Below are 114,819 nucleotides of genomic sequence, written 5' to 3' on the forward strand. Positions count from 1 at the left end.
TGCCAGGCAGATGTATGAAAAGGGTTACTGGCGTACCGGAGTCAATACGGCTTCGCCGGCAAAGAACGCCTGCAGGTTGCGCAGCACCAGGGTCACCGTATCGCGCGCCGCCTCCGGCGACTGGCCGGCCACGTGGGGGGTGAGCACGGTGTTGCCAAGGGCCTTGAGAGCATCGGGTACAGCCGGCTCGTCGTCGAACACATCCAGTGCCGCACCAGCCAGCTGGCCATGCTGCAGCGCGGCCACCAGGGCCTGGGTGTCGACCACGCTGGCTCGGGCGATATTCACCAGGTAGCCCTCGGCCCCCAGGGCCTCGAGCACCTGTGCATCGACCAGGTGACGAGTGTTGGCTCCCCCGGGGGTTGCCACCACCAGGATGTCGACGGCGTCGGCCAGGTGCTGCGGGCTGTCGTACCAGGTGTAGGGCACATCCTGGCGCGGCGTGCGGCTGTGGTAGCTGACGGGCATGGCGAAGCCCAGATGGGCGCGCCTGGCGATGGCCAGGCCCACCGCACCAAGGCCGAGAATGCCAAGGCGCTTGCCACTCACCGAGGGGCTGATCACCCGGTTCCATTCGCCCCGGCGGGTACTGGCATCGGCGCGGGGAATGTCGCGCAACAGCGCCAGCAGCAGGGCGAGGGTGTGGTCGGCGACCGCTTCGGCATTGGCCCCGGCGCCGTTGGTGACAGTGATGCCGCGCGCAGCGGCCGCGGCCAGGTCAACCTGTTCGTAGCCAGCACCGATCACGCAGATGATCTGCAGTTTGGACAGCGTGTCGATTTCGCTGGCAGTCAGGCCCAGCGGGCCGCGGGTGAGCACAGCATCTACTTCATGGGCATGGCGCTGGATGGCCTCGGCCCGCAGTTGCGGCGAAGGGGCACGGATCAAACGGTAGCCGGCCTGCTCCAGCATGGGCAGGTAATCATCGACGGTTTCCACCAGCACCAGGACTGTCTTGTGCATGCCACCTCCGGGTCAGTTCGAGGCGACATTATGCGGAGTCACCGGCCAGTACAGTCAACCGAAATAAAGAGGTGAAACTGCACTGTTCTGCTTAGCTCTGCTCTGCTCTGCTCTGCTCTGCTCTTGCTCTTGATCTTGATCTTGATCTTCGCGACTTCAGGAGGCCGAGCAGAGGTCTTGCGGAGGGAGGTGACGGGCATGGATGCCCGTCAAGCGCTGAGGCCCCATGGATGGGGCCTGCAGCGCGTACTCCCGGGAGCAAGACCGGCGCGAGGGAACCCCGGAGCGCAGCGGAGGGGCCGGATGATGGGAGCGCAGCGTTTTTTGGTTACTTTTTGCCGCGTTTGGCAAAAAGTGACTCGCCGTAAGGGCGAAAAGGTGAGTATGCGTCGCCATCGTAAATGGACTATGCGCGAGATCAAGACCAGTACTTTTCCGCTCTTCGCTCTTCGCTCGCCGCTTTCAAGCGTGGGCATCAACAACAAGGTTAACATTCATTTTCGAAGGTGGCGCTTATTCACCTTTCCGCCCTTACGGCGGGTCACTTTTTGTCAAACGCGACAAAAAGTAACCAAAAAACGCTGGCTCCTATCATCCGGCCCCTACGCTGCGCTCCGGGGTTCCCTCGCTACGGGCCTGCTCCCGGGAGTACGCGCTGCAGGCCCCATCCATGGGGCCTCAGCGCTTGACGGGCATCCATGCCCGTCACCTCCCTCCGCAGTCCCTTCGCTCGGCCTCCTGAAGTCGCAATCGGTGGCGCCTGGACTACCGCGCGCTTAAAAGCAAAAGCAAAAGCAACGGCAACGGCAACGGCAACCTTGCAATTATTGGGCGAACGCACGCCCCAGACCACCCGGCACACCGCTGCTGTCAGTCTCCTGCCACGGTCCATCCGGGCTCAGCGACCAGCTCCAGCCGTTGTTGAAGCGGTAGTAGGTCCGCTGGCGGTAGAAGGTATTGGGCTTCTTCTCCAGCACATACACACCCAGCTTCGGGTCCCAATGGCTCGCCCCGCCAGGCGGCGGCGCGAAGCTGGCCGAGGTGCGTGGCATCGGCTTGGGCGTGGCCGCAGGCTTGCTCGGCGCGGGGGCCGGCTGCCTGTCCGGCAAGGGCTTGACCGCCGGCCCCGGCGGCGGCAGGCGCTCGATCGGTGGTTCGGGCTGCTCGTACGGCTCATGCACCGTACACGCAGACAAACCCAGGGCCAGGGTGATCAGGGTCAGGCGGACGATGCTGTGCATGGCATTGCTCTCTTACGGGTCGGGGCTGTCGATGGTCAGGTGCTGGATGGCCTGGGTGGCGCTGGGCAATGGCGTGCCCTGGCCAATCCACTCGCCATGGGTTGGCTGGCCAGCGCGTGATACACGTGCAACGAGTTGGACTTCGGCAAAGTCCGACAGTTTCATCTGCGGCATCATGGCGTCAGCATCGGACAGTTCCACCTCGATCGGCAACTGCGCCACAGTCACCCGCTTGGCCGCCAGCGGCATGGGTGGGCCATTGCTGGCGCGGGCGAAGATGAATACCGTGTCGTCCGGCTTGACCTTGTCCTTCAAGGCCGCAGCCAGTTCCACGCGCACCTTCAAGCGAGCCGCCACGGGCGCCGCAGCCTGCCCCGGCGAACCGCCCAGGCGCTCGGCAGCGCGGTCGATACCGCCCTGTAGCGCCGCACGCGAGGTATCACCTTCCGGCAGTTGCGCCAGCAGGCGCTTCCAGTAATCGATGGCTTCCTGGTAACGCTCGCCCTCGAAGGCAGCGATACCACGCAGGCCCAGGCTGGTCACTTCGTTGGGGTCGGCTTTCAGCGCCTCGTCAGTCAGCGCCTGCAGCTGCGGGCTCCATTTCTTGTCGGCAGCGAAGTACAGCGCCTGTGCCCATTGCCCGAGCAATTCGGGCTGGCGACCGGCCAGGGCCACGGCGCGCTCGAATGTACGCGCGGCATCGGCGGGGCGCTGCTCGGCCATGTAGGCTCGGCCCAGGAAGTACACGGCCTCGGCCGAATCCGGCTGGGCCTGCACCACCCGCTCCAGGCGGGCAGTCATTTCTTCCATCGATTTGGGCGCTTCGGCAAACTCCTGGGTCAGCTCAACCTTGTCGGCCGCGCCGAAATGCAGGTACAGCCCCAATGCCAGCAGCGGCACAAGCAGCGCCGCCAGCAACGGCAGGGCCTTGCCCAAGTGGCCCTGACGCGGGGCCTCGGCACCTTCGGTATCCGCCAGCAGCTCACGGGCGGCCTCGTCACGGCCTTTGGCCATTTGCGCCTCATCGAGCACGCCGGCGGCCTGCTGGGCAGCCAGTTCGGCGACGCGTTCCTGGTACAGGGCCACGTTCAGGGCGGTGCGGTCTTCTTCCTGCTGGCGGCCACGGCCACGCAGGATCGGGATCAGCAGGAAGCTGAGGGCAGCGAGCAGCAGCAGGCCCGCGCTAAGCCAGAATTCAATCATGGGTCTGTTCTTTTTCCAGCAATTTGGCGAGACGCTCGCGTTCTTCGGCGGACAACTCGTTGGCGCCCTGCACGGCCGCACTGCGGCGCCGGCGCACGATCAGCGCCAGCACCACGAAACCACCAGCCAGCAAAATCCCCGGGCCGAACCACAGCAGCCAGGTACGCCCGCTGAGCGCCGGCTTGTAGCGCACGAAGTCGCCATAGCGGTCGACCATGAAGTCGACGATCTGCTGGTTGCTCTTGCCCTCGCCGAGCATGCGGAAGATTTCCCGACGCAGGTCGGCGGCAATCGGCGCGTTGGAGTCGGCGATGTCCTGGTTCTGGCACTTGGGGCAGCGCAGCTCTTTGGTCAGCTGCTGGTAGCGCTCACGCTCGGCATCGTCGCGGAACTGGTAGGTGTCGATGGCCGCCTTGGCCACGCCTGCCAGGCTCAACCCCATGAAGAGCCCCAGCACGGCAGCTGCCAGCCCCCTCTTCATGGCCTGGCCTCGTCGACCAGGCCCTGGTACAGCGGCGCCAGCTGCTCACGCCAGACCGTGGCATCGACCACGCCCACGTGCTTGTAGCGGATGATGCCCTTGGCATCGATCAGGAAGGTTTCCGGCGCGCCATACACGCCCAGGTCCAGGCCCAGGCTGCCCTGCTCGTCACGAATGTCCAGCTGGTACGGGTTGTGGAACTCGGCCAGCCACTTCAGGGCCGCCGCATTGTCGTCCTTGTAGTTGACGCCGTGGATCACCACACCCTGCTGGGCCAGCTGGTTCAGGTACGGGTGCTCTACCTTGCACGACGGGCACCAGGTGGCCCACACGTTGACCAGTGCCGGGCGGCCCCGCAAGTCGGCCTCGGTCAGGGTACGGTCGCCCTGGGTCGAGGCCAGGGAAAACGCCGGGAACGGCTTGCCGATCATTGCCGAGGGCAGCTCGTCGGGCTTGAGGAACAGCCCTTTGTAGAGGAACACCGCCACCAGCAGGAATACCGCCAGGGGGACTACCATGATCCAACGCTTCATGCAGCTGCTCCAGACACGCCCAGGGCATCACGCACCCGGGTCTTGACCTTGACGCGATAGCGCCGGTCGAGGGCCGCCAGCAACCCGCCCAGGCCGGTCAGCAGACCGCCCAGCCAGATCCAGCGGACGTAAGGCTTGATATGCACGCGTACTGCCCAGGCGCCGTTCTCCAGCGGCTCGCCGAGGGCGACGTACAGGTCGCGGGTAAAGCCGGCGTCGATGCCGGCTTCGGTCATCATCGACTGCTGCACGGTGTACAGGCGCTTCTCCGGGTGCAGGGTGGTCACTTCACGGCCATCGCGGCTGACCACCACGGTGCCCTTGTCGGAGATGAAGTTCGGCCCTTCGAAGTGCCGGGCCCCCTGGAACAGGAAGTGGTAACCGCCCAGCTCCACGCTCTCGCCCGGTGCCATGCGCAGGTCGCGTTCAGCGCTGTTGTTGCTCGACAGCACCACGCCCAGCGCGCACACCGCCAGGCCCAGGTGCGCCAGCTGCATGCCCCAGTAGCTGCGACCCAGGCCAGGCAGGCCCTTGAGCAGGCCTTTGTGACGGGTCTTGTCGAGAATGTCGCGCAGCCCGCCAAGCACCACCCAGGCGGCCAGGGCGAAGGCGGTCAGGGTCGGCCAGTCGAAGTCGTCGACGATAAAGCCTGCCACCGGCGCGAGGATGGCGCTGCCGAGCAGCACCGGGGTCATCATGCTGGCCAGCCATTTACCGGGGGTGTCTTTCCAGCGCACCACCACGCCCACGCCCAGCACCACCATCAGCAGTGCCATCAGCGGCAGGAACAAGGCGTCGAAATACGGTGGGCCGACCGACAGCTTGGCACCGGTCAACGCATCGAGCACCAGCGGGTAGAGGGTGCCGAGCAGAATCATCGAGGCCGCCACTACCAGCACCAGGTTGTTGGCCAGCAGCAGCGTCTCGCGCGACCACAGGGCAAAGCCGACCTGGCTCTTGACCACCGGTGCGCGCAGGGCGAACAGAGTGAGCGAACCACCGACCACGAACAGCAGGAAGATCAGGATGAAAATGCCCCGCGACGGGTCGGCGGCAAACGCATGCACCGAGGTCAGGACACCGGAGCGCACCAGGAAGGTACCCAGCAGGCTCAGCGAGAACGCGGCAATCGCCAGCAGCACGGTCCAGCTCTTGAATACCCCGCGCTTTTCGGTCACCGCCAGCGAGTGGATCAGCGCCGTACCCACCAGCCAAGGCATGAACGAGGCGTTTTCCACCGGGTCCCAGAACCACCAGCCACCCCAGCCCAGTTCATAGTAGGCCCACCACGAACCCAGGGTAATGCCGACACCGAGGAAGGCCCAGGCAACGATGGTCCAGGGCCGCGACCAGCGCGCCCAGGCGGCGTCCAGGCGGCCACCGAGCAAGGCGGCGATGGCGAAGGCGAAGGCCACCGAGAACCCGACGTAGCCCATGTACAGCATCGGCGGGTGGACGATCAGGCCAAAGTCCTGCAACAGCGGGTTGAGGTCGCGGCCATCGGTCGGCACCTGCGGCAGCAGGCGCTGGAACGGGTTGGAAGTGATGATCAGGAAGCTCAGGAAGCCCACGCTGATCATGCCCATTACCGCAAGCACGCGGGCCAGCATCACCTGCGGCAACTGCCGCGAGAACACCGACACGGCGAAGGTCCAGCCGCCGAGGATCAGCGCCCACAGCAGCAGCGAACCTTCGTGCGCCCCCCACACGGCACTGAACTTGTAGTACCAGGGCAAGGCGCTGTTGGAGTTGCTGGCCACATAGGCGACCGAGAAGTTGTCGGTCATGAAGGCATGGGTCAGGCAGGCGAAGGCAAAGGCCAGGAAGGCGAACTGCCCCCAGGCAGCCGGTCGCGCCAGGCTCATCCACAGGCTGTCGCCACGCCAGGCGCCGAGCAGCGGCACGCTGGCCTGCACGGCAGCAAAGCAGATGGCCAGGATCATCGCCAGCTGGCCGAGTTCGGGGATCACCAGCGCCGCGTTCATGGCCTGGCCTCCCCGCCGGTGGCGGCCTGGCCGCTTTCCTTCAGGGCCTTGGTAACCTCGGGCGGCATGTACTTCTCGTCGTGCTTGGCCAGTACTTCATCGGCCACCACCACGCCATCGGCGTTGAGCTTGCCGAGGGCGACGATGCCCTGCCCTTCGCGGAACAGGTCGGGGAGGATGCCACGGTAGGTGATCGGCACCGACTTGTTGAAGTCGGTGACCACGAAACGCACGTCCAGCGAATCGGACGAACGCTGTACCGAACCTTTCTCGACCATGCCGCCGGCGCGGATGCGGGTGTCCAGCGGCGCTTCGCCGTTGGCGATCTGGGTCGGTGTGTAGAACAGGTTGATGTTCTGCTGCAATGCGCTCAAGGCAAAGCCGACGGCAACCCCGACGCCGACCAGCAGGCCGACGATGAGCAACAGGCGTTTCTTGCGCTGCGGATTCACTGGTTGTTCTCCCGGCGCAAACGGCGCGCCTCATCTTGCAGGTAGCGACGGCGGGCCAGCACGGGCGTGGCGACATTCAGCGCCAGCACCGCCAGGCAGATGCCATAGGCCGTCCACACGTACAGGCCATGGTGGCCCATGGCGAGAAAGTCACCGAAGGTGGCGAAACTCATTGTGCGGCCCTCCGCCCCAGGCTGTTCAATACTTCATCCTTGACCCAACTGGCGCGCGCTTCGCGCTTGAGTACTTCAAGGCGCATGCGCAGCAACAGCACCGCGCCGAAGAAGCAGTAGAAGCCCAGCGCCGTGCACAGCAGCGGCAACCACATTTCTGCGGGCATCGCCGGCTTTTCGGTGAGGGTGAAGGTGGCGCCCTGGTGCAGGGTGTTCCACCACTCCACCGAGTACTTGATGATCGGGATGTTCACCACGCCGACGATCGCCAGTACCGCACAGGCCTTGGCTGCACTGTCACGATTACTGATTGCCTGGCCCAGCGCAATAATGCCGAAGTACAGGAACAACAGGATGAGCATGGACGTCAGCCGGGCATCCCAGACCCACCAGCTTCCCCAGGTGGGCTTGCCCCAGATGGCCCCGGTGACCAGTGCCACGGCGGTCATCCAGGCACCGATGGGGGCGGCGCATTGCAAGGCGACGTCGGCCAGTTTCATCTTCCATACCAGCCCCACCACCCCGGCCACTGCCAGCAGCACGTAGCAGGACTGCGCCAGCATCGCCGCCGGTACGTGGATGTAGATGATGCGGAAGCTGTTGCCTTGCTGGTAGTCCTGGGGGGCGAAGGCCAGGCCCCAGGTGATGCCGACCAGCAGCAGGAGCACGGCAGCGCCGGCAAGCCACGGCAGCATGCGGCCGCTGATGGCATAGAACCATTTGGGGGAGCCCAGCTTGTGGAACCACGTCCAGCTTATTTTCATCAGGGTACATCCAGGGTATTGGCCGGGCTTGGAAGCCCGGGACTCGTTATTCGCCGACGCTGATCTTCAGGCCGGCCGCTATCGCAAAGGGTGCCAGGGTCACGGCCAGGGCCGTCAGGCTGGCGAGCCAGAGCAAGTGGCCGGTTGCCGGCATATTCTGCAACGCCGCTTGCAACGCACCACTGCCCAGGATCAATACAGGGATATACAACGGCAGAATCAGCAATGCCAGCAGCAAACCGCCGCGTTTCAGACCGACTGTCAGCGCCGCGCCCACCGCGCCCAAAAGGCTCAGCACCGGCGTACCCAGCAGCAGCGAACCGAGCAGCACCGGCAGGCAATGGCTAGGCAGCCCCAGCATCAGCGCCAGCAGCGGCGCCAACAATACCAGCGCCAGCCCGGAAAAGATCCAGTGTGCCAGCACCTTGGCCAGCACCAGCAGCGCCAACGGGTGCGGCGACAGCACCCACTGTTCCAGCGAGCCGTCCTCGAAATCGCTGCGGAACAGGCCGTCCAGCGACAACAGCACCGCCAGCAGTGCCGCCACCCAGACCAAGCCTGGCGACAAGGTTTGCAACAATTGGCTTTCCGGGCCGACTGCCAGCGGGAACAGCGCAACCACGATGGCGAAGAATACCAACGGGTTGGCCAGCTCGGCCGGGCGGCGGAACAGCAGGCGCGCTTCGCGGCGCAACAACAGGATGAATACGCTCATGCCGCCCATTGCCCCAGGTTCAGTTCACGGTAACCGGAGGGCTTGCGTTCCAGCGTGTGGTGGGTGGTCAGCACTACGGTGCCGCCCTGCTCGCAGTGGGCCGCCAGGTGCGCCTCGAGCTGCGCCACGCCCTGCTTGTCGAGGGCGGTGAAGGGTTCGTCGAGGATCCACAGCGGCGGGCTGGCCAGGTACAGCCGGGCCAGGGCCACGCGGCGCTGCTGGCCGGCAGACAGGGTGTGGCAGGGCACGTCTTCGAAACCACGCAGGCCGACGCCCGCCAGTGCCGCCCAGATCGCCTCGCGGCTGGCCGGCTGGTGCAGGGCGCACAGCCAGGTGAGGTTCTCCTCGGCGGTGAGCAGGTCCTTGATGCCCGCTGCATGGCCGATCCACAACAGGATGCTGGCCAGGGCGTGGCGCTGCTCGGCCAGTGGCTTGCCACCCAGCAGGATCTGCCCGGCCGTCGGCTGCATCAGGCCGGCCAGCAAGCGCAGCAGGCTGGTCTTGCCGCTGCCGTTGGGGCCGCTGATCTGCAGCATGTCGCCGGGCCGCAGCTCGAAAGCGAGGTGCTCGAACAGCAGGCGCCAGTCGCGCTCGCAGGCCAGGCCCGCGGCTTGGAGGTGAAGGGTCACGGTTTCGCCTTATCTTTGTAGGGCTCCGGAGCGGTGTCGCCTGCTTCGCGGGCACGCCCGCTCCCACAAGGTTTCACGCAAGGCTTGAAAGCTGCGCAACCCCTTGTAGGAGCGGGTTCACCCGCGAAGCAGGCGACACGGCCCTGGAGCCCTGTATCTCAAGTCGCCCCCCTCGCTGCCGTTATACTGGCAACGACGGACGGTCGGCATTATTACACGCGCCGCCGCGCTGCCAAGAGGGCGGGTTCGACAGGTTGTATACAATCATGACTGAAATCAATAGTCTCGGCGCACAAACCGCAATCAGCCCCCAGGCCATCAAGGCGGGCATGACCGGCGAACTGCTGCGCCTGACACAACCGCAACCCGGCTTGATGGCCCCCGGCGAGACCGCCCAGGCCGAAGTCATGTCGTTGCGCCAGGTGGGCCAGGATTTTCAGCTGGTGCTGCGGCTGATGCAGGCCAACGGCACCCAGACCCAGCTGCAAGCCAGCGCCAGCCAGCCCCTGCCCCAGGGCAGCCAGGTCACGGTCAGCCAGACCGAAAGCAACCGCCTGGCGATCATGCTGCAGCAGGCCAGCGCCAGCCAGGTCGCCACCCTCACCCGCCTGGACACCAGCAAAGTGCCGGTCGGCACCCTGCTGCAGGGCAAGGTCCTGACCAACCAGGCGCTGGCCCAGGCGCCCGGCCAGCCAGCCGTCTACCGGGCGCTGGTCAGCCTGCTCAACAGCGCCCAGGCCGGCGCTACCCTGAGCGTGGACAGCCCGCGCCCGCTGGCCGTTGGCAGCCTGCTCAGCGCGCTGGTGCAGGGCGACCAGTCGCTGCGTTTCGTACCGCTCAGCGGCCGCCAGGACCAGCTCAGCATTGCCCAGCAGCTGCTGACCCAACAAAACCGCCAGGCTTCGCTGCCCGGCCTGCTCAATGCCCTGCAACAGGTGGCCCGCGACCCGGGCGCCGATGGCGAATTGCGAGCCAGCGCCGAACGCCTGCTGGCGAGCCTGCCAGAAGCCCGGCAACTGGGTGATGCCAAGGCAGTGGCGCAGGCCCTGAACAACAGCGGTGCCTTTCTCGAAGCCAAACTGCTGGGCGGTTTCCCGGCCAGCGTCGCCACCGACCTCAAGGCCCACTTGCTGCGGCTGATCACCATCACGCCGGCAAGCGTACCCGGGGCGCCCAACCTGGCGCCCGCCAGCCTGGCCGTTACCATGCCGGTCCTGGCCCGCAGCGCGCTGGGCATGCTCGAACGGGTCAGCCCCAAGCCGCAGCCGGGCGCATTCCCGCTGCCGTCGCGCCTGCTCAAGGCCATGGAGGACGAAGGCGACCTGCAACAATTGCTACGCCTGGCCGCCGCTGCCGTATCGCGCCTGCAAAGCCATGCCATGAGCAGCCTGCAACAAACCGGTACCCTGGAAAACGGCAACCTGCAGACCACCTGGCAAACCGAAGTGCCGATCCGTCACGGCCAGGAGTTCATCCCGTTGCAGGTCAAGCTGCAGCGCGAGGAAACGCCACAACAGCAGGCCGACCGCCAGCAGGAGTCAGCCGACCCGCTGCAAGCCCTGTGGCGTATCGAGCTGGCTTTCGACCTCTCGCCCCTTGGCCCGGTGCAGGTCCAGGCACAACTGAGCCAAGGCCGCCTGGGTGGCCAGCTTTGGGCGGAACGCGAGGCGACAGCCCGGCTGATCGACAGCCAGCTCGGCAGCTTGCGCGAACGCCTGTTGGCGCGGGGCCTGGATGTGGGTGATCTGGAATGCCATCCTGGTATCCCACCACAAGGCCCGCGTACGCGGGTAGAACAACGTTGGGTGGATGAGAACGCATGACGCACCAACCTGCACGCCAGGCGATTGCCCTGTTCTACGACGGGCAGCAAGCTCCGACCCTCACCGCCAAGGGTGACGATGCGCTGGCCGAGGCCATCCTGGCATTGGCCCGGGAACACGAGGTGCCGATCTACGAAAATGCCGAGCTGGTGCGTCTGCTGGCGCGCCTGGAGCTGGGGGACCAGATACCGGAGGCGCTGTATCTGACCATCGCCGAAATCATCGCCTTTGCCTGGCACCTGCGGGGCAAGGTGCCCGCGGGCTTCGATGACGAACCTGCCGCCCCAGGGCCTGTGCCACCGCTCCTGGGAAGGCTGCTGCCAGAAGGCGAAGGCACCTGACCACCTGGTATTCATGCAAATTGCCTTTTTGCGCCATATTGGTAACGTGCCGCTCAAGGTCAGGCGCTTGGCGATGTAAGGAATACTGTAATGCGTACCATCTGGTTCTTGCTGCTTCCGGGCACCCACATCCTTGATCTCGGCGGCCCGTTACAAATCATGGCGAGCCTTGAAGAACTCCAGCTGGCTCCGGTCAACGTACGTTGCATAGCCGCCAGACAACAAGTCAGCAGTTTTCAGGGCGTGACACTGAGTGGCCTGCACCAGTTGCCTGACCGGCTGGCACCGCAGGACTTGCTGTTCGTGGTGGGCAACAAGCTCTCTGCGACACCCGCCGATACCGCGATATTGACCGCCACAGCCCGGTGGCTGGCGCAGGTGGTCAGGCAAACGCCGGATATACAACTGTGCTCCATATGCACCGGTGCGTTTCTGCTGGGCGAAGCTGGCTTGCTGGATGGCCGGCAATGCACCACGCACCATCGTTACGTCGACTTGCTGCGAACGCGCTACCCAGCAGCCAAGGTGCTGGAGAACCGCCTGTTCGTCGAGGATGATGGCGTGTTCACCTCGGCAGGCGTGTCCAGCGGAACCGACCTGGCGCTGCACATCGTCAGCCTGCAATTTGGCAAGGTAGTAGCCAACCAGGTGGCGCAGGAACTGGTCATCTACCGTCGCCGCGCCGGCGAAGATGTGCAACTGCGCGCGGCAGACCTGGCGCGCAACCACATCCACCCGTTGGTGCATGCAGCCCAGGACTACATGGATGCACACCTGGGTACCAACTTCAGCTTCGAACAACTGGCCAGCCAGTTCAATGTGAGCTACCGGCACCTGGCGCGGCTGTTCCGCGATAATACCGGCCAAACGCTGCAGAACTACCTGCGCGCCCAACGCATCGACCTGGCCCGTGAGCTTTTGCGCGGCAGCCATCTCAACGTGGAACAGATCGCCGAGCGTTGCGGCTACGGCAGCAGCCATGCCTTTCGCCTGGCATGGCGCCAGGAAATGCCGCAGCCGCCACTGCAGTTTCGCCATGCTCTGGCTAACGAGGGCGCCTAGATCTTTGTGCTGCTACCGCTCGCTTATCGCAGTCGGGGCGAAGCTTTCGGTGAAGAACTCCACCACGGCCCGGCGCGAAGCGTCGCGCGCTGCCGGGTCAGGTGCCGAACGCCCCACGCCTCCCTGGCCACGGTGCAGGAACGGGTCCTGATACTCCTGTGCAGCCTCCAACCCATTGAAGCCGTGCTCTGCGCCGGGGTACACCAGCACCTGCGCCCGCGCCTGGTCTTCGCTGGGCAGGTTTGAAATCAACGACGAACAGGCACGCGGGTCATCGTCGTACTGGTCGTTTTCGCCCACCAGCACCAGCAAGCGCGCCGGGGCCAGATGCTTGAAGGTATAACCTGGCACACGGTTGTAACCCCAACACACGGGGTAGAACGCGGCCATCGAGATGGGACGAACACCTGAGGCTTTCTCCAGTTCGTCATTGATGGGAGCAGAGGCGGCGAGCATGGCCTGTACGCCACCCCAGGAAAACCCGAGCACGCCCACGCGTTTGTCATCGACACCGGGTTGCTTGGCCAGGTAAGCCAGGGCGCCTGCCAGGTCCGGCAGGGTATCGTGCACACGTGGTGGCCGCCCTTGTGCACCGCCCGCAAGCCTGCGCGCGCCCCACATATCCAACTCCAGCGTAGCGATGCCGCGGGCATTGAGGTCGCCGCCATGCAACGGGCCGCGCGAATCCATGCCCGCCGAGCCATGCAGGATGATCACCGCCGGTACCGGGCCCGCACCGTTGGCCGGCAGCGACAACACAGCCGGAACCCGAATCGGTATCGCCTTGCCAGCGGATGGCAGTGGCTGACTATAGAAAGAGACAAGCCGTTTGCTGACAGTGGCAACGGTGCCGCTATCGGTGGCGGCGACCTCAGCCCGGGCCGCTGCGAACGGAAGCGCACAGCCAAGCACCAAGCTGATGGCCATTACTTTGAACATCTGGTTACCCCTGAACGTCATGAGCGGGTGTTGAACCGGCACCCGTTATCGAAAATTGGCGGCGCCTGGCATCAGCCGCACATCGTCATTACTGCCAGGCCATCGACATGCCATTGGGTGAATGCCAACGGGTCGAGCATCGCCATGCCTGTCATCACGCAACTCGCCAGCACAAAAGCCACGGCATAAAAACGCACTTCCTTCGCGCAGGCCGTGCCATATACCGCGATCAATGCAAGGATCTGCACCCCCACGGCGAACACGCCGATGCCGAATCCTGAAGCGAGCAGTTCAGCCATTGAACACCGCGTTCCAGGGACGGCCGGCCGTCGCTGCCATGGACCTTTGCGAGGACACGGCCCGGAAGGCCTGTTGCAGGTCGGCCTTGATATCGTCAACACGCTCCAGGCCGACACACAACCTGATCAAACCATCCGTGATACCCGCCTGTTGGCGTGCCTGTGCGTCCAACCGCCCGTGTGTGGTTGTGGCCGGATGCGTGACCATGCTGCGGGTGTCGCCGATGTTGGTACAGCGCGCCACACAACGCAGTTCGTCAATCCATTGCCAGGCTGCGGCCTGGCCCCCGACGATCTCGAAAGCCAATAGCCCGCCATGGCCGTCCTGCTGGCGGCATGCCAATGCATGCTGGGGGTGGTGTTCAAGGCCGGTGTAATGGACTTCAGTCACCAGGTCCTGATCCATAAGCCAGCGTGCCAGCTCAAAGGCGCTCTCCTGCGCCCGCATCATTCTGACTTCGAGGGTTTCCAGGCTTTTGAGCAGCAGCCAGGCGTTGAACGGGCTGCAAGAAATGCCCAAGGTACGCAGAACACCCCGCAACACCTGCAGGAGGCTTTGCGAACCGGTCACGACGCCCGCCAATGCACGCCCCTGGCCATCCATGTACTTGCCAGCGGAGTGGATGACCAGGTCCGCTCCCAGTGTGTGTGGCCGCTGAAAAACAGGGGTCAGCAAGGTGTTGTCCACCACCAGCAATGCCCCTTTTTCATGTGCCAGCATGCTTATGGCGCGGATATCACCGATTTTCAGCAGCGGGTTGGATGGCGACTCCAACACCACCAGGCGGGTCCTGCCGTCAATTGCTGACTTCCACTGCGCCAGGTCTGTCAAATCGACGAATCGGGCCTCGATCCCGAAGCGGGCCATGTAGTAGCTGAAGGCATTGACCGTAGTGCCGAACACGTCCCGGCTGCAGACGATGTTGTCGCCTTGCTGGAGAAAGGCGTGACAAAGCGCGGTGAAAGCGCCCATACCAGAAGCGAACGCCACTGCGCTTTCAGCGCGTTCGAGCGCTGCCACACGGCTTTCAAACGCTTGGACGGTCGGGTTGGTGAACCGGCTGTATACATTGCCTTGCTGCTGGCCGCTGAAGCGCTCGCATGCCTCTTTGGCTGAAGCGAAGGTATAGGCGGACGTCATGGCCAACGGCTCACAGAACACATCGGACAGGTCGCTGGCCCGGTGAGCATGCAACGCCCTGGTTGCATTGAAATCAGTTGCGTTGAAATCATCCAGGCCAATCACGGTCGATTGCATGGTTATGCGCCTCCTTGTTTGCATTGAACAATGCGCAATTGATCGGTGGACTATTCAGGTTCGGCGAGTTGAGTGGCCAGGGTTTCGCTTGAAGGGCGAACCGCTACCAGCCACAAGGACGCCAGGGCAGCCACCGCCGTGGCCGTGGCCAGGCCGGCCAAGGTCAGCTGGTAGCTTTGATGCCGGTCGAAATCCAGTGCGCCCAGCTGCGTGGCTACCAAAGCGCCAAGTTGGTGTACCAGGAACAGCATCCCAAACACCTTGCCTTTGATTTCGGCGCCATACAGCGCGAAGCAGAAGGCAGACGTGAGCACCACCGTTCCGAGGTAACTGGCGCCAAACAGCACAGCGAACACGTACGTTCCGAGGGGCCCGGGCGTGGTCAGCAGCACGATGACCGCAGCGGTTCGCAGCAGGTAGAACATCATCAACAGCAGCCCCTTGTTGTAGCGTGTGGCCAACCAACCCGCCAGCAGGCCGCTGACCAGTTCCAGCACACCCAGCAGGCTCAGGCCGCTGGCCTGCACCGAACTGGGCAGCGCCTCACCCTGCCAGAACGACACCAGATGAACATCGATGAACGCCATGGTGGCACCACAACTGGCGAAACTGAGCGCCAGCACGAAGAAGCGCGGGTCACGCAGCAGAAACATCACCGGATGCCTGACCTTTGCCGCCTGCGGGTCGGGCTTCAGCGGCACGGTGCGGGATACCCAATACAGCGCCAGGCTCAAAGGCACCAGGAAGATCAGGCCAACCCAAGAGAACACCGACTGCCAGGGCACGCTCTGCTGCAGCATGATCCACAACGGCGACAGCACGATGAAGCCGATGGACGTGCCGTTGGTGACGAATGCGAAAGCGAAGGCCTTGAACCGTTCGGCGACCAGGCGATCGACCAGAATACCCATGGGTACATAGGTCATCGCCGCAAGGGCAAAGGCTCCAAGCAGGCCATACACCAGGGTGAACACCAGCAGGTGCGTGCCGGCGAAGGTCACGCCCAGCAGCACCACCCCGCCGCTGAGACTGCCAAGGGCCACCGTGCTCAAGGGGCCAACCCGGTCGCTCAGCCACCCCACCACGGGCGACACCAGGCCAATGGTCAGGACGAACAGCGATCCTGCGGTGGCCAAGGCTGCGCGCCCCTCGCCAAAGTGCGAGGCCAGGTCGACGAAGTAGACTTGGTACAACCCTTTCAATGCGCTGGACAGAAACATCACCACGAAGCCGACTACCAGCACCGAGACGATCAAGGTAGAGCTGAATTTCTGTTTCATGGCCAATCCTTATCGTGTGGGCATTACACCGCCTCGGCTTGCGGAGCTCGGCAATAGGCCTGGTACATGTTTTCGTACATTGCGTAGAACAGCCGGCAGGTGTGGTCTACCGCCTGCAACGCCTCTTCCTGCGTCTGCGCGGTGGTGCACAACTGCGAGACAAGGTCCAAGCCTTCATTGACGTGGCCCACGTCTTCCTTCTGGTGCACCGAGAAGAACAGCAGGTCCTGTTCGGTCAGGCCATAGGCTCGCCCCAGCAACACGTGCCGTGCATCTCCAGCGACGGTCTCGAGGTTCTGCCCCTCGCTGGCGATCATCACTGCTGCTGCACCAATGTGATAACGCGCCGGGTCCCGTACCGCCTGCAGGCGGAAATCGATCAACTCCCGGGTGGCTGGCAGCGGTTGCTCGGCATCACGCTCGGCATCGGTGATACCGAGTGCCCGCAGGAAGTTCTGCATGAGCACGACATGGTTATCTGTGCGCGAAAGCCGGCCGGTTTCTTCTTCGAAGCAATTGGTGATCAATGCCCGCTTGTGGGCGGGCAGCGGGCAATGAAAGAACAAGTGCTCGACATAAGTCAGGAAATACTTGGTGAGCTGGTAGCCTTGCAGCGCGACCTTGCGCAGCAGCAGCCGGTTGCCCTCGGGCGCAAGCAATTCCTCGAATATCGGGTGGGACAAGGTCAGATGGTGGTGCAGTTTCTGCTCCAACTGATCGCGAAAATCTGCAGTAGATAAGGCCATTGGGGCGTTCCTTGGATGAATGAGCAGTTGCCGTTGACGGGGATGACCGCAGGCGGGGTCAATGAAGGGCAATTCAGTGCAGGTTGAGTCGCAGCGCAAGGCTTTCCACGGTCTGGGCCATGTAATGGCCGCGATGCTTCACGCCATCGACCCGCGCGTAGTCGTCAAGCACGCCGTAGGTCTGAAACCCGAAGGATTGCCATAACCGGTGTGCACGAGTGCCCTCGCGCACATCCAGGGTCAACAGCTCGATACCTTGGGCCTGGCACAAGCGCACGACTTCGCTGAAAGCCCGTGCCACCAGGCCGGACCCGCGATAGGCCGGATGCACCACGCCCTTGCTAAGGTCGGCAATATGCCGGCAGTTCGGCATGCTGCTGCGCGAAAGGATGACCAGGCATGCCGGCCCTGCCATTGCCTTGCCGAGCAGGACGTGGGTATCGCCGCCACGGATGCGCTCTTGCAGCGAGGCCGTGAATTCGACGCTCTGCCCGGCAGACATCTCGTGCTCGTAACCCAGAACACCGCCATCGCCAACCGTGCTGTTGATGAGTTGCATGATGGCTGGCGCGGTATGGCTGTCAGCCTGGCGCAACCACTGCAACTGTGGTTCGCCGGGGGCCAACTGCTTTGAAGAGAGGGTGTTCATTGCGTAAATCCCTTGTGCGTACAGGCAGGGATTTAAACGTTTAAGTAAGACCCCGGGTAAGAAGGGAACCGGACAGGAAACGGAAGGATAGTGACATACATGCAAAATGCCATCAGCGACCGTGGCCAGGTGCGATGAGAACGGTCAGGTCCTGTACCGAAATATCTACCACCGTTTTCCCGCGCCCCTGTTTCAACCTTGCCGACCTCCTCTCAGCGCAAGGTACCCCCATGCATTCGACCCGCATCAACGTAATGGGCACGCATTACGTTATAGACCACCTTGGCCATGTGCCCCGCCCCGATCGTGAGGCCAACCGTGCCATCCGCCAATGGCTTGCGCAGCAAGGCCATGACCTGGACCCGGACCAGCTCGACGTCGTTACCCTCCACTACTGTTCGGATGGCGCAGGTGGCCAGCTGGCCGCAATCAGCCAGCGCACCAGCCTGACCCAGGCACTGCTGGGCAACTGGCAGGGCGAGTCGGCCAGTGACGTGTTCGGCAAGCTGCTGCAAGCACCATGGGCCGGTGCGTTACCCGCAGGTCCGATACGGTTGGTGGACACCCTCCCGGCCCCCGCCTTCAATCACTACGGGGCACCCTTCGAGGTATTCAACGGACTGTTCCGGCGCACTACCGCGCAACGCTACGACGCTTCCACCCATTTGCCGGTAAGCGCCGAAGCCTTCCAGCAGTTCATCAACAACCTGGACTTCCAGCAGCCTTTCAAGGCGGCGCTGGATGTCTACTGGCGTGACCATCTGCACAGTCACAGGCTGGCGCTGAAGCTCAACTTCATCGCAGCCTGCAACAGACAGGTCAGCGAGGGCAGCCTCAGCGAACCTGCACGGCAACTGGTCTGGCAAGCGGCCGGGCTGATGCCACGGCGCAACAGGCTGCGACGCAGCACGTTGAGCATCTACGGCTATGCAGCGACCGACCTGCTGTACCTAAACGACCCCGCCACCGACCTGACGGTGCTGTACGTACCTGGCAACAGCTCACCGTTGCTGACGTTCAGCAGCGAACGAGAATTGAAGGCCTGGGTCGGTGAACAATGCAAAGACCCGACCAGGCGCCAGGCCCTGAAACAGCACTTTCGCCTGGCCGATTGCCCGCAAGGCCTCGACTTCAGCGGCCTGGACACTGCCATGGAGGGGCTGGGCGCCTACCCTGAACGGCACCTGCTGCCGCCCGAACACGGCTATTTCAACGACGACGGCACCTGGCCGCCGCAGACCTATGTCAATTATCGACCAGCCAAGTACAACCCCAAAATCAAGGGCGACCTGTTCCAGGCACTGGCCGAGCGCCAGCGTCAGCGCAGCTACGACGATGCCGCGTTTCTTATCACGGCTGACAGCGAAGTCATCAAGGCCAGGTGGCGTGGCTACCTGGCCACAACGCTCAATCTGCTGGCGCCACTGTGCCTGGTAGTACCCGGCCTGGGGCCGCTGCTGGCCGTCGGCGGTATCGCCCAGCTTGGCCTGGGGCTCGACCAGGCAATCAACGGCAAGTCACTGCAGCAGCGTCAGGAAGGCATCGGCAACATCACCTGGGGCCTGTTCAACGCCTTGCCCCTGGCGGCAGGCGCTGCCGCAAGGGCCCAGGCGTTGTTCGAATTCAAGGTCGAAGGTTTCGCGCCGCCGACGCGGCTGAATGAACAGATCGGCTACCCCCTGAGCCCGCTCTCGCCACCGCGCTTCCCGGAGCCCGAGGGCGCAAGCTACTTCCATATCACCGACCCGATAGAGCCACTGGAGGACGCTGACCAGGCAGTTGCCGACGCCGTCATTCGTACACCCCAGTACGATGGTGAGCCAGACACCCTGGCAGCGAACATCGATGGCTACAACGCCAGGGTGATCTACGACATGGAGCGGGACGTATTCATTCGGGCCGAAGACCTGAACCAGGTCGACCCTGTCGGCTTCGTGGCGGTACCCGGCAGCCGGAACCTGCGCCCCGCGCCACAAGGGCGCGTGGTTACCCATGCGATGCGCAGTCGTACCCTGCGGGCGCTGGGCGTGGACCTGCCATTGCCGCTACAGGTGCCGGCCAGAGCGCCAGGCAGTTGGCCAATACCCAAGCACATCTCCTGCCTGTGGGTCGGTGACCAGATCATCGGCCCGGAGCTGCTGGCCAACTTGGGCCAGAACGCAGCGCGGTTGCAAGGTAGCGAATACAGCATGCGGTTGTTCCTTTCCAGCACTGCCCAGCAGGCCTATGCCGAAAACCTGGAGCTGCTGGCCAGTCATGCCCCGGGTTTGCAGGTGCTGCCCTTGGAAGAGCAAGCCTTCTTCAGGGCTTTCCGCCAAAGCAGGTACTACGCGCAGTACGACGCTGCCCTGGATGGCAACGGCGGCGTTGCCCGCAACTATGCATCGGCATGCGATGTGCTGCGCTACCCGATGCTGCACCACGAAGGTGGCTTGTACATGGATGTCGATGACACCTTGCTCGCGCCAGGCGAATACTCATTGATCATCGACGGCCAACCGGTAGGTGCCGCCGGTGAACCCATCGATCAGGTCGATTTGAGCACGGACGCCAATGGGCTGCTGCTGGTACCGCCCATGTCCAATGAAAAGATGAGCATGAACAGCCTCTACAACTCCAGCCTTATCGGCAGCCACCCCGGCAACCCCACCCTGGAGGCCATTTCCGAAGAGATGTACGCACGCTACCAGCTCAATCGCGACTTCTACGACAGCAAGCCCAGCCTGGCTGAAGACCCGGGGAATTTCTATGAGTATGCCAGCCGCCTGAGCTACCTCACCGGCCCTGCCCTGCTCAGCGACGTGGTCGATCGGCAACTGCCGAGCCTGCGCATCCTGCGCCAGCTCACCAATCTTTATGGGATGCCGCGCATCAATGCCTACCGGTTCGTCGATCTGCCACGCATGCGCGATTCGGTGCGTACACTCCTGCCCCTGAACCGCTTCGCCACTGTCGGTGGCAACCATTCCTGGAGCCGAACATGAACCCGCGCCAACCTGTGGTCGGCGCAGCCGGCCAAGACTACGTCAAGGCAATGCTGGGTTCCGTGCCTCGCCCTGACCGCAGTGCCAGTGCAGCCATCCGCGAATGGGCCAGCCAGCAGCGGCTGGACGTGGAACCCGACAACACGCTTGCAGTGACCTTGCATTGCAAATTTGTTCCCAAGCGGGGCTGGCTGGCCAAGATCGTCCAACAAATGAGCCTGACCGAAGCGCTGCTTGGCAACTGGCAGCAAAGCGGCTACTCCAAGGTTGCCGAGCAAACCGCGCAGCTGCTGCTAAGAGGCGGGACGGCCACCGTCGACCTGCTAGGTGTACTGCCAGAGCTTTCCCTGCCACACGGTCGAGCGCCCTGGGCCCAGGCCTTCAGCAATGGCCAGGTGACGATCGTCGATGAATTGCCAGGAAGTGGCCTGGACCACGACATCGATGTGCACACCGAATTCCATGGCCTTTTCCGCCAGACCGCACCCATGCGCTACGACGCCAGCACTTATGTGCAGTTCGACGCCACGACCTTCCAGTCCTTCATCTGGCAACTCGACTTCCAGGGCGTATTCAAACGCCAGCTCGATGACTTCTGGGCCCATGCCGCCAGCCAGTACAGCGTCAGCGCGTGCATCGCATTCCTCGCTGCCTGCAACAGGCAGGCATTGCGGGGCAACCTCAGTGAACAGGGGCGCAGCCTGGCGTGGCGGGCGGCAGGCGTGGAACGCTGGCACCACGGCGCCAACCTCAGTGACAACGGGGTAGAGGCCAGGCTGCTGAACATCAATGGCTACCCATCGAGCGACATCCTCTGCCTGAGCGATATGCGCAGCCGCCTGACCTTGCTGTACATACCGGGCAATGCGGCGCCGTTGCATGAGTTCGCCAACCCAGGCGCCATGCGTGCGTGGCTTGCCAGGCAGTGCCGCGACGCCGACAAACGGGCAGCCCTGCTTGCCCACTTCAGGGCCTGCGATATTCCGGACAGGATTGGTCGCTCGGGGTTGCGTCGGGTACTTCAGGGCATGGCCGATTTCCCGCCCCGCCAGATCATCCTGCCTGCAACCAGCGTGTATCGCCTGGCCAGGGTTTGGAACCCGCACACCCTGATCAACTACAAGGCAGACACCTCCAGCCCACGCATCGAATACAACCTGTTCGAGGCATTGACGGTGGCACAACGTCAACGCAGCCAATCCGACGCCGACTTCCTGATCACGCGCGACAGTGAAGTGACCAAGGCCGCATGGCGCAGCTATTTCTACCTGACCATGAACCTGGCCACACCGTTTCTGCTGGTGGTTCCCGGACTGCTACCCCTGGCTGCCGTGGCCGGGGTGGCCCAATTTACAGTAGGCCTGGACCAGGCGCTGCACGGCAAGGATGTGAACCAACAGCTCGAAGGCGCGGAGCAGGCCGTGTTCGGCCTGCTGAACGCAGCCCCGGGGCTGGCGCGCGGGGTCAAGGCGAGCAAGGCGCTGTTCGGCCAACGCCCCATTGGCTTCATCAAACCGGTGAGGCTCAATGGCCGCATAGGCTACCCGCTGAGCCCGGTCTCGCCGCCACGCTGGCCCGGGCCTGCGATGACACCCTATTTCCAGGACTTGGCAGTAGCGGGTGACCAAGTAGCCACCACCTTGCCCGGCGCAGACTCACACGTTGCCCGCTGCGTAACGCGGCGCAAGGCATTCGGCACAGGTGACGAACTGATCGGCGATGCGGGGAATGGCCCACACCCGCTGTACTACGACGCCCGACAGGACAGTTTCGTGCTCAAGTACCCCAACGGCACACGCGGCGCCCAGCACTATGTGGCCAGCGCCGATCCGCTGCAGCCCTCGATCAGCCGACTGCTGCCCGATACGGACCCGTTGCGGGAAATCAGCCCGGCATCGCGCTCGCGCACGCTGCGGGCACTGGGTATCGATCTGCAGCTGCCCATCGACCTCGATGCGCTGGGGACTGCACCAGGCATACCCGTCCCCAGGCAGGTATTTCACATCTGGCTGGGTGACAGGACGATCGCCGGTGATTACCTGGCCGCGCTCGACAACAACGTGCAGGCACTGCGCAACAGCGATTTCACGCTCAAACTCTACCTCTCCAACGCCAACCCTCAGGCATTCGAACGTAACATGACCCTGCTGCAGCCCCGCATCGACAGGGGATTGAAGGTTGCAGTACTGGAGCAGCAGACTTTCTATCATCAATTCGCGGCAAGTGAATACTTCGACCAGTACCAGGCTGCGCTGGAAGGAAATGGCGGTGTGGCCAGCAACTTCTCCTCGGCCTCCGATATTTTGCGCTACCGCATCCTGCATAGCGAAGGCGGCATCTACCTGGATATTGACGACCATCTGCTGGTCGGGCCGGACGCAACCGGGCAGTTACGGGCAAAGATCGACAGCGTACCGCTCACCACGCCCCTCGACGGGCTGCTGTTGAGGAGCCCGGTGTGCAATGCGCAATTGGGCATGTATACCAGCTACAACACCAGCATGATTGGCAGCCGTGCTGGCAATCCGGTGCTGAACGCCATTTCGGACGAGATCCTGGGCCGTTACCTCACCCCGGAGGGCCAGGCGTTCTACGAGGCTCCCAAACCGCCGCGGCAGCATGCGGCGGCATTCCAGGCCTATACCGAAAGGCTCAACACGCTGACCGGGCCCGCGGTGCTCAACCATGTAATCGACCAACGTCTACCTGAGCTCTACACCTTCAGGCAGGTGGCGGACCTGGCAAACATGCACACCCTGAACTACGACGCGCTGCTGGATGAAGCAGCACAACGGCGTGCAGAGCTGCGGTTGCTACCCCTGGAAGAGGTCGCAATGGCAGGGAACGCTCAGGGTTACTGACGGCCGGTCGGGCTTGCGCGGCCGCTGTGCCTGGGGCCGCACAAGACTCATGGCAATCAGTTGCCGCGATGCAGCTTGCTCATCAGTTCTGCCTCGGCCTGGGTCAGGCCGCAGCTTTCGGTCAGCTCGGCCACGCTGGCGCCCATGCCCACCAGCTTGGCCGCTTGGGTGAAGGTGACGTTGTGCGGGTCGCGCTGCTCCAGTTGCTGGATCTTGTCGGGCAGCGGCGCAACCGCCACGCGCAAGTCATGCAGCGCCTCGCCCATGCGCACGGTACCGTTCTGGTAATCGTCCAGGCGCTTGGCCAGGTCCTTGATGCGCTGGTCACGCAGCGCGTCACCCGCTGCCTGCTGCGCAGCCAGCTCGCGCTGGCGCTTGCTGTAGTTGAGGAAAAACCACAGGCTCAGCGCCCAGACCAGCGCCAGGAAGATGACAGCAACCTCTAGGATCAACTCAGATGTTCTCCAGCTCGGACCACTCTTCCTCGGTCATCATCTTGTCCAGTTCGACCAGGATCAGCAGTTCGCCGTTCTTGTTGCACACGCCCTGGATGAACTTGGCCGACTCTTCGTTACCCACGTTCGGTGCAGTCTCGATCTCGGACTGGCGCAGGTAGACCACCTCGGCCACGCTGTCGACCAGGATACCGACCACTTGCTTGTCGGCCTCGATGATGACGATACGGGTGTTGTCGGTGACTTCAGTCGGCATAAGGCCAAAGCGCTGGCGAGTGTCGATCACGGTCACCACGTTGCCGCGCAGGTTGATGATGCCCAGCACGTAGCTTGGTGCACCCGGCACCGGGGCGATCTCGGTGTAGCGCAACACTTCCTGCACCTGCATCACGTTGATGCCGTAGGACTCATTGTCCAGACGGAAGGTAACCCATTGCAGGATCGGATCTTCGGAACCTTGTGCAGACGACTTTTTCATTCCCCTACCCTCAAAATCCGCCACAGGCGGTGTGTTCGGTGTCATTTCTGTTTGGCGTGCATCTGCTTGACCGCACCACTGGCGATCAGCTCGGCCAGTGCAGCGACGTCGAGCAGCGCACACATGTGTTCAATAACCGTGCCGGCCAGCCACGGGCGCTGGCCACGCTGGCTGCGCCACTTGATCTCGGACGGGTCCAGGCGCAGCGAGCGGCTGACCTGGTGTACGGCCAGCCCCCATTCGTAGCCCTGCACGGAAATCACGTACTGCAGGCCCTGGCGAAAATCATCGCGGTAGCGATCGGGCATCACCCAGCGCGCGGTGTCCAACACCTTCAGGTTGCCGGCCTGGCAGGTCAGGATGCCGAGAAACCAATCCGGCTGGCCGAATAGTGGTGTCAGTTCCTGGCCGGCCAGGGTGTAGATCGAGCCCAGGCACACCAGCGGCACCGCCAGGGTCAGGCCCGCCACGTCGAACAGCAGGCATTCGAACGGCTCGGCGGCCCAGGCCGGGCGGCCATCGACCGTGGCCGGGGGCACGGGTACCTGCGGCGCCGGCAGGTGTACGTCCACCAGCGGCACTGCCGGCTCCACGGTCTGCTCCTCGACCAGCACCGGGATGCTGGCCTCGGCCACCACCGCCCGCTCGACCACCGTCACTACCGGTGCCTCCACCGGCATCACCTGTGGCAGCACCGCCAGCCTGGGCTCGGCGAACGGCCGTGGTGCGGGGCTGACGGTTGCTTCGGCTGACGCCGGCCTGGCTTGCTGCAAGGCATCACGCACCTGCTCTTCGCGCACCGCTTCGGCGAACTCGTCCGCCGCCGCTGGCGCCTCGAACAGGTCTTCGGCTTCGGTGGCGTCCTGCAGCAGGCCGTCGAGGTACGACTGCAGGGCCATCTGTGGCCGGGTACTGGTTTGCCGGGTCTGGGTCATCAGGCCACCTGCGCCGCAGTCTTGTAGGTCAGCAGGTGCTTGAGCAGCGCCCTGTAGGCAACCAGCCCGCGGCTCTTGCTGTCGAATTGCGAGGGCGTGACGCCCTTGCGGCTGGCATCGCGCAGGCGCGTATCCACCGGGATGTAGCCCTGCCACACATGCTGGCCGTAGGTGTCACGCAGCAGCTTGAGCGTGGCCAGCGAGGCCTGGGTGCGGCGGTCGAACAAGGTCGGCACGATCTGGTACGGCAGCGCCTGCTTGCGCGAGCGGTTGACCATGGCCAGGGTCCCGACCATGCGCTCCAGGCCCTTTACCGCGAGAAATTCGGTTTGCACCGGAATCACCAGCTGCTGGCTGGCTGCCAGGGCATTGACCATCAGCACACCGAGCAAGGGTGGGCTGTCGATCAGGGCATAGTCGAAATCCTGCCACAGCTGCGCCAGACTCTTGGCGATCACCAGGCCCAGGCCGTTCTGCCCCGGTGACTGGCGCTCCAGCACCGCCAGCGCGGTACTCGACGGCAACAGCGAGATGCGTTCGTCACTGGTGGGCAGCAGCAGTTGCCCGGGCAGGCCCTCGGGCACCGCGCCCTTGTGCAGGAACAGGTCGTAGCAGCTGTGCTCCAGGGCATCGGGGTTGTGCCCGAAATAGCTGGTCATCGAGCCGTGCGGGTCGAGGTCGACGACGACCACGCGCTTGCCGGCCTCGGCCAGCAGGCCGGCCAGGGCGATGGTAGTGGTGGTCTTGCCGACGCCACCTTTTTGATTGGCTACTGCCCAGACTCTCATCAAGCAAACTCTATCTATTGATTTGGCAGGGACACTGCTGGGGCAACTGTCTTGCTCAACATCGGAAAGCTGGCGCGATCAGTGTGGGAGCGGGTTTACCCGCGAACACCGGCGCAGCCGGTGCCATGCACCGTGTCACCTTCTTCGCGGGTGAACCCGCTCCCACAGAGGACCGCGCTACATTCAACTACTTGGCAGCGTCGGGGAATTGACGAATCACTGCCCCGCCACCGTTGCTGGCGTTGCCGGTGCACTTTGTGTGCCAGCCCGGCGCAATGCAGCATCCGGCGTGGCATTGGCACTGCCCGAGCCAGTCAGGCTGCGGCGTACTTCGAGGTTGCGCGAAATCACCAGCACCACGCGGCGATTGCGCGCACGGCCTTCGGCAGTGTCGTTGCTGGCAACCGGCTGGTACTCGCCATAGCCGACCGAGGCCATGCGTGCCGGGTTGACCCCTTCCATGGCCAGCAGGCGCACGATGCTTGCCGCCCGAGCCGAAGACAGCTCCCAGTTGGTCGGGTACTGCGCAGTGCGGATTGGCAGGTTGTCGGTAAAGCCTTCGACGTGCACCGGGTTGGCGAACGGTTTGAGAATGCCGGCCACCTTCTCGATGATCGCAAACGCCTTGTCGCTGGGCATGGCATCGCCACTGCCGAACAGCAACGAGGAATTGAGCTCGATCTCGATCCACAGTTCATTGCCGCGCACAGTCATCTGGTCGCTCTTGATCAGGTCGCCAAAGGCATCGCGCACGTCATCGCTGATGGTTTTCAGCGGGTCGATACTGGTCGCCCCAAGGCCCGCATCGGTCTGCTCGCTGTCCTTCACCAACGGCTCGGCCGGACGCACGCTCAGCGGCCGCTCCTCACCGATGGGGATCGGCTTCATGCTGCGCTCGGGGTCGTTGAACACCCCGAGCAAGGCCTGGGAAATGACCTTGTACTTGCCCTCGTTGATCGAGGAAATCGAGTACATCACCACGAAAAAGGCGAACAGCAGGGTAATGAAGTCGGCGTACGACACCAGCCAGCGTTCGTGGTTTTCGTGCTCCTCGGTATGACGACGGCGACGCATGGGTTACTCCATGAAGCCTTGCAGCTTCAGCTCGATCGAGCGCGGGTTCTCACCCTCGGCAATCGACAGCAGGCCCTCTAGCAGCATCTCGCGGTAGCGCGACTGGCGCATGACGATGGCCTTGAGCTTGTTGGCGACCGGCAGCAGCACCAGGTTGGCGCTGGCCACCCCGTAGATGGTCGCGACGAAGGCCACGGCAATGCCGTTGCCCAACTGCGACGGGTCGGCCAGGTTGCCCATCACGTGAATCAGGCCCATCACCGCACCGATGATGCCGATGGTCGGCGCGTAGCCGCCCATGCTCTCGAACACCTTGGCGGCCTGGATATCACGGCTTTCCTGGGTCAGGAAGTCGACTTCGAGGATGCTGCGGATGGCCTCCGGCTCGGCACCATCCACCAGCAGTTGCAGGCCCTTGCGCGCATAAGGGTCTGGCTCGCTGTCGGCCACCCCTTCCAGGCCCAGCAGGCCTTCCTTGCGCGCGGTCAGGCTCCAGTTGACGACGCGGTCTACCCCGCCCGCCAGGTCGACCCGTGGCGGAAACAGGATCCAGCGCAAAATCTGCAAGGCACGCTTGAACGACGACAGCGGCGACTGCAGCAAGGCCGCCGCCAGGGTGCCGCCCAGCACGATCAGTGCCGCCGGGCCATTGACCAGGGCGCCGACATGGCCGCCTTCGAGGAAGTTGCCACCGACGATGGCGACAAACGCGAGGATCAGGCCGATCAGGCTGAGCACGTCCATCAGACGCACGCCTCCACCAGGTGCTTGCCGATTTCGTCCAGGCTGTACACCGCGTCGGCCAGGTTGGCCTTGACGATAGCCATGGGCATGCCATAGATCACGCAGCTGGCTTCATCCTGGGCCCAGACCGTGCTGCCGCCCTGCTTGAGCAGGCGCGCCCCTTCACGACCATCGGCGCCCATGCCGGTAAGCACCACCGACAGCACCTTGTCGCCATACGACTTGGCCGCCGAGCCGAAGGTGATGTCCACGCACGGCTTGTAGTTCAGGCGCTCGTCACCGGGCAGGATCTTCACTGTGCCACGGCCGTCGATCATCATCTGCTTGCCACCTGGGGCCAGCAGGGCCAGGCCCGGGCGCAGCATGTCGCCGTCCTCGGCTTCCTTGACGCTGATGCGGCACAGCTTGTCCAGGCGCTCGGCAAAGGCCTTGGTGAATGCCGCCGGCATGTGCTGGATCAGTACGATCGGCGCCGGGAAGTTGGCCGGCAGCTGGGTCAGCACCCGCTGCAGGGCGACCGGGCCGCCCGTGGAGGTACCGATGGCCACCAGTTTGTATGGCTTGCGCTTGGGTGCCGGCGAATGCGCTGGCGCCGCTGCCGGGGCCGCTGCACGGGCAGGCGCAGGCGTGCGCACCGCTGCCGGGCTGGCGAAACTGCTGGCAGCAGCGTGACCGCTGCCTGCCGGCGCGGGTACGGGTGCGGCAACCGGCGCATGGCTGGCGTAGCTGCCAAAACGGCGGTTGCTGCGGGAAATGGTATGCACCTTCTCGCACAGCAGTTGCTTGACCTTGTCGGGGTTGCGCGAGATGTCCTCGAAGTTCTTCGGCAGGTAATCCACCGCACCGGCATCCAGCGCATCGAGGGTGACACGGGCGCCTTCATGGGTCAGCGACGAGAACATCAACACCGGCGTCGGGCAGCGCTGCATGATGTGCCGCACCGCGGTGATGCCGTCCATCATGGGCATTTCGTAGTCCATGGTGATGACATCGGGCTTCAGCGCCAGCGCCTGGTCGATTGCTTCCTTGCCGTTGGTCGCGGTACCCACTACCTGGATCGTCGGATCCGCCGAGAGGATTTCCGAGACGCGGCGGCGGAAGAAACCGGAATCATCCACCACCAGGACCTTGACTGCCATAAACACTCCATTAGGCGGCGCAACCCGCCAGGGTGCGCCACCGAAATCAAATACGCCGCGCGGCGTAACGCTTGAGCATGCTCGGGACGTCGAGAATCAACGCGATGCGACCGTCGCCGGTGATGGTGGCCCCGGACATGCCCGGGGTGCCCTGCAGCATCTTGCCCAGCGGCTTGATTACCACTTCTTCCTGGCCAACCAGTTGATCGACGACAAAGCCGATGCGCTGGGTGCCGACCGACAGGATCACCACGTGGCCCTCGTGCTGCTCTTCGTGCACCTGGCCCTGGACCAGCCAGCGCTTGAGGTAGAACAACGGCAGCGCCTTGTCGCGTACGATCACCACTTCCTGGCCGTCGACCACGTTGGTGCGCGACAGGTCGAGGTGGAAGATCTCGTTGACGTTGACCAGCGGGAAGGCAAACGCCTGGTTGCCCAGCATCACCATCAAGGTGGGCATGATCGCCAGGGTCAGCGGCACCTTGATGACGATCTTCGAACCCTGGCCCTTGGCCGAGAAGATGTTGATCGAGCCGTTGAGCTGGGAGATCTTGGTCTTCACCACGTCCATGCCCACACCGCGGCCGGACACGTCGGAAATCTCGGTCTTGGTCGAGAAGCCTGGGGCGAAGATCAGGTTGTAGCAGTCCGACTCGCTCAGGCGATCGGCGGCATCCTTGTCCATCAGGCCCTTTTCCACGGCCTTGGCGCGCAGGATGTTGGGGTCCATGCCCTTGCCGTCGTCGGAGATCGACAGCAGGATGTGGTCGCCTTCCTGCTCGGCCGACAGCACCACGCGGCCGGTACGCGCCTTGCCGGAGGCTTCACGCTCCTCGGGCATCTCCACGCCATGGTCGACGGCGTTGCGCACCAGGTGCACCAACGGGTCGGCCAGGGCCTCGACCAGGTTCTTGTCGAGGTCGGTCTCTTCGCCGACCAGCTCCAGGTTGATTTCTTTCTTGAGCTGGCGGGCCAGGTCACGCACCAGGCGCGGGAAGCGGCCGAAGACTTTCTTGATCGGCTGCATGCGGGTTTTCATCACCGCGGTCTGCAGGTCGGCGGTAACCACGTCGAGGTTGGACACGGCCTTGGACATGGCCTCGTCACCGCTGTTAAGGCCCAGGCGCACCAGACGGTTACGCACCAGCACCAGCTCGCCGACCATGTTCATGATCTCGTCCAGGCGCGCGGTATCGACCCGCACGGTGGTTTCCGCTTCGCTGGCGCCATGCTTGTCGGCGGCCGGGGCCGGGGCGCGGGGTGCTGCGGCAGGTTTGCTGGCAGGCGCCGGCGCCGGTGCCGGAGTAGTAGCTGCTGCTGGCTTGGCCACAGGCTGGCTGTCGGCCTTGGCCGCAGCTGGCGCTTGCACCTTGGTTGCAGCCGGGGCTTCGACGGCGGCCACGTCGCCGCCGAACTTGCCTTTGCCGTGCAACTGGTCCAGCAGCGCCTCGAACTCGTGCTCGCTGATTTCATCGCTGGCTGCACTGGTGTCAGTTGCAGCAGGCGCCAGCGCCTTGGCAGCGGGCAAGGCATCGGCCTGGAAGGTGCCCTTGCCATGCAACTGGTCCAGCAGCGATTCGAATTCGGCGTCGGTAATTTCGTCGCTGGCCGGTTCCGGCGCGCCGGCAACCGGCTGCGCGGCAACTTCGGCGCTGAACTGGCCTTTGCCGTGCAACTGGTCGAGCAGCGACTCGAACTCGGCGTCGGTGATTTCGTCACCTTCACCGCTCACGGTCTCGCCCTGCATCTGCTCGTCGGCCGCAGCTTGCGCCTTGACCGCATCGAGCGAATCGAGCAGCTGTTCGAACTCGCTGTCGGTGATGTCCTGCTCCTCGGCAGGCGCTTCGGCAACCGGTGCCGGTGCCGCGGCGGCAGGCGCTTCAACGGCCACGGCGCCCCCCGGCTCGGCCAGGCGCGACAGCGCCGCCAAAAGCTCGGGGGTAGCCGGGGTCACTTCGGCGCGCTCGCGCACCTGGCCAAACATGCTGTTGACCGTGTCCAGTGCCTCGAGCACCACATCCATCAGTTCCGCGTCGACCCGGCGCTCACCTTTGCGCAGGACGTCGAACACGTTCTCGGCGATATGGCAGCACTCCACCAGCTCGTTCAGCTGAAGGAAGCCGGCGCCCCCTTTTACAGTGTGGAAACCGCGAAAGATCGCATTGAGCAGGTCGGCATCGTCGGGCCGGCTTTCCAGCTCGACCAGTTGCTCGGACAGTTGCTCAAGAATTTCGCCGGCTTCTACCAGGAAATCCTGGAGGATTTCTTCATCGGCGCCGAAGCTCATCAAACGTGCTCCTTAAAAACCCAGGCTGGACAGCAGATCATCGACATCGTCCTGACCGGACACGACGTCTTCACGCTTATCGGCATGAATCTGCGGACCTTCACCCCGAGTCGGATGTTTTTCTCGATCTTTTTCTGCACGCAGTTGATCGTGGTCATGCTGGATGCCCGCAAAGCGGTCGACCTGGCTGGCCATCAGCACCAGTTTGAGCAGGTTGCTTTCCACCTCGGTGACCAACGTGGTGACGCGCTTGATCACCTGGCCGGTCAGGTCCTGATAGTCCTGGGCCAGCAGAATGTCGTTGAGGTGGCCGGCGACCTTGCGGTTACCTTCGGCGCTGTGCGTCAGGAAACTGTCGACGCGCTTGACCAGGTCACGGAACTCCGGCGCAGCCACTTCGCGGCGCATGAAACGCTGCCAGTCGGTGCTCAGTGCCTGGGCCTCGCTGGCCAGGTCGTTGAGCACCGGGGTGCTTTCCTCGACCAGGTCCATGGTGCGATTGGCCGCGCCCTCGGTGAGCCTGACGACGTACGACAGGCGCTCGGTGGCGTCGGTTATCTGCGACACCTCCTCGGCCTGCGGCATGGTCGGGTCGATCTGGAAACTGACAATGGCACTGTGCAGCTCGCGGGTCAGCTTGCCGACTTCCTGGTACAGGCCGCGGTCGCGGGTCTGGTTTAGCTCGTGAATCAGCTGCACCGCCTCGCCGAAACGGCCCCGCTCCAGGCTTTCGACCAGCTCCTGGGCATGCTTCTTCAGGGTCGATTCGAACTCGCCCAAAGACGTTTGTGATGAATCCATGGCGCGCCCCCTGACGTGACTCAGCCGTTGACGCGTTCGAAGATCTTCTCGATCTTTTCTTTGAGCACCTGGGCGGTGAACGGCTTGACCACGTAGCCATTGACGCCGGCCTGGGCCGCTTCGATGATCTGGTCGCGCTTGGCTTCGGCGGTCACCATCAGCACCGGCATGGTTTTCAGGCGATCGTGGGCACGCACCTTGCGCAGCAGGTCGATGCCGGACATGCCAGGCATGTTCCAGTCGGTCACCAGGAAGTCGTAGTGGCCGTTCTCCAGCATCGGCAGCGCCGTGGTGCCGTCATCGGCTTCTTCGGTGTTGGTGAAGCCCAGGTCACGCAACAGGTTCTTGATGATCCGCCGCATCGTCGAAAAGTCGTCAACGATGAGGATTTTCATGTCTTTGTTCAAGTAGACCTCCAAGCAGTCTCAAACGCGCTCGGCCCCGAGCGCGCATTCACAATTCGGTACAACGTAGAAAACGACTGCAACGACAGCGGGCTCAACGCGCCCGCCATTCCCCCAGGCGGCTGCGCAGGCGCGCGGCACACTGGCTGTGCAACTGGCTGACCCGCGACTCGCTGACCCCCAGCACCTCACCGATTTCCTTGAGGTTCAGCTCTTCGTCGTAGTACAGCGCCAGCACCAGGCGCTCACGCTCCGGCAGGTTGGAGATGGCCTCGGTCAGGGCGGCCTGGAAGCGCTCGTCCTCCAGGCCGCGCGCAGGTTCTACCTGGCCACTGGCGCCATCCTCATGCAGCCCTTCGTGCTCGCCGTCCTGCAACAGGTCGTCGAAGCTGAACAGGCGGCTGCCCAGGGTATCGTTCAAGATCCCGTAGTAATCATCGAGACTCAATTGGAGTTCGGCAGCAACTTCATGATCTTTAGCGTCACGGCCGGTTCTGGCTTCAACCGCACGCATCGCGTCGCTGACCATGCGGGTGTTGCGGTGCACCGAACGCGGTGCCCAGTCGCCCTTGCGCACTTCGTCCAGCATGGCCCCGCGGATGCGGATGCCGGCGTAGGTTTCAAAGCTGGCGCCCTTGCTGGCGTCGTACTTGTTGGCCACTTCCAGCAGGCCGATCATGCCGGCCTGGATCAGGTCCTCGACCTGCACGTTGGCCGGCAGCCGCGCCAGCAGGTGGTAGGCGATGCGCTTGACCAGCGGGGCGTAGCGTTCGATCAGCTCGTACTGGGCGTCTTTCGACGCTCGGCTGTACATCTTGAAACCGCTGGCGTTCATAGCACTGGACCCGCGCTGGTGGGTTGCACCAGACGCTCGACAAAGAACTCCAGATGGCCACGCGGGTTGGCCGGCAGCGGCCAGCTGTCGACCTTCTGGGCTATCGCCTTGAAGGCCAGCGCGCATTTGGAGCGTGGGAAGGCTTCGTACACGGCACGCTGCTTCTGCACCGCCTTGCGCACACACTCGTCATACGGCACAGCGCCCACATACTGCAGGGCAACGTCGAGGAAACGGTCGGTGACCTTGGTCAGCTTGGCGAACAGGTTACGGCCTTCCTGCGGGCTCTGCGCCATGTTGGCCAGCACGCGGAAACGGTTCATGCCGTAGTCGCGATTGAGCAGCTTGATCAGGGCGTAGGCATCGGTGATCGAGGTGGGTTCATCGCATACCACCAGCAGCACTTCCTGGGCGGCGCGGACGAAGCTGACCACCGAATCACCGATACCGGCCGCAGTGTCGATCACCAGCACGTCGAGGTTGTCGCCGATTTCGCTGAACGCCTGGATCAGCCCGGCATGCTGGGCCGGGGCCAGGTGCACCATGCTCTGCGTGCCCGAGGCAGCCGGCACGATGCGCACACCACCGGGGCCCTGCAACATCACGTCGCGCAGCTCGCAGCGCCCTTCGATGACATCGGCCAGGGTCCGCTTGGGGGTAAGGCCCAGCAGCACGTCGACATTGGCCAGGCCCAGGTCGGCGTCGAGCAGCATGACCCTGCGGCCAAGCTCGGCCAGCGCCAGGGACAGGTTCACTGAAACGTTAGTCTTGCCGACGCCACCTTTGCCACCGGTCACGGCGATCACCTGTACGGGATGCATGCTACCCATGTCTGTTCTTTACCTTGTCTCGCTGGGACTCAGGCCACACGTAGGGCAATTCTGCGTACCCCTTGGCATAGCTACCTTGCACACATTTCATCATCAACCCGCTCGCCGTGGGTTGTGATAGAGATCAGCGAACATATCGGCCATGGCCTCTTCGCTGGGCTCGTCCTGCTGCTGCACATTGACCGCGCGGGAGACCAACTGGTGCCCCCGAGGCAGGTGCAGGTCGTCAGGAATGCGCGGCCCGTCGGTCAGGTAGGCCACTGGCAGTTCATGACTGATGGCAAGGCTCAGCACATCGCCAAGGCTCGCCGTTTCATCGAGTTTGGTCAGGATGCAACCGGCCAGGCCGCAGCGCTTGTAGCTGTGGTAGGCGGCGGTCAGCACCTGCTTCTGGCTGGTGGTGGCCAGCACCAGGTAGTTCTTCGCGGCAATGCCACGCCCGGCCAGGGTATCCAGTTGCATGCGCAGGGCCGGGTCGCTGGCCTGCAGGCCGGCGGTATCGATCAGCACCACGCGCTTGCGCAGCAGCGGCTCCAGCGCCGCAGCAAGCGACTGGCCCGGGTCGACGTAGGTCACCGGCACGTTGAGGATGCGGCCCAGGGTCTTGAGCTGCTCCTGGGCGCCAATGCGGAAGCTGTCCATGCTCACCAGCGCCAGGTTCTGCGCGCCGTACTTGAGCACGTAGCGGGCGGCCAGCTTGGCCAGGGTGGTGGTCTTGCCCATGCCGGCCGGGCCGACCATGGCAATCACCCCACCCTCTTCGATCGGCTCGACCTCGGGGATTTCGATCATCCGCGCCAGATGCGCAAGCAACATGCGCCAGGCCTGGCGTGGCTCGTCGATCTCGGCAGTCAGGTCCAGCAGCTCACGGGCGATCGGCCCGGACAGGCCGATACGCTGCAGCCGGCGCCAGACGGTGGCCTGCTGCGGCTTGCTGCCTTGCAGCTGGTTCCAGGCCAGCGAGCCGAGCTGCACTTCCAGCAGCTCGCGCAGGCCCGACAGCTCGGAGCGCATGGCATCGAACAGGCGCGGGTCGACCGGCGCCGACGCAGGCGCTGCAGCAGCCTCGGGAACATCGACATGCGGTTCGATCAACGGCTCGGCGGCGGTCAGCGACTGCCCGGCGAACAATTGGCGGTTGTTGTCGCTGCTATCCTGGCGGTGGCCCAGCTCGGCCTGGGCAGTGGCGATGCGCGTATGGGTCTTGCGCAGCTCTTCTTCCAGTTCGGCGTTGGGCACACGGGGGGCCAGGGCGGACAGCTTGTAGTCCAGCGCGGCCGTCAGCTCGACACCGCCGGCGATGCGACGGTTGCCGATGATGGCGGCATCGGCGCCCAGCTCATCACGGACCAGTTTCATGGCCTGACGCATATCGGCGGCGAAAAATCGCTTAACTTGCATTATCCCCTACCTCAGCCGTTAGGGCCCACGGTGGCAATGATGGTGACTTGCTTGTTGTCCGGTATTTCCTGATACGCCAGAACATGCAAATTCGGTACAGCCAGGCGGCCGAAACGCGACAGCATGGCGCGGATCGGGCCGGCGACCAGGAGGATGGCCGGCTGGCCCTGCATTTCCTGGCGCTGGGCCGCCTCGATCAGCGAACGCTGCAGCTTCTCGGCCATGCTCGGCTCCAGAAGAACACCGTCTTCCTGACCTTGCCCGGCCCTTTGCAGACTATTGAGCAAAATCTGTTCCAACCTTGGCTCCAGGGTAATCACTGGCAGCTCCGACTCAACGCCGACAATGCTTTGCACGATGGCGCGACACAATCCGACGCGCACCGCCGCCACCAGCGCGGCGGTATCTTGACTCTTGCCGGCGTTGTTCGCGATCGCCTCGGCGATACTGCGGATATCGCGTACGGGTACCTGTTCCGATAACAGCGCCTGCAGCACCTTGAGCAGGCCCGACAACGAAATGACACCCGGCACCAACTCTTCTGCAAGTTTAGGCGATGCCTTGGCCAACACCTGCAGCAGTTGCTGGACCTCTTCATGGCCGATCAGCTCGTGGCAGTGCTTCTGCAGAATCTGGTTCAGGTGGGTGGCCACCACGGTACTGGCGTCGACCACTGTGTAGCCCAGCGACTGCGCCTGGGAGCGCTGGCCGACATCGATCCACACAGCTTCAAGGCCAAACGCCGGGTCACGCGCGGCAATGCCGTTGAGGGTACCGAACACCTGCCCCGGGTTGATTGCCAATTCGCGATCCGGGTAGATCTCGGCTTCGGCCAGGATCACCCCCATCAGGGTCAGGCGATAGGCGCTGGGCTGCAGGTCAAGGTTGTCGCGGATGTGCACGGTGGGCATGAGGAAGCCCAGGTCTTGCGACAGCTTCTTGCGCACACCCTTGATCCGCGCCAGCAACTGGCCACCCTGGTTGCGATCGACCAGCGGGATCAGCCGGTAGCCGACCTCCAGGCCAATCATGTCGATCGGCGTGACGTCGTCCCAGCCCAGCTCCTTGGTTTCCAGCGCGCGTTGTGGCGATGGCAGCAGGTCCTGCTGGCGCTGCGCTTCCTGCAGCGCCTGCGCTTTGGCCTTCTGCTGTTTCTTCCACACCAGATACGCGCCACCCCCGGCCAGCAGGCCAAGGCTGAGGAAGGCCACGTGCGGCATGCCCGGCACCAGGCCCATGACGATCATCAGCGCGCCGGACACCGCCAGGGCCTTGGGCGAATCGAACATCTGCCGGTTGATCAGCTTGCCCATGTCCTCGGAGCCCGAGGCGCGGGTAACCATGATCGCGGCAGCGGTCGACAGCAGCAGTGATGGCAATTGCGCCACCAAACCGTCACCGATGGTCAGCAAGGCGTACACCTTGCCGGCATCGCCAAAGCTCATGCCGTGCTGCAGCATGCCGATCAGCATGCCGCCGATCAGGTTGATGAACAGGATCAGCAGGCCGGCGATGGCGTCACCGCGAACGAACTTGCTGGCACCGTCCATCGAACCGTAGAACTCCGCCTCCTGCGCCACTTCGGCACGACGGTGCTTGGCCTGGGCCTGGTCGATCAGGCCGGCGTTGAGGTCGGCGTCGATGGCCATCTGCTTGCCGGGCATGGCGTCGAGGGTGAAACGCGCGCTCACTTCCGAGATACGCCCGGCACCCTTGGTCACCACCACGAAGTTGATGATCATGAGGATGGCGAACACCACGGCACCGACCACGTAGTTACCGCCGATCACCACCTCGCCGAAGGCCTGGATCACCTTGCCGGCGGCGCCGTGCCCCTCCTGGCCATGCAGCATCACAACCCGGGTGGAGGCCACGTTCAGGGCCAGGCGCAACAGTGTGGCCACCAGCAGGATGGTGGGGAACGCGGCGAAGTCGAGCGGGCGCAGGGCGTAGACGCAGACCAGCAGGACCACGATCGACAGGGCGATGTTGAAAGTGAAGAACACATCGAGCAGGAACGGCGGTATCGGCAACATCATCATTGCCAACATCACCAGCAGCAACAGCGGCACACCCAGGTTGCCCCGACCGAGCCCGGCCAGGTTGTTACGGGCGTTGCTGATTAACTGAGTGCGATCCACCGCGAGTCCTCTTGATGCAAAACTTTGACGCACAGGGGGCGCCTGGCGCTGGCATTGCAAGAAGCTTTCCAACTTTGCTCGATGGTGTTCACCCTGAGGGTTTTATCGCCTGCGAGATCGAGCGCCGCCCGCGCGGCGCTTCGCGGGTGTTCGCCTTGACGCTTTCTGCGCCTATGAAATCGAGCGCCGCCCGCGCGGCGCTTCGCGGGACAAGCCCGCTCCCACATTTGTTGCAACGTGGCCATGCCTGTGGGAGAGGTGTTGTCAGCCGGGGGGGGGGCAGGGCTTGAGATAGGTGATGCAGCAGCAATGCCAACTCAGAAATCCAGTCATCCCACCAAGGCAGGCAACCATGGCCTGACAGGTTTGGCTCGTTGCAACAAATGTGGGAGCGGGCTTGCCCCGCGAAGCGCCGCGTGGGCGGCGCTCGATCTCACAGGCGCCGAAAAACCACCGACAAACACATCAACTGTCGCGACGCAGGTCCGGCGGAATCGGCAGGTCGTCCTTCAGCGGCTCTGGCCGCTTGCCCTTGCCAGCCCTGTACTGGCGGATCTGGAACACATAGGCCAGCACCTGCGCCACCGCCAGGTAAAGCCCGGCAGGGATTTCCTGCTCGAGCTCGGTGGAGTAGTAGATCGCCCGCGCCAACGCCGGCGATTCGAGGATCTGGACCTTGTGCTCCACCCCAATCTCGCGAATCTTAAGGGCAATGAAATCCGTCCCCTTGGCCAGCAGCAACGGCGCTGCCCCGCCTTTCTCAGGGTCGTATTGCAAGGCCACCGCATAATGCGTCGGGTTGGTGATGATCACGTCGGCTTCGGGGACAGCCGCCATCATGCGCCGCTGCGAAGCCTCACGCTGAAGCTGGCGAATACGCTGCTTGACCTCGGGCTTGCCTTCGCTGTCCTTGTATTCGTCCTTGATTTCCTGCTTGGTCATCTTCAGCTTGTTGTGCGTCTGCCACAGCTGGAACGGCACGTCCGCCGCCGCAATCAACAGCAGCCCGGCCGACATCCACAACGCACTCCAGCCCACCACCTGCAGGCTATGGATGATCGCCTGCTCCAACGGCTCATTGGCGATCGCAAGCAGCGCCTGGCGGTCGTTGACCAGCACCACCACCGCCACGACCAGGATCACGAAAAACTTGGCGAGCGCCTTCAATAGCTCGGTCAAGGCGTTCATCGAGAACATGCGCTTGATCCCCGACAGGGGATTCATGCGGCTGAATTTCGGCTGCAGCAGGCTACCGGAAAACAGGAAACCGCCCAGGACTATCGGCGCGACGAAGGAAATCACGAACAACAGGATCAAGATCGGCTGCACCGCCCAGATGGCCATCTTGCCTGAGGCCAGCAGGAAGGCACCCATGGCGCGCTCATCGACGATGAAGTCGCGGGTCAGGCTGAAGTTCATGCGCATGATCGCCAGCAGTGTCTCGGCCAGGTGGCCGCCGAACGCCAGCAGGCCACCGGCGCCGGCCAAGGTCACCGCCACCGTGTTCAGCTCCTTGGAACGCGCGATCTCGCCTTTCTCGCGGGCATCGCGCTTGCGCTTGTCGGTGGGTTCTTCTGTCTTGTCCTGACCGCTTTCGCTTTCCGCCATGCTCAGCGCGCCCTTGCCAGATCACGCAGCCATTGCAGCGCTTCGCTGGCCAATGCCTGGTAATGGGAAAGTATGTCGGCCAGGCCGACCCAGAAAATGAACATGCCCATGACCAGGGTCAGCGGAAAACCGATGGAGAAAATGTTCAACTGCGGCGCGGCACGCGTCATTACGCCAAAAGCGATGTTCACCACCAGCAGCGCGGCGATAGCCGGCAGGATCAGCAGCAGGCCGGCACCGAACACCCAACCCAGGCGCCCCGCCAGCTCCCAGAACTGATTGACCACCAGCGCGTTGCCTACCGGCAAGGTGGTGAAGCTTTCGGTCAGTACCTCGAACGCCACCAGATGGCCGTTCATCAGCAGGAACAGCACACTCACCAGCATGGTCATGAACTGGCTGATCACCGCGACGTTGACGCCGTTGGCCGGGTCGACCATCGATGCGAAGGCCATGCCCATCTGCACCGCGACGATCTGGCCTGCGATCACGAAAGCCTGGAACAGCAACTGCAACGACAACCCGAACAACGCCCCGACGATGACCTGCTCGGCACACAGCAGCAGGCCGCGCAGGCTCAACGGGTCGAACTCGGGCAAGGGCGGCAGGGCCGGGACGATCACCACCGTGATGGCCACTGCCACGTACAGGCGCACCCGCGCCGGCAGCATACGGGTGCCGAAGATCGGCATGGTCATCAGCACCGCCGTCACCCGGAACAACGGCAGGATGAAGGTCGCGACCCAGGTGCCGATCTGCGTGTCGGTCAGCTCCAGCATCGGCGCGTCAACCGATCAGCTGAGGAATGTTGGTATAGAGACTGGTGAAGTACTCCATGAACTTCTGCACCAGCCACGGCCCGGCGATGATCAGCGTGACCAGCATTACAAGCAGGCGCGGCAGAAAACTCAAGGTCTGTTCGTTGATCTGGGTGGCGGCCTGGAACATGGCCACCACCAGGCCTACCAGCAGGCTGGGCACCACCAGTATGGCGACCATCAGGGTGGTCAGCCACAAGGCATCACGGAACAGGTCGACAGCGACTTCAGGTGTCATCGGCGGCTCTCCTTGACGGCGTCAGACGCCGCCGAAACTGCTGGCCAGGGTACCCATGATCAGCGCCCAGCCATCGACCAGCACGAACAGCATGATCTTGAACGGCAGCGAGATGATCAGCGGCGACAGCATCATCATACCCATGGCCATCAGCACGCTGGCTACCACCATGTCGATGATCAGGAACGGGATGAAGATCATGAAACCGATCTGGAACGCGGTCTTCAGCTCGGATGTCACGAACGCCGGCACCAGGATCGTCAGCGGCACCTGGTCCGGGCCGGCGATGTCGGTACGCTTGGACAGGCGCATGAACAGGTCGAGGTCGCTTTGCCGGGTTTGTGCCAGCATGAAGTCCTTGAGCGGCCCTTGGGCCTTGTCGATGGCCTGCTGGGCGGTCATCTGCTCCTTCAGGTACGGCTGCAGGGCGTCCTGGTTCACCCGGTCGAACACCGGCGCCATGATGAACATGGTCAGGAACAGCGCCATGCCGGTCAGCAGCTGGTTCGACGGCGTCTGCTGCAGGCCCAGGGCCTGACGCAGGATCGAGAACACGATGATGATGCGGGTGAAGCTGGTCATCAGGATGACGAACGCCGGGATGAAGCTGAGCGCTGTCATGATCAGCAGGATCTGCAGGCTGACCGAATACTCCTGCTGCCCGTCCGCGGTATTGGACAGGGTAATGGCCGGGATCGACAGCGGGTCGGCACCCAGGGCCAGCGGCGCAGCCAGCAGCAGCGCCAGAGTCAACAACACACGCAGCGCGCCACTCATCACTTCTTGTCCTTAGGGTCCTTGCCCATCAGCTCCATCAGCCGCTGGGCAAACTCCGGCGTCGCCTGGCGGGCGTTTTCAGGCACTTCCACGGGTTCGGCCAGCACATGCAGGGCCTCGATGCTGCCAGGGGTATGGCCAATCAGGATCTGCTCCTTGCCCACTTGCACCAGCAGCAGCCGATCACGCGGGCCGATGGCCCGGCTGCCGACGATCTCGATCACCTGCCCGCCCTTTACCGCCGTGCTTTGCATGCGCCGCAGCAACCAGGCCAGGAAGAAGATCAGGCCGACCACCAGCAGCAGGCCGAAGACCATCTGCGCCAGCTGCCCACCGAGGCTGCCAGGCGCGGTTGCCGGGGTTGCCGCCGGCGTGGCCGCTGCCAGGCAAGCCTGGCTGGCGAGCAGCGCGGCAGCCGCCGCGATGGCGCGCATCGTGCCCTTCACTCAGCGCAGCTTCTTGATACGTTCGCTGGGGCTGATCACGTCGGTCAGGCGGATGCCGAACTTCTCGTTGACCACCACCACCTCGCCATGGGCGATCAGCGTGCCGTTGACCAGCACGTCAAGCGGTTCGCCGGCCAGGCGGTCGAGCTCGATCACCGAGCCCTGGTTGAGCTGCAGCAGGTTGCGGATGTTGATCTCGGTGCTGCCCACTTCCATGGAAATGTTCACCGGGATATCCAGGATCACGTCCAGGTTAGGGCCTTCGAGGCTGACGTTTTCGTTCGGCTTCGGCGAGCTGGCGAACTCCTCCATCGGCAGGCGGCCCGCGCCGCCGGTGCTGCTTCCGGTGTCACCACCCAGCAGTGCATCGATATCGGCCTGGCCGGCTGCACCGGTTTCTTCCAGTGCCGCAGCCCATTCATCGGCCAGTGCCTGGTCCTCTGCGGAGGTGATCTCGTTTTCGTTAGCCATGGTTTCCTCGACAGGCATTCAATTCGTTATGTGCGACCGGCACGCCGTCAGCGGCGTTCGATCGGGTCGATGATCTGCAGCGCCAGGTTGCCCTTGTGCGAACCCAGGCGCGCCTTGAACGACGGCACGCCGTTGGCACGCAGCACCAGGTGCTCGGGCAGCTCCACCGGGATCACGTCGCCAGGCTGCATATGCAGGATGTCGCGCAGCTTCAGCTGGCGCCGGGCTACGGTGGCGGTCAGCGGCACGGCCACGTCCAGCACGTCCTCGCGCAGGGCCTTGACCCAGCGCTCGTCCTGGTCGTCCAGGTCGGACTGGAAACCGGCGTCGAGCATTTCTCGCACCGGCTCGATCATCGAGTACGGCATGGTCACGTGCAGGTCGCCGCCACCGCCGTCCAGCTCGATGTGGAAGGTGGACACCACCACCGCCTCGCTGGGGCCGACGATGTTGGCCATGGCCGGGTTGACCTCGGAGTTCATGTACTCGAAGGTGACCGGCATGATTGCCTGCCAGGCTTCCTTGAGGTCGACGAAGCACTGGTCCAGCACCATGCGCACCACGCGCAATTCAGTGGGGGTGAACTCGCGGCCTTCGATCTTGGCATGGCGGCCATCGCCGCCGAAGAAGTTGTCCACCAGCTTGAACACCAGCTTGGCATCGAGGATGAACAGCGAAGTGCCGCGCAGCGGCTTGATCTTGACCAGGTTGAGGCTGGTCGGCACGTACAGCGAGTGCACGTATTCACCGAACTTCATCACCTGCACGCCACCCACCGCCACGTCGGCGGAGCGGCGCAGCAGGTTGAACATGCTGATACGGGTGTAACGGGCGAAGCGCTCGTTGATCATTTCCAGGGTCGGCATGCGACCCCGCACGATACGGTCCTGACTGGTCAGGTCGTAGCTTTTGATGCTGCCAGGCTCGGATGCACTCTCGGTCTGCACCAGCCCGTCGTCGACGCCATGCAACAGGGCATCGATTTCATCCTGGGACAGCAGGTCCTGTACGGCCATTGCGGACTCCTACTGCAATACGAAATTGGTGAACAGCAACTGGTCGACGACCGGCTTGCCGACTTCCTTCTGCGCCACTTCCTGGACCACTGCAGTGGCCTTCTGGCGCAGCATTTCCTGTCCCACCGGGCTACCGGCCAGGGTGTCGAAGCCTTGCCCGGAGAACATCATCACCAGGTTGTTGCGGATGACCGGCATGTGCACCTTGAGCGCATCCAGGTCGGCCTGGTTGCGCGCTTGCAGGGTGATGCTCACCTGCATGTAGCGCTGGCGACCGTTCTGGTTGAAGTTGACCACGAAGGCCGGGGCCAATGCTTCGTAGATGGCCGCTGGCTTGACGTTGCTGGCTGCAGGGTCGGCGGCTGGGGCTGGCTCGCTCTTGTGCATGATGAACCAGGTAGCGCCCACCGAAAGGCCGATCGCCAGCAACAGGCCCACTACTGCCAGCAGGATCAGCTTGAGTTTGCCTTTAGTGGCGGGGTCTTTGACTGCTTCGCTCTTCGCCATGCCAATAATCCGTCGTCCATCGGGGGTTCAAGGGAGGATGGCTTGGCTTGAGCAAGTGTTATGCCAGAATGGAACTGGAATGCCTGAACCGACCTCTTCGCAGCACAAGGCTGCTCCTACAGGGAACGCATTCCTTTGTAGGAGCAGCCTTGTGCTGCGAAGAGGCCGGTTCGGAAAAAAGAAATATCAGGCGTAATAATCGACCGCACTGTCGCCAACAACCACCTGCTGCTCCACAGGCCGGGCGCTATCGACTGCCTCTGCCCCGCCCTGCTCGGCCCGGCGCGCCGCCACCCCGGACAGGTTGCTGCCCTGCGCCTGCCCCTGCTGCTGTTGCTGCTGCCCGCGCGACTGGTCGGCCACGTTGACATCCGGCTGTGCCAGCCCCTGCTGGGCGAACAGCTCGCGCAGCCGGTGCACCTGGCTGTCGAGGGCGTCACGCACGCCGGCGTGGCCGCTGATGAAGGTGACCTGGGTCGACTGGTCCGTCGCAACATTGACGCGAATGTCCAGACGGCCCAGTTCCGCTGGCTCCAGCTGGATATCCGCCGACTTGAGGTTCTGGCTGGACAGGTACATGACCCGGTTGACCAGGCCCTCGGCCCAAGCGTTCTGGTTCATCGGCAGCGGTTGGTGCAACGGGCTGGCGTTGGCCGGCACGGCATTGGCGGTCTTGGCCGTCGCGGCCTGGGTCAGGCTGGCCAGGCGGTTGGCGAAATCGTCGATGCGCGTATCGCTGCCAGCGCCCTTGGTGTCCTTCAGGCCATCTTCGAGCAAGGCAGCAAAGGCCTTGTCGCCAGGCTCGCCCGTTTCACCCTCGGCATTCTCGACCAGATTCGCCAAGGTATTGACGGCGGCCTGCCCCTCCTCGCCCTGAGCCTGCGAAGGATCCAGGGCATGTGCCGAGGTCGCCCCCTTGGCCTGGGCACTTTGCTCCAGCGCCAGGCGCAAGGTCGGCAGGTTGGCCAGAGGGTCGGCGTCGGGATCGAAGGCTTCCTCGGCGGCCGGCTCCTCGGGCAGCTCGGCGGTGACCTGCGCCGCGGCGGCCTGCAACACCGGCGCCACCGCCTCGGCCTGCGCCTGGATCAGCTGAGCGCCAGGCTGGGCGTCGGTTACCTGGCCGGCCACCAGGCTGGCATCGCGCAAGCCGGTGTCGGCCTGGGCCTGGTCGTCGGCTGGCAATTGTTTGCCGTCATCGGCAACCGCGGGTTTGTCGGCAGCGCCTTTCTTGCCGCCCTGTGCCGCTTCAAGCTTGTCCTTGGGCTTGGCCTGAGCGACCTTGTCGTCCTGCCCTGCGGCCTTGTCGCGGCCCTGCCGGGCCATCACCTGGCCAAAACCGTCGCCCTTGTCGCCCGGCGCCTGCAGCGGCTTGTCGGCCTGTGCGGCGGCAGGACGCGAGGTGTTGGCAATGGCGTTGCCTTGCAACAATGGGTTGGGTGCGACAGGCATCGAGCGGTCTCCGCGCCAGAAACAAAAAAATCATCCAGCCAGAGACAGGCAAGACTCGCGCCAAGTCGTGTATCAACCCGCCGAAATGCGTTGCTGCTCACCTCGGTAGAAGCGCTGCACCTCGACGAACTCCAGGTCGATGCGGTTGATCAGGTCCTCGATGCCATACAGCGGAGGCCGCCGCGCGCGCTCCTCCAGTTGCTGACACAGGCTGGCCAATGCAATCGCGCCCATGTTGCTGCTGCTGCCCTTGAAACTGTGGGCCGCAGAACCGAGCTCTTCGGCACTTTTGGCCGCATGCAGCTGGCCCAGGCGCCGTTCGGAGTCGTCAAGAAAGGTTTGCACCAACTGCAGGTAGCCATCTTCCATGACCTCACGCAGGTCGCTGAGTACCTTATGGTCAATATGCATGTCAGTCACTTGTTCACTCCTTGATCAAGCCAGATTATGCCCGAGCCAACCCGTGGCTCACCAGACGAACTCCACATGCGCGCAACGCCCGCCCTCACTCCAGCAAGCGCTGCTGGCCAGCCGCCTTACCAAATTCAGGCCACGCCCACTCAGCCCCTGCTCCAGCGTGGGCCGCGACAGCACGCGCTGCACATCGAACCCGGCACCACTGTCACGGACCTCGATCATCAGACGCCCGCCGTCGGCATGCGGTTCAACCTTGAAATCGATGCGCACGTAACCGTCGGTCAGCACCCCAAGGCGCCGGGCGCGTTCCTGATAATAGTCGGCAAAGCCTTGTCCATCGCGCTTGAGCTGTGAGTCCAGACCCAGCACGCCATGCTCCAGGGCGTTTGAATACAGCTCGCTGAGCACACTGTGCAGGTTGCCGGTGCGCGCACGCAGGCCATGAATCTCTTGCAACAACTGCACCAGATACGGCACCGGGTTGAAGCGCTTGAGGCTCTCGCCCCGCACTTCGAACCCCAGCGACCAGTCCAGCGGGCTGGAACGACCGCTATCAGAGTAGATCATCGGCGCCGGCACCCGCTCCTCGGCACTGAACATACGAATGTCGCACAGACTGATGTCATCGCGCGGGCGCCCGCCAAAGCGCTCCAGAGCCTGCATCACTTCGTCGAACAGCCGCGCCGGGTCACGGTTGTCGGCCAGCACCCTGTGCAGGCGCTGCACACCGAACAGGCGCTCCTGGTCGTCGGCCGTGTCGAGCACGCCGTCCGACAGCAGCAGCAGGCGTTCACCCGGCGCCATCGGCAACACTTCGGTACTGTCATCGAAACGCTCGGCGCTCAGGATGCCCAGCGGCAGGTGCCGCGAACCCAGCGCCGACAGCACCTGGCCATCTACTGCCAGGCGATAGCCATCAGGCATGCCGCCATTCCACACCTCCACCGAACCGCGCTGCATGCTCAGGTTGAGCAGCAGCGCACAACAGAACATGTCCACCGGCAGGATGCGCTTGAGCTTGGCGTTCATCTCGCGCAGGACCTGCGCCATGCTGTAGCCCTTGGCAGTCATGCCGTAGAACACTTCAGCCAGCGGCATCGCCCCTACCGCCGCTGGCAGGCCGTGGCCGGTAAAATCGCCGAGAAGCACTCGCATGTCGCCGGACGGAGTGAACGCGGCCAGCATCAGGTCGCCATTGAACAGCGCATACGGCGATTGCAGGTAGCGGATGTTGGGCGCGGCAAGGCAGCCGGAATGGGCCACCTTGTCGAACACCGCCTTGGCAACCCGCTGCTCGTTGAGCAGGTGGTGGTGGTGCCGGGCAATCTGGTCACGCTGCTCCATCACGGTGGCCTGCAGCCGGCGCAGGCGGTCCATGGCGCGGATCTTGGCGCCGAGAATCACCGCACTGTAGGGCTTGGCCATGAAGTCGTCGCCCCCTGCCTCCAGGCAGCGCACCAGGCCTTCCTCCTCGTTCAATGAAGTCAGGAAAATGATCGGCACCAGCGCTTCGCCGGCCAGGGCCTTGATCTGCCGCGCCGCCTCGAAGCCGTCCATCACCGGCATCAGCGCATCCAGCAGCACCAGTTGCGGGCGCCGCTCGACGAACAACGCCACCGCCTGCTCGCCGTTTTCCGCGGTAAGTACCTGATGACCTTGACGGCGCACGATCTGCGCCAGCAGCAGGAGGTCGGCGGCACCGTCTTCAGCCACCAGCACGGTCAACGCCTGTTCGGCCGGCATGTCGGCGCTCAACTGATATCGAAGAGCTTTTCGAAATTGGAGATGGCGAGGATCTTGCGCACGTCGGAGCTGGCATGCACCACACGCACATCCGACTCATCGCCGCCCGCATGGTCACGTAGCAACAGCAGCATGCCGAGCGCGGAACTGTCGAGGTAGGTAGTGTCCTTCAGGTCGACGACCACCGAATCTGGCCGGTTGGGCTGGCGTTCGTAGGCGTCGCGAAATTCCTGGTGCTTGCCGAAATCGAAGCGCCCCTTGATCTTTATTGTCAGCTTTTTCCCGTCCTGCGAAAAATCCGTCTCGACTGCCATGCTAGCGATTCCTTCGATGATGGCGGATGCAACTCTTTAAAGGTTTAGCAGGCGATGCCGGGGGTGGCAAGCATGCCATTCCCATATGCGGTGCACCCAGTGTAGGAGCGGCCTTGTGTCGCGAAAGGGCCGCAGAGCGGCCCCGGCGATATTTGCTGCGAAGCTGAAATCCTGGGGCCGCTGCGCGCCCCTTTCGCGACACAAGGCCGCTCCTACAGGGTACCGCGCAAGCCCAATGGGCAGCTTAAAGGTGATTCTGCCGCGGCAGGCGTTGTGACAGCTCGTCAAGCAAGCGCTGCTCGCGCTTGTCTTCGGCCCGCCGGGCTTCCTCCAGATAGCGCTGTACCAGCTTGCGCAGGCCTTCCACCCGGGCATAGGCCTGCTGCCAGGTGCCTCGGGCGTTGTTGAGGTTGTTCTGGTGCCAGACCAGGCTCTGGCGCTGCTGGGTCATGGCCGTTTCCAGCTGCCCGAGGAAGCGCTGGTAATTGACCAGCCAGCTACCGTTTACCCCCTGCCCGCCGCGGTTGATCCACTGCAACTGGTAATCCTCGCGAAACCGCTCGAGCTCGGCAAGCTTGGCCTGGGCCGCGGCCACCTGCTGCTGGAACTGCCCAAGGCGCTGGGCCGCCTGGCGCTCGGCCTCTTCGGCCATGTCCACCACCGGCGCCAGGCGCGCGGCACGTCCGGGCAGCGCCATGGCCTATCAACCGCCCGCCGGGGGCGCAAAGATCGCCCCCAACTGTTCGCGGCTTTGCGCCATGCCCACGCTCTCGCGCAGGCCCTGGCGCAAAAACTCCACCAGCTTCGACTGCAGGGCAATGGCCAGATCGGTTTCCGGGTCGCCACCCGCCACGTAGGCCCCCACACTGATCAGGTCACGGCTTTGCGACAGGCGCGACCACAGCTGCTTGAACTTTTGCGCCTGGCGCAAATGGTCGGCATCGACCACCTGAGGCATGACCCGACTGATCGAGGCTTCGATGTCGATAGCCGGGTAATGGCCTTCCTCGGCCAACCGCCGCGACAGCACGAAGTGGCCATCGAGCACACCACGCGCCGCGTCGGCAATCGGGTCCTGCTGGTCGTCGCCCTCGGACAACACGGTATAGAACGCGGTGATCGAACCACCACCTGGCTCGCCGTTGCCGGCCCGCTCCACCAGCTTGGGCAGCTTGGCGAACACCGACGGCGGGTAACCCCGGGTGGCCGGCGGCTCGCCGATGGCCAGGGCGATTTCACGCTGGGCCTGGGCGAAACGGGTCAGCGAGTCCATCAGCAACAGCACGTTCTTGCCCTTGTCGCGGAAGTACTCAGCAATACGTGTGCAGTACATGGCGGCGCGCAGACGCATCAGCGGCGCATCGTCGGCGGGCGAAGCGACCACCACCGAGCGCTTGAGGCCTTCCTCACCCAGGATATGCTCGATGAATTCCTTGACCTCGCGACCCCGCTCGCCGATCAGGCCGACGACGATGATTTCGGCTTCGGTGAAGCGGGTCATCATGCCCAGCAACACCGACTTGCCCACACCGGTACCGGCGAACAGGCCCAAGCGCTGGCCGCGACCGACCGTGAGCAGGCCATTGATGCTGCGAATGCCCACGTCCAGCGGCTTGCTGATGGGGTCGCGGTTCAACGGGTTGATCACCGGGCCGTCCATCGGCACCCAGTCCTCGGCCTTCATCCCGCCCTTGCCATCCAGCGCGCGACCGGCGCCGTCGAGCACCCTGCCGAGCATGCTCATGCCCATGGGCAGGCGGCCGCTGTCATCCAGCGGCACCACCCGCGCGCCGGGGGCGATGCCGACAATGCTGCCGACCGGCATGAGGAATACCTTGGGCCCGGCAAAGCCCATGACTTCGGCCTCCACCTGCACCGGGTGGTAGCTGTCGTCGTTGATTACCAGGCAGCGGCTGCCGACTGCAGCGCGCAGGCCTTCGGCTTCCAGGGTGAGGCCAACCATGCGCAGCAGGCGGCCTTCGACGATGGGCTGGGCCGGCAGTTCGATGGCCTCGGCATAACTGCCCAGGCGTTTGCCGAAGCTGGTGCGTTCAAGATGCATCCGGGCTACCCACGGCACGCTCTGGCAGGCTGTCCAGGTCTACCGACATGTCCGGCGCTGCCGGGTGCAGCGAATGGTCGTGCAACTGATCGAACAGTTGCGCCACGGCTTTCTCGATGCGGGTTTCCATGGTCGCGTCGATGCGGCTGTGCGCGGTCTCGATACGGCAGCCGCCCGGCAGCAGCGCGCTGTCTTCTAGCAGCCGCCAGCTTTCCTCATGGCGCTCGCGCAGGGCCTTGGCCAGCTCGAAATCCTGCGGGTTGAGATGGATGCGGATATTGTCAGCGCCCATGGGCAGCAGCTTGAGCGCTTCGCGCAGTACCTGGGTGATCTGGCTGGAATCACTCCGCAGTTCGCGACCGATTACCTGGCGGGTCATGTGAGCGACCAGGTGGACCAGTGCCTTCTCGATCTGCGTGTCCTGCTCGGCGATCGGTTCCATCAGGTTGGTCATCAGCCGGTCGAGGCTTTCCAGCTTGGTCTTCAGGGCCTCTTCGGCTTCCTGGCGGACCTTGAGCTGGGTGCTATGGAAGCCCTCGCGCTCACCGGTGGCAAAGCCTTCGTTGTAGGCTTCCTGGCGGATGGCCTCGAGTTCTTCCAGGGTCAGCGGCTGGACTTCTTCCAGCGGCACTTCCTCGACTTCTTCCTCGACTACCTCGGGTTCCGGCTCCGGTTCGGGCTCAGGCTCGGGTTCCGGGTCGAAGCTGGGCAGCGCCCATACGTCCACGCCCTCGAGGTCGCGGGCGCGGATCAGGTCGCTGGGGTGATGTTCTTTGGTGGGCATGCTGTCATGTTCTCAAACCATGTTCAGCCGACACGGTCCTTATGGAAGCGGGTTTACCCGCTCCCACAAGGGGCGGCGTCGGCCTTCAGATCGCGAATACCTCAGATCATTTCCTCGGCGCCCTTGCCGCCGAGCACGATCTCGCCGGCCTCGGCCATGCGGCGGGCGATGGTGAGGATTTCCTTCTGCGCCGTTTCCACATCGCTGACCCGTACCGGCCCCTTGGCCTCCAGGTCGTCGCGCAACAGCTCCGAGGCACGTTTGGACATGTTCTTGAAGATCTTGTCCTTGACCCGCTCGTCGGCGCCCTTGAGCGACACCACCAGCACATCGGACGAGACTTCGCGCAGCAGTGCCTGGATGCCACGGTCGTCGACATCGGCCAGGTTGTTGAAGACGAACATCAGGTCTTCGATCTGCTCCGACAGGTCGCTGTCGATTTCGCGGATCGCGTCCATCAGTGCACCTTCCACCGAGCTGTCGAGGAAGTTCATGATGTCGGCGGCGCGCTTGATGCCACCCAAGGTGGTACGCGCCGCGTTGGAGTTGCCCGAGAACTGCTTCTCGAGGATCTGGTTCAGCTCCTTCAGCGCCGCCGGCTGCACGGTGTTCAGCGACGACACGCGCAGGACGATGTCCAGGCGCACCTTATGGTCGAAGTTGCTCAGCACTTCGCCAGCCTGGTCGGGGTCGAGGTAGGCAACCACGATGGCCTGGATCTGCGGGTGCTCGTAGCGGATCACGTCGGCAACGGCGCGCGGCTCCATCCACTTCAGGCTGTCCAGGCCGCTGGTGTTGCCACCGAGCAGGATGCGGTCGACCAGGCCGTTGGCCTTGTCCTCGCCCAGGGCCTGATTGAGCATCTTGCGGATATAGGCATCGGAGCCCACGCCCAGGCTGGTCTGGTCGCCGACGATTTCGACGAACTCGCTCATCACCTGTTCGACCTGTTCACGGTGCACATTGCCCATCTGCGCCATGGCCACACCCACACGCTGCACTTCCTTGGGCCCCATGTGCCGCAGCACCTGGGCGGCATCGGTCTCGCCCAGCGAAAGCAGGAGGATCGCCGCCTTGTCGACGCGGCTCAGCTTGGCGGTAACGGCTCGGTTATCACTCATCGGCGTTGATCCACTCTTTCACGACCTGGGCAACGCGGCCCGGGTCTTCGGCCACCAGGCCTTTGATTGCGTTGAGCTGTGCCTCGTAACCCTCGTTCGGGCTAGGCAGCAGAATGCTTGTCGGGCCACCCAGAGTGACGCGGTCGTTGGCCAGTTCGCCATCCAGACCCATCATGCCGCCCAGCTCCATGTCGCTATCCGAGGCAGCCTGCTTGCCGCCCCCTGTAATGTTGTTCAGCACCGGGCGCAGCACACCGAACACCAGCACCAGGATGAACACCACGCCCAGCACTTGCTTGACGATGTCCCAGAACCACGGCTGCTGGTAGAAGGCGATATCGGCGATCTCTTCGCCACGGTCGGCGGCGAACGGCACGTTGATCACCGTCACACTGTCGCCACGGCTGGCATCGAAGCCGACCGCGTCCTGTACCAGGCGAGTGAAGCGTGCCAGGTCCTCGGCGCCCCATGGCGCACGGGTGGCGTCGCCGGTGGCCGGGTCGATCTTGACCTGGTCGTCCACCACCACCGCCACCGACAGGCGGGTCATGCGCCCCTGCTGCTGGCGGGTGTGGCTGATGGAGCGGTCCAGCTCGAAGTTCTTGGTACTTTGCTGGCGCTTGTCCGACGGGTACGGCGCGAGCATCGGCTGGCCGGTGGCCGGGTCCATGATCTGCTGGCCGTTGGCATCCACCAGCGGCTGGCCAGGCTGGATGGCCGCGGCCGGGGTAGCGGCACCACCGGTGGTCTGCGGTGCCGAGGCCGGGCCTGGCGGCTGGTTGCTCAGTGCGCCGGGGACACCTTGCGGCCCCTGGCTGCTGGCACGCTGTTCGTCGACCGACTGCTCGCTGCGCAGTGCCGGCTGGTCGGGGTTGAACTGCTCGGAGGTGGACTCGACCGCACTGAAGTCGAGGTCGGCAGACACTTCGGCCTTGTAGCGGTCATTGCCCAGCACCGGCTGCAGGATGTTGTGTACCCGCTGGGTGAGCATGCTTTCTACCCGGCGGCTGTAGTCGAACTGCTTGCCTGCCTGGGTCAGGGCGGTGTCCTGGATCTGCTCGGACAGCAGGTTGCCCTTCTGATCGACCACGGTGACCTGGGACTTGTCCAGTTCCGGCACGCTGGTGGCGACCAGGTTGACGATGGCCATCACCTGCCCGGCTTCCAGGGCACGGCCCGGGTACAACTCGACCAGTACCGAGGCGCTGGGCTTGCGTTCGTCACGCACGAACACCGAGCTTTTCGGGATGGCCAGGTGCACGCGCGCGCCCTTGACGTTGTTCAGGCTGGACACGGTACGCGCCAGCTCGCCTTCCAGGCTGCGACGGTAACGGGTGGCTTCCATGAACTGGCTGGTGCCCAGGCCCTGCTCCTTGTCGAGCAATTCGAAACCGACGTTGCCATCGCTTGGCGCCACGCCGGCGGCCGCCAGTTTCAGGCGCGCACGGGAGAGGTCGTCGGCCTTGACCAGCAGAGCCCCGGAGTTGGGCTCGACGTTGTAGGGGATGTCGGCAGCGGCCAGGGTATCCATGACCTGCTTGGTGTCCATGCCCGCCAGGCTGCCGTACAGCGGACGGTAATCAGGTTGTTGCGACCACAGTACCACGGCAAAGCCGATCGCCACGCTGGCGGCCAGGCCGACCAGAAGGCCGATCTGACGCAGCATGGGCATCTGCGCGATATTTTCCAGAAACGCCATGCCGAACAGCGGCGGCTTGGCCGCGGGCGGGCCGCTCTTGGCAGGGGCGTTGTCGACGACTGCTTCAGCCATGGTTTACGTCCGTCCTCAAACCGGCATCTGCATGATGTCCTGGTACGCCTGGACCAGCTTGTTGCGTACCTGGGTCAGGGCCTGCATCGACACGCTGGCCTTTTGCGAAGCGATCATCACATCGGTCAGGTCGACACCACTTTTGCCGATCTCGAAGGCGTTGGCCAGCTGGGTCGAAGCCTGCTGAGTCTCATGCACCTTGCCGATGGCCTGGCCGAGCATGTCGGCAAAGGTACTCTGCCCCGGTGCCAGCTCGGGAGCGGCGGCCACCTTGGGCAGCGACATGGCATCGGCCTGCATGGCCCGCATGTCCAGCATCAGACGATTGAATTCAACACCTTGGCTCATGACCCTTCTCTCTCCTGCGGCCGCATTTTTTTGACAGTGATGCGGCGGATAGCCAACGTAAAGCAACAAAGGTGCCAGCCTTGGCACGCGCACCTCGGTTCACTGTAGGAGCAGCCTTGTGCTGCGAAAGGGGCCTTTGATGCAACAGACCACCTTCTGCCTTGCTGGCCTCTTCGCAGCACAAGGCTGCTCCTACAAAGGCTGCGCAAGCTCTGAGGTTTTTGTCAGCCGAACAGGCTGGCCTCGACGTCAAACCCGGCATCGCGCATCTGCGCCAGCTTGTAGCGCAAGGTACGCGGGCTGATCCCCAGGCGTTCGGCCGCCTCTTTGCGGCGGCCGCGCTCGGCGCGCAGGGTGTCGATGATCATCTGGTACTCATGACGACGCATGTCATCGCCCAGCCCGCCAGGCTCGGCCACCACCTCAGGTGATGGCTCGATGCCAGCTGACAATGGAATGGCGCCTGTCAGACAAAAATCCGCCGCCTCGATCACCCCGCCCTGCTGCAGGATCAGCGCCCGCTGCAGGGCGTTGTCCAGTTCGCGTACGTTGCCCGGCCAGGCATACGCCTGCAGGCAGGCCCGGGCCTGGGGCGACAGGTGCACCGGGGCGTGCTTCATCTTGGCCACGTGACGCGCCAACAGGCGCTCGGCCAGTTGCAGGATGTCACCCGGGCGTTCGCGCAGTGGGCGCCAGGCCAGGGGGAACACCGAAAGGCGGTAGTAGAGGTCTTCACGGAAACGCCCGGCCGCCACTTCGCCAGCCAGGTCACGGTTGGTAGTAGCCAGCACACGGATATCCAGGCTGATCGGCTTGCGCCCGCCGACCCGCTCCACCTCGCGCTCCTGCAGCACGCGCAAAAGCTTGGCCTGCAATGCCATCGGCATTTCCGAGATTTCATCGAGCAGCAAGGTGCCACCCTCGGCCTGCTCGAACTTGCCGACCTGGGCGGCAATGGCGCCAGTGAAGGCGCCCTTCTCGTGGCCGAACAGGGTGGCCTCGAGCATGTTGTCGGGGATGGCCGCACAGTTGATCGCCACGAAGGGTTGAGCCGCGCGCGCCGACTGTTGGTGGATATAGCGCGCCAGCACTTCCTTGCCGGTGCCGGACTCGCCCGAAATCAGCACGGTCGAGTCACTGCGCGCCACGCGGGCGGCCAGCTCCAGCAACTGTCGGCTGGCTGGCTCGCAAGCCACCGGGCCTTCTTCTTCAGCCACGCGCCCGGCGGCATGCCGCTCGACCAGGCTGAGCAATGCCTTGGGCTCGAACGGCTTGACCAGATAGTCGGCAGCCCCTTGGCGCATCGCCTCGACGGCGCGCTCCACCGCGGCATGCGCAGTCATCAGCAACACGGGCAGTTGCGGTTGCTGGCGGCGCAGCTGGGCCAGCAGTTGGTGCCCATCCATGCCTGGCATGTTCACATCGCTGACCACCAGGCTGAAGGCCTCCTCCAGCACTGCTTCCAACGCTTCTTCGGCACTGCCTACCGCCTGGTAGGCGAAACCGCCGATTTCCAGGGTATCGCCCAGTGCCTGGCGCAATACACGGTCGTCCTCGACCAGCAGCACCTTGATCGTCATTACATGCCCTCCGCCAGCTGCCCGTCGATCAACGGCAGCTCCACCCGCACACAGGTGCCACGGCCAACCCTGGAGCGCAGGCGCAGCGCACCTTGGTGCGCGCGCACCACGGCCTTGACCACGGCCAGGCCCAGGCCGGTGCCAGTGGCCTTGGTGGTCAGGAACGGCTCGCCCAGGCGGCCGAGCAGGTCGCCATCGATGCCACTGCCGGCGTCGCTTACACACAGGTGCAGGCTGCGCTCGCGACGGAACAGGTGCACCTTCAGTCGCGCCGGGCCGTCGCTGGCTTGCAGCGCATTTTCGATCAGGTTGAGCAATGCACCAACCAGGGTGTCGCGGTTGCACAGCAGCTCACCCAGGTGGCTGTCGCACTGCCAGCGCACGGCGTGCCCTTGCACATGCGCCTGGGCAGCCTGCTGCAGGGCCTGGAACAAGGCTTTTGGCGTGACTCGATCATTCAGCGGCAGCTCACCCCGAGCGAATACCAGCATGTCGCGCACCTGGTGTTCCAATTCGTGCAGGCGCTCTTTCAGGGTCCCGGCAAAGCGCTGGCGGGTTTCCGCGCTCAGGTCTTGTTCGGGATCAGCCAGGTGGCTGGCGTAGAGCATCGCCGCCGACAGTGGCGTGCGGATCTGGTGCGCCAGCGAGGCGACCATGCGCCCCAGCGAAGACAGGCGCTCGTGGCGAGCCAGCTGGTCTTGCAGGCGACGGGTTTCGGTCAGGTCGTTGAGCAACACCAACTGGCCAGGCTCGGCATCCAGCGAGCGAGTGGCAATGGACAGACGGCGGCCGTCGCGCAGCGAGACTTCGTGACCGTCATCCTTGCGCGGGGCAAAGCTGCGAGCGATCACCTGGCGCCACAGCTGGCCGACCAGCGGCTCGCCGAGCAATTCGCAGGCGGCCGGGTTGGCTTCGCGTACCAGGCCCTGGCCATCGATCACGATCACCCCGCCGGGCAGCAGGTCCAGCAGGTTCTGCAGGCGGTTGGCCAGGCGTTCCTTTTCGCTCAGTTCATCGATGCGCTGGGCGCTGACCACCGCCAGCTCGCCCTTGAGTTCGCTGACCCGGGCTTCCAGCAGGCTATAGGACTGGCTCAGCTGGCTCGAGACCTGATTGAACAGAGCGAAGGCCTGCTCGACACCCTGGCGGCTGTCCTGCTCGATCGGGGGCTGCCCCTGCGGACCGGGGGCTAGGGATATGTGGGCGGCCTGGGGCATGTTGCTCTCTCGCATGGCTGACCGTCATAAAAACGGTGTGTTGCCAGCGGTGTAGCAATAGCCGTGCCGGAGATGGGGTTTAATGCAGGGTTTGAGATTTTGGTGGGGCGCATATCGTGCGCCGCCGCGGGTATATACGCCTTGACACTTTCTGCGCCTGTGAAATCGAGCGCCGCCCGCGCGGCGCTTCGCGGGACAAGCCCGCTCCCACATTTGTTGCAACGTGGCCATGCCTGTGGGAGAGGCGTTGCCAGCCTTGGTGCAAGGCTTGAGGCAATGGGGCGGCAGTAGTGCCAACCCAGAAATACAGCCATCCCACCAAGGCTGACAACCATGGCCTGACAGGTTCGGCACGTTGCAACAAATGTGGGAGCGGGCTTGCCCCGCGAAGCGCGGCGCGGGCGGCGCTCGATCTCACAGGCGCAGAAAGTACAACGGCAAACACTCGAGAACCGCCGCGCGGGCGGCGCTCGACCTAACAGACACCATCAACGCCAAGCCGAACGCCCCGCCCCAGCCGTCAATCCTCCGCCTGTTCCTCGCCGCCCTGGCGGCTCATGCCATACTTGCGCATCTTCTCGACCAAGGTGGTGCGGCGAATGCGCAAACGTTCAGCCGCACGCGCAACGATACCGTTGGCATCGTCCAGCGCCTGCTGGATCAGGCCCTGCTCCAGGCTGCCCAGATAGTCCTTCAGGTCCAGGCCTTCAGGTGGCAGCATGGCGTGGTTGCTGAAGTTCGGCGTATGGCCATTAATCGCCACGCGCTCTTCCAGGTCGCTGCGCAGGCTGTCGACCATCTGCTCGTCTTCGTCATCGACGTAACGGAATTTCTTCGGCAGCTCGGAAACGCCAATCACCCCGTACGGGTGCATGATCGCCATACGCTCGACCAGGTTGGCCAGCTCGCGCACGTTACCCGGCCAGCCGTGGCGACACAGCGACATGATCGACGCGGAGTTGAAGCGGATGGACCCGCGCTTCTCGTGCTCCATACGCGAGATCAGCTCGTTCATCAGCAGCGGGATGTCTTCCACCCGCTCACGCAGCGGCGCCATCTCGATAGGGAACACGTTCAGGCGGTAGTACAGGTCTTCGCGGAACGTACCCTCCTCGATCATGGTCTCGAGGTTCTTGTGGGTCGCGGCAATGATGCGCACATCGATGCTCTGGGTCTTGTTGCTGCCCACGCGCTCGAAGGTACGCTCCTGCAACACGCGCAACAGCTTGACCTGCATCGGCAACGGCATGTCGCCGATTTCGTCAAGGAACAGGGTACCGCCGTTGGCCAGCTCGAAGCGCCCGGCACGGCTGGTGATCGCCCCGGTAAAGGCGCCCTTCTCGTGGCCGAACAGTTCGCTTTCCAGCAACTCGGCCGGGATCGCGCCGCAGTTGACCGGCACGAACGGCGCCTCGCGGCGTTTGGAATGGTAGTGCAGGTTGCGCGCGACCACTTCCTTGCCGGTGCCGGACTCACCCAGGATCAGCACGCTGGCATCGGTATCGGCCACTTGCTGCATCATCTGCCGCACGTGCTGAATGGCACGGCTGGTGCCGACCAGGCTGCGGAACAGGTTGGGTTCGCGCTGGCGACCACGCTCGCGCGCCTGGTCGTACATCTCGCGATAGACCTGGGCACGGTGCAGCGAATCCAGCAGCTGGCTGTAGCTTGGCGGCATTTCCAGGTTGGAAAGCACCCGGCGGCGAAGGTCTTCCGGGAACTCCGCAGAAGAAATTTCACCTAAAAGCAGAACCGGAAGGAACTCATCCCACCCAGTCACTGTCTTAACGAGCCCAAGCACACTGCCCGGGGCATTTACAGTGCCAATAAGCACGCACAGCACTTCGCGACTCGAAGACAACGGCTCGACCACTTGCTGCCAGTCCTGGCTGGAGCAAGCGAGGTTTTCTTCGCCGAGGAAGTTAAGCACCACCGCCAGGTCGCGGCGGCGTGCGCTGTCGTCGTCGATCAGCAGAATCTTGGTTTCACGCCACATGCAATAGCAACTTCCCTAGTCATATCGGCGCCCGAGGGCGTGCTCGACATCATTCCGACTGAATGGTCAGTGTTCGGACGTCTGAAATTCGAAAACAGCCACTAGTAAAGTCAAAAAACACCAGCCAGTCAAATTAATGGCGCTTGGCTTTTTGCAGATCTGTGGTCAGGTGAACAAATGGTATACCTTTGCCGCGTTCTTCGCCTGACGGATTTTCGACATTTCTTCCACCAAGGATTGACGTTCACCACTTGCAACATCGATTAGTTGACGGTATACGGCCAACAACTGCTCAAGGCTACCACGTACTTCCGCTTCGTTTTCATGAGCCTCGGCAAGCACATCGTCGACACACAGCCGGCATTCCAGGTCGAGCTCGCCAACTGTACCCCAGTCGCGATCAGCCAGCGCCGCCAGCAAGGCTTCTCGGGTGTGCTCTATACGGGCGATAACCTCGCTCATGTCATCCTCCTGGCTTAGGAAGCCGCCGACGGGTCGCCGATCGCGTCCCAACCTTCCTTGATGGTGATCAGCAGGCGCGCCACTTCGTCGATGATCTCCGGGTCATTTTTTGCATTGGCTTCGATCAAGCGACGACTCATGTAGGTATACAGGTTGTCCAGATCGGCCAGGGTGTCGGCATGGTTTTCCAGATCCAGGCCTTCACGCAGGCCGCCGATGATGTCGATGGCCTTGCCGATGAGGATACCCTTCTGGGCTATATCATTGCGCGCGATCGCGCCCTTCGCCTGCGCCATGCGATCAAGGCCGCCCTGCATGAGCATCTGCACCAGGCGGTGCGGACTGGCTTCGGATGTCTGTGCCACGCCGTTGACTTTCTGGTATTGCCGAAGGGCCAACATCGGGTTCATGGATCTGCCTCGTTGCTGCGAAAAAGGTTGCGTCTACCCTGTGTATCGCCGCCACGTCAAAAAACTTTAGGGTTAAAACGAAAAGCCCGGCGCGTCTGGCAAACGCTGCCGGGCTTTTGTCACACGGAAAGAATCAGGACTTCTTGGCCTGCGCGTTGATCGCCTCGAAGATCGACGTGATCTGGTCGGCCTGGGCTTTCATCTTGCCTAGGGCAGTGTCCAAGGCCACGTATTTCTTGGTCAGTGATTCGGTCAACGAGTCGGTGCGCCGATCGAGGGCAGCCTGCTGCTCACTCAAGTTCTTGGCAACGTTGCTCAATGCGCTATTACGGCTAGCCAAACTACCATCAGTGGCATTGTACGGGTCAATGGCCTTGTTCATCCGCTCGAAAATGCCATTCGTGCCGGTGAACAACTCCTGCACTTCCGCTCCCAACTTCTTGTCATTCATCGCTGCGGCGAATTTGGTGCTGTTGAACTCCAGAGTGCCGTCTTTTTGTGTGTTGATACCTAACTGACTCAGAGTGGTCAGCTGATCGCCTGCCCCCACTTCGGAAAGCACCTTACGAATATCACCCAACAGCGACCGGGTGGTAGGGTCGTTGGTCAGAGGTCCCAGCACCAGGTTGTCATCGTCATCACGGCTGGTCGAAGTCAGCGACGTAATAGCCTTCTGCAGCGTGTTGTAGGCATCGACAAAACTTTGGATGGAGGTCTTCAGGCCATCATTGTTGGCCGCTACGGTGACCTTGGTTGCCGCCGCGCTCTCACTGATCAACTCCAGGCTCAAACCACTGATCGAATCACTAATGGTATTGGTGGCGCTGGTGATCTTCAGGCCATCGATCGTCAGCTCGGCGTCCTGAGCTATATCGGTAATATAGCCTGCCCCCGTCCCTACCATCTTCTGGGTGCCGACAATATTCAGCTCAGTCTGATCGACATCCCCCTTCAATGAGAGATCATTGCCCGCGCCAGTCTTTGAGGACGTCAACACCAGACGAGCGCCATCCTCACCTGTAATGATGTTGGCACTGATGCCGTTGGCACTCATTTCCTTGTTGATCTGGTCGCGCACGCTTTGCAGCGTGGCGCCAGCGCCGACCTCGATCGTGTAGGCCGTGCCGCCAACTGCGGGATCACCTTGTTCGATCGTCAGGGTTCCCGCGGCAATCGCTTTGGAGGCACCTTCGACAAACGCCTGGCTAGCCACTTTCGAACCTGTTGCCAGCTTTGCTACCTGAATGTCGTAACTACCGGCGACTGCGGTGTTGCCCGAGGTGACCTTGACGACCTTGTCATTGGCCGAAGTAGCCGCATAGGCATTGAACGACGGCGCGGTCTTGTCGTTGAGCTTGGTCATGGCAGTCTGGAAGGCCGTGAGGGCACTACGCAGCGACCCGATTCCGGAGATCATCGCACTGTTGTTACTGGTCTGCCGGGTAATCTGCGCCTGCTTGGCGGCAGTGTCGGACTGGACCAGGACCTTGACGATCGAACCGATGTCCAGACCGGACCCGAGGCCAGTACTGGAGGCGATTGGGCTTGCCATGCTGTTCTCCCTCTCGTTAACCGCCAGCCCACTCCTGCGGGGCCGACATGCTTTACTTCATTGGTACTCGCCGCCAGTCAAACCTTGGCGTCGAACAGAACACTGTTGGCATCACTCAGGCTGCGGGCAATTCGCAACGCCTCTTCCGAGGGCAATTGGCGAATCAACTCACCACTGTCGCTGGCGATGACTTTGACCACGATCTTGCCGGATTCTTCGTCCGTGGAGAACTCCAGATTGCGCTGTGACGCTTTCAAAAATTTTTCGATTTCAGAGACGGCATTCTTGACCTTTTCGGCATCCTTCGCCGCCAGCGAGTCTTTCTTGTCGTCTTCACTGGGTACTGCAGCTTCAACTGCCCGGGTAACCGGCTTTTCGGCAACCTGCTCAACCGAACGTGCGACCGGGTAACTCAGGTTCAGCTTGGCACTCATGTCCATGCCCACCACCTCACGATGAAAAGGCGGGGAAGCGCCACGCATGCACTTCCCCGCCAGCGACTAGGCAGATTAGCCCAGCAGCTTCAGTACTGCCGACGGCAGCTGGTTGGCCTGAGCCAGAACCGAGGTCGAAGCTTGCTGCAGAGTCTGCTGCTTGGTCAGCTGGGCAGTTTCAGCAGCAAAGTCGGTGTCCTGTACACGGCCACGAGCGGCTTCGGCGTTCTCGTTGATGTTCTGCAGGTTGTTGATGGTGCTGGTCAGACGGTTCTGGGCAGCACCCAGATCAGCACGGGTGCTGTTGATGGTTTGCAGAGCGGAGTCGATAGCGTTCACAGCAGCGCTGAAGTTAGCACTGATGGTGCTGTCAGCACCAGAAATCGCGATAGCACCCGAGTTAACACCCAGGGCGGAAGCAGTCAGGTTAGCCAGCTTGATGGAGATCTGGTTTTCAGTACCAGTGTTGGAACCAACCTGGAAGCTCAAGGTGGCAGTGGTGTTGAGCAGGTTCTTGCCGTTCAGCTGGGTGCTGTTGGCGATACGAGTCAGCTCGTCGGACATCGAGGCGAACTCAGTGTTCAGAGCATCACGGTCCTTGTCGCTGTTCGAAGCGTTGTTGGCCTGGATGGCCAGTTCACGCATGCGCTGCAGGATGTTGGTCTGCTCTTGCATCGCACCTTCAGCGGTCTGGGCGATGGAGATACCGTCGTTGGCGTTCTTGATAGCCATGGTCTGACCGCGAATCTGCGAGGTCATACGAGTGGCAATTTGCAGGCCGGCGGCGTCGTCCTTGGCGCTGTTGATTTTCAGGCCGGAAGACAGGCGGGTCATCGAGGTGCTCAGTGCATCGGTAGCACGGTTCAGGTTTTTCTGAACACCCAGAGAGGTGGTGTTGGTGTTAACGGTCAAAGCCATGACGAATTCCTCGTTGGATTGGGTACTACGGCTTCCGGCCTTGGCAATTCGCCGGGTGTGGCACAGAGAACCTTCGTCATGGTTATCGTCGTCAGGGCGCGTTGCTTGAGGTTTTTTTTAAAAAATTTTACTGGCCACCTGCCAGCCCAAGAAAATCAATACGTTGACGCCAAAAAATCTTCGCACGCGTGGAGCATCACCTCAGAGATAGCATCAACCGTGACAATTGACGCCTCACTCCACCTCCCTGTGAAAATGGTCAACATACTCTAAAGTTGCCCGCCACGCGGCCGATCCCAATTTCACTCTCCGCTGTCAGCACGCGAAAGCCCGCGCCTGGCAGCCAGGACCCAAATAGAGCCGCGCAATAAAGGCTCGATACCTTCTGGCCCCCTCCAAGAGCTGATCAGCCATGAATTTATACGTAAACCAGACGAAGAACAGGCCGGCGCTGCGAGATGACATTTACCAGGGCGACATTTTTCTCGACACATCCCTGCGCAGTGCATACGACCTGTGCGCCCTTGCCCGGGCCTCTATCACTCAAGCGTTCGATGGAGAAACCGATCACCAATCGCTGCATAAAATGATGCCGGTGGAAAGTTTCGTTGAGCGGGTAACCGCCCTCAAACGCCATTTCACCAATGGCGGAGAAGCCAAGGCGCTGATCCAGGCGTTCATTCTGGAAATCGGGGCCGATCCAGGCGAATACTTGTTCGATGTGCCACGCGTACGGGTAGTGCCACATTACGATTACCTGCATGCAGGCGTCAGTTATGCCTACAAACCCCACCGGGACACCTGGTACGGCAATGTCGACTGCCAGATCAATACCTGGATGCCGCTGTACTCGCTCAAGCCCGAGCAAACCATGATGATCAACCCTGCCTACTTCAACCGCCCGGTGAACAACTCATCCGACGGCTGGAGCCTGGAGCACTGGATCACCGAACAACGCTTCAAAGCCAAGGAAAACATCACGCAGGAAAACCGCGTGCACCCGGTTCCCTTGGAAGAAATTGATGACCGCTCGGAGCTGCGCATTGCCAGCAACAGCGGCGAGATGCTGATATTCAGTGGCTCCCACTTGCATGGCACCGTGGCCAACACCACCGATCAAGTGCGTTTCAGTGTCGATTTCCGCCTGATTCACTTGCAAGATCTGATCAACAAGCGCGGCGCACCCAACGTAGACAATGGTTGCATCGACGCCCACGCCGGTTTTAAAGACCTTTTCCACGCCAAAGATTTTTCCAGATTCCAGGGAGTCAACCCATGACAAAGCGCCGCCTGACTGCTGCGGAAGTTGAGTACAACGAAAAACGCGCCACCGTGCTGAGCAAGGTAGACGCGCAGTACGTTGCCGATGCACCGTTCGTGTTTGCCAACCGAATCACCGTGACAGCCGCGCTATCGCGCATGGAGCTGTTCAAGATGGTGCAGGACGTACCCGGCGCAATCGTCGAATGCGGCGTCTACAAGGGCAACTCATTGATGCTCTACATGCACCTGTCAATGATTCTGGAACCGTATGCAATCAATCGCTCGATCATTGGTTTCGATACTTTCCAAGGATTTGCCAGCATCGACAAAGAGAATGATCCGACGGACATCAACGAAACGATGTTCTCCGACACCGATGACTCGATTCTTCAGGAAATGATCGACACTAATGACCTGGTGCGCCCGGTCAATCGCATTCCGCGCTGCGAGATCATCAAAGGCGACATCCTCGAGACCGTACCTGCCTTCGTCAAGACCCGCCCCGACCTCGTGGTGGCGATGCTGATTCTTGACACCGACCTGTATGCTTCGACCAAAGTAGCCTTGGAAACCTTCCTGCCTTACATGCCAAAAGGTGCGATCGTAGTACTCGACGAAGTCGCCTACCGTAACTTCCCCGGCGAGACCGCCGCATTGCGCGACGTGCTGGATCTGAACAAAATCGAACTCAAGCGTCTCCCGTTCGATTCAACCGTGGGCTATTTCCGCGTCTGATACCGCAACAATCGTCCGATGCCTTGCAGTGGCATCGGACGATCCATCGGCACAATCTTACTCAGGCGCCCTTTCGAGGATCGCCGACCCCCAAGACAGCCCCACACCAAAGCCGCTGAGCGCCACGCGCCTGTGCTGCGAACCGAGCACGTGCTTTTCGAGCAGTAGTGGAATGCTTGACGACACCGTGTTGCCGGTTTCCACCATATCCTTGACGAACTTCTGCTTATATTCGCCCTCGACAAAGCGCGACGACACCGCGTCGACGATCGCGGCGCTCCCCTGATGCAAGCAGTACAGATCGATATCGTCAGCCTGCAACTTGCTGGCTTCGAGCAACTGCTGCAGGTGTGCAGGCACCTTGACCAAGGCAAAGTTGTAAACCTGGCGACCATTCATGAAGAACTTGCCGTCGGTGGTACGTAGGTGCTCGGCACCGGCACCATCGCTGCCGAACAACGACCTGCCCAACTGCCAGGCGGCACCCTCACCCATCCAAGTGGCCGTGGCGGCATCACCAAACAACATGGTGGTGTTGCGATCCTCCGGGTCGACGATCTTCGAATAGGGGTCGGCGGTGATCAACAAGCCGTTTCTCAGGCCTGCGGCCTCCATGAAGCCTTTCATCGCATAAAGGCCGTAGACATAACCCGAACAGCCCAGCGAGATGTCAAAAGCGGCAACCGCTGTCGACAGGCCGAGCTTGTGCTGTACGATCGCCGCCGTATGCGGCAAACCTTCGGCATCACCGTTCTGAGTGACCACGATCACCACATCGATGGATGCCGGGTCCAGGGATGGATTGACAGCGAACAGGTTTTTCGCGGCCTCTACGCAGAGGTCGGACGTTTCCTGGGCAGCATCCTTGCGCGGCAAAAAGGTCGAACCGATCTTGCCGAAGATAAAATCCTGGTCCTTGCCGAATTTCGCGCCCTGGGCGTAGTTGTCCACGCCGTCAGTCGGCACGTAACTGGCGATACTTTTAATGCCAATCATATGGCTTCCCAATTCAGTAACAGCGAAATACCCGCCACGGAACCAAACGGCAAAACGCCAGGCGATGCGGTGGTTTCCGATCCCTGACAATTTGTTCGGAGCGGCGCGGCGGTTCCCGGTTTCGACAATATACAGTGAAGATGCGCGTTCTGACTCTCAAGTCACGCTCTTTTTGTCGAATCGACAAACCGGTGCGGCTGCGCCCACAAAAAAGCCATAACCGCCGCGAGGCGGTCATGGCTTGGCGTAGTTCCGCAACAGATGTCAGGCGATCAACGCCTGCCAATCAACCCGGCCATCCAGATCAAGGCTGAATAGCTTGCCGTCCAGACTATGGTTGGCGTTATAGCAAGTGTCCTGAGCCAATGCGTGCGCCCAGCGCTCACGCATGTGTGGGCAGGCCATCGCATCGTCGCCCACCAGAACATGCCGTACGGCCTGGGCCTGTGGTGTCCACACTATCAATAGGCCCGCCGCCACTGCTTGCAGGCACAGGTCGACGTGCGCGGCGCGCAGATTCGGTGACTGCTCTTCGAGCCCACCGACAGCGTGCAACAGTTCCGCACGTAGCATGATACAACCCGACACCGCCGAAACACCGTGTTCCACCTGAAGGCGCTGCATGTAACCAGGCGAATCCCTGGATTCGCCGACGAACGCGGCACGTACACCCGCCTGCCCTGCCAGCACAAGCCCAGCCTCGACCACCCGTCCCTCGGGGTTCAGCAACTTGCCACCCACTACACCCACTTCCGGACGCTGGGCGTGATTGAGCATACCTTCCAGCCAGTTGGCGTTAAGCACCTCGAGCTCGCTGTCCAGCAGCACCAGATACTCGCCCTGCGCCTGCTGAATGGCCAGATTGAGCATCGCAACCGGCGCTAGGGCGCGCTCGCTACGGACCACCCGCAACCGGCTCCCTCCTAACTGCAAGCTAGCCAGCCAATCGCACAGCTCGGGCGACTGGCTGGCATTGTCAGCAACGAGAATTTCATGCTGCTGATAGCGGGTGCGCTGCAACAGGCTGAGCAGGCACGCTTGCAACGCTGTGAAGTTGTCCTGGCAGTGCACGATGATCGAAACCATCGGCCGCGCCTCATGCCGATAGTCAACGGCCAACGTTCCCGGACGGACCGACCCGACCGACACCGCATACCCCCGCTGGGCCACATGCTGTACCAGCACGGCACGCTCTTGATCGTGCCGGCTATTGTCAGGCGCAGAGCAGAGCAACAGTGGCTCCGCCAGGTGGGCAAGGCCCGCCATACCTCCTTTGCCGATCAAGCGCAGTAACAGATCGAACTCCAGCGCCTGCGGGTAACGCGCGTCGAACCCACCTGCCTCCAACCACAGGTCGCGACGCACCAGCCAGTGCCGAGCCATCAGCCCAGGCACGCTCTGCAGCAGATCCAAGTTGATGCCTGGACGCATGACATCGCTCAGCAAGCCGTTGGCCTGTTCCTGCAATTCGTCCATCGCCACGGCACGCACCCCTTCGACGCCTAGCAACTCGAGCCCAGCACGCATCAGGCCGCCGGCGGTGAACTGATCACCACTTTCGGCCAGCATGATCCAGTCAGTGCCCAGTTGCCTGGCCGCCTCGTTCATGCGTTGAACATGATCCTGCTCGGTAACCTTGATGAAATGCACAGTCTGCTGCGGCTTTGTCACCGACGGCAGCTCTCCGGTGGTCAATACAACCACCTTGAAGGCGCGCGAGTAGCCGTTCATGAGACTGTCGAAGGTAGCCTGGAGCTTGACGATGTCGGCTTGCAGATCGAGCAATAAAATGCCAAAGCTCGGACCGCCATGATGCTTGTCCAGACGCTTGGCAGCCTGGCGTACCAACTCGTCGCCTGGCTCACGAGCCTTGAGCCAATTAAGCAGCCGCCCCGAGGACATACTGCTTAACAACACCTCGTTGTCGAAGCCAGGAAGCGACTCCAACCGGCACAACCAGTCACGTAATTGCTCCGCTTCGGCCTGGGCTTGGTCGTCCTGCTCCAGTTGCATCAACAGGCGCTCGACCACCGTCCGGTTGAACGGGTTGATGACAAGCGCCTCCCAGAGGCGAGTGCGCAGGGCAGTGGTATCATCACTGGCACGCGCCTGGAGCAAACGCCATTGCCTTTGCAGGATCGATTCCAGTTCGGTGAGCTGATGACGCCCGGCCGGCATGGCATGGATATGGAATTCGATCTCGGTCAGCAAGTCGAAGAACGCCTTGTTGTAGAACGGAAGTTCCACGAACTGCTGCTCGCCAAAGATTCGTTTAGGTTCGTACATCGGTCGCTGCCATTCGGAGCGAACAATCGGGCAAGCTTGTAGCGCACGCCCCGTCAGCAACCCGTCGGCCATGCTCTTGAAGCTTTCGAGGGCGATCTGCTTGACCGCAGCGGCGCCCCTGCTGCTCAACTCGGTAGGAATCGATGCAAGAAACTCTGCAAAGACTTCACGCCCCTGGCGTGACTTCTCGTCCTGCAAGGCAAGCACCGTGAGTACGTTGGTGCCATGCTCAGAACCGCCATAGTTGCCCTCTCGAACCGCAAAGGGAATCGGCAGAATTCGAGCCTTGGCATTGGCCAGCAGGTAGAAAGCGTGGCCGATTTCCTGCCATTCGAAGCTGGTACCCAACGGCAGCAGCTCATACCACTGCTGCAACAGGTCAGTGCGGGTAACGGCGTAAAAAGGCGGGAGGAACTGGCCCATGAACTCCAGCAAGCGCTGCTCTGGATCTTGCGAACAGTAGTCTTCCTGCACCCGATTATCACGTTTGTAGTACTCGACCTGCGCGCCACCGGGCACATACATCATCCCGTAACCATGGCAAAGACCGTAATCAGAGTGCTGCTCAAGGAACTCCACCGAGCGGGTTATGCTGTCATGCAGCAGGAAGTCGTCGACCGCAATGAAGAGCATGAACGGCGTGACGACCTGCTTGACCCCGAAAGCCAGCTTTTCCAGCAATGCAGTGTAAGAAAACTGCGGTAGATGGCGGTAATCGACATCTGGGTAATCGCGAGCAATTTCATCGTCAGCCTTCAGCGACGAATCCAGCACCAGGATGCTGGCCGGGTAGTTGCGGTAGTAGCACAAGGCCCGGCGCAAAAAATCTGGGCGGTTGTGGGTAAGCAACACCAATGTGAGGCGATCCTTGAGCGATGCGTCGCCCCGGTGCTGTACATGTGCTTGCATATCTGCTTCTGCCTGTTGGTTGGTTCAGCGCACTCGGCGCAGGTAGCCATCACGCGCCACGGTGATCAGCAGCTTGTCGTGGATTTCGGCATCGATGACGAAGTCCTCGGTTTCCTTCAGGTAAGCCCACACAGCAGTGCGCGGGTTGTCGCCAACACCCCATGGCCGATCAGGGAAGGCATCGGCAGGCATGTCCTCGACCACCGTATCCATCACCACGCAGTAGCAGTCTTGCGACACTAACGGCGCGTAGGCGCGCAGTTCGGCCAGCACGTGGTCGTGGGTGTGGTTGGAATCGAGCACGACGATGACCTTCTTGCCCTCGGCCAGCATCCGCACCCGCTCGACAACGGCCGGGTCGATGCTGGAGCCTTCGATCATGCTGATACGCTTGAACATTGGGTGACTTTCGATGGCTTCGCGATTATGTGGACGGATATCGCGATCGATGCCAAGGACCTCACCATGCCCCACCAACTCCATCATCGACGCGTAATAGATGATCGAACCGCCATGAGCGATGCCACATTCGATGATCAAGTCAGGCTTGAGTTTCCAGATCAGCTCCTGCATGGCAACCATGTCCTGGGGCAGCTGGATGATCGGGCGGCCCATCCAGCTGAAGTGGTAGGTGTATTTGTGCTTGGCCGATTCGTTGTAGAAGACCTGGGCCAGTTCGCCCAGCGCCGCATCGTTGCCTTGGGCACGGATCTCGGCCTGGCATTCTTCGGCGAATACCTGTAGTGGCGTTTTGTCGCTCATTTGCAGCCTCTTGAAAAGTGTTGGCCCGACAGCGTCAGCGGTGCAAGGGCTCGATAGTGGATTGCAGCATGCGCTGCAAACGATCGGTCACCGCCCAGAACGCCATCGGCTCATGGGTTGGATAAGGGTAATAACCAAGATTCAGGCTCAGGCTGGCTCCTCGCTCACGCAGACGCTGCTCGACCAGACTGCGCACTGCAACCGGCTGACCACTGGCGCAATTGACCACCCCTGAGAATTCGCGACAGTGCAACACACCAGCCAACTGGCGGGCGGCATCGGTAATCGGCTGAAAGTCGCGCAACTGCTCGCCACCGGACATGGCGAACGATGCCTCGCTGCTATCAATGGCTCGATCGAGCCCTGCCAGCAGGCTGTTGGGGTTCTGCCCCTGACCATACAGGTAGAACAGTCGCGCCCATTGCAGAGTGAATGGCCGATGCAACTGCAATGCCTGGAGGAACTGGTGCAGGCTGTGCTTAGCCAAGCCATAGGGGTTGGTCGGGCGCGCCGGACATTGTTCGTCCAGCGGGCCGCTCTGCATCCCGTACTCGAAGCAGGTGCCGGTGACCAGCACCTGTCGTACACCAGCCTCGACCGCGTGCTTGATGAAGCGGTAGTCGGCCATCAGGTTCTGCTCCAGATGGAACAGCGCCTGGTAGTTGGGCAGTCCCGGCCAGGCCAGGTGAGCAAGGGCGTCGATACCATCGACCCAACTGGCCACCGCTGCGGCGTCGGCCAACTGCAGGTCACCGGCAACGAACTCCACTTGGTCGAACCACGCCATGCCCCGTGCGCGCTCGACGTCACGCGCCAAGGCGCGCACGCGACAACCGCGGGCCAGCAGTTCGGCCACCAGATGGCGGCCAACGAAACCAGTGGCGCCGGTTACCAGTACATGCAATGCGGTCATAGCACGGTCAACTCGGGGACGGCGATGACGAACTGCCCGCCCCACTCACGGATGCCGGCCTGCTGCTCGCTGATTTCGTGCAGCAGATTCCACGGCAGCACCAGCACATAGTCCGGCTGTTCCTCGGCCAGGCGCTCGGGCGCCACTATCGGAATGCGGCTACCAGGCAGGAACTTGCCCTGCTTGTGCGGGCTGGTGTCGGCCACCCAGGCCAACAGGTCAGCCTTGACCCCGGCATAGTTGAGTAAGGTGTTGCCCTTGGCGGCAGCGCCGTAACCCACCACGCGCTTGCCAGCAGCCTTGGCGTCGAGCAGGAAACGCAGCAGCTGCAGCTTGATACGCTCGGCGGCAGGCGCCAAGGTGGAGTAGAAGCCAGCGCTGCGCACGCCCACGTCGTTCTCCAGCGCCAGCAGGCCGGTGACGGCCGGCTCCACCGTACGGCGCTGGCCATCAGTGCGTTGCACGAACACCCGCAGTGAACCACCGTGAGTCGGCAGCTCCTGCACGTCGAATATTTCCAGGCCGTTGCGCTGGCAGAGGATCTGCACCGCCGTAAGCGACAAATAGGAATAGTGCTCGTGATAAAGCGTATCGAACTGGTGCTCGGCGATCAGCGACAGCAAATGCGGGAATTCGAACGTGGCCACGCCGGTCGGCTTAAGCAAGGTGGCGAAGCCACCGAGGAAGTCATTGATGTCCGGCACATGGGCGAGCACGTTGTTGGCCGCCATCAGGTCGGCACTCCAGCCTTCGGCCACCAGTTGCGTCGCCACGTCGCGACCGAAGAACACTTCGCGGATCTCCAGTCCTTTGGCACGCGCCGCATCGGCAGTGCTGCGGGTCGGCTCGACCCCCAGGCAGGGAATACCGCGCCGGGCGACGTACTGCAACAAGTAGCCATCGTTGGCAGCGATCTCCACCACACGGCTGTCGGCGCTCAGCGCGAAGCGCTCGGCCATACCAGCCACATAGGCTTCGGCATGGCCCAGCCAGGAACTGGAATAGGAACTGAAGTAGGCATAGTCCGCATCGAACAGCTGCTCGGCGCGGGTATAATCCTCGGTCTGTACCAGCCAGCATTGCTCGCACACTGACACCTTCAACGGTACCCACTGTTCAGCCCCGGCCAGTTGCTCGGCACGCAGGTAGGCGTTGGAAGGCGGCGCTGTGCCCAGATCGATCAACGGCAGGTGCAGGGCGCTGCCACAACCACGGCAATTCATACGGTCACTCCGGTAAAGCGGCTGTCCAGCCAAGGATGCATTTCATCCCGGGCCGAGAGGTTGATCACGGGCAACGGCCAGGCGATGGCCAAGCGCGGGTCAAGCACCGACAGACCACCCTCATGCTCCGGGGCATAGTCGGCGCTGTGCAGGTAAAGCAGCTCGGCATCGTCGCTCAGCGCCTGGAAACCGTGGGCGAAACCGGCAGGTACCAGCAAGCTATTGCCCTCACCGGCCTTGAGGTGCTCGGCATGCCATTGCAGGAAGGTCGGCGAATCGGCACGCAGGTCAACCACCACGTCCCACACTTCACCCTGCAGGCAGGTGATGTACTTGCTCTCCGGCTGCGGCCCGACCTGATAATGCAAACCGCGCACGCTACCGCGCCCGCGAGTCAGCGAGCAGTTGATCTGGCGGATGTGGAACGGCGCTCCGAAACGCTCCAGGCTGCCTTCGCAGTAAAGCCGCGAGAATGCACCACGGGCATCCTCATGGCGGCGATGATCGACGCGGGCTAGGCCCTGCAATGGCAAGGGGTGCAAGGTGTACTCGCTCACAACGACTCCTGATACAAGCTCAACTGGGTCAGACAGACTGCACGCATGTCCATACCCTTACGCCAGGCCAGGTGCCAGCCTAGGGTTCGCTCCAGGCATTCGTTGAGCGTCCAGCGTGGTCGCCAGCCAAGCAGCTGGCGGGCTCGAGAGCTGTCCAGGCGTAGCAGCCCGGCTTCGTGCAGGTCGCTCGTCTCGACCTTGACCCCTGGGGCCAGAGGCCACTGCCCAGCCAGCAACTGGACCACCTCACCGACACTGCGCATGTCGTCGTCACCCGGGCCGAAGTTCCATGCACCTGCATAGCGCTGGCCCTGCTCGTATAGGCTGGCGGCCAGCAGCAGGTATCCGGCCAGCGGCTCCAGGGCATGCTGCCAAGGGCGCACCGCCTGGGGGAAACGCAGCGTCACCTGCTCGTCAGCAGACCACGCCTTGAGCACGTCGGGGATCAGCCGATCGGGCGAGAAGTCTCCTCCGCCCAGCACATTGCCGGCGCGTGCGGTTGCCAGGCTCAGGCCATGGTCGGCGTACCGCTCGGCAGGGAAGAATGACGCCGCGTAGGACTGTGCAAGAATCTCGCAGCAGGCCTTGCTGCTGCTGTACGGATCATGACCACCGAGCGCTTCGTTCTCGCGGTACGACCAGACCCACTCCTGGTTGGCGTAGACCTTGTCGGTGGTCACCACCACGCAGGCGCGCACGCCGCCTACCTGCCGCACGGCCTCTAGCAGATTGAGGGTCCCCATGACATTGCTCGAATAGGTGCCCAACGGGTCGCGGTACCCTTCACGCACCAGCGGCTGGGCTGCCAGGTGCAAGACAATTTCCGGCTGCACTTCTGCGACCAGTTCCAGCAGAACGCCAAGATCACGCACATCACCACGGCGATCATCGATGCCCTCGCCAACCCGTGCCAGATCGAACAGGTTCGGCTCGGTCGATGGGTCGAGGGCGAAACCGGTGACCTGAGCGCCCAGGCTCTGCAGCCAGAGCACCAGCCAGCTGCCCTTGAAACCAGTGTGACCAGTGACCAGGACGCGCTTACCGGCCCAGAACGCGGGACTCAAGCCCACTGTTTCCATGGCGCCTCCCCGCTGCTCCACAACTGTTCGAGGTGGTTCTTGTCGCGCAAGGTATCCATGGGGTGCCAGAAGCCGTCGTGCTCGAACGACATCAGCTGGCCTTGCTGGGCCAGGGTGGCCAACGGTTCGGCCTCCCACGGCATAGCATCACCGACAATATAGGGGATGACCTTGGGAGAGAGCACGAAGAAGCCACCATTGATCCAACCTCCATCACCGCGCGGTTTCTCGCTGAAACCTCGCACCCGGTCGCCCTCGCGCTCCAGTGCTCCGTATCGACCTGGCGGCTGTACCGCTGTGACAGTGGCGAGTTTGCCGTGACCGAGATGGAAGTCAACCAACGCACCGATGTTCAGATCAGAGACGCCATCACCATAGGTGAAGCAAAACGACTCCTCGTCTTCCAGGTATCTGGCAACACGACGCAAGCGGCCACCGGTCATGGTATCGTCACCAGTATCCACCAACGTCACACGCCATGGCTCGCTGTAGTTCTGATGCACATCCATACGGTTGGCACGCATGTCGAATGTGACGTCGGAGGTATGCAGGAAGTAGTTGGCGAAGAAGTCCTTGATCGCGTACCCCTTGTAGCCGAGGCAGATCACGAAGTCGTGGATGCCGTGCGCCGAATACTGCTTCATGATGTGCCAAAGAATTGGCTTGCCACCGATCTCGATCATCGGTTTGGGCTTGAGGTGTGACTCTTCGCTGATACGCGTGCCGAGCCCACCCGCCAGAATGACTGCCTTCATCGATTTCCTCATGTGCTTCGCGCCCCAGGTCCGCCCGGGTGAAGGATTTATGGCGATATCGATGGGTATTTGCAGGAAATGCGCCAACCCGCTTAAAGGGCCAACAGTTTTTTAATCCGATGTGGTAGACAACGCAGGCCTTTCCGGCAGCGGCGCCGGCCATGAAAGATGACTGCCCGCAACGACACACTGACGTTTAACAGAGCAGCAAACCGAAAGGGCCATAAGGCAGCCTTATCACAATACACAGAGCGCTATCACGGTGACCAGAAAGCCGTATCAATCCGCCAACCAGCCCCACTCCCAATGGCGCAGGTTGTCATCGCGCAAAACGAAATCACGCATCACCGCCTCGCGCAACTCATCCCCCATGCGATAACTGGAGGCCGGGTCTGCGAGATGCGAGCGAATCGCTTCGACCCATTCCTTGGTGCTGTTGCCATACACCCGCGTGCAAGGCAAATAACCGCGGTACGCCTCGGTATCGGTACAGATAACCGGGTAACCACAGGCGCCGTATTCCAGCAAGCGCAGGTTGCTCTTGCAGTCGTTGAAGATATGGAACTCCAGCGGGGCCAGGGCCAGATCCAGATTCAGGCTGGCAAGCTTGGCCGGATAGTTGGCCAAGGCTACCGGTGGATGAAACTCATGCACGTACGGGCGAAGCTCATCTGGGCACATGCCGAAGAACACCCAATGAACCTCATCCGCCAAAAGCCGAACTGTTTCAGCAATGATTTCCAGGTCACCCGAATGACTGGTGCCGCCACCCCAACCCACACGTGGTTTCGAGGCCGTTGCCCTCTCGCACTTGAAAGCGCACCAGACCTCCGGGTCGAGCATGTTCGGGACTACGCGGAAATCACTGTGCATCGAGCCCAGCGCATCTGCCAGCGCCTGGGTGGTAACGACGACACGATCACACAACCCGATTGCGCGGCGCAGGTGCTGCTCGATATCTGCCGGCTTGTTACGGGCATGCTTGTTCTTCTTCGGCGCCTTGAGCACATAGTCGTCGATCTCGTAGATACGCCGCGCACTGGAAAACCTGGCCAGCCGTTCAAGGTCGCTGACCGAGTTTTCGTTATGCCGCAACTGCACCACGATGATATCGGGATTCATGCGGGCGAGTTGGACGGTATCCGGGGACTCGTACGAAACCCGTCCGACAATACGCCCGCCAGCCTCCAGACGGGCGAACGGTTCGGTGACCCTATACGCGCCAACTGCCGAGGCGTTCACAGGTAAAGCGAGCACCGAAGGCAGCGTCCGCGCGCAGAACGGGTCCCAACTGCCTTGCTGGCTGGCATCCAGGTCGAAATTGACACGCCCCAGCCCCAGGTTAGGATTATATGCGGGATCGCGCACGACCAACGAACGCCAACGCTCGAAAAAGACCGACTGCTGCTCGAACGTCGCGTTTGCGTGAGGCTCGCCAGAGGCTGCTCCAATCGCATACAAACACGCATAGGGCGTCCAGACGACCAGATAACCCAGGCTTCTCGCGCGCAGGCACAGATCGACTTCACCCAACCCTGCGGAAAACTGGGTGAGATCCAGACCATCTAATGCGTCAAAAACTGACTTGCGCACAATCAGACAGTCACCTGCCACCGCACTCCAGTTCTGAGTGACCTGCAGACGTTGCAAATAGCCTCGACTTTGTCCTTCTTCACCCGCACATACCAGCCCTACGCCACCACTGCCGCCTAGAACCAGGCCTGCGTGAACGACTCTGTCATGCACATCCACCACTTTGGCGCCCACGATTGCCACCTCTGGACGCTGAGCATGGTTGAGCAACTCACCTAGCCATTGGCTCTCGCGGACTTGCAGCCCCGATGAAAGCATCAGCAGGTAATCGCCGCGCGCTGTCTTAGCGGCTTCGTTGATCATCCGCCCGACATCGGCAGCCCCACTCAAACGCAATACCCGAAGTATCGCGCCGCCCACCTCGGCCATTGCATGAAGCCAGTTGCCTGCAGCGGGCTCGATATCATCAGCCGCGACCAGTACCAATTCATAGCGCGAATACGTGGTCTGCTCCAGCACCGACATGACGCAGCGCTGAACTATCTGAAACGGCTGGTTACAGGGCAGCACAAGCGTGACGAGTGGCTGCTCGGTGTGCAGATAGTCGACTCGGTTAAGTACAGGCACTTCATCGTGGCGTATCTGGTGAGCGACACCCAGACGATTCAAGTGCTCGTGAAGCACGGGCTCGCTCTGGGCAATTACCGAATCTTGCGACAGCCACTGCGCAAATCCGAGGGTCGAATGCACCTGAATCTCGGCAATATGCTCAACTGCCTGAGGGCCTTTGGCCTCCACCAACCGCCAGAGCAGATCATGCGCCGCCAGGTCTGCAAAACGTGAATCTAGGCCGCCCAGCGTAGCGAACGCTGCTCGATCGAAAGCTAGAGTACGCCCGACGTACGGATAGCTACGCATCAGGTCGATGTTGAAAGCAGGTTTGAAAATCGGCTCGCAGAGCGCGCCATCCACCCAAGTATCTTCATCGCTGTAGATACAGCCCAACCCCGGCATGACGGCGATGCGCTCCGCCAGCAACAGCAACGCGGCGTCGACAAGCCTGTCACCCGCATGCAACAGGTAGACCCAATCGCTTTCAGGCAAAGCGGCTACGACTCGATTGATCTGGCCGACCCAGTCCCCCTCCAGCGCATGCTGAGCAACCCCCGACCACACACAGCCTTTGACATCAGATAACACAACGCAATCCTGGGCTGCGTAGCACTGCGCCTGAACGCTGTACACAGTCTGACTGAGCTCATCCAGGCTACCGGCCAGATCCAGTATCACTACGGCAACTCGGGGTTTGCGGGGCCAGGACTCGAAGGTACGGGGCAGCTGCTTGAGCTGTGCAGCACTCAGTTGACGCTCATCCACCCAGGCCTGGTAAAGCTCGGCGTAACTTTCACTGTCACTACCGATACGGCAACGCATGGTCTGCTGCCAGTTGCCCAACAGCAACACCAGATTCATCTCGCGCCATTGACCCGGCATGAGCGAGGTGTCCGACAGTGCCCGATAACGTACCCACCCTTGCGCCGGGGCTTGCTCGCCACCACGCTGCTCCAGCATCTGACGCAGCCAGCCCCATTCGCGCACGAGCGATGCCCTCACCGCTGACTGTTTGCTCAAGCGCTGGGCATGCAGGCGTTCAATCACCAGGACATCGCCGAGCAGCATCAACTGCCCGGTGCGCATCAAACAGCAGAAGAGCACCATATCCAGCAATGCCACGAACCCCTGCTCATCCTGCGTCAATGCGCACAAGAAGCTCAAGACCTGCTCACGCCGCATCATCGCTGAGGAGAAGTTGCCGAGGAAATTAGCCGGGCTATCGTTCAGGATCGACAATATGTCGTTGCCATTGAACAGGCTGTCGGTGTCAACAAACCGGGCATTGGCCAAGCGCATCGGCAGCACATAGCTGTTCTCGTCGACGAACATGCGCTGAGCGAGAACCAAGCTGACCTCGCTATCATCTGCCAGACACTTTGCCTGGCGCGCCACGCATAGCGGCATCAGCCGGTCATCGTCACACAACACCTTGACCAGCTCGCCAGATGCCATCTGCACAGCTTGGACCAGATTGCCGACAAACCCGAGGCGACGCTCGTTACGAACATAACGCACCGCCCTACCGCTCTGCTCTTCAACGCAACGCACGATCGTTTCGATCTCATCCCCTTCACTGTCATCACAGACCAGGACCTCGAGGTTCTCGTAGGATTGCCCCACCGCGCTCTGCAACGCCACGGCGAAAAAGCGCGCGCTGTAGGCAGGAATGAGGATGCTGACGAGGGGTTGTTCGTTCACGTTGGAGCCTTGAGAAAAGGGGCTGCGTCAGAGCGGGCACACTGACACAGCGAAGTTGAAACAGGAGGGGAAAGAATCAGATGTAGTTGACCAGCGAAAGCCCGGCGACTTTCGCATACGCTTGCAGCGAAGCTTGCAGCATGTTGGTCTGCATCTGCAGGCGCAGCATCACTTCTGCCGGGTCGCTTTCACGGATCGAGCTCTGAGTCTTGATGTTCTCGGTACTCAGCGCCTCGTTGGTCTCCGACTGAACGTCCAGCGCCTGTCCACGGCCACCGATGGCGCTGACGGACGACGAAACCTGATTGATAGCGCTGGTAATGTTACCCACGGCCGAATCCAGCGAAGCCAGGAAGTTCTGTCGAGCAACCGGATCATTATCCATCGGCGTGGTCAATGCGGTACGCAGCTTGCTGATGGTGTCCAGCGGGTTCTGGGTCTGGTGGGTATCGACCTTGACCGCAAACAAATCGCCCGCACTTGGCGCGCCCGACAATTCGAAACTGACGCCAGCCGCTGTCGCGGTAGTGCCACTCGCCCCGCCGAGCGCCCCAGACGCTATAGGGCGGCTATTGGCAGTAACCGGAGTTGCATACAGCTCGAACGTCGAGCTGCTGGTGAACTTGAGCACGCCCCCCCCTGACGGGAAAGCGGCCTTGTAGGCAGCCTGATCGGTGATGGTCGCGCCCGTCACCTGCTCGGAGGAGGTATTGCCAGGGCTGCGGGTGCCGGAAACCTCATCGGCCTTGGAGCTCAGGTTGAACGTATGCCCTGCGATAGCAGCATCTTCATTACCCTTGTCGCCATCCTTGAAGGTGATGTCCAGGCGCAGATCGACACCGCGGAAGCTGATGCTGGTGTTGTCGCCATTGGGGTCGAACTTGCCGCCCTGGCTGGCCTCGAGCGTGACGTCATTGCCGTCGACATCGGTGATCTTGTATTCGGTGCTGCTGAGGAATTCGATGGTGTACGGCTCGCCACTGCGGAAGCGATCGTTGTACAGGCTGTTGCCGGAGACCTGGCCGTTGGACAGGCTGACGCGGCCATCGTCGGTGGCCGGCGCGGTCAGGCTGGTCTGGCTACGGCTGGTGTTGAGCGCCTGCTCGAAGGCGTCGTAGCCGGTTTCATTGGCCGCCAGGCTGAGCATGTCACCCACCTGCAGGTTGAGCTTGCCCTGGTCGCCCTGGTAGCTGTAGGTGCCATCGGCATTGCGCGCGTAAGGCGGGGTATCGCCCTTGGAACCGGAGAAGATGTACTTGCCGTTCTCGTCCTTGCTGTTCATCAACGAGAACAGCTGGTCTTCCAGCGACGCCAGTTCGTCGGCGTTGGCCTTGCGGTCGGCATCGGTGAACGTACCGTTGCCAGAGCTCACCGCCAGCTCGTTGACCCGCTGCAGGATGGTGCCGATGGAGTTCAGGGTGCTTTCGGCAGTGCCCAGGGCGTTACGTACGTTGACGATGTTGCCGCTGTACTGCTTCAGCATGTTCTGCTGTTGTTCCAGTTGCAGCAGACGCGCCGCACCCACCGGGTCATCCTTGGCCGAACGCACGCGAATGCCATCGCTTGCCTCCTGCTGGCTCTTCACCGTCTTGGCGAAGTTGCTCTGGTAGTTGGCCTGGTTGGTGTTGTAGAACTGCGAAGTAGAGATGCGTACGCTCACGATCTACGGCTCCTTAAAGACTGTTGATCAGGGTGGCGAAGGTTTCCTGGGCCGCCTTGATGATCTGCGACGACGCGGTGTAGTACTGCTGGAACTTGACCAGGTTGCCGGTCTCTTCATCGATCGACACACCCGACAGGCCGTTGCGGCTTTCCACTGCCGAGGCATGCAGGGCAGTGGTGGCATCGCTGTCCATCTGCGCCTGGCCGGCCTTGCCGCCAACATTGGAGACCAGCTTGGCGTAGGCATCGGTGAAGCTGATGCCCTTGCCGTTGGCGCCAACCTCGACCGTGGACTTGGTCTGCAGGTCGATCACCGACAAGGCGTTGCGGTTGTCCGCCGAACCTGCGCCGCTCAGCGCCACGGTATAGCTGTCGCCGTTCTTCGGCGCGCCGGAAACGCTCATCTCGAAGGTGAAATTGCCACCCAGCGAATTGCCGCTGCCATCGACCATCGGCACCGACAGCTGCAACTTGTTCTCCTGCCCCGGCACGATGGTGCCACTGCCGATTTCGGTGCCCTTGGCGTCGTACATCTTGTAGGCCTGGGGCGAACTGGTGTCATCGCCGAACACCAGCTTGACCGGGGTCGAATACTTCAGGCCAGTCTGCAATTGCGAACGCTGGGCGGCATCGTAGATGTCCATTTCCGAGGTCAGCGTCGGCTGGGTGATGACGCCGGTACCTTTGTTGCCCGATCCACTGGTGGCGGTCAGCGGCGAAGCCAAGGCCAGGCGCTTCGGGTCGGTCAGGACAGTGTCGATGCCTGCGGCGGCATTGCGGGTCGGGGTGATCTTGAAGCTGTCGCCAGCACTCAGGCCGCCACCATTGAGCGACAGGGTGAACCCGTCGATCACCGGAGGCGGCGTGTCGGTGAGGTCGAAACTGCCCATGTCGGTGCCTTCCGGCAACTTGCGCACGCTGTAGCCAGTGGCGCTGGTGAAGGTCACCTGGTAATCGCTGGTGCTCAGCTTGCCGGTGTCCTTGATGGTCACATCGAGGTTGCCGGAGCCGGTGCTGTTGCCGGTCTTGGCGACACTGCGCTGGCTGATGGCAGCGGCGCTGTTGATATCGCCGAACAGGGTGGCACCGAAGTCACCGTTCTTGTCGATGCCCTGGGCCAGCTGGCTGTTGATCGCATCGGCTACTACCAGGGCCACGCGACCGAGCTCGTTGAGCGCCGGGTCGAGGGTATCCTTGCGGTAGCGGATCAGGCCGCCAAGTTCACCACCGGTAGTGGTGCTGGTGATGTCCATCTTGGTCGAGCCGCGATTGAGGATCAGGCTCATGCGGGTCGGGTCGGTGGCGCTCGGCTGCACGCCGATGGTCTGGGTGGTGTTGCCCAGCACCAGGGCCTGGCCGTTCTTCAGGTAGATGTCGTAGTTGCCGTTCTTCTGCTCTACAACGTCGGCACCGATCAGCGCCGACAATTCGCGCACCGCACCGTCGCGCTGGTCGAGCAGGTCGTTGGGCTGGCCATTGACGGCCGTCATCTTGGAGATCTGGCCGTTGAGGTCGGCAATCGACTGGGTCAGGGCGTTGACCTTGTCAGCGATCGACGCCATGTTGGCATTGATGTCGCTGTTCTGCTGGTTGAGCTGCGCCGACAGGGTATTGAAGCGCTTGGCCAGGGACTGCGCGCTGGTCAGCAGCAGTTGGCGCGAGGCGTCCTCGCTCGGCTTGGCCGCAGCATCCTGCATCGCACTGAAGAAGCTTTTCAGTGCAGCGGTGATACCGGTGTCGCTGCTCGACAGGGCGGTATCCAGCGGCGTGATCTGGTTCAGGTACGAGGTGGCATCGCTGCTCAGCGAGGTGGTGCTGCGCAGCTGGTTCTCGAGGAACGCGTTATAGACCCGGCGCACATCCGCCAGGGTAGTACCGCTGCCGATGAACACCTGGCCGACTTGTTGCCCGCCCTTGGTCTTCTGCACGTTCTGCTGGCGCGAGTAGCTTTCGACATCGGCGTTGGCGATGTTGTTACCGAGGGTGTACATCCCCGATTGCGCGGCGCCAAGCCCCGACATACCAATGTTGATCAGACTCGCCATGGTTCCATGCCCTTAAAGTTTCGTTGCGGTACCGAGCATTGCGTAGTGCTCGTACGACTTCATCTGTCTTGCGATCTGCGAGATCTTGCTGGCGTAATTCGGGTCGGTGGCGTACCCGGCCTTTTGCAACTCTTGCACGAACTGCTCTGGTTTATCGGCGGCCTTCACCGCATCTTGATAGCGCGAATTGTTCTGCAGCAGGCTGACCAGGTCGTGGAAGCTGTCCTGGTAGGAATCGTAGGAGCGGAACGCCGCCGTCTCCTTGACGAACTGGCCATCGCGGAACTCGCTGGTGATCGCCCGCGCCTCGCCACCTTCCCAGTTGCCGGTTGCCTTGATGCCGAACAGGTTGTGGCTGCTGCTGCCATCGGTGTTGCGCATGACCGATTTGCCCCAGCCGGTTTCCAGGGCGGCCTGCGCCACCAGGTAGCGTGGGTCGATACCGATGCGCTTGGCCGCCTGCTCGGCCATCGGCAGCATGGTGGCGACGAACTCGTCGCTGTCGGCAAAGGCCTTTTTCGGTGCCAGCGGTGGCTGGGCCACGGCGCGCCCGAGGATGCGCAGGCCGTTGTCCGGCACGGCGAAGGCCTTGGCCACTTGCTGGCCGTCACGGGCCTGCACGGCTGCGGTATTGGTGCTGGCCGCCGACGGCACGATGCCGGCCATCAGGCGGTCGGTGAGCTTGCTCGGCAGCGCCAGGCGTCGCGAATTGAGCGCGGCGACGTCGTTGCGGGTGGCGGTCGACTGGGCGGCATGCACGGGCTCGGCCACCTTGTTGCCCCACAGCGTCGGGGCATTGCCCTCGATGCGCGGAAACGGGCTGGTGTTGGCCGGCGTGCCCTTGTTCTTCGACAGCTGGCGCACCAGTACGTCCTGCAGCCCGATACCGCCGCCTTCGCGAGACATGCTCACGGCCAGTTGCTGGTCGTACATGTCGCGGTACTGCTTCACCGTTTCGGTGTTCATCGGGTTGTCGTCGGCCAGCACGTCGCTGGCCTTGCGCGAGGCCTTGAGCATTTCGCTGATGAACAGCGACTCGAACTCCTGGGCCACCTTGCGCACGTTGGCGTCGCTGTCGCGATCGCCATGCTTGAGCGAGCTCAGGCGGTTGAGGTCGGTGTAGGCGCCGCTGTCGGCGCTGCCGGAAACCAGGCTTTTGCTGTTCATCCGCGCCGTCCTCAGATCACGATCAGGTCGGCCTGCAGGGCGCCGGCCTGTTTCAGGGCTTCGAGGATGGCCATCAGGTCGCTGGGCGCTGCGCCCACCTGGTTCACCGCACGGACGATTTCATCCAGCGTGGTGCCCGGGCCGAACTTGAACATCGGCTTGGCTTCCTGCTCGGCGTTGACCCGCGAGCGCGGCACCACGGCGGTCTGCCCATTGGAGAACGGCCCCGGCTGGCTGACGATCGGGTCTTCGGTAATGGTCACGGTCAGGCTGCCGTGGGTCACCGCGGCCGGCGACACCTTGACGTTCTGGCCAATGACGATGGTGCCGGTGCGCGAGTTGATGATGACCTTGGCGACCGCCTGGCCCGGGTCGATCTCGAGGTTCTCGAGGATCGACAGGTAGTCCACGCGCTGGCTCGGGTCCATCGGCGCAGTGACCCGTACCGAACCGCCGTCCACGGCCTGGGCCACGCCCGGGCCGAGCAGGTCGTTGACCTTGTCGACGATGCGCTTGGCAGTGGTGAAGTCGGGGCGGTTGAGGTTCAGGGTCAGGCTGTTGCCCTGGTTGAAGCCGCTCGGCACTGCACGCTCGACGGTAGCACCGCCAGGGATACGACCGGCCGACGGAACGTTGACGGTGATCTTCGAACCGTCACGGCCCTCGGCATCGAAGCCGCCCACCACCAGGTTACCCTGGGCCACGGCATAGACGTTGCCGTCGATACCCTTGAGCGGGGTCATCAGCAGGCTGCCGCCGCGCAGGCTCTTGGAGTTACCGATCGAGGACACGGTAATGTCCACCACCTGGCCTGGCTTGGCGAACGCCGGCAGGTCGGCATGCACCGACACTGCCGCAACGTTTTTCAACTGCACGTTGCCGGAGCCGGCCGGCACCTTGATGCCGAACTGCGACAGCATGTTGTTGAAGGTCTGCAGGGTGAACGGCGTCTGGGTGGTCTGGTCACCCGTGCCATTGAGCCCCACCACCAGGCCGTAACCGATCAGCTGGTTGGAGCGCACGCCAGAAATGCTGGCGATGTCCTTCAGGCGCTCGGCCTGGGCGCCGAAGGCACAGGACAGGAGCAGGGTTGCGGCAATCAGCTGCCTCACGTTGAACATGGTCATCCGTACTCAGAAAGGCCAAAGCGGGCTGATGAAGAAGCGGTCCAGCCACCCGGGCTGGCTGGCATCGGCGAACGAGCCGGTACCGGAATAGGTGATGCGCGCGTCGGCCACGCGAGTGGACGGCACGGTGTTGTCGGTGGCGATGTCGTCGGCGCGGATCATGCCGGCGATGCGCACCAGCTCTTCGCCGGTGTTCAGGGTCAGCCATTTCTCGCCGCGCACGGCGATGATGCCGTTGGGCAGCACTTCGGCCACGGTCACGGTGATGGAACCGGTCAGGGTGTTGCCCTGAGTGGCCTTGCTGTCGCCCTTGGTGGCGCGCTCGCCGCTGTAGCCGGCCTCCAGCGACAGGTCACCACTGCCGAACGGGTTGTTGGTGTTCGGCGTAGTGCCGAACAACGATGTCAGGCCGATGTTGGCGTTGCTGTTTTTCTGGATCTGCGAGCCGGCGTTCTTGCTGGCCGATGTGCGCTCGTTGAGGGTGATGGTGATGATGTCACCCACCCGGAACGCCTTGCGGTCGCTGTACAGGTTCTGCTCGAAGCCGGCCTGGTAGATCGAACCGTTGTTGGCCGCTGCCGGCAACGGGGTGCGCGGCAGTACCGGCGCGTAGTACGGGTCGTTGGGCTTGGGCGTCGGCGCGACGCAACCTGCCAGCAACACCGCCCCCCCCAGGGCGAAAACGGACAACAGACGATTCATGACGCTTACCTCACGGGTGCAACGGAGTGACGGGGTTAGAGCTGCCTGCTTCAGAGCTGTTGAGTAACGAACGACAGCATCTGGTCAGCCGTGGAAATGACCTTGGAGTTCATCTCGTAGGCACGCTGGGTAGTGATCATGTTCACCAGCTCTTCCACGGTGCTGACGTTGGAGTTTTCCAGGGTCTGCTGCAGGGTGGTGCCGAAACCGTTCAGGCCCGGGGTGCCGACTTGCGGCGCGCCACTGGCGGCGGTTTCGAGGAACAGGTTGTCGCCAATCGCCTGCAGGCCGGCCGGGTTGATGAAGTCGGCGGTCTGGATGTTGCCGATCACCTGCGCAGCCGGGTTGCCGGCGGTGGTGATCGACACGGTGCCGTCCTGGCCGACGGTGAAGGTCTGCGCGTCGTTCGGCACGACGATGGCAGGTTCCAGGGCGAAACCGTTGGCGGTGACGATCTGGCCGTCGGAGTTCAGGTGGAAGGTACCGTCACGGGTATACGAAACGGTGCCGTCCGGCTGCAATACCTGGAAGAAACCACGGCCGTTGACCGCCATGTCCAGCGGGTTTTCCGTGGTTTGCAGGCTGCCGGTCTGGAAGTTCTTCTGGGTGCCGACGATGCGCACACCAGTACCGACCTGCAGGCCGGAAGGCAGCTCGCTGTCCTGGGTGGACTGCGCGCCCGGCTGGCGTTTGATCTGGTACAGCAAGTCCTGGAACTCGGCGCGATCACGCTTGAAGCCGGTGGTCGAGACGTTGGCCAGGTTGTTGGAGATGACCGTCAGGTTGGTGTCCTGGGCGGACAGGCCGGTTTTAGCGACCCAAAGAGCCGGAAGCATGTAAGTTCTCCTCGTGCGCCTGTTTTACGGCACTCGTTCAAAAGTGATTAGCCGATTTGCAAAACACGCGCCATGGCTTCGTCGCCTTCCTTGGCCGCGTTCATCATCTTCACGTGCAGTTCGAATTGACGGGACAGCGCCAGCACCGAGGTCATTTCTTCCACGGCGTTGACATTGCTGCCTTCCAGGAAGCCCGACACCACCCGCACGTTGACGTCGGCGTCTGCCGGCTGGCCGTCGCGGGTATGGATCAGGCCATCCAGGCCCTTGGTCAGGCCTTTGGTATCGGGGTTGACCAGCTTGATGCGGTCGACTTCGGCCATCACGCGCGGGTCTTCCCCCATGGAGCGGATGCTGATGGTGCCATCGGCGCCGACTTCGACCTTCTGCTCTGGCGGAATCGCAATCGGGCCGCCGTTGCCGATTACCGGCATGCCGTTGCCGGCACGCAGCACACCAAGGGCATCGATGTTCAGGCTGCCGGTGCGTACGTAGGCTTCACTACCATCGGGCGCCTGCACGGCGATGAAGCCCTTGCCGGTCACCGTCACATCCAGATCGCGGCCGGTTTCCACCATCGGACCTTCGCTGAAGTCGGTGGCCGGGCGCTCGGTCATGGCAAAGGCGCGCGACGGAAAGCTGTCGCCGAACACCGGCATCGAGCGGGCCTGCTCCAGGTCTCGCTGGAAACCGTTGGTGGAAATGTTCGCCAGGTTGTTGGCGTGCGCCTTCTGGGCCAGCGCATTCTGGCTCGCGCCGGTCATGGCCACGTAAAGCATCTTGTCCACAGTCATCCTCCATTGCACTGGCGGTCGTTTGCCGCTCGCCGTTGCTATGCGAGCTAGAAAGCAAGTTCCGAACCAACTTTGCGAAATCATGAAAAAGCCCGTGGATACGGGCTTTCGAGGGGGCAGTCGACGTGTTGGACGCCGGTTATCCGGCGCTTGGTTGCCGATGACGGCAAACCTGTACCGGCCTCTTCGCGGGTGAACCCGCTCCCACAGGCACAGCGCGACACCTGTGGAGCGGGTTTACCCGCGAAGAGGCCAGTACAGGTTTATTCAAGGCTCGCGGCAAGCGCCGTTGCTGTAGGGGCCGGCGAACTTCTTCCAGCCATCCCCCGGCGGCCATTGCGAGCAGACCAGGCGCCCGTCCACCTGGCTTTCCCAGCGCCACCAGGGCGCGGTACCGGCCTGGGCCTGGTACAGGCAGAAAGCAGCAACCAATGTGACAACCAGCCTTTTCATGACCCCTCCGGCAAAGACGACGAACCCCTTCATGACAAAGGGGTTCGCCCACATACACTCAGCCAGCAACCATCAGGCCATCTGGATGACGGTCTGCATGATGGTGCTTTCAGTGGAGATAGTCTTGGCGTTCGCCTGGTAGTTGCTCTGCGCCTTGATCAGCTCGACCAATTCCTGAGTCAGGTTCACGTTCGAGCCTTCCAGCGCGTTGGACTCGACGCTGCCCAGGGTACCTGTCTTCGGTGCATCGATGCCTGGGATGCCGGAGGTGTAGGTTTCGGTCCAGCGGGTACCACCAATCTGCTGCAGGCCCTGCTCGTTGGCGAAGCTGGCCAGGGCCACCTGGCCAATGGCGCGGGATTGCTGGTTGCTGAAGCTGGCGAACAGCACACCCGTCGAGTCGATGCTCAGGCTCGACAGGATACCGGTCGCGTAGCCGTCCTGAGACTGCGACATGCGCGCGGTCTCGGTGTTGTAGGAAGTGGTGCTGTTCATCGCCAGGCGCATGCCATCGGCATTGCCTACCGCGCCATTGGAGATCCAGTTACCCGCAGAATCCTCCACCGCCGGCACCCAGCCAGTCATGGTGAAGGTATTGTTGGTCACGGTGAACGACGAGCCCGCCGGGTGCCCGGTATTGTCCGCAGTCATGCTCTTGACCGAGCCATCGCTATTGAAGCTGATGGTGCCAGTCAGCGGCACGGTGGAGGATGGGGAAAACGGGTTGCGCCCATCGACCAGGGTGTACATGGTCCACTCATTGGTGCCAGTCTTGCGATAGAACTGCTCCATGGTGTGCTCGTTACCCTGGCTGTCGTACACCTTGGTCGGGAAAGACTTGGTGTAAGTCGTCTGATCGGAAGGATCGAACGGCAGGTTCGGCACCATCACGCCAGTGCCATCGTCCACTTCCAACGGGATGTCGGCGGCCGAAGAATTCAGGTTGATGCCCTGGTCGATCAGCGATGTTGCCTTTGGCTGCAGCGCCGACGTATCGATCTGCAAATCGGTCAGCACGCCCTTCTGGATCTTGCCAGTCGAGTCGGCGGCATAGCCCTGCAGGCGCAGGCCGTCCGAGGTAACCACGAAGTTGTCCTTGCTGGCCTGGAAAGCACCCGCACGGGTGTACACGCGCGAGCCGTTATCGGACAGCACGAAGAAGCCCTGCCCCTGGATCCCCATATCCAGCACGTTGCCGGTGGTGTTGACGTCACCCTGGGTGAACTGCTGGGAAACCGCTGCCAGGCGCACGCCGTTACCCACCTGGTTCTTGCCAACACCCAGGCGGTTGGAACCTGCATAGACATCGGCGAACTCGGCACGCGACGACTTGAAGCCATTGGTGTTGACGTTGGCGATGTTGTTGCCGGTGACATCCAGTTGCTTGTTTGCTGCGTACAGACCGCTAAGGCCGATATTGAAAGACATGAATTCGCTCCTTTTGCCGCTCTAGCGGGCCTTAGATACCGATGGTTTGCACGTCGGAGAGGGACACTTTGCCAACACCGGCGAGGTTGAGCACCATTTCGCCGGCGGCACTGAAACTGACGCTGGTCACCTTGGCTGGCAACAGCGTGTTCATCTGCACCGACTTGCCATCCACCGTGGTGGTGGCAGTGAAGGTGTAAGTACCAGGATCGACTTTCTCACCACTGCTGTTGGTACCGTCCCAGATGAAATCGGCGTAACCGGCTTTCTGCTCGCCCAGCTCGATGGTCTTGACGGTATTGCCGTCCTTGTCCTTGATGGTGATCTTCGCTTCGCCGATGGCTTGCGGCACGACGAACTGCGCATTGAAGCTTTCTGCGGTGTCGACCACGGCCTTGTCGTTCTGCACTACCACCGAACGCCCGACCAGCGACGACGCCTGCAGGGCCTGGGACGAGGCCATGGCGCTGGTGATGGAGTTGACCGATTCGTTCAGCGAGGTAATGCCTTCCAGGCTGCTGAACTGCGCCAACTGGGCAACGAACTCACCGTTGTCCTGTGGGTCCAGCGGGTTCTGGTGCTGCATCTGGGTGACCAGCAACTGCAGGAACGCGTCCTTGCCGAGCGAGTCGTTGCCGGTCTTGGATGCGGTGTCCGTGGTCTTCTTGGTGCTGGTGCCTACACCCGACGCCGCGAGCACGTCGTTGAGGTTCACACCGTTGGTATCGATTGCCATGCTCTGGTTTCCTTATCACTGACCGAGGGTCAGGACCTTCTGCATCATGGCCTTGGCCGTATTCATCAGCTCGGCGTTGGTCTGGAACGCGCGGCTGGCGGAGATCATGTCAGCCATCTCTTCAACCACGTTGACGTTCGGGTAGTAGACGTAGCCGTCCTTGTTCGCCGCCGGGTGGTTGGGCTCGTAACGGGCCTCCAGATTGCTCTGATCCTCGACGATGCCTTTTACCTGCACGCCCTGCCCTGCTTCGCCCTGGTCTTCGAACAGCGACTGGCTGCCGCCGGCCTGTGCGTCCTGGAAGGTGGTGGCGAACACCGGGTGGCGGGCGCGGTAGGTCTGATCGATGCTCGAAGATACGGTCTCGGCGTTGGCGATGTTGGAAGCAACGGTGTTCAGGCGCGTGTTCTGCGCACTCATGCCGCTACCGGCAATGTTGAAGACGCTGGAAAGGGACATGATCATTCTCCCCGCAGGGCCGAAACCAGCCCTTTGAATTTACTGTTGAGCAAGGTGAAGCTGGCCTGGAAGCCGACGGCGTTTTCGGTGTAGTTCGATTGCTCGATCTGCGCGTCCACGGTGTTCTGGTCGATCGACGGCTGCGTTGGCGTACGGTACTTGAGGGTATCGTCGGCCATGGCCAGGCCCTCGGCCTCGATATGGCGGCTGTTGGTACGATCGAGGCTGAAACGGCCGCCGCTCTGCTGCTTGTCGCTCTCGGCAGCGAGCACCGATGCGAAATCCATGTCGCGCGCCTTGTAGTTGGGCGTGTCGGCGTTGGCGATGTTGTTGGCCAGCACTTCGGCGCGCTGGGCGCGGAAGCCCAGGGCCTTTTCGTGAATACCAAGCGCCTTGTCGAAGCTGATGCTCATGTCGGGGAAACCTTCGGAGGTTGACCGGAATATCGTTGGGCAAGGTATAGCAAGGGCTGTGCCAACCAATAGAAAGCCCGGAAATACGGGCTTGCAGGGCAAGGTGCTGTCAGAGTGATGCCAGAAAAGCGGCAAAGGCCTTCCGCCTTCGGGCGCGAAAGCGGCAATTGCCGGGCGGCAAAAGCGGCAAAACAAAAAATTGACGTCAGTGTTTTGCGATAGAGGTGTTGCGCCTATGAGATCGAGCGCCGCCCGCGCGGCGCTTCGCGGGACAAGCCCGCTCCCACATTTGTTGCAACGTGGCCATGCCTGTGAGATCGGCGTTGCCCGCCTTGGTGAAGTGTTTGAGACTGGCGAGACGGCTGTAGCGCCAGCCCGGAAACCGCGTCAAGGCAACAAGGCTGACAACCATGGCCTGACAGGTTTGGCACGCTGCAACAAATGTGGGAGCGGGCTTGTCCCGCGAAGCGCCGCGCGGGCGGCGCTCGATCTCACAGACGCAACAAACCTTGACCCCGCCCCTACTTCGCCTGGTAGATGATCCCCGGACTGCACTGCACCATCTGATAATGGTCCGGCAACCCGTTCAGCGCCTCGGAAGCCCCGAGGAACAGATACCCACCCGGTTTCAAGGTACTGTGGATACGCAACAGGATGTCCTTCTTCACCTGCGCCGAGAAATAGATCAGCACGTTACGGCAGAACACCACATCGAACTTGCCCAGGCTGGCATAGCTGTCGAGCAGGTTGAACGAGCGGAACTCGACGCGGCTGCGAATCGCCGACTTGACCGCCCAGCGCCCCGGCCCCTTGGTGTCGAAGTAGCGCTGCAGGCGCTCCTGGGACAAGCCTCGGGCAATCGCCAGGCTGTCGTACTCGCCGGTCTTGCAGTTGGTCAGCATGGTGCCGGACAGGTCGGTGGCAACGATCTGCGCGCCCATCTTCAACTGGCCGAGGTTGCTACGCTCGAACTCGTCGATGGCCATCGAGATGGAATACGGTTCCTGCCCCGACGAACAGGCCGCCGACCACATGCGCAGGCGCTGGCCGGGGTTGTTGCGGATGAACTCGGGGATGACCTTGTTCTTCAGCACCTCGAACGGATAGGTATCGCGAAACCACAGGGTCTCGTTGGTGGTCATGGCATCGACCACCTGCTCGCGCAAGCCGCCGCGCGGCTGGGCCTGGATGCGCTGCACCAGCTCGCCCAGGCTCTTGATGCCCTGTTGCTCCATCAGCTTGTTGAGACGGCTGGAGACCAGGTACTGCTTATTCTCGCCCAGCAGGATGCCACAGGCTTTCTCCAGGAAGACCCGGAACTGTTCGAAATCCAAATTACCCGTAGACACTACTGCCGCCTCTTTTAAATCACTGGTGCCGGGGGCCTGCCCCCGGCTGCTTCAATGCGTTGCCTTGATCCGGTCGACCACCCGCTGGGCCAGGTCGTCCGGCTTGAACTTGGCCAGGAAGTCATCGGCACCGACCTTCTTGACCATCGCCTGGTTGAACACCCCGGAAAGCGAAGTATGCAGGCAGATGTGCAATTTTTGCATGCGCGGATCGCTGCGGATCTCCGCCGTTAGCGTATAGCCGTCCATTTCCGGCATTTCAATGTCCGAGATCATCATCAGGAACTCTTCTTCCGGCTTCTTGCCCTCATCCACCAGCTGGCGCAGGTAGTTCAGGGCCTGACGACCGTCATTGAGCGCCACCACCTCGACCCCCACGGTCTGCAGGCAGCGGCTGACCTGCTTGCGCGCCACCGACGAATCGTCGACGGTGAGCACCCGAAGCAGCACGGCCTTGTCCTGCACCTCGGCATCAATCACACCGGCCGACACCGACTCGGAGGACGGCGCCACTTCGGCCAGCACCTTCTCCACATCGATGATCTCGACCATGCGGTTGTCCACCCGGGTGACCGCGGTCAGGTAGTGGTCGCGGCCGGTGCCCTTGGGTGGCGGATGGATCTCTTCCCAGTTCATGTTGACGATCCGCTCCACCGAATGCACCAGGAAGCCTTGGGTCTTGGTGTTGTACTCGGTGATGATCACGAAACTGTTGCGCGTGTCTTCCTGCAGCGGCCGCAACCCGGTGGCCATCGACAGGTCGAGGATCGGGATGGTCGCCCCGCGAATATTGGCAACACCACGCACCACCGGGTGCGCCTTGGGCAGCAGGGTCAGCGCAGGGCATTGCAGCACTTCCCTGACCTTGAATACGTTGATGCCGTAAAGCTGCTCGCCATTGAGGCGGAACAGCAGCAATTCCAGGCGATTCTGCCCCACCAGCTGCGTGCGCTGGTTGACCGAATCCATAACACCTGCCATGCCAGACTCCTTTATGTTTCAGCCTTTCGTTGCAACTCAGGTAGCGAGTCGGCACGGGCTTTGCTTTTTTGAGCGCCATGTACACGAAAACGACATTTTCCCGACGATTGACGCGCCTGCTGACTGGCTCGCTGGCCATGCTGTGCCTTCTGGTGCCCGGCGTTCGCACGGTAGCGGACGCGTTTACCTTGCCTGAACAGCTTATCGGTGTCACTCAAGGGTTTCTTGAATTCAGCGTCGAAGATTATCTGGCCACCACCCAGACCGCCGGCCGTTACGAGATCCAGGTCAATCCGCTGGACCCGCGCCTGCGTATGCCGCTGTGCAGCCAGCAGCTGGACGCCTCGCTGGAAAGCCCGGCTCAGCCATTGGGCCGCGTCACGGTGAAGGTACGCTGCGAAGGCTCAGCGCCCTGGACCGTGTTCGTGCCGGCCACCGTGCGGCTGTTCCGCGACGTGGTGGTGGTGACCCGGCCGCTCAAGCGCGACAACGTGGTGGGCGAAGGCGATGTGGCCCTGCGCGAGCGGGATGTCGGCACCCTGGGCCAAGGCTTCCTGACCGAACTGGAACAGGCGGTGGGCATGAAGATGCTGCGCCCCACGGTGATCGACCAGGTACTCACCCCGCAACACCTGGAACAGGCCGAGGTGGTGCGCAAGGGTGACCACGTGGTGATCATCGCCCGCAGTGGCAGCCTGAGTGTGCGCATGCCCGGAGAAGCCCTGAGCAAGGGTGGCCTGAGCGAACAGATCCGGGTGCGCAACCTCAATTCCAAACGGGTGATCAAGGCCAGGGTGACCGGCCCTGGGCAGGTCGAGGTAAGTATGTAGCCAGCCCACTGATTTGCGCTGGCGGTGAGGAACCGCTTTTCCTAAACTGTGTCAGAAAACGGGTTCGCGAGCTTGCTGACAGGCGGCTATGCATTTGTGCCTAAAGTTTCTTTCGGGTTGGCCGAAAACAAGGCAAGCGTCCAAATACCCAGAGGTTTCTGATCATGGTCATCGACTTCAGTCGTTTGAATAACTCTCCGTCCGTCACGGGCGGCGTGCGCGGCAACACCGCGTCCGGCAGCGCCGAAAAACCGGCAGCCAGCCAGGAAGCGGCAACCGCCACCAGCGCCAGCGGAGAAGCGGTACACCTCAGCCAAGAGGCCCAGCAGTTGCAGAAGATCAGCGACAAGCTGCGCGACGAGCCGGTGGTCAACAGTGCCCGTGTGGCCCAGTTGAAACAGGCGATCGCCGACGGCAGCTACCAGGTCGATGCCGGCCGGGTCGCCAGCAAACTGCTCGATTTCGAAGCCCAGCGCTGACCGTTCGGCGCGCTGACTTCACGGACGCTAGAAAAGCCAAGAGTTAGCCATGCACGACACCACCTTGCTGCAACTGATCGAAGATGACATTGCCCCTATGCAGGAACTGCTGGACCTTCTGCAAAAGGAAGCGGTCGCCCTGCATGGCCGCGACATGGCGCCACTGGAGAATATCCTGGCCCGCAAGCAGTCTTTGATTGTGCTGCTGGAGCAGCAAGGCCTGCGGCGCAACAACCTGCTTGCCAGCCTTGGCCTGAGCCCTGATCGCGCCGGAGTGGAGGCCGTGGCGGCACAATCGCCGAACGGTGAACTGCTGCTGCAGCAACTCGATGTGATCAGCCAGCTGATGCAAGCCTGCCAGCAGCTCAACGAGACCAATGGCCGGATCATCCAGGTGCAGCAGCACGTCACCAACAACCAGATCCGGATCCTCATGGGCGGCGATTCTCCGTCGCTCTACGACAGCCGCGGCAGCACCTCGCCGCTGGCCAAGCCACGGGCGCTCAGCCAAGTGTGATTTTTCTATCAAGGCACGGAACATACTGGCAAAATGCCGTTAATTGCGTGTGTCGCTTTTGCCTGGAGAACGATAAGCCGTGTTCAATGAATCCGATGCCCCGCAGCCGCCAAAGGTGCTGAACACCCCTTTGGAGATTGCGGCCAACTTGCGGCAGCTGCAGGAAAGCCACGACCCCCTGATCATCACCTTCCACGACCGCAGCCAGCGCTTCCAGAGCTACGTGGTGCACGTGGACCGTGAAAGCAATACCCTGGCGCTGGACGAAATGATCCCGCGCGACGGTGAGAAGTTCATCGAGAACGGCGAACACTTCCGCGTCGAAGGCTTCCACGATGGTGTGCGCATCGCCTGGGACTGCAACCACGAGTTGAAGATCAGCGAAGTCGACGGTCACCGCTGCTACCGCGGCGCCATGCCCCTGGAAATGACCTACCACCAGCGCCGCAATGCCTTCCGCGCCGCGCTGAAGCTGTCGCAGCTGGTCGATATCATCCTCGATGGCACCCACCTCAAGGGCAACGGCGCCCTGCGTGGCAAGCTGCTGGACATCTCAGCCACCGGCTGCAAACTGCGGTTCGAGGGCAATGTCGAGGATCGCCTGCAACTGGGCCAGGTGTACGAGCGGTTCAAGGCGGCCAACCCGCTGGGCCTGGTCGATACCATGGTCGAGCTGCGCCACCTGCACTATGAAGAGCGGATCAACACCACCTTTGCCGGCGTGCGCTTCCATAACCTTACCGGGCAGGCGCAGCGCAAGGTCGAGAGCTTTGTCTACCAGCTGCAGCGTGAGGCACGGCGCTTCGACAAAGACGATTATTGAGTGCAGGCCCACTGTGCGGGTGTAGCGCACAGCACCTGGGCGTGGTGCGCTTCCAGGTTACCTATGGCTCCGCGGCTGCTTAGTGTACTTGTACCCAAGCGACCGCCGAGGAGCCCACAATGATCCAAGCCAATTTCACCGCCGAACTCCACTGCCAGCATGGCCAGGTGGGAGTGGTCGACACCCCGCTGTACGTTCACCCCCTATTCTCCCTCGATCAGGATGGCTGGCTATGCACAGAGCACCAGCGCGGGGACAGCCCGAGCTTCAAGCCCATCACTTTCGCGTTCCGTTTCCTGAAGCACCAGGGCGAGCGAACGCACTATGCGATCAACGGCGCCGAGACCTGGGAATATTTTGGTTCGAGCCTGGAGCGCAACCGCAATGGCTGGGTAGGCTTTTATGCGACGCATATCGTTGGCCGGATCATCGGCAACGCCAATCTCGCAGAGGCTTTCTATGAGGCCATAGAGGGCAAAGGGCAATGGAAGATCGAAACGCTCAGCCCCTGGGACGGCCGCCTGGAAACAGCCGAAGAAGTGCCCTTCTACCTGCGTGACCTGAACGGTTACCGGGTGGCGCTGGCCAGGTCCACCTATACCCGGGACAAGGTCAAGCGCCATTACTGGTTCCTCAATGCCAGTACCAAAGAGGGCGAGATACTGGTCTTCAACCTGAAGAACATAAAGCCAGCCTGACTCGCCAGGGGCACCGGACATGACCGGCACCCTTCGAGGGGCAGGCCAACAGGCCGTCAGACCGCAGAGTTGATCTCGGCCTGGGGCTTGCCCTGCTCCTCATTCTGGCGGGGCTCGTCTTCGGTATCCTCCGCCGCCACCGGTGCCTGCATCACCTCCTGTACCGTCTGCTCATCCACCCGTGGGTCCAGCGCCGCCGACAGTGGCGAACCGGCAGCCGGCATCGCAACGTGGCCCAAAGGCGCATCCTGCACCTGGTGCAGCCCGGTGACCGCCTTCGGCCGAATGCGCCACACCAGCACCAGGGCAAAGAACACGAAGAAGGCATACAGCATCTGCGGGCCCAGCACCTTCATCAGCACGCCTGCCGCCAGCGGCCCGATACACGCGCCCACACCGTAGGTCACCAGCAGCATCGCGGTCAGCGACACCCGCCGCTCGCTTTCCACATGGTCGTTGGAAAACGCCACCGCCAGCGGGTACAGGCAGAACTGCAGCAACGAAATCACGAAGCCTATGCCGAACAGCAACTCCAGCGGAACGCTGGGCAGCATCGCCAGTGGCGCCGAGGCCAGCGCAAGCCCCACGGCCACGCTGCGGATCAGCACCGCCCGATCGTAGCGGTCAGACAACCAGCCCAGCGGCCACTGCACCAGCAGGCCGGCAAAAATGCAGCTACCCATGAACAGACCGACCTGCTCGGTAGTCATGCCCTGACTGGAGGCATACAAAGGCGCCAGACCATAGAACGAGCCGACGATAAGCCCCGAACCCAGCACCGTGCTGAGCGACTGCGGCACCCGCTTGATGAAGAACTTCGGCTCCATCGGTGCCGGGCGCAACGGTGCGGGGTGAATGCGCCGGGTCATGGCCACCGGCACCAGGCACAGGGTGAAACACATGGCCACCAGCATCAGCAGCTCCAGGCCAAGCTGTGGGTGCACCACCAGGATCAGCTGGCCGAGCACCAGGCCCAGGTAAGAGGCGATCATGTAGCCGCTGAACACCGCGCCGCGGTGCTTCACATCGGCCTGCTCGTTCAGCCAGCTTTCGATGACCATGTACTGGCACATCATCCCCAGGCCGACGATCATCCGCAGCCCGACCCAGGCCGGCAACCAGCTGGTCAAACCATGGCCGAGCACCGCCGCACCGACGATGCCAGCGCAAGTGGCGTAGGCGCGAATGTGCCCTACCCGACCAATCAACCGGTGGCCGACCTTGCCGCCGACCGCCAGGCCAAAGTAGTTGGCCGCCATCAAGGCACCCACCCACAGGCTGTCGACATGATCGGCTGCCAGGCGCAGGGCCAGGTAGGTACTGAGCAGGCCCGAGCCGATCAACATCATCAGCGCGGCGAAATACAACGACTGAAACGGCTTCCAGATATTTCGCATAAGTCCCTTGCGGCTCCCGGGTCAGGTGGCGATGGGTTGCAGACAAGCATAAGGGCAAATGCCAGGGAATGAGTGCGGTGGCGATTAAAATGCTGTTGCCGGGGCGCGTCCGGTGCAGGTCATGTCGCGATCAGGCCTGTACAGCAGGCTGACAGGCACCCTCTTCCGTTGGCTGAAACGCATCCATGTCCCAAGTCGACAGGCAGTGCCTTAGCCTGGGCTACCGCCTCAACAATCATCGGAGACTTACATGATAAGGGCCAATTTCACCGCTACACTTCATAACGTCCACCGTGGCCAGATCGTTGTTGCAGACAACAACGTACACCCAGTGCTTGGCCTGGATGAAGACGGCTGGCTGTGCACGACTGCCGCGCGCAGGAGCGTGCCACGCAGTGCGGATGAATTCCAACGACTTGCATTCCATTTCGAATTCATCGAGCACCGTGAAGACCGCACGCACTACTACATTACCTGCGCAGAACACTGGGCCTATATTGGCGCCAGGCTTGAAAGCAGTTCCAATGGCTGGCTAGGCCTGTATGGTACGCATGTGGCCGGGCGGGTCCGGGATGTGCTCAACGCCCCACATCCGTACAACCTGCTACGTACCCGGCCCTACTGGAAAATCGAAACGCTCCAGCCATGGGACGGCACAGTGGAGAGCGCCGGCTTGGTTCCCTTCTACCTGCGGGACATGAACGGCTACCGTGTTGCGGAGTCGCTCTCGGACAATGTCCCGGTACTTGACCTGGGCCGCCAGTACTACCTCAACGCCGGCGAGCGTACCGGTGACGTGCTCGAATTCTTCCTGCGCGATATTCAGCTGACCTGACCAGCAAGTGCAGTACTCGGACGGCTACTCCCGCAAGGTCATGCCATTGGCCGGCAGCGGCAAGGCCGTCTTGTAGCGCACCTGCTTCAAGGCAAAACTGGAACGGATGTTGGCCACCCCTGGCAACCGCGTCAGGTAATCCAGGAACCGTTCCAGCGCCTGGATGCTGGGCAGCAGTACCCGCAACAGGTAGTCCGGATCGCCGGTCATCAGGTAGCACTCCATCACCTCGGGCCGTTCGGCAATCTCTTCCTCGAATCGATGCAACGACTGCTCGACCTGTTTTTCCAGGCTCACATGGATGAACACGTTCACATCCAGCCCCAACGCCTCGGGTGACAGCAAGGTCACCTGCTGGCGGATCACCCCCAACTCCTCCATGGCCCGAACCCGGTTGAAGCAGGGCGTGGGAGACAGGTTCACCGAGCGGGCCAGTTCGGCGTTGGTGATGCGGGCATTTTCCTGCAGGCTGTTGAGAATGCCGATATCGGTACGATCGAGTTTGCGCATGAGACAAAATCACCGGTTTTTTGTGTTTATGCGGAATGTTTATCTGCCCTGCTCGGCAAAGGCAACCAACTTGAGAGAAAAATTCTCCTGCCGGACCACTAAGATGTAGGGGACGCTGACCTACCAGTCACAAGCCGGTACTCAGCGGCGGCCGCTTCAGAGCTCACAAAAACAAATACCCGAGCGAGCGTAAAAAGCATGAACGAGTACGCCCCCCTGCGTTTGCATGTGCCCGAGCCTACCGGCCGGCCAGGCTGCCAGACCGATTTCTCCTACCTGCGCCTGAACGATGCAGGTCAAGCCCGTAAACCCCCAGTCGATGTCGACGCTGCCGACACCGCCGACCTGTCCTACAGCCTTATCCGCGTGCTCGACGAGCAAGGCGATGCACAAGGCCCGTGGGCCGAAGACATCGACCCGCAGGTTCTCCGCCAGGGCATGCGTGCCATGCTCAAGACGCGGATTTTCGACAGCCGCATGGTGGTCGCCCAGCGCCAGAAGAAGATGTCCTTCTACATGCAGAGCCTGGGTGAAGAAGCCATCGGCAGCGGCCAGGCCCTGGCGCTGAACCGCACCGACATGTGCTTCCCCACCTACCGCCAGCAAAGCATCCTGATGGCCCGCGACGTGTCGCTGGTCGAGATGATCTGCCAGTTGCTGTCCAACGAGCGCGACCCGCTCAAGGGCCGCCAGTTGCCGATCATGTATTCGGTGCGCGAGGCCGGTTTCTTCACCATCAGCGGTAACCTGGCGACCCAGTTCGTGCAGGCGGTCGGCTGGGCCATGGCCTCGGCGATCAAGGGCGATACCAAGATCGCCTCGGCGTGGATCGGCGACGGCGCAACCGCCGAGTCGGACTTCCACACCGCCCTCACCTTTGCCCACGTGTACCGCGCCCCGGTGATCCTCAACGTGGTCAACAACCAGTGGGCGATCTCCACCTTCCAGGCCATCGCCGGTGGCGAGTCGACCACCTTCGCCGGCCGTGGCGTGGGTTGCGGCATTGCCTCGCTGCGGGTCGATGGCAACGACTTCGTCGCCGTGTACGCTGCCTCGCGCTGGGCCGCCGAGCGCGCCCGCCGTGGCCTGGGCCCGAGCCTGATCGAGTGGGTCACCTACCGTGCAGGCCCGCACTCGACCTCGGACGACCCGTCCAAGTACCGCCCGGCCGATGACTGGAGCCACTTCCCGCTTGGCGACCCGATCGCCCGCCTGAAGCAGCACCTGATCAAGATCGGCCACTGGTCCGAGGAAGAACACCAGGCCACCACTGCCGAACTGGAAGCCGCGGTGATCGCCGCGCAGAAGGAAGCCGAGCAGTACGGCACGCTGGCCAACGGTCACATCCCGAGTGCAGCCTCGATGTTCGAGGACGTGTACAAGGAAATGCCCGACCACCTGCGCCGTCAACGCCAGGAACTGGGGGTTTGAGATGAACGACCACAACAACAGCATCAACCCGGAAACCGCCATGGCCACCACTACCATGACCATGATCCAGGCCCTGCGCTCGGCCATGGATGTCATGCTCGAGCGCGACGACAATGTGGTGATCTACGGCCAGGACGTCGGTTACTTCGGCGGCGTGTTCCGCTGCACCGAAGGCCTGCAGAACAAGTACGGCAAGTCCCGTGTGTTCGACGCGCCGATCTCCGAGAGCGGCATCGTCGGCACCGCCGTGGGCATGGGTGCCTATGGCCTGCGCCCGGTGGTGGAAATCCAGTTCGCCGACTACTTCTACCCGGCCTCCGACCAGATCGTTTCCGAGATGGCGCGCCTGCGTTACCGCTCGGCCGGCGAGTTCATCGCCCCGTTGACCCTGCGCATGCCCTGCGGTGGCGGGATCTATGGTGGCCAGACCCACAGCCAGAGCCCGGAAGCGATGTTCACCCAGGTGTGCGGCCTGCGCACTGTCATGCCGTCCAACCCGTATGACGCCAAGGGCCTGCTGATCGCCTCGATCGAATGCGATGACCCGGTGATCTTCCTGGAACCCAAGCGCCTGTACAACGGCCCGTTCGACGGCCACCACGACCGCCCTGTCACCCCCTGGTCGAAGCACCCGCAAAGCGCCGTACCCGATGGCTACTACAGCGTGCCGCTGGACAAGGCAGCCATTACCCGCCCCGGCAATGACGTGACCGTGCTGACCTACGGCACCACGGTGTACGTGGCCCAGGTGGCCGCCGAAGAAACCGGCGTCGACGCCGAGGTGATCGACCTGCGCAGCCTGTGGCCGCTGGACCTGGAGACCATCGTCGAGTCGGTGAAAAAGACCGGCCGCTGCGTGGTGGTACACGAAGCTACCCGCACCTGCGGCTTCGGCGCCGAACTGGTGTCGCTGGTACAGGAACACTGCTTCCACCACCTGGAGGCGCCGATCGAGCGCGTCACCGGTTGGGACACCCCCTACCCCCACGCACAGGAATGGGCTTACTTCCCAGGGCCTTCGCGGGTAGGTGCGGCATTGAAAAAGGTCATGGAGGTCTGAATGGGCACGCACGTCATCAAGATGCCTGACATTGGCGAAGGCATCGCGCAGGTCGAGTTGGTCGAGTGGTTCGTCAAGGTCGGCGACATGATCGCCGAAGACCAGGTGGTGGCCGACGTCATGACCGACAAGGCCACCGTGGAAATCCCTTCGCCGGTCAGCGGCAAGGTGCTTGCCCTGGGTGGGCAGCCCGGTGAAGTGATGGCGGTCGGCAGCGAGCTGATCCGCATCGAAGTGGAAGGCAGCGGCAACCATGCGGATGTGCCCACCAAGGATGTGCAAAAGCCCGAACAGGTCGAGGCCCCCGCGGCCCCGGTAGCCGCCAAGCCAGAGCCGCAGAAGGAAGCAAGACCGGCCGCTTGCCAGGCGCCTGTCAACCACGAAGCAGCCCCGATCGTGCCGCGCCAGCCAGGCGACAAGCCGCTGGCCTCGCCGGCGGTGCGCAAGCGTGCCCTGGATGCCGGTATCGAACTGCGTTACGTGCATGGCAGCGGCCCGGCCGGGCGCATCCTGCACGAAGACCTCGACGCCTTCATGAGCAAGCCGCACAGCGCTGGCGGGCAAGCGCCGAGCGGCTATGCCAAGCGCACCGACAGCGAGCAGGTACCGGTGATAGGCCTGCGCCGCAAGATCGCCCAGCGCATGCAGGACGCCAAGCGCCGCGTCGCGCACTTCAGCTATGTGGAAGAAATCGACGTCACCGCCCTGGAAGCCTTGCGCCAGCAGCTCAACAGCAAGCACGGCGACAGCCGCGGCAAGCTGACCCTGCTGCCGTTCCTGGTGCGCGCCCTGGTCGTGGCACTGCGCGACTTCCCGCAGATCAACGCCACCTATGACGACGAAGCCCAGGTCATCACCCGCCATGGCGCGGTGCATGTGGGCATCGCCACCCAGGGTGACAACGGCCTGATGGTACCGGTACTGCGCCATGCCGAAGCTGGCAGCCTGTGGAGCAATGCCGGCGAGATCTCGCGCCTGGCCAACGCTGCTCGCAACAACAAGGCAAGCCGCGATGAGCTGTCCGGTTCGACCATCACCCTGACCAGCCTGGGCGCACTGGGAGGCATCGTCAGCACGCCGGTGGTCAACACCCCGGAAGTGGCGATCGTCGGCGTCAACCGCATGGTCGAGCGGCCTGTGGTGATCGACGGCCAGATCGTCGTGCGCAAGATGATGAACCTGTCCAGCTCGTTCGACCACCGCGTGGTCGATGGCATGGACGCCGCGCTGTTCATCCAGGCCGTGCGCGGCCTGCTCGAACAACCCGCCTGCCTGTTCGTGGAGTGAGCATGCAACAGACTATCCAGACTACCCTGTTGATCATCGGCGGTGGCCCTGGCGGCTACGTGGCTGCCATCCGCGCCGGGCAACTGGGCATCCCCACCGTGCTGGTGGAAGGCCAGGCACTGGGCGGTACCTGCCTGAACATCGGCTGCATCCCGTCCAAGGCGCTGATCCACGTGGCCGAGCAGTTCCACCAGACCTCGCGCTTTGCCGGCCCGTCGGAGCTGGGCATCAGTGTCGCCTCGCCGCGCCTGGACATCGGCCAGAGCGTGGCCTGGAAGGACGGCATCGTCGACCGCCTGACCACCGGCGTCGCAGCCCTGCTGAAAAAGCACGGAGTCAAGGTGATCCATGGCTGGGCGAAGGTGCTCGACGGCAAGCAGGTCGAGGTCGATGGCCAGCGTATCCAGTGCGAGCACCTGTTGCTGGCCACTGGCTCCAGCAGCATCGAACTGCCAATGCTGCCGCTGGGCGGGCCGATCATTTCCTCGACCGAAGCCCTGGCGCCGAAAACCCTGCCGCAGCACCTGGTAGTGGTGGGCGGCGGCTACATCGGCCTCGAGCTCGGCATCGCCTACCGCAAGCTGGGCGCCCGGGTCAGCGTGGTGGAGGCGCGCGAGCGCATCCTGCCAACCTACGACAGCGAGCTGACCGCCCCGGTGGCCGAATCGCTGAAGAAGCTGGGCATCACCCTGCACCTGGGGCATAGCGTCGAAGGTTACGAAGGCGGCTGCCTGCTGGCCCGTGATGGCCAGGGCGGCCAACTGCGCCTGGAAGCCGACCAGGTGCTGGTGGCCGTGGGCCGCCGGCCACGCACGCAAGGTTTCAACCTGGAGTGCCTGGACCTGAAGATGAACGGCGCCGCCGTCGCCATCGACGAGCGCTGCCAGACCAGCATGCGCAACGTCTGGGCCATCGGCGACGTGGCCGGCGAACCGATGCTGGCGCACCGGGCCATGGCCCAGGGCGAGATGGTCGCCGAGATCATCGCCGGCAAGGCGCGCCGTTTCGAACCCAGCGCGATCGCCGCGGTGTGTTTCACCGACCCGGAAGTAGTGGTGGTCGGCAAGACCCCGGAGCAAGCCAGCCAGCAAGGGCTGGACTGCATCGTCGCGCAGTTCCCGTTCGCCGCCAATGGCCGGGCCATGAGCCTGGAATCGAAAAGCGGTTTCGTGCGGGTGGTGGCGCGCCGTGACAACCACCTGATCCTGGGTTGGCAGGCGGTTGGCGTGGCGGTTTCCGAGTTGTCGACGGCGTTTGCCCAGTCGCTGGAAATGGGCGCGTGCCTGGAAGATGTGGCCGGCACCATTCATGCCCACCCGACACTGGGTGAGGCGGTACAGGAAGCGGCGCTGCGCGCGCTGGGCCACGCCCTGCATATCTGACACTGAAGCGGCCGAGGCCGATTTGGCCCGCAGCGCCCCTGGCGTTGCGGGTCTTTTTTCAGGGGCGAGTCAGTGCCGGCCTCTTCGCGGGTAAACCCGCTCCCACAGGTGCGCCACTGCTCTCACGGGCAGTGATGTCCCTGTGGGAGCGGGTTTACCCGCGAAGAGGCCGGCACTGACTACTCGGCAATGGCGTTCTTGCCGCTCCCCTTGGCCCGGTACAGCGCCTTGTCGGCACGCGCCAGCAGTGCATGCTGGTCCTCCCCTTCCTCCCGTTGCACCACACCGTAGCTCATGGTCAGCCGGCAATCGCCCACCGGCTCTATCTGCGCCATCGCCTGGCGCAAGCGTGCAGCCACCTCCAGTGCCTCGCCCAGCGACTCCTGCGGCAATACGATGACGAACTCGTCCCCACCCCAGCGCGCCAGCAGGTCCTGCTCCCGCAGGCAGGCACGCAGGACGTCGACCACCCGCAACAGCGCCGCATCGCCATGGGCATGGCCATAGCGGTCATTGATCGGTTTGAAGTCATCCAGATCCATGGCTATCAGCGACAACGGCTGGCGAAAGCGCTGGGCACGCTCGCACTCCAGTTGTAACGCCTTCTCCAGCCGATAGCGATTGGCAATGCGGGTCAACGCATCACGCTCGGCCAGCTCGCGGTTTTCGTCCAGCTGCCGCTGCAACTGCTGGTTCACCCAGGACAGCTCGCGAGTGCGTTCGGCCACCTGGCTTTCCAGCGACTGGTTCCTCTGCTGCAGTTGCGCCACCAGGCGCTTGTTGGCGTCAATGTTGCGGTGGGCACCAAGCATGCGCGCCACCGAGCCGTCCTCGTTATGGGCGATGATGTAACCGCTGTCTTCTATCCACAGATAGCTGCCATCCTGGCAACGGCAGCGGTATTCGACCTGATAGTGCTCGTTACGCTGGTTGATGTACGCCTCGAAATGCGCCATCACCCGTGGGTAGTCCTCCGGGTGGATCACGCTTTCCCAGGTGAGCACCGAGTTGGCCATGGAGTGGCTGGGGTAGCCAAGCATGGCGTACCAGCCCGGGTTGCGATAGACGTAGCCGGTATTGGCATTCCAGTCCCAGATACCATCGCTGATAAGATCGAACAACGTACGCAACTGCTGCTCACTGAAGCCGGCAGGTACCGGCCGGGTTTCCTGACTCATTGACGCTCTCCCTGACGGCTGGCGCACCCGAACAGAATAGCCCCGACGCCCTGTTTTTGCGGCGCTGTGAAAGCAGGCATGGATCTAGGACGCTCAAGCCAGATGCAACAGCGCCTCCTCCACCGCGGCAACCACCTGGTTGCCCTTGGCACCCGGCAGCCGCCATGCGGCGATGGTCACACCCAGTGGCACAGCGCGGTCGATGGGGGCGACCAGTTCACCGCTGTCCAGGTAGCGCTGCACCAGGCTTTTGCGCCCTATCAGCACCCCGGCGGCCAGCAAGGCTTGCTGCAGGGCGATCGAGTACAGGGAAAAACCCGGCCCACGGGCAACGAACTTGTGCCCGGGCATCACCGCCCCCGTCCACACCGCCCAGTCGTTCCAGCCCACGTCAGCGATGCAACGGGCGTCGGCAAGGTCCTCGGGCTTGGTGATGCTGGTGGCCAGGGCCGGCACGCACACGGGCAGGATTTCTTCCGTGGCTATCCTGCGTTGCCAGCGCTCGGGCTTTTCGGTGTAGAACAGGCACAGGTCGAACGGGCTGCGCTTCAGGTTGGGCGGCTCATCCACCGCAGTCACCGAGATCTCGATGGGTGCCAGCAAGCGGGTCAGTTCCGGCAGGCGTGGCCCGATCCACAACTGCGCCAGAGCAGGCGATGTGACGATATGCACCCGCTGCGGTGCCGCCAGGCGGCGCAGTGCGCGCGCAGCGGCTTCCACGGCGTCGAATGCCTCGGTGAACTGGCCTTTCACGCTTTCGCCCAAGGGCGTCAGCCGTACGCCTTTGGCATGGCGCTCGAACAAGGCCGCGCCGTATTCGTTCTCCAGGGTCTTGACCAGGGCGGCGATGGCCCCCGGTGTCACCTTCAGTTCGAGTGCGGCACGGGCAAAACCGCCCAGGCGGGCTGACGCTTCGAAGGCACGCAAGGCATTGAGCTGCAGCGAGTGCCGGGTAGGGGTGTCGAGGTACACGGTTTCAGGCCTATTTTTTTTAGGCCTACTATTTCAGAAATCTGACGTTGTGGCCAACTGTCGCGCGCATTAACGTGGACGTGCCGCCCTTGTACCGCCTGCACACTTTCAAGGATTTCAAATGCCGTATCCAAGCGCGCCCCAAGCGTTCAGGCAAGGTGCCCACAGCGCCCTGCCATTGACCTCCGGCATAGTGCCCTTCGGCCTGATCACCGGGGTCACGGCGATCGGCATGGGCCTGTCGCCAACCGATGCCATCGGCATGACCTTGCTGTTCTACTCCGGTTCGGCGCAGATGGTGGTGATGCAGTTGATGCAAAGCGCCGCCCTGCCGGTGACCATGGTAGTCACCGCGCTGGTGATCAACCTGCGCTTCCTGATGTACAGCGCCAGCCTGGCCCCGCACCTGGGCCAGTTGCCCCGCCGCCGCAAGTGGCCGATGGCGTACATGCTGTCGGACCAGTCCTTCGCCCTGTTCATGCTGAAGATGGGCACGGGCGGGCTGGGACAGTATGCCTACCCCTACTATGCCGGTACGGCAATCACCATGTTCTTTGGCTGGAACCTCTCGGTGCTGGCGGGCATGTACCTGGGCGCGAGCATTCCTGAAGACTGGTCGCTCGGCTTTGCCATTCCCTTGTCGTTCCTGGCCCTGTTGATACCCGGCATTCGCAATGCAGCCACGCTTGGCGCAGCGCTGACCGGCGGTGTGCTCGCCGTACTGGCCGTCGACCTGCCCTACAACCTCGGCCTGCTGGCTGGCGCGCTGGGCGGCATCATCGCCGGGCTGGCCATCGAGAACTGGCAAAAACAGCAAACTGCGGCAGAAGCCAATACCGAGCAGGAAGCATCATGAGCGAAACGACCCAGTGGATGACCTTCATTCTGATCGGCCTGGGCACCTTCGCCATCCGCCTGTCGTTCATCGAGTTGCACACGGTGTTGCGCATCCCCCCACTGTTTCGCCGCGCCCTGGCGTATGTGCCAGCCAGCGTGTTGGCCGCATTGGTACTGCCGGCCGTGGTATTCCCGGACCGGCAGGCGGGGTTCGACTGGATGAACCCACAGATACCAGCGGCGATACTTGCCGCGCTGGTGGCGTGGCGTACGCGCAGCACGATGCTGACGCTGATTGTAGGCATGGGAGTGCTGTGGGCCTTGAAGCATCTGGGGATGTAGGAATACGCAGCTTCAAGGCTTCCCGATTTCGCGTCACCAACACCGGGTGAACGCGGTAAGGGAACGAAAGGAAATGGCGTCCCAGGCAGGAATTGAACCTGCAACCTTCCCCTTAGGAGGGGGATGCTCTATCCAATTGAGCTACTGAGACGCAAGTGCCGGCAGCGAACGCTGCATAGCAGGACGGCCAGCATGTTAACCAGCATGCTGGCGTTTGTCATGCCTAAAGCGGGCTTTTTCGCGTAATCCTTTTCTGCCAATGCTACACCTGCGGCAGCACACCTTCATCATGCAGCAGCGTGAACAATGCCGCGACTGCGGTTTCCAAAGTGGTGGAGTTGTCCAGCACATGCAGCGACGGATCAGCCAGCGCCTGCAAGCGTGCATTACGTGCCAGGCGCTGCTCGATTTCCTCTGCGCTTTCCCGGCCGCGGGCCAACAGGCGCTCGCGCAGCACTCCGTGCCTGACCTCCACCAGCACTGCCAACAAGTTCGGGTAGCGCCGGCGCGCCTCGGCGAGATAAGCCCGCGAACCATTCACCAGCACCGACCTGCCCGCCGCCAGCCACTGATCCACCTGCAGTGGAATGCCGTAATCCAGGCCATTGGCGCGCCAATGCATGGCGAACGCGCCCTGTGCTCGCATTGCTTCGAACTGTTCGGCCGTTACGCCATGGGCGGCTTCGCCCTTGGCTTCAGCCGAACGGGTAATGACGCGACGAGCGATTTCCACCCCGGCGGCTGAAAGCCGCTGACGGGAAGCGTCAATCAGGGAATCTTTCCCGGAACCCGACGGTCCTACCAGATATATCAACCGGCCTGTGCCTGATTGGCGGTCGCTTGCATCATGTTGCATAGCCACTATGCTCTATGGAGGAAAACCCGCACATTCTAGGGATATTCCCAGCCTTTTGCTGCGTTTTACCAGTTTTTGACGGCAAGAGTCTGACGATTGGGCAAGCCGGTGCATGTAAAACTTTTCAAACCAGTACTCATTTCTGATAATTGGTACTGGCACAAAGCCTTTATCCGGCTCACTATTTGTCACAGAATTGACGCCAAGGAAACGGCGACCATGAGGCAAGATGAGCATCCATTTTTCACAGACGGTTGAACATTTCGTCGTCGCCACGGTCGTACTACCACCCCGTGCGGCCAATTTGAGAACCGCTTCCCCTGAACCAAAATCCGGTCAATTTATATGCGCCCAATGAAACAGGCTATTTATTCGAGCCGCACCGCTGACAAGTTCGTCGTCCGCCTGCCCGACGGGATGCGTGAGCGCATTGCCGAGGTAGCGCGCAACCATCACCGCAGCATGAACTCCGAAATCATCGCGCGCCTGGAACAGAGCCTTATCCAGGAAGGTGCGCTGGGTGACGATTTGAGCATGCGCCTGGACAGCCCCGAACTGTCCCTGCATGAACGCGAGTTGCTGCAACGCTTCCGCCAACTGTCGCACCGCCAGCAGAACGCGCTGGTGGCCCTCATCGCTCACGATGTGGAAATGGCTGCCGACGCCTCCTGAGGTTTGCAGCCGAACACAAAAAAGCCAGCGTAAGCTGGCTTTTTTGTAGGTGGTGTCCCTGCAAGAGACGCGATCCGCGGGTTACAGCAGAAACACTGTCGCCAGCCCGAGGAAGATGAAGAACCCACCACTGTCGGTCACCGCGGTAATCATCACGCTGGAGCCCATCGCCGGGTCGCGCCCCAGGCGTGTCAGGGTCATCGGAATCAACACCCCCATCAAGGCCGCCAACAGCAGGTTCAAGGTCATCGCCGCAGTCATCACCAGGCCCAACGACCAGCTGCCATACAACCAGAACGCCACCGCACCGATCACCCCGCCCCAGATCAGGCCGTTGAGCAGCGATACCGCCAGCTCCTTGCGCATCAGGCGGCTGGTGTTGCCCGGTGACACCTGGTCCAGCGCCATGGCACGCACGATCATGGTGATGGTCTGGTTACCGGAGTTGCCGCCAATGCCTGCCACAATCGGCATCAGTGCGGCCAGGGCCACCAGTTTCTCGATCGAACCTTCGAACAGGCCGATCACTCGCGAGGCAACGAAAGCGGTAATCAGGTTGATGGCCAACCAGGCCCAGCGGTTGCGCAGCGAACGCCAGACCGAGGCGAAGATGTCTTCTTCCTCGCGCAAACCGGCCATGTTCAGCACTTCGCTTTCGCTTTCCTCACGAATCAGGTCGACCATTTCGTCGATGGTCAAGCGGCCGATCAGGCGTTCGTTCTTGTCCACAACTGGCGCAGATACCAGGTCGTAACGCTCGAAGGCCTGCGCCGCATCATAGGCATCTTCCTCGGGGTGGAAGGAGACCGGATCGGTCGCCATGACCTCCGCCACCTTCTTCTCCGGGTCGTTGACCAGCAGGCGCTTGATCGGCAATACGCCCTTGAGAATGCCGTCATAGTCGACCACGAAGAGTTTGTCGGTGTGGTTCGGCAGCTCTTTCAGGCGGCGAAGGTAGCGCAACACCACTTCCAGGCTGACGTCTTCGCGGATGGTGACCATCTCGAAGTCCATCAGCGCACCAACCTGCTCCTCGTCGTAGCTAAGCGCCGAACGCACGCGCTCGCGTTGCTGTGCATCGAGGGTTTCCATCAGCTCGTGAACAACGTCACGCGGCAGCTCTGGAGCCAGGTCGGCCAGCTCGTCGGCGTCCATTTCCTTGGCGGCGGCGAGCAGCTCGTGATCGTCCATGTCGGCGATCAGCGATTGCCGCACGGCGTCGGACACTTCCAGCAGGATGTCGCCATCGCGATCCGAGCGCACCAGCTGCCAGACCGTCAGGCGGTCTTCCAGGGGCAATGCTTCGAGTATGTAGGCGATGTCGGCGGGGTGCAGGTCGTCGAGTTTGCGCTGCAGCTCGACGAGGTTCTGGCGGTGGACCAGGTTTTCCACCAGGTCGTGGTGGGCGCCTTCCTGACGGTGGGTCAGGTCTTCTACCACGCGCTGGCGCTGCAGCAGTTCGACCACCTGGGCCAGGCGGTCCTGCAGGCTTTCCTGCGCTTTTTTTACTTCTACTTCAGTCATAGGCGAACTCCACTCCCAGCAGCGGAGCACGCCGGGAGAATCAATCGGTCAGATCTTTCTGTATGAATCTTGTTAGCGAGTAACTACTGGGTAAGTCCATGGTGGTTTTCCACAAGCCCCGGCGGGGCTGACGGGCGCAATCATACACTGCTAAAGCTGTCAGATCGCTTAAAATTTTTGGCCAGAACAATCGTTTGCGTGATAAAGCTGGGACAACGCTCGAAGCTATCAGTGCGACGGTGGGTCTGGCGGTTAAAGCACATTTGTTGTGTGCCTGGATGTGTATGCGATACCTGATCGAATTCGGGGCTGCTTTGCAGCCCTTTCGCCGGCAAGCCAGCTCCCACAGGGACAACACAGTCCAGAGAGCAGCGCGATACCTGTGGGAGCTGGCTTGCCGGCGATGGGCCGCATGGCGACCCCAAGCTACACCACAATCATTACAGAAGAGCGTAGATCGACATCAGCAACAATTCATTGGCGTAGAAAAACAAAAAGCCCGCTCAACTGAGCGGGCTTCTTGATTTGGTGTGGCGGACTCAGGAGGATTCGAACCTCCGACCGCTCGGTTCGTAGCCGAGTACTCTATCCAGCTGAGCTATGAGTCCGTGGTGGTATTTTTAGACCAGATTACCACTGGTTGGTTGAAGTGCCTTTGCAAGCAGAGCCACTTCAAAAAGTGGCGGACTCAGCAGGATTCGAACCTGCGACCGCTCGGTTCGTAGCCGAGTACTCTATCCAGCTGAGCTATGAGTCCGCGATGGTAGTTTTAGACCAGATTACCACTGGTTGATTGAAGCAGCCTTGCAAGCAAAGCCACTTCAAAAGTGGCGGACTCAGGAGGATTCGAACCTCCGACCGCTCGGTTCGTAGCCGAGTACTCTATCCAGCTGAGCTATGAGTCCGTGTCTTGCCGCGCATTATAGGTCGCTGAAACATTTTTGCAAGAACTTTTTCGTTTAAAATCAACTACTTAGCGTTCTTACCGTTTACAGCGCCCTAAGCGAATAATGGCGGTGAAGGGGGGATTCGAACCCCCGATACCCTTATGAGGTATACTCCCTTAGCAGGGGAGCGCCTTCGGCCACTCGGCCACCTCACCGCAACACGAGGCGAATATTAAACAGGCTCTTCCTCGTTTGCAACCCTTTTTTTGAAAAAAACTTCAAAAAAATTAAAGGCTTGGCTCCTCGTCCTTCTCTTTCTTGATCCGCAGGTAGATTTCCTCGCGGTGTACAGCCACTTCTTTCGGGGCGCTGACGCCAATACGCACCTGGTTGCCTTTTACGCCGAGCACCGTCACGGTGATCTCGCCGTCTCCAATGATCAGGCTCTCGGCGCACCGACGAGTCAGAATCAACATAGCTTTCTCCTTACGCAGAACATTCAGGGGGTAACAGTCTTGGGTGTCGCGGCCTGGTCGTGGACGACGACCTGGGCCTGGTTGATCGCCACACAGGGCAGGACGGGCCTGCGTGGCGAGCAGAAACGCGAAGGGCGCGGCAAGCCGCGCCCTTCCAGGCAGCGTATTACTCGCTCTGTCGTGCCGGGGCGTCGAGCTCGAACGCGGTGTGCAGCGCGCGCACGGCCAGCTCCAGGTACTTCTCTTCGATCACGACCGAAACCTTGATCTCGGAGGTGGAGATCATCTGGATGTTGATGCTCTCCTTGGCCAGGGCTTCGAACATGCGGCTGGCAACACCGGCGTGCGAACGCATGCCGACGCCGACGATCGAGACCTTGGCGATCTTGGTGTCGCCGATCACTTCACGGGCACCGATTTCGCGGGCAGTGTTTTCCAGCACGCTCTGCGCCTTCTCGTACTCGTTGCGGTGCACGGTGAAGGTGAAGTCGGTGGTGTTATCGTGGGCAACGTTCTGCACGATCATGTCGACCTCGATGTTCGAGGCACTGATCGGGCCGAGGATCTTGAAGGCCACGCCCGGGGTGTCCGGCACGCCGCGAATGGTCAGCTTGGCTTCATCACGGTTGAAGGCGATACCGGAAATGATCGGCTGTTCCATGGATTCCTCTTCATCAATGGTAATGAGGGTACCCGGACCCTCCTTGAAGCTGTGCAGCACGCGCAGCGGAACGTTGTACTTGCCGGCGAATTCCACCGAACGGATCTGCAGCACCTTGGAACCTAGGCTGGCCATTTCCAGCATCTCTTCGAAGGTGATCTTCTCCAGGCGCTGGGCCTGCGGCACAACACGCGGGTCGGTGGTGTAGACGCCATCGACGTCGGTGTAGATCTGGCACTCGTCAGCCTTCAGCGCAGCCGCCAGGGCCACACCCGTGGTGTCGGAGCCGCCACGGCCAAGCGTGGTGATGCTGCCGTGCTCGTCGACGCCCTGGAAGCCTGCTACCACGACCACGCGGCCTTCCTTGAGGTCGGCACGAATCTTCTGGTCGTCGATCTGCAGGATGCGCGCCTTGTTGTGTGCGCTGTCGGTGAGAATGCGCACCTGGTTGCCGGTGTAGGACACCGCTGGCACACCGCGCTTGATCAAGGCCATGGTCAGCAAGGCAATGGTGACCTGCTCACCGGTCGACACGATCACGTCCAGCTCACGCGGAACCGGCTGATCGGTGATCTGCTTGGCCAGGTCGATCAGGCGATTGGTTTCACCGCTCATTGCCGACAGCACAACCACCAGGTCGTCGCCCGCTTCACGGTGTTTCTTGACCTTATCGGCTACCTGCTCGATCCGCTCGATGGAACCGACAGAGGTGCCGCCAAATTTCTGTACGATCAACGCCATTTCAATGGTGCCTCAGCCCATACAGGGCCCCAAAAAACAATCCAACATGAAGAGGCCGGCGACTAGACCGCCGGCCCCCTCATCTCAAAGTCCCTGCTCTGCGAATGGCACGGCCAGCGCCAGGGCCTGGTCCAGTGCGGCGACGTCGACGCCGCCACCCTGAGCCATGTCCGGACGACCACCGCCCTTGCCACCCACCGCCGCAGCGGCTTGTTTCATCAGATCGCCAGCCTTGAGTTGGCTGGAGAGGTCCTTGGTCACGCCGGCCACCAGCACAACCTTGCCCTCATGCTCGCTGCCCAGCAGGATCACTGCGTGGCCGAGCTTGTTCTTCAGCTGATCGACCAGCGCCAGCAGTGCCTTGCCGTCCTGTCCATCCAGGCGGGCGGCGAGCACCTTGGCGCCCTTGACCTCAACGGCCGCGTTGGAGAGATCATCCCCGGCGGCGCTGGCGGCCTTGGCCTGCAGCTGTTCCAGCTGCTTCTCCAGCTGGCGGTTGCGCTCGAGCACAGCCGACAGCTTGTCGATCAGGTTGTCGCGGTTACCCTTCACCAGCTGCGCGGCTTCCTTGACCTGCTCTTCGGCAGCGTTCAGGTAGGCCAGCGCAGCAGCGCCGGTGACCGCTTCGATACGGCGCACGCCAGAGGCCACGCCGCCTTCGCTGATGATCTTGAACAGGCTGATGTCACCGGTGCGCTTGGCGTGGATACCGCCGCACAGCTCCACCGAGAAATCGCCGCCCATGCTCAGCACACGCACGGTGTCGCCGTACTTCTCGCCGAACAGCGCCATGGCACCCTTGGCCTTGGCGGTTTCGATGTCGGTCAGTTCGGTTTCCACCGCAGTGTTCTTGCGCACTTCACGGTTGACGATGTCTTCCAGGGCCTTGATCTGCTCCGGTTTCACCGCCTCGAAGTGGCTGAAGTCAAAACGCAGGCGCTGGCTGTCGACCAGCGAGCCTTTCTGCTGTACGTGTTCGCCCAGTACCTGGCGCAGCGCTTCGTGCAGCAGGTGGGTGGCGGAGTGGTTCAGCGAGGTGGCGTGCTGCACGTCGGCATCGACCTTGGCCTCGACCGGGGAGCCGATCACCAGCGCACCGCTGGCAACCACGCCGTGGTGCAGGAAGGCACCACCGGTCTTGGTGGTGTCGCGCACGTCGAAGCGCGCAGCGCCAGCCTGCAGGTAGCCGGTGTCGCCCACCTGGCCACCGGATTCGGCGTAGAACGGCGTGCGGTCGAGCACGACCACGCCCTGCTCGCCTTCACCCAGCTGGTCGACGGCCTGGCCGTCCTTGTACAGGGCGATGATCTTGCCCTGGCCTTCGGTGGCCTCGTAGCCGAGGAACTCGGTGGCGCTGTCGACCTTGACCAGGCTGTTGTAGTCCATGCCGAAGGCGCTGGCGGAACGGGCACGTTCACGCTGGGCGTCCATCTCGCGCTCGAAACCGGCTTCGTCGATGGTCAGCTCGCGCTCACGGGCGATGTCGGCGGTCAGGTCCATCGGGAAGCCGTAGGTGTCGTACAGCTTGAACACCACGTCGCCCGGCACCACATCACCCTCGAGCTGGGCCAGGTCCTGCTCAAGGATGCGCAGGCCCTGCTCCAGGGTCTTGGCGAACTGTTCTTCTTCAGCCTTGAGCACGCGCTCGATGTGCGCCTGCTGGCTGTTCAGTTCCGGGAAGGCCTCGCCCATTTCAGCGACCAGCGCGGCAACGATCTGGTAGAAGAAGCTGCCTTTGGCGCCCAGCTTGTTACCGTGGCGGCAGGCGCGGCGAATGATGCGGCGCAGCACGTAGCCACGGCCTTCGTTGGACGGCAGCACGCCGTCGGCGATCAGGAAGCCGCACGAACGGATGTGGTCGGCGACCACTTTCAGCGAGGCCTGGCCCTCATTGCTGCAACCGATGGCCTTGGCCGCGGCCGACAGCAGGTTCTGGAACAGGTCGATCTCGTAGTTCGAGTGCACGTGCTGCAGCACGGCGCTGACGCGCTCCAGGCCCATGCCGGTGTCCACAGACGGCGCTGGCAGCGGGTGCAGCACGCCGTCGGCGGTGCGGTTGAACTGCATGAAGACGTTGTTCCAGATCTCGATGTAGCGATCGCCGTCTTCTTCCGGCGAGCCGGGTGGGCCGCCCCAGATGTCCGGGCCGTGGTCGTAGAAGATCTCGGTGCACGGGCCGCATGGGCCGGTGTCGCCCATGGTCCAGAAGTTGTCGGAAGCGTACGGGGCGCCCTTGTTGTCGCCGATGCGCACCATGCGCTCGGCCGGCACGCCGACTTCCTTGGTCCAGATATCGTAGGCTTCGTCGTCAGTGGCGTAGACGGTGACCCAGAGCTTTTCCTTGGGCAGGTTCAGCCATTTTTCCGAAGTCAGGAAGGTCCAGGCGAAAGTGATCGCGTCGCGCTTGAAGTAGTCACCGAAGCTGAAGTTGCCCAGCATTTCGAAGAAGGTGTGGTGACGCGCGGTGTAACCGACGTTTTCCAGGTCGTTGTGCTTGCCACCTGCGCGCACGCACTTCTGGCTACTGACGGCACGCGTGTAGGCACGCTTCTCCGCACCGAGGAAGCAGTCCTTGAACTGGTTCATGCCGGCATTGGTGAACAGCAGGGTCGGGTCGTTGTTCGGGATCAGCGAACTGGAGGCGACTCGGGTATGTCCCTGCTCTTCGAAGAAGCGAAGGAAGGCTTCACGGATTTCTGCGCTTTTCATAGGTTCTTCCACGGAAACGGCGGCCGTTTGGGCTAATACGTCGAATCGACGAAACGACGGCAAAGGGCGCCATTATATCCAGCCTGA

General features: G+C 62.4%; 109 protein-coding genes and 5 tRNA genes. 20 read left to right on the top strand and 94 right to left on the bottom strand.

Going from position 1 to position 114,819, the window contains the following annotated elements:
• Positions 1-24: 24 nt before the first annotated feature.
• The 11 genes from GEV38_RS19225 to ccmA all read right to left on the bottom strand — a co-directional run bounded on the left by GEV38_RS19225 (position 25) and on the right by ccmA (position 9,139).
• Positions 25-963, bottom strand: coding sequence for a 2-hydroxyacid dehydrogenase (locus tag GEV38_RS19225; protein ID WP_015271183.1), 939 nt, complete (start codon positions 961-963; stop codon positions 25-27).
• An 824-nt stretch (positions 964-1,787) separates the two neighbouring features.
• Complete coding sequence (locus tag GEV38_RS19230; RefSeq protein WP_013973557.1) at positions 1,788-2,204, bottom strand: hypothetical protein; 417 nt, start codon at positions 2,202-2,204, stop codon at positions 1,788-1,790.
• A 12-nt stretch (positions 2,205-2,216) separates the two neighbouring features.
• Positions 2,217-3,407: a c-type cytochrome biogenesis protein CcmI gene (gene ccmI, locus GEV38_RS19235; RefSeq protein WP_015271184.1), complete on the bottom strand. Its 1,191-nt coding sequence runs from the start codon at positions 3,405-3,407 to the stop codon at positions 2,217-2,219.
• Complete coding sequence (locus tag GEV38_RS19240) at positions 3,400-3,888, bottom strand: cytochrome c-type biogenesis protein (protein ID WP_003257333.1); 489 nt, start codon at positions 3,886-3,888, stop codon at positions 3,400-3,402. Before GEV38_RS19240 ends, ccmI begins: the two co-directional genes overlap by 8 nt.
• Entirely contained in the window at positions 3,885-4,421 is a 537-nt protein-coding gene (locus GEV38_RS19245; protein ID WP_015271185.1) for a DsbE family thiol:disulfide interchange protein, read from the bottom strand. The genes GEV38_RS19240 and GEV38_RS19245 overlap by 4 nt, the downstream gene beginning before the upstream one ends.
• Positions 4,418-6,391 (bottom strand): heme lyase CcmF/NrfE family subunit, encoded by a 1,974-nt coding sequence (locus GEV38_RS19250; RefSeq protein WP_015271186.1) that lies wholly within the window; start codon positions 6,389-6,391, stop codon positions 4,418-4,420. The genes GEV38_RS19245 and GEV38_RS19250 overlap by 4 nt, the downstream gene beginning before the upstream one ends.
• A gap of 11 nt (positions 6,392-6,402) precedes the next feature.
• Positions 6,403-6,858, bottom strand: a complete 456-nt coding sequence (gene ccmE, locus GEV38_RS19255) for a cytochrome c maturation protein CcmE (RefSeq protein WP_015271187.1) — start codon at positions 6,856-6,858, stop codon at positions 6,403-6,405.
• The gene (gene ccmD, locus GEV38_RS19260) at positions 6,855-7,031 is read right to left on the bottom strand and encodes a heme exporter protein CcmD (RefSeq protein ID WP_003257324.1); all 177 of its coding nucleotides are present in this window, start codon (positions 7,029-7,031) and stop codon (positions 6,855-6,857) included. The genes ccmE and ccmD overlap by 4 nt, the downstream gene beginning before the upstream one ends.
• A complete protein-coding gene (locus tag GEV38_RS19265) occupies positions 7,028-7,795 on the bottom strand; it encodes a heme ABC transporter permease (RefSeq protein WP_012273476.1) in 768 nt (255 codons plus the stop codon). Before GEV38_RS19265 ends, ccmD begins: the two co-directional genes overlap by 4 nt.
• A 46-nt stretch (positions 7,796-7,841) precedes the next feature.
• Entirely contained in the window at positions 7,842-8,519 is a 678-nt protein-coding gene (gene ccmB, locus GEV38_RS19270) for a heme exporter protein CcmB (RefSeq protein ID WP_013973563.1), read from the bottom strand.
• Complete coding sequence (gene ccmA / locus GEV38_RS19275; RefSeq protein WP_054573515.1) at positions 8,507-9,139, bottom strand: cytochrome c biogenesis heme-transporting ATPase CcmA; 633 nt, start codon at positions 9,137-9,139, stop codon at positions 8,507-8,509. Before ccmA ends, ccmB begins: the two co-directional genes overlap by 13 nt.
• A 266-nt stretch (positions 9,140-9,405) precedes the next feature.
• On the opposite strand from ccmA, the gene GEV38_RS19280 reads away from it, so the two are divergent.
• The 3 genes from GEV38_RS19280 to GEV38_RS19290 all read left to right on the top strand — a co-directional run bounded on the left by GEV38_RS19280 (position 9,406) and on the right by GEV38_RS19290 (position 12,365).
• Positions 9,406-10,962 (top strand): flagellar hook-length control protein FliK, encoded by a 1,557-nt coding sequence (locus GEV38_RS19280; RefSeq protein ID WP_015271188.1) that lies wholly within the window; start codon positions 9,406-9,408, stop codon positions 10,960-10,962.
• The gene (locus GEV38_RS19285) at positions 10,959-11,303 is read left to right on the top strand and encodes an EscU/YscU/HrcU family type III secretion system export apparatus switch protein (protein ID WP_015271189.1); all 345 of its coding nucleotides are present in this window, start codon (positions 10,959-10,961) and stop codon (positions 11,301-11,303) included. Before GEV38_RS19280 ends, GEV38_RS19285 begins: the two co-directional genes overlap by 4 nt.
• 90 nt (positions 11,304-11,393) lie before the next feature.
• Positions 11,394-12,365 (top strand): GlxA family transcriptional regulator, encoded by a 972-nt coding sequence (locus GEV38_RS19290; RefSeq protein WP_015271190.1) that lies wholly within the window; start codon positions 11,394-11,396, stop codon positions 12,363-12,365.
• Positions 12,366-12,377: 12 nt separating this feature from the next.
• Here the strand turns inward: GEV38_RS19290 and GEV38_RS19295 are convergent, their stop codons facing one another.
• From GEV38_RS19295 to GEV38_RS19320, 6 genes are all read right to left on the bottom strand, one after another.
• On the bottom strand, positions 12,378-13,304 hold the full coding sequence (locus GEV38_RS19295; protein ID WP_054573514.1) for a dienelactone hydrolase family protein: 927 nt from the start codon (positions 13,302-13,304) through the stop codon (positions 12,378-12,380).
• Between the two features lie 71 nt (positions 13,305-13,375).
• On the bottom strand, positions 13,376-13,603 hold the full coding sequence (locus tag GEV38_RS19300; RefSeq protein WP_015271192.1) for a hypothetical protein: 228 nt from the start codon (positions 13,601-13,603) through the stop codon (positions 13,376-13,378).
• A complete protein-coding gene (locus GEV38_RS19305; RefSeq protein ID WP_054573513.1) occupies positions 13,596-14,861 on the bottom strand; it encodes an aminotransferase class I/II-fold pyridoxal phosphate-dependent enzyme in 1,266 nt (421 codons plus the stop codon). The genes GEV38_RS19300 and GEV38_RS19305 overlap by 8 nt, the downstream gene beginning before the upstream one ends.
• A 50-nt stretch (positions 14,862-14,911) precedes the next feature.
• Positions 14,912-16,141: an MFS transporter gene (locus GEV38_RS19310; protein WP_003257315.1), complete on the bottom strand. Its 1,230-nt coding sequence runs from the start codon at positions 16,139-16,141 to the stop codon at positions 14,912-14,914.
• A 23-nt stretch (positions 16,142-16,164) separates the two neighbouring features.
• Positions 16,165-16,887 (bottom strand): TenA family transcriptional regulator, encoded by a 723-nt coding sequence (locus tag GEV38_RS19315; RefSeq protein WP_054573512.1) that lies wholly within the window; start codon positions 16,885-16,887, stop codon positions 16,165-16,167.
• A 73-nt stretch (positions 16,888-16,960) separates the two neighbouring features.
• Positions 16,961-17,536: an N-acetyltransferase gene (locus tag GEV38_RS19320; protein ID WP_054573511.1), complete on the bottom strand. Its 576-nt coding sequence runs from the start codon at positions 17,534-17,536 to the stop codon at positions 16,961-16,963.
• Positions 17,537-17,766: 230 nt separating this feature from the next.
• Here GEV38_RS19320 and GEV38_RS19325 point away from each other — a divergent pair, with 230 nt between their 5' ends.
• Together GEV38_RS19325 and GEV38_RS19330 are read left to right on the top strand one after the other, a co-directional pair.
• Entirely contained in the window at positions 17,767-20,520 is a 2,754-nt protein-coding gene (locus GEV38_RS19325; RefSeq protein WP_139657849.1) for a dermonecrotic toxin domain-containing protein, read from the top strand.
• Positions 20,517-23,381 (top strand): dermonecrotic toxin domain-containing protein, encoded by a 2,865-nt coding sequence (locus GEV38_RS19330; RefSeq protein WP_054573509.1) that lies wholly within the window; start codon positions 20,517-20,519, stop codon positions 23,379-23,381. The genes GEV38_RS19325 and GEV38_RS19330 overlap by 4 nt, the downstream gene beginning before the upstream one ends.
• Positions 23,382-23,437: 56 nt before the next feature.
• Here the strand turns inward: GEV38_RS19330 and GEV38_RS19335 are convergent, their stop codons facing one another.
• The 40 genes from GEV38_RS19335 to GEV38_RS19530 form a co-directional block, all read right to left on the bottom strand.
• Positions 23,438-23,833, bottom strand: coding sequence for a DUF2802 domain-containing protein (locus GEV38_RS19335; protein ID WP_015271199.1), 396 nt, complete (start codon positions 23,831-23,833; stop codon positions 23,438-23,440).
• A gap of 1 nt (position 23,834) precedes the next feature.
• On the bottom strand, positions 23,835-24,314 hold the full coding sequence (locus GEV38_RS19340) for a chemotaxis protein CheW (protein WP_003254393.1): 480 nt from the start codon (positions 24,312-24,314) through the stop codon (positions 23,835-23,837).
• A gap of 41 nt (positions 24,315-24,355) precedes the next feature.
• Positions 24,356-25,249 carry a CheW domain-containing protein gene (locus GEV38_RS19345; protein WP_015271200.1) on the bottom strand — a complete coding sequence of 298 codons (894 nt, stop codon included), beginning with the start codon at positions 25,247-25,249 and terminating at the stop codon, positions 24,356-24,358.
• Positions 25,249-26,037 carry a ParA family protein gene (locus GEV38_RS19350; RefSeq protein ID WP_013973578.1) on the bottom strand — a complete coding sequence of 263 codons (789 nt, stop codon included), beginning with the start codon at positions 26,035-26,037 and terminating at the stop codon, positions 25,249-25,251. The genes GEV38_RS19345 and GEV38_RS19350 overlap by 1 nt, the downstream gene beginning before the upstream one ends.
• A gap of 216 nt (positions 26,038-26,253) precedes the next feature.
• Positions 26,254-27,111 carry a flagellar motor protein MotD gene (gene motD, locus GEV38_RS19355; protein ID WP_013973579.1) on the bottom strand — a complete coding sequence of 286 codons (858 nt, stop codon included), beginning with the start codon at positions 27,109-27,111 and terminating at the stop codon, positions 26,254-26,256.
• 3 nt (positions 27,112-27,114) lie between these two features.
• Entirely contained in the window at positions 27,115-27,855 is a 741-nt protein-coding gene (locus GEV38_RS19360) for a flagellar motor protein (RefSeq protein ID WP_054573508.1), read from the bottom strand.
• On the bottom strand, positions 27,855-28,994 hold the full coding sequence (locus tag GEV38_RS19365) for a chemotaxis response regulator protein-glutamate methylesterase (RefSeq protein WP_054573507.1): 1,140 nt from the start codon (positions 28,992-28,994) through the stop codon (positions 27,855-27,857). Before GEV38_RS19365 ends, GEV38_RS19360 begins: the two co-directional genes overlap by 1 nt.
• 46 nt (positions 28,995-29,040) lie before the next feature.
• Positions 29,041-31,281, bottom strand: coding sequence for a chemotaxis protein CheA (locus GEV38_RS19370; RefSeq protein ID WP_054573506.1), 2,241 nt, complete (start codon positions 31,279-31,281; stop codon positions 29,041-29,043).
• A gap of 12 nt (positions 31,282-31,293) precedes the next feature.
• Complete coding sequence (locus GEV38_RS19375; protein ID WP_015271204.1) at positions 31,294-32,082, bottom strand: protein phosphatase CheZ; 789 nt, start codon at positions 32,080-32,082, stop codon at positions 31,294-31,296.
• Positions 32,083-32,102: 20 nt separating this feature from the next.
• On the bottom strand, positions 32,103-32,477 hold the full coding sequence (locus GEV38_RS19380; protein WP_161551427.1) for a chemotaxis response regulator CheY: 375 nt from the start codon (positions 32,475-32,477) through the stop codon (positions 32,103-32,105).
• 103 nt (positions 32,478-32,580) lie between these two features.
• Complete coding sequence (gene fliA, locus GEV38_RS19385; RefSeq protein WP_003257298.1) at positions 32,581-33,321, bottom strand: RNA polymerase sigma factor FliA; 741 nt, start codon at positions 33,319-33,321, stop codon at positions 32,581-32,583.
• Positions 33,318-34,151, bottom strand: coding sequence for a flagellar synthesis regulator FleN (gene fleN / locus GEV38_RS19390; RefSeq protein ID WP_003254408.1), 834 nt, complete (start codon positions 34,149-34,151; stop codon positions 33,318-33,320). Before fleN ends, fliA begins: the two co-directional genes overlap by 4 nt.
• 93 nt (positions 34,152-34,244) lie before the next feature.
• Positions 34,245-35,552 (bottom strand): flagellar biosynthesis protein FlhF, encoded by a 1,308-nt coding sequence (gene flhF / locus GEV38_RS19395; protein WP_015271206.1) that lies wholly within the window; start codon positions 35,550-35,552, stop codon positions 34,245-34,247.
• A gap of 11 nt (positions 35,553-35,563) precedes the next feature.
• Positions 35,564-37,693, bottom strand: coding sequence for a flagellar biosynthesis protein FlhA (flhA, locus tag GEV38_RS19400; protein ID WP_015271207.1), 2,130 nt, complete (start codon positions 37,691-37,693; stop codon positions 35,564-35,566).
• A gap of 465 nt (positions 37,694-38,158) precedes the next feature.
• Positions 38,159-39,301 (bottom strand): flagellar biosynthesis protein FlhB, encoded by a 1,143-nt coding sequence (flhB, locus tag GEV38_RS19405; protein WP_015271208.1) that lies wholly within the window; start codon positions 39,299-39,301, stop codon positions 38,159-38,161.
• Between the two features lie 2 nt (positions 39,302-39,303).
• Positions 39,304-40,080 (bottom strand): flagellar biosynthetic protein FliR, encoded by a 777-nt coding sequence (fliR, locus tag GEV38_RS19410; protein ID WP_015271209.1) that lies wholly within the window; start codon positions 40,078-40,080, stop codon positions 39,304-39,306.
• 7 nt (positions 40,081-40,087) lie between these two features.
• On the bottom strand, positions 40,088-40,357 hold the full coding sequence (gene fliQ, locus GEV38_RS19415) for a flagellar biosynthesis protein FliQ (RefSeq protein WP_003257294.1): 270 nt from the start codon (positions 40,355-40,357) through the stop codon (positions 40,088-40,090).
• A gap of 21 nt (positions 40,358-40,378) precedes the next feature.
• The gene (gene fliP, locus GEV38_RS19420) at positions 40,379-41,134 is read right to left on the bottom strand and encodes a flagellar type III secretion system pore protein FliP (RefSeq protein WP_003257293.1); all 756 of its coding nucleotides are present in this window, start codon (positions 41,132-41,134) and stop codon (positions 40,379-40,381) included.
• Complete coding sequence (fliO, locus tag GEV38_RS19425; protein ID WP_043936227.1) at positions 41,134-41,568, bottom strand: flagellar biosynthetic protein FliO; 435 nt, start codon at positions 41,566-41,568, stop codon at positions 41,134-41,136. The genes fliP and fliO overlap by 1 nt, the downstream gene beginning before the upstream one ends.
• Positions 41,569-41,580: 12 nt before the next feature.
• On the bottom strand, positions 41,581-42,051 hold the full coding sequence (fliN, locus tag GEV38_RS19430; protein WP_003257291.1) for a flagellar motor switch protein FliN: 471 nt from the start codon (positions 42,049-42,051) through the stop codon (positions 41,581-41,583).
• A gap of 47 nt (positions 42,052-42,098) precedes the next feature.
• Complete coding sequence (gene fliM / locus GEV38_RS19435; RefSeq protein WP_013973595.1) at positions 42,099-43,067, bottom strand: flagellar motor switch protein FliM; 969 nt, start codon at positions 43,065-43,067, stop codon at positions 42,099-42,101.
• 9 nt (positions 43,068-43,076) lie between these two features.
• Positions 43,077-43,574, bottom strand: coding sequence for a flagellar basal body-associated protein FliL (gene fliL / locus GEV38_RS19440; protein WP_015271211.1), 498 nt, complete (start codon positions 43,572-43,574; stop codon positions 43,077-43,079).
• 186 nt (positions 43,575-43,760) lie between these two features.
• On the bottom strand, positions 43,761-45,023 hold the full coding sequence (locus GEV38_RS19445; protein ID WP_054573883.1) for a flagellar hook-length control protein FliK: 1,263 nt from the start codon (positions 45,021-45,023) through the stop codon (positions 43,761-43,763).
• Between the two features lie 72 nt (positions 45,024-45,095).
• Positions 45,096-45,443 (bottom strand): Hpt domain-containing protein, encoded by a 348-nt coding sequence (locus tag GEV38_RS19450; RefSeq protein WP_043935791.1) that lies wholly within the window; start codon positions 45,441-45,443, stop codon positions 45,096-45,098.
• 48 nt (positions 45,444-45,491) lie between these two features.
• On the bottom strand, positions 45,492-47,183 hold the full coding sequence (locus tag GEV38_RS19455; protein ID WP_054573882.1) for a fused response regulator/phosphatase: 1,692 nt from the start codon (positions 47,181-47,183) through the stop codon (positions 45,492-45,494).
• An 8-nt stretch (positions 47,184-47,191) separates the two neighbouring features.
• Complete coding sequence (locus GEV38_RS19460; protein ID WP_015271215.1) at positions 47,192-47,497, bottom strand: STAS domain-containing protein; 306 nt, start codon at positions 47,495-47,497, stop codon at positions 47,192-47,194.
• A 244-nt stretch (positions 47,498-47,741) separates the two neighbouring features.
• A complete protein-coding gene (fliJ, locus tag GEV38_RS19465; RefSeq protein ID WP_015271216.1) occupies positions 47,742-48,194 on the bottom strand; it encodes a flagellar export protein FliJ in 453 nt (150 codons plus the stop codon).
• 6 nt (positions 48,195-48,200) lie between these two features.
• On the bottom strand, positions 48,201-49,559 hold the full coding sequence (gene fliI, locus GEV38_RS19470) for a flagellar protein export ATPase FliI (protein WP_015271217.1): 1,359 nt from the start codon (positions 49,557-49,559) through the stop codon (positions 48,201-48,203).
• Positions 49,549-50,343 carry a flagellar assembly protein FliH gene (fliH, locus tag GEV38_RS19475; RefSeq protein ID WP_015271218.1) on the bottom strand — a complete coding sequence of 265 codons (795 nt, stop codon included), beginning with the start codon at positions 50,341-50,343 and terminating at the stop codon, positions 49,549-49,551. Before fliH ends, fliI begins: the two co-directional genes overlap by 11 nt.
• Positions 50,344-50,444: 101 nt before the next feature.
• Positions 50,445-51,464, bottom strand: coding sequence for a flagellar motor switch protein FliG (fliG, locus tag GEV38_RS19480; protein WP_003257289.1), 1,020 nt, complete (start codon positions 51,462-51,464; stop codon positions 50,445-50,447).
• On the bottom strand, positions 51,457-53,235 hold the full coding sequence (gene fliF / locus GEV38_RS19485; RefSeq protein ID WP_015271219.1) for a flagellar basal-body MS-ring/collar protein FliF: 1,779 nt from the start codon (positions 53,233-53,235) through the stop codon (positions 51,457-51,459). The genes fliG and fliF overlap by 8 nt, the downstream gene beginning before the upstream one ends.
• A gap of 15 nt (positions 53,236-53,250) precedes the next feature.
• Positions 53,251-53,583, bottom strand: coding sequence for a flagellar hook-basal body complex protein FliE (gene fliE, locus GEV38_RS19490; RefSeq protein ID WP_013973606.1), 333 nt, complete (start codon positions 53,581-53,583; stop codon positions 53,251-53,253).
• Positions 53,584-53,807: 224 nt separating this feature from the next.
• Positions 53,808-55,163 carry a sigma-54 dependent transcriptional regulator gene (locus GEV38_RS19495; RefSeq protein ID WP_054573881.1) on the bottom strand — a complete coding sequence of 452 codons (1,356 nt, stop codon included), beginning with the start codon at positions 55,161-55,163 and terminating at the stop codon, positions 53,808-53,810.
• Positions 55,163-56,380 (bottom strand): PAS domain-containing sensor histidine kinase, encoded by a 1,218-nt coding sequence (locus GEV38_RS19500; protein WP_015271221.1) that lies wholly within the window; start codon positions 56,378-56,380, stop codon positions 55,163-55,165. The genes GEV38_RS19495 and GEV38_RS19500 overlap by 1 nt, the downstream gene beginning before the upstream one ends.
• Before the next feature lie 520 nt (positions 56,381-56,900).
• Positions 56,901-58,376, bottom strand: a complete 1,476-nt coding sequence (gene fleQ, locus GEV38_RS19505; RefSeq protein ID WP_015271222.1) for a transcriptional regulator FleQ — start codon at positions 58,374-58,376, stop codon at positions 56,901-56,903.
• A gap of 165 nt (positions 58,377-58,541) precedes the next feature.
• Positions 58,542-58,838 carry a flagellar protein FliT gene (locus GEV38_RS19510; protein WP_054573109.1) on the bottom strand — a complete coding sequence of 99 codons (297 nt, stop codon included), beginning with the start codon at positions 58,836-58,838 and terminating at the stop codon, positions 58,542-58,544.
• Between the two features lie 14 nt (positions 58,839-58,852).
• Positions 58,853-59,248: a flagellar export chaperone FliS gene (fliS, locus tag GEV38_RS19515; RefSeq protein WP_054573108.1), complete on the bottom strand. Its 396-nt coding sequence runs from the start codon at positions 59,246-59,248 to the stop codon at positions 58,853-58,855.
• A gap of 133 nt (positions 59,249-59,381) precedes the next feature.
• Positions 59,382-60,800: a flagellar filament capping protein FliD gene (gene fliD / locus GEV38_RS19520; RefSeq protein WP_054573107.1), complete on the bottom strand. Its 1,419-nt coding sequence runs from the start codon at positions 60,798-60,800 to the stop codon at positions 59,382-59,384.
• 77 nt (positions 60,801-60,877) lie between these two features.
• Entirely contained in the window at positions 60,878-61,240 is a 363-nt protein-coding gene (locus GEV38_RS19525) for a flagellar protein FlaG (protein ID WP_054573106.1), read from the bottom strand.
• 69 nt (positions 61,241-61,309) lie between these two features.
• Positions 61,310-62,152: a flagellin domain-containing protein gene (locus tag GEV38_RS19530; protein ID WP_054573105.1), complete on the bottom strand. Its 843-nt coding sequence runs from the start codon at positions 62,150-62,152 to the stop codon at positions 61,310-61,312.
• Positions 62,153-62,564: 412 nt separating this feature from the next.
• On the opposite strand from GEV38_RS19530, the gene GEV38_RS19535 reads away from it, so the two are divergent.
• On the top strand, positions 62,565-63,431 hold the full coding sequence (locus tag GEV38_RS19535) for a hypothetical protein (RefSeq protein ID WP_054573104.1): 867 nt from the start codon (positions 62,565-62,567) through the stop codon (positions 63,429-63,431).
• Positions 63,428-64,150 carry a TylF/MycF/NovP-related O-methyltransferase gene (locus GEV38_RS19540; RefSeq protein ID WP_054573103.1) on the top strand — a complete coding sequence of 241 codons (723 nt, stop codon included), beginning with the start codon at positions 63,428-63,430 and terminating at the stop codon, positions 64,148-64,150. The genes GEV38_RS19535 and GEV38_RS19540 overlap by 4 nt, the downstream gene beginning before the upstream one ends.
• Before the next feature lie 57 nt (positions 64,151-64,207).
• Here GEV38_RS19540 and GEV38_RS19545 read toward each other — a convergent pair whose 3' ends face one another.
• From GEV38_RS19545 to GEV38_RS19655, 23 genes are all read right to left on the bottom strand, one after another.
• Complete coding sequence (locus GEV38_RS19545) at positions 64,208-65,146, bottom strand: ketoacyl-ACP synthase III (RefSeq protein ID WP_054573102.1); 939 nt, start codon at positions 65,144-65,146, stop codon at positions 64,208-64,210.
• A 264-nt stretch (positions 65,147-65,410) separates the two neighbouring features.
• Positions 65,411-68,341: a TIGR00180 family glycosyltransferase gene (locus GEV38_RS19550; RefSeq protein ID WP_054573101.1), complete on the bottom strand. Its 2,931-nt coding sequence runs from the start codon at positions 68,339-68,341 to the stop codon at positions 65,411-65,413.
• 24 nt (positions 68,342-68,365) lie between these two features.
• A complete protein-coding gene (locus GEV38_RS19555) occupies positions 68,366-69,103 on the bottom strand; it encodes a cephalosporin hydroxylase family protein (RefSeq protein ID WP_054573100.1) in 738 nt (245 codons plus the stop codon).
• 34 nt (positions 69,104-69,137) lie between these two features.
• Positions 69,138-70,016 (bottom strand): NAD(P)-dependent oxidoreductase, encoded by an 879-nt coding sequence (locus GEV38_RS19560; protein WP_054573099.1) that lies wholly within the window; start codon positions 70,014-70,016, stop codon positions 69,138-69,140.
• Entirely contained in the window at positions 70,013-71,239 is a 1,227-nt protein-coding gene (locus GEV38_RS19565; RefSeq protein WP_054573098.1) for a class I SAM-dependent methyltransferase, read from the bottom strand. The genes GEV38_RS19560 and GEV38_RS19565 overlap by 4 nt, the downstream gene beginning before the upstream one ends.
• On the bottom strand, positions 71,236-71,796 hold the full coding sequence (locus tag GEV38_RS19570) for a dTDP-4-dehydrorhamnose 3,5-epimerase family protein (protein ID WP_054573097.1): 561 nt from the start codon (positions 71,794-71,796) through the stop codon (positions 71,236-71,238). Before GEV38_RS19570 ends, GEV38_RS19565 begins: the two co-directional genes overlap by 4 nt.
• The gene (gene rfbG, locus GEV38_RS19575) at positions 71,793-72,875 is read right to left on the bottom strand and encodes a CDP-glucose 4,6-dehydratase (RefSeq protein WP_054573096.1); all 1,083 of its coding nucleotides are present in this window, start codon (positions 72,873-72,875) and stop codon (positions 71,793-71,795) included. Before rfbG ends, GEV38_RS19570 begins: the two co-directional genes overlap by 4 nt.
• Positions 72,857-73,630 (bottom strand): glucose-1-phosphate cytidylyltransferase, encoded by a 774-nt coding sequence (gene rfbF, locus GEV38_RS19580; RefSeq protein ID WP_054573095.1) that lies wholly within the window; start codon positions 73,628-73,630, stop codon positions 72,857-72,859. The genes rfbG and rfbF overlap by 19 nt, the downstream gene beginning before the upstream one ends.
• Positions 73,631-73,909: 279 nt before the next feature.
• Positions 73,910-77,476: a glycosyltransferase gene (locus GEV38_RS19585; protein ID WP_054573094.1), complete on the bottom strand. Its 3,567-nt coding sequence runs from the start codon at positions 77,474-77,476 to the stop codon at positions 73,910-73,912.
• Positions 77,477-77,552: 76 nt separating this feature from the next.
• Positions 77,553-79,136, bottom strand: coding sequence for a flagellar hook-associated protein 3 (locus GEV38_RS19590; RefSeq protein WP_173895923.1), 1,584 nt, complete (start codon positions 79,134-79,136; stop codon positions 77,553-77,555).
• Positions 79,137-79,149: 13 nt separating this feature from the next.
• Complete coding sequence (gene flgK, locus GEV38_RS19595) at positions 79,150-81,183, bottom strand: flagellar hook-associated protein FlgK (RefSeq protein WP_054573092.1); 2,034 nt, start codon at positions 81,181-81,183, stop codon at positions 79,150-79,152.
• A gap of 12 nt (positions 81,184-81,195) precedes the next feature.
• Entirely contained in the window at positions 81,196-82,350 is a 1,155-nt protein-coding gene (gene flgJ / locus GEV38_RS19600; RefSeq protein ID WP_054573091.1) for a flagellar assembly peptidoglycan hydrolase FlgJ, read from the bottom strand.
• 11 nt (positions 82,351-82,361) lie between these two features.
• The gene (locus GEV38_RS19605) at positions 82,362-83,471 is read right to left on the bottom strand and encodes a flagellar basal body P-ring protein FlgI (protein WP_015271237.1); all 1,110 of its coding nucleotides are present in this window, start codon (positions 83,469-83,471) and stop codon (positions 82,362-82,364) included.
• Positions 83,472-83,483: 12 nt separating this feature from the next.
• Entirely contained in the window at positions 83,484-84,179 is a 696-nt protein-coding gene (gene flgH / locus GEV38_RS19610; RefSeq protein ID WP_015271238.1) for a flagellar basal body L-ring protein FlgH, read from the bottom strand.
• Positions 84,180-84,229: 50 nt separating this feature from the next.
• Complete coding sequence (gene flgG, locus GEV38_RS19615; RefSeq protein ID WP_015271239.1) at positions 84,230-85,015, bottom strand: flagellar basal-body rod protein FlgG; 786 nt, start codon at positions 85,013-85,015, stop codon at positions 84,230-84,232.
• Positions 85,016-85,062: 47 nt separating this feature from the next.
• A complete protein-coding gene (locus tag GEV38_RS19620) occupies positions 85,063-85,803 on the bottom strand; it encodes a flagellar basal body rod protein FlgF (RefSeq protein WP_015271240.1) in 741 nt (246 codons plus the stop codon).
• A gap of 273 nt (positions 85,804-86,076) precedes the next feature.
• Entirely contained in the window at positions 86,077-86,262 is a 186-nt protein-coding gene (locus GEV38_RS19625) for a hypothetical protein (RefSeq protein WP_015271241.1), read from the bottom strand.
• 72 nt (positions 86,263-86,334) lie between these two features.
• Positions 86,335-87,690 carry a flagellar hook protein FlgE gene (gene flgE, locus GEV38_RS19630; protein WP_015271242.1) on the bottom strand — a complete coding sequence of 452 codons (1,356 nt, stop codon included), beginning with the start codon at positions 87,688-87,690 and terminating at the stop codon, positions 86,335-86,337.
• Between the two features lie 31 nt (positions 87,691-87,721).
• Entirely contained in the window at positions 87,722-88,426 is a 705-nt protein-coding gene (gene flgD / locus GEV38_RS19635) for a flagellar hook assembly protein FlgD (RefSeq protein ID WP_003257261.1), read from the bottom strand.
• 15 nt (positions 88,427-88,441) lie between these two features.
• Positions 88,442-88,885 (bottom strand): flagellar basal body rod protein FlgC, encoded by a 444-nt coding sequence (flgC, locus tag GEV38_RS19640; RefSeq protein WP_003257260.1) that lies wholly within the window; start codon positions 88,883-88,885, stop codon positions 88,442-88,444.
• 2 nt (positions 88,886-88,887) lie between these two features.
• Positions 88,888-89,298: a flagellar basal body rod protein FlgB gene (flgB, locus tag GEV38_RS19645; protein WP_015271243.1), complete on the bottom strand. Its 411-nt coding sequence runs from the start codon at positions 89,296-89,298 to the stop codon at positions 88,888-88,890.
• Between the two features lie 521 nt (positions 89,299-89,819).
• Positions 89,820-90,647, bottom strand: coding sequence for a protein-glutamate O-methyltransferase CheR (cheR, locus tag GEV38_RS19650; RefSeq protein ID WP_054572690.1), 828 nt, complete (start codon positions 90,645-90,647; stop codon positions 89,820-89,822).
• Positions 90,648-90,698: 51 nt separating this feature from the next.
• Entirely contained in the window at positions 90,699-91,628 is a 930-nt protein-coding gene (locus GEV38_RS19655) for a chemotaxis protein CheV (RefSeq protein ID WP_039612677.1), read from the bottom strand.
• Between the two features lie 77 nt (positions 91,629-91,705).
• On the opposite strand from GEV38_RS19655, the gene flgA reads away from it, so the two are divergent.
• The 5 genes from flgA (at position 91,706) to GEV38_RS19680 (ending at position 94,975) form a co-directional block, all read left to right on the top strand.
• Positions 91,706-92,458 carry a flagellar basal body P-ring formation chaperone FlgA gene (flgA, locus tag GEV38_RS19660; protein WP_054572691.1) on the top strand — a complete coding sequence of 251 codons (753 nt, stop codon included), beginning with the start codon at positions 91,706-91,708 and terminating at the stop codon, positions 92,456-92,458.
• 164 nt (positions 92,459-92,622) lie between these two features.
• Positions 92,623-92,937, top strand: a complete 315-nt coding sequence (gene flgM / locus GEV38_RS19665; RefSeq protein WP_015271247.1) for a flagellar biosynthesis anti-sigma factor FlgM — start codon at positions 92,623-92,625, stop codon at positions 92,935-92,937.
• A gap of 49 nt (positions 92,938-92,986) precedes the next feature.
• Complete coding sequence (locus tag GEV38_RS19670; RefSeq protein ID WP_015271248.1) at positions 92,987-93,454, top strand: flagella synthesis protein FlgN; 468 nt, start codon at positions 92,987-92,989, stop codon at positions 93,452-93,454.
• Positions 93,455-93,533: 79 nt separating this feature from the next.
• Positions 93,534-94,277: a flagellar brake protein gene (locus tag GEV38_RS19675; protein WP_015271249.1), complete on the top strand. Its 744-nt coding sequence runs from the start codon at positions 93,534-93,536 to the stop codon at positions 94,275-94,277.
• Positions 94,278-94,396: 119 nt separating this feature from the next.
• Positions 94,397-94,975 (top strand): hypothetical protein, encoded by a 579-nt coding sequence (locus GEV38_RS19680; protein WP_015271250.1) that lies wholly within the window; start codon positions 94,397-94,399, stop codon positions 94,973-94,975.
• Between the two features lie 56 nt (positions 94,976-95,031).
• On the opposite strand, the gene GEV38_RS19685 is transcribed toward GEV38_RS19680, so the two are convergent.
• Complete coding sequence (locus tag GEV38_RS19685) at positions 95,032-96,372, bottom strand: MFS transporter (protein ID WP_015271251.1); 1,341 nt, start codon at positions 96,370-96,372, stop codon at positions 95,032-95,034.
• Between the two features lie 250 nt (positions 96,373-96,622).
• Between GEV38_RS19685 and GEV38_RS19690 the strand changes: the two genes are divergently transcribed.
• The gene (locus tag GEV38_RS19690) at positions 96,623-97,207 is read left to right on the top strand and encodes a hypothetical protein (RefSeq protein WP_102059496.1); all 585 of its coding nucleotides are present in this window, start codon (positions 96,623-96,625) and stop codon (positions 97,205-97,207) included.
• 24 nt (positions 97,208-97,231) lie between these two features.
• On the opposite strand, the gene bkdR is transcribed toward GEV38_RS19690, so the two are convergent.
• Positions 97,232-97,717, bottom strand: coding sequence for a Bkd operon transcriptional regulator BkdR (bkdR, locus tag GEV38_RS19695; protein ID WP_012273540.1), 486 nt, complete (start codon positions 97,715-97,717; stop codon positions 97,232-97,234).
• A 198-nt stretch (positions 97,718-97,915) separates the two neighbouring features.
• Between bkdR and GEV38_RS19700 the strand changes: the two genes are divergently transcribed.
• Genes GEV38_RS19700 through lpdA form a run of 4 tightly spaced genes read left to right on the top strand, consistent with a single transcriptional unit; the run spans position 97,916 to position 102,877 of the window.
• Positions 97,916-99,148 (top strand): 3-methyl-2-oxobutanoate dehydrogenase (2-methylpropanoyl-transferring) subunit alpha, encoded by a 1,233-nt coding sequence (locus GEV38_RS19700; RefSeq protein WP_013973636.1) that lies wholly within the window; start codon positions 97,916-97,918, stop codon positions 99,146-99,148.
• Position 99,149: 1 nt separating this feature from the next.
• Positions 99,150-100,208: an alpha-ketoacid dehydrogenase subunit beta gene (locus tag GEV38_RS19705; protein WP_015271253.1), complete on the top strand. Its 1,059-nt coding sequence runs from the start codon at positions 99,150-99,152 to the stop codon at positions 100,206-100,208.
• Positions 100,209-101,495, top strand: a complete 1,287-nt coding sequence (locus GEV38_RS19710; protein ID WP_054572692.1) for a dihydrolipoamide acetyltransferase family protein — start codon at positions 100,209-100,211, stop codon at positions 101,493-101,495.
• A gap of 2 nt (positions 101,496-101,497) precedes the next feature.
• The gene (gene lpdA / locus GEV38_RS19715) at positions 101,498-102,877 is read left to right on the top strand and encodes a dihydrolipoyl dehydrogenase (protein ID WP_061304395.1); all 1,380 of its coding nucleotides are present in this window, start codon (positions 101,498-101,500) and stop codon (positions 102,875-102,877) included.
• 179 nt (positions 102,878-103,056) lie between these two features.
• Here lpdA and GEV38_RS19720 read toward each other — a convergent pair whose 3' ends face one another.
• Positions 103,057-104,055: a diguanylate cyclase gene (locus GEV38_RS19720; protein WP_015271256.1), complete on the bottom strand. Its 999-nt coding sequence runs from the start codon at positions 104,053-104,055 to the stop codon at positions 103,057-103,059.
• A 93-nt stretch (positions 104,056-104,148) separates the two neighbouring features.
• Positions 104,149-105,027 (bottom strand): LysR family transcriptional regulator, encoded by an 879-nt coding sequence (locus GEV38_RS19725; protein ID WP_015271257.1) that lies wholly within the window; start codon positions 105,025-105,027, stop codon positions 104,149-104,151.
• A gap of 121 nt (positions 105,028-105,148) precedes the next feature.
• Here GEV38_RS19725 and GEV38_RS19730 point away from each other — a divergent pair, with 121 nt between their 5' ends.
• Together GEV38_RS19730 and GEV38_RS19735 are read left to right on the top strand one after the other, a co-directional pair.
• Positions 105,149-105,883: an AzlC family ABC transporter permease gene (locus GEV38_RS19730; RefSeq protein ID WP_054573230.1), complete on the top strand. Its 735-nt coding sequence runs from the start codon at positions 105,149-105,151 to the stop codon at positions 105,881-105,883.
• Entirely contained in the window at positions 105,880-106,206 is a 327-nt protein-coding gene (locus GEV38_RS19735; protein ID WP_015271259.1) for an AzlD domain-containing protein, read from the top strand. The genes GEV38_RS19730 and GEV38_RS19735 overlap by 4 nt, the downstream gene beginning before the upstream one ends.
• Before the next feature lie 74 nt (positions 106,207-106,280).
• On the opposite strand, the gene GEV38_RS19740 is transcribed toward GEV38_RS19735, so the two are convergent.
• A tRNA-Arg gene (locus tag GEV38_RS19740) sits at positions 106,281-106,357 on the bottom strand.
• A gap of 111 nt (positions 106,358-106,468) precedes the next feature.
• On the bottom strand, positions 106,469-107,062 hold the full coding sequence (gene phnN / locus GEV38_RS19745; protein ID WP_054573231.1) for a phosphonate metabolism protein/1,5-bisphosphokinase (PRPP-forming) PhnN: 594 nt from the start codon (positions 107,060-107,062) through the stop codon (positions 106,469-106,471).
• A 345-nt stretch (positions 107,063-107,407) separates the two neighbouring features.
• On the opposite strand from phnN, the gene GEV38_RS19750 reads away from it, so the two are divergent.
• Positions 107,408-107,734 (top strand): Arc family DNA-binding protein, encoded by a 327-nt coding sequence (locus GEV38_RS19750; protein ID WP_015271261.1) that lies wholly within the window; start codon positions 107,408-107,410, stop codon positions 107,732-107,734.
• A gap of 81 nt (positions 107,735-107,815) precedes the next feature.
• Here GEV38_RS19750 and mgtE read toward each other — a convergent pair whose 3' ends face one another.
• The 8 genes from mgtE to alaS all read right to left on the bottom strand — a co-directional run bounded on the left by mgtE (position 107,816) and on the right by alaS (position 114,732).
• Positions 107,816-109,258: a magnesium transporter gene (gene mgtE / locus GEV38_RS19755; protein ID WP_015271262.1), complete on the bottom strand. Its 1,443-nt coding sequence runs from the start codon at positions 109,256-109,258 to the stop codon at positions 107,816-107,818.
• 531 nt (positions 109,259-109,789) lie between these two features.
• Positions 109,790-109,866: transfer RNA gene (locus GEV38_RS19760), tRNA-Arg, on the bottom strand.
• A 72-nt stretch (positions 109,867-109,938) separates the two neighbouring features.
• Positions 109,939-110,015 (bottom strand) — tRNA-Arg (locus tag GEV38_RS19765).
• Between the two features lie 71 nt (positions 110,016-110,086).
• A tRNA-Arg gene (locus tag GEV38_RS19770) sits at positions 110,087-110,163 on the bottom strand.
• Between the two features lie 106 nt (positions 110,164-110,269).
• Positions 110,270-110,360: transfer RNA gene (locus GEV38_RS19775), tRNA-Ser, on the bottom strand.
• Positions 110,361-110,432: 72 nt separating this feature from the next.
• Positions 110,433-110,621: a carbon storage regulator CsrA gene (gene csrA / locus GEV38_RS19780; protein ID WP_003254503.1), complete on the bottom strand. Its 189-nt coding sequence runs from the start codon at positions 110,619-110,621 to the stop codon at positions 110,433-110,435.
• Between the two features lie 166 nt (positions 110,622-110,787).
• Positions 110,788-112,023, bottom strand: coding sequence for an aspartate kinase (locus tag GEV38_RS19785; protein WP_013973645.1), 1,236 nt, complete (start codon positions 112,021-112,023; stop codon positions 110,788-110,790).
• 84 nt (positions 112,024-112,107) lie between these two features.
• Entirely contained in the window at positions 112,108-114,732 is a 2,625-nt protein-coding gene (gene alaS, locus GEV38_RS19790; protein ID WP_015271263.1) for an alanine--tRNA ligase, read from the bottom strand.
• Positions 114,733-114,819 lie beyond the last annotated feature (87 nt).

It is taken from the genome of Pseudomonas sp. 13159349 (genome assembly GCF_013305685.1).
In the GTDB taxonomy this organism is placed as follows: Bacteria; Pseudomonadota; Gammaproteobacteria; order Pseudomonadales; family Pseudomonadaceae; genus Aquipseudomonas; species Aquipseudomonas asiatica.

Coding starts and splice junctions, on each gene's coding strand:
- GEV38_RS19225 (WP_015271183.1), bottom strand. CDS start 963: ATGCACAAGACAGTCCTGGTGCTGGTGGAAACCGTCGATGATTACCTG.
- GEV38_RS19230 (WP_013973557.1), bottom strand. CDS start 2,204: ATGCACAGCATCGTCCGCCTGACCCTGATCACCCTGGCCCTGGGTTTG.
- ccmI (WP_015271184.1), bottom strand. CDS start 3,407: ATGATTGAATTCTGGCTTAGCGCGGGCCTGCTGCTGCTCGCTGCCCTC.
- GEV38_RS19240 (WP_003257333.1), bottom strand. CDS start 3,888: ATGAAGAGGGGGCTGGCAGCTGCCGTGCTGGGGCTCTTCATGGGGTTG.
- GEV38_RS19245 (WP_015271185.1), bottom strand. CDS start 4,421: ATGAAGCGTTGGATCATGGTAGTCCCCCTGGCGGTATTCCTGCTGGTG.
- ccmD (WP_003257324.1), bottom strand. CDS start 7,031: ATGAGTTTCGCCACCTTCGGTGACTTTCTCGCCATGGGCCACCATGGC.
- GEV38_RS19265 (WP_012273476.1), bottom strand. CDS start 7,795: ATGAAAATAAGCTGGACGTGGTTCCACAAGCTGGGCTCCCCCAAATGG.
- ccmB (WP_013973563.1), bottom strand. CDS start 8,519: ATGGGCGGCATGAGCGTATTCATCCTGTTGTTGCGCCGCGAAGCGCGC.
- GEV38_RS19280 (WP_015271188.1), top strand. CDS start 9,406: ATGACTGAAATCAATAGTCTCGGCGCACAAACCGCAATCAGCCCCCAG.
- GEV38_RS19285 (WP_015271189.1), top strand. CDS start 10,959: ATGACGCACCAACCTGCACGCCAGGCGATTGCCCTGTTCTACGACGGG.
- GEV38_RS19290 (WP_015271190.1), top strand. CDS start 11,394: ATGCGTACCATCTGGTTCTTGCTGCTTCCGGGCACCCACATCCTTGAT.
- GEV38_RS19295 (WP_054573514.1), bottom strand. CDS start 13,304: ATGTTCAAAGTAATGGCCATCAGCTTGGTGCTTGGCTGTGCGCTTCCG.
- GEV38_RS19300 (WP_015271192.1), bottom strand. CDS start 13,603: ATGGCTGAACTGCTCGCTTCAGGATTCGGCATCGGCGTGTTCGCCGTG.
- GEV38_RS19305 (WP_054573513.1), bottom strand. CDS start 14,861: ATGCAATCGACCGTGATTGGCCTGGATGATTTCAACGCAACTGATTTC.
- GEV38_RS19310 (WP_003257315.1), bottom strand. CDS start 16,141: ATGAAACAGAAATTCAGCTCTACCTTGATCGTCTCGGTGCTGGTAGTC.
- GEV38_RS19315 (WP_054573512.1), bottom strand. CDS start 16,887: ATGGCCTTATCTACTGCAGATTTTCGCGATCAGTTGGAGCAGAAACTG.
- GEV38_RS19320 (WP_054573511.1), bottom strand. CDS start 17,536: ATGAACACCCTCTCTTCAAAGCAGTTGGCCCCCGGCGAACCACAGTTG.
- GEV38_RS19325 (WP_139657849.1), top strand. CDS start 17,767: ATGCATTCGACCCGCATCAACGTAATGGGCACGCATTACGTTATAGAC.
- GEV38_RS19330 (WP_054573509.1), top strand. CDS start 20,517: ATGAACCCGCGCCAACCTGTGGTCGGCGCAGCCGGCCAAGACTACGTC.
- GEV38_RS19340 (WP_003254393.1), bottom strand. CDS start 24,314: ATGAAAAAGTCGTCTGCACAAGGTTCCGAAGATCCGATCCTGCAATGG.
- GEV38_RS19345 (WP_015271200.1), bottom strand. CDS start 25,249: ATGACCCAGACCCGGCAAACCAGTACCCGGCCACAGATGGCCCTGCAG.
- GEV38_RS19350 (WP_013973578.1), bottom strand. CDS start 26,037: ATGAGAGTCTGGGCAGTAGCCAATCAAAAAGGTGGCGTCGGCAAGACC.
- motD (WP_013973579.1), bottom strand. CDS start 27,111: ATGCGTCGCCGTCGTCATACCGAGGAGCACGAAAACCACGAACGCTGG.
- GEV38_RS19360 (WP_054573508.1), bottom strand. CDS start 27,855: ATGGACGTGCTCAGCCTGATCGGCCTGATCCTCGCGTTTGTCGCCATC.
- GEV38_RS19365 (WP_054573507.1), bottom strand. CDS start 28,994: ATGGCAGTCAAGGTCCTGGTGGTGGATGATTCCGGTTTCTTCCGCCGC.
- GEV38_RS19370 (WP_054573506.1), bottom strand. CDS start 31,281: ATGAGCTTCGGCGCCGATGAAGAAATCCTCCAGGATTTCCTGGTAGAA.
- GEV38_RS19375 (WP_015271204.1), bottom strand. CDS start 32,082: ATGGATTCATCACAAACGTCTTTGGGCGAGTTCGAATCGACCCTGAAG.
- GEV38_RS19380 (WP_161551427.1), bottom strand. CDS start 32,477: ATGAAAATCCTCATCGTTGACGACTTTTCGACGATGCGGCGGATCATC.
- fliA (WP_003257298.1), bottom strand. CDS start 33,321: ATGAACGCCAGCGGTTTCAAGATGTACAGCCGAGCGTCGAAAGACGCC.
- fleN (WP_003254408.1), bottom strand. CDS start 34,151: ATGGGTAGCATGCATCCCGTACAGGTGATCGCCGTGACCGGTGGCAAA.
- flhF (WP_015271206.1), bottom strand. CDS start 35,552: ATGCAAGTTAAGCGATTTTTCGCCGCCGATATGCGTCAGGCCATGAAA.
- flhB (WP_015271208.1), bottom strand. CDS start 39,301: ATGGCGGAAAGCGAAAGCGGTCAGGACAAGACAGAAGAACCCACCGAC.
- fliR (WP_015271209.1), bottom strand. CDS start 40,080: ATGCTGGAGCTGACCGACACGCAGATCGGCACCTGGGTCGCGACCTTC.
- fliQ (WP_003257294.1), bottom strand. CDS start 40,357: ATGACACCTGAAGTCGCTGTCGACCTGTTCCGTGATGCCTTGTGGCTG.
- fliP (WP_003257293.1), bottom strand. CDS start 41,134: ATGAGTGGCGCGCTGCGTGTGTTGTTGACTCTGGCGCTGCTGCTGGCT.
- fliO (WP_043936227.1), bottom strand. CDS start 41,568: ATGCGCGCCATCGCGGCGGCTGCCGCGCTGCTCGCCAGCCAGGCTTGC.
- fliN (WP_003257291.1), bottom strand. CDS start 42,051: ATGGCTAACGAAAACGAGATCACCTCCGCAGAGGACCAGGCACTGGCC.
- fliM (WP_013973595.1), bottom strand. CDS start 43,067: ATGGCCGTACAGGACCTGCTGTCCCAGGATGAAATCGATGCCCTGTTG.
- fliL (WP_015271211.1), bottom strand. CDS start 43,574: ATGGCGAAGAGCGAAGCAGTCAAAGACCCCGCCACTAAAGGCAAACTC.
- GEV38_RS19445 (WP_054573883.1), bottom strand. CDS start 45,023: ATGCCTGTCGCACCCAACCCATTGTTGCAAGGCAACGCCATTGCCAAC.
- GEV38_RS19455 (WP_054573882.1), bottom strand. CDS start 47,183: ATGCCGGCCGAACAGGCGTTGACCGTGCTGGTGGCTGAAGACGGTGCC.
- GEV38_RS19460 (WP_015271215.1), bottom strand. CDS start 47,497: ATGGCAGTCGAGACGGATTTTTCGCAGGACGGGAAAAAGCTGACAATA.
- fliJ (WP_015271216.1), bottom strand. CDS start 48,194: ATGGCGCTGCCCGGACGTGCCGCGCGCCTGGCGCCGGTGGTGGACATG.
- fliI (WP_015271217.1), bottom strand. CDS start 49,559: ATGCATCTTGAACGCACCAGCTTCGGCAAACGCCTGGGCAGTTATGCC.
- fliH (WP_015271218.1), bottom strand. CDS start 50,343: ATGCCCACCAAAGAACATCACCCCAGCGACCTGATCCGCGCCCGCGAC.
- fliG (WP_003257289.1), bottom strand. CDS start 51,464: ATGAGTGATAACCGAGCCGTTACCGCCAAGCTGAGCCGCGTCGACAAG.
- fliF (WP_015271219.1), bottom strand. CDS start 53,235: ATGGCTGAAGCAGTCGTCGACAACGCCCCTGCCAAGAGCGGCCCGCCC.
- fliE (WP_013973606.1), bottom strand. CDS start 53,583: ATGAGCCAAGGTGTTGAATTCAATCGTCTGATGCTGGACATGCGGGCC.
- GEV38_RS19495 (WP_054573881.1), bottom strand. CDS start 55,163: ATGACGATCAAGGTGCTGCTGGTCGAGGACGACCGTGTATTGCGCCAG.
- GEV38_RS19500 (WP_015271221.1), bottom strand. CDS start 56,380: ATGCCCCAGGCCGCCCACATATCCCTAGCCCCCGGTCCGCAGGGGCAG.
- fleQ (WP_015271222.1), bottom strand. CDS start 58,376: ATGTGGCGTGAAACCAAGATTCTGCTGATCGACGACGACAGCGCACGC.
- GEV38_RS19510 (WP_054573109.1), bottom strand. CDS start 58,838: ATGAGCGAGGTTATCGCCCGTATAGAGCACACCCGAGAAGCCTTGCTG.
- fliS (WP_054573108.1), bottom strand. CDS start 59,248: ATGAACCCGATGTTGGCCCTTCGGCAATACCAGAAAGTCAACGGCGTG.
- fliD (WP_054573107.1), bottom strand. CDS start 60,800: ATGGCAAGCCCAATCGCCTCCAGTACTGGCCTCGGGTCCGGTCTGGAC.
- GEV38_RS19525 (WP_054573106.1), bottom strand. CDS start 61,240: ATGGACATGAGTGCCAAGCTGAACCTGAGTTACCCGGTCGCACGTTCG.
- GEV38_RS19530 (WP_054573105.1), bottom strand. CDS start 62,152: ATGGCTTTGACCGTTAACACCAACACCACCTCTCTGGGTGTTCAGAAA.
- GEV38_RS19535 (WP_054573104.1), top strand. CDS start 62,565: ATGAATTTATACGTAAACCAGACGAAGAACAGGCCGGCGCTGCGAGAT.
- GEV38_RS19540 (WP_054573103.1), top strand. CDS start 63,428: ATGACAAAGCGCCGCCTGACTGCTGCGGAAGTTGAGTACAACGAAAAA.
- GEV38_RS19545 (WP_054573102.1), bottom strand. CDS start 65,146: ATGATTGGCATTAAAAGTATCGCCAGTTACGTGCCGACTGACGGCGTG.
- GEV38_RS19550 (WP_054573101.1), bottom strand. CDS start 68,341: ATGCAAGCACATGTACAGCACCGGGGCGACGCATCGCTCAAGGATCGC.
- GEV38_RS19555 (WP_054573100.1), bottom strand. CDS start 69,103: ATGAGCGACAAAACGCCACTACAGGTATTCGCCGAAGAATGCCAGGCC.
- GEV38_RS19560 (WP_054573099.1), bottom strand. CDS start 70,016: ATGACCGCATTGCATGTACTGGTAACCGGCGCCACTGGTTTCGTTGGC.
- GEV38_RS19565 (WP_054573098.1), bottom strand. CDS start 71,239: ATGAATTGCCGTGGTTGTGGCAGCGCCCTGCACCTGCCGTTGATCGAT.
- rfbG (WP_054573096.1), bottom strand. CDS start 72,875: ATGGAAACAGTGGGCTTGAGTCCCGCGTTCTGGGCCGGTAAGCGCGTC.
- rfbF (WP_054573095.1), bottom strand. CDS start 73,630: ATGAAGGCAGTCATTCTGGCGGGTGGGCTCGGCACGCGTATCAGCGAA.
- flgK (WP_054573092.1), bottom strand. CDS start 81,183: ATGGCGAGTCTGATCAACATTGGTATGTCGGGGCTTGGCGCCGCGCAA.
- flgJ (WP_054573091.1), bottom strand. CDS start 82,350: ATGAACAGCAAAAGCCTGGTTTCCGGCAGCGCCGACAGCGGCGCCTAC.
- GEV38_RS19605 (WP_015271237.1), bottom strand. CDS start 83,471: ATGTTCAACGTGAGGCAGCTGATTGCCGCAACCCTGCTCCTGTCCTGT.
- flgH (WP_015271238.1), bottom strand. CDS start 84,179: ATGAATCGTCTGTTGTCCGTTTTCGCCCTGGGGGGGGCGGTGTTGCTG.
- flgG (WP_015271239.1), bottom strand. CDS start 85,015: ATGCTTCCGGCTCTTTGGGTCGCTAAAACCGGCCTGTCCGCCCAGGAC.
- GEV38_RS19625 (WP_015271241.1), bottom strand. CDS start 86,262: ATGAAAAGGCTGGTTGTCACATTGGTTGCTGCTTTCTGCCTGTACCAG.
- flgE (WP_015271242.1), bottom strand. CDS start 87,690: ATGTCTTTCAATATCGGCCTTAGCGGTCTGTACGCAGCAAACAAGCAA.
- flgD (WP_003257261.1), bottom strand. CDS start 88,426: ATGGCAATCGATACCAACGGTGTGAACCTCAACGACGTGCTCGCGGCG.
- flgC (WP_003257260.1), bottom strand. CDS start 88,885: ATGTCCCTTTCCAGCGTCTTCAACATTGCCGGTAGCGGCATGAGTGCG.
- flgB (WP_015271243.1), bottom strand. CDS start 89,298: ATGAGCATCAGCTTCGACAAGGCGCTTGGTATTCACGAAAAGGCCCTG.
- GEV38_RS19655 (WP_039612677.1), bottom strand. CDS start 91,628: ATGGCAGGTGTTATGGATTCGGTCAACCAGCGCACGCAGCTGGTGGGG.
- flgA (WP_054572691.1), top strand. CDS start 91,706: ATGTACACGAAAACGACATTTTCCCGACGATTGACGCGCCTGCTGACT.
- flgM (WP_015271247.1), top strand. CDS start 92,623: ATGGTCATCGACTTCAGTCGTTTGAATAACTCTCCGTCCGTCACGGGC.
- GEV38_RS19670 (WP_015271248.1), top strand. CDS start 92,987: ATGCACGACACCACCTTGCTGCAACTGATCGAAGATGACATTGCCCCT.
- GEV38_RS19680 (WP_015271250.1), top strand. CDS start 94,397: ATGATCCAAGCCAATTTCACCGCCGAACTCCACTGCCAGCATGGCCAG.
- GEV38_RS19685 (WP_015271251.1), bottom strand. CDS start 96,372: ATGCGAAATATCTGGAAGCCGTTTCAGTCGTTGTATTTCGCCGCGCTG.
- GEV38_RS19690 (WP_102059496.1), top strand. CDS start 96,623: ATGATAAGGGCCAATTTCACCGCTACACTTCATAACGTCCACCGTGGC.
- bkdR (WP_012273540.1), bottom strand. CDS start 97,717: ATGCGCAAACTCGATCGTACCGATATCGGCATTCTCAACAGCCTGCAG.
- GEV38_RS19700 (WP_013973636.1), top strand. CDS start 97,916: ATGAACGAGTACGCCCCCCTGCGTTTGCATGTGCCCGAGCCTACCGGC.
- GEV38_RS19705 (WP_015271253.1), top strand. CDS start 99,150: ATGAACGACCACAACAACAGCATCAACCCGGAAACCGCCATGGCCACC.
- GEV38_RS19710 (WP_054572692.1), top strand. CDS start 100,209: ATGGGCACGCACGTCATCAAGATGCCTGACATTGGCGAAGGCATCGCG.
- lpdA (WP_061304395.1), top strand. CDS start 101,498: ATGCAACAGACTATCCAGACTACCCTGTTGATCATCGGCGGTGGCCCT.
- GEV38_RS19720 (WP_015271256.1), bottom strand. CDS start 104,055: ATGAGTCAGGAAACCCGGCCGGTACCTGCCGGCTTCAGTGAGCAGCAG.
- GEV38_RS19730 (WP_054573230.1), top strand. CDS start 105,149: ATGCCGTATCCAAGCGCGCCCCAAGCGTTCAGGCAAGGTGCCCACAGC.
- GEV38_RS19735 (WP_015271259.1), top strand. CDS start 105,880: ATGAGCGAAACGACCCAGTGGATGACCTTCATTCTGATCGGCCTGGGC.
- phnN (WP_054573231.1), bottom strand. CDS start 107,062: ATGCAACATGATGCAAGCGACCGCCAATCAGGCACAGGCCGGTTGATA.
- GEV38_RS19750 (WP_015271261.1), top strand. CDS start 107,408: ATGCGCCCAATGAAACAGGCTATTTATTCGAGCCGCACCGCTGACAAG.
- mgtE (WP_015271262.1), bottom strand. CDS start 109,258: ATGACTGAAGTAGAAGTAAAAAAAGCGCAGGAAAGCCTGCAGGACCGC.
- csrA (WP_003254503.1), bottom strand. CDS start 110,621: ATGTTGATTCTGACTCGTCGGTGCGCCGAGAGCCTGATCATTGGAGAC.
- GEV38_RS19785 (WP_013973645.1), bottom strand. CDS start 112,023: ATGGCGTTGATCGTACAGAAATTTGGCGGCACCTCTGTCGGTTCCATC.
- alaS (WP_015271263.1), bottom strand. CDS start 114,732: ATGAAAAGCGCAGAAATCCGTGAAGCCTTCCTTCGCTTCTTCGAAGAG.